General features: G+C 61.8%; 82 protein-coding genes and 2 pseudogenes (2 of these 84 only partly in view). 57 read left to right on the top strand and 27 right to left on the bottom strand.

Annotated elements, in window-relative coordinates:
* Together BLL36_RS17150 and BLL36_RS17145 are read left to right on the top strand one after the other, a co-directional pair.
* On the top strand, positions 1 to 3,067 hold the 3' end of the coding sequence (locus BLL36_RS17150) for a non-ribosomal peptide synthetase (RefSeq protein WP_076952568.1). The gene continues 4,715 nt to the left of window position 1, outside the view; only the last 3,067 of its 7,782 coding nucleotides appear in the window; its start codon lies beyond the left edge, outside the window; its stop codon occupies positions 3,065 to 3,067.
* Positions 3,068 to 3,077: 10 nt separating this feature from the next.
* A complete protein-coding gene (locus BLL36_RS17145) occupies positions 3,078 to 18,038 on the top strand; it encodes a non-ribosomal peptide synthase/polyketide synthase (protein ID WP_394329491.1) in 14,961 nt (4,986 codons plus the stop codon).
* 149 nt (positions 18,039 to 18,187) lie between these two features.
* Here BLL36_RS17145 and BLL36_RS17140 read toward each other — a convergent pair whose 3' ends face one another.
* Together BLL36_RS17140 and BLL36_RS17135 are read right to left on the bottom strand one after the other, a co-directional pair.
* Positions 18,188 to 20,629 carry a TonB-dependent siderophore receptor gene (locus tag BLL36_RS17140; protein WP_076952566.1) on the bottom strand — a complete coding sequence of 814 codons (2,442 nt, stop codon included), beginning with the start codon at positions 20,627 to 20,629 and terminating at the stop codon, positions 18,188 to 18,190.
* A gap of 99 nt (positions 20,630 to 20,728) precedes the next feature.
* Positions 20,729 to 22,381, bottom strand: a complete 1,653-nt coding sequence (locus tag BLL36_RS17135; protein ID WP_076952565.1) for a cyclic peptide export ABC transporter — start codon at positions 22,379 to 22,381, stop codon at positions 20,729 to 20,731.
* 200 nt (positions 22,382 to 22,581) lie between these two features.
* On the opposite strand from BLL36_RS17135, the gene BLL36_RS17130 reads away from it, so the two are divergent.
* Positions 22,582 to 23,412 carry a formyltransferase family protein gene (locus BLL36_RS17130; protein ID WP_076952564.1) on the top strand — a complete coding sequence of 277 codons (831 nt, stop codon included), beginning with the start codon at positions 22,582 to 22,584 and terminating at the stop codon, positions 23,410 to 23,412.
* Positions 23,413 to 23,755: 343 nt separating this feature from the next.
* Here BLL36_RS17130 and pvdO read toward each other — a convergent pair whose 3' ends face one another.
* Genes pvdO through pvdM form a run of 3 tightly spaced genes read right to left on the bottom strand, consistent with a single transcriptional unit; the run spans position 23,756 to position 27,291 of the window.
* Positions 23,756 to 24,616, bottom strand: coding sequence for a dihydropyoverdine dehydrogenase (gene pvdO / locus BLL36_RS17125; RefSeq protein ID WP_076952563.1), 861 nt, complete (start codon positions 24,614 to 24,616; stop codon positions 23,756 to 23,758).
* A 34-nt stretch (positions 24,617 to 24,650) separates the two neighbouring features.
* Positions 24,651 to 25,922: a pyoverdine-tailoring periplasmic protein PvdN gene (gene pvdN / locus BLL36_RS17120; RefSeq protein ID WP_076952562.1), complete on the bottom strand. Its 1,272-nt coding sequence runs from the start codon at positions 25,920 to 25,922 to the stop codon at positions 24,651 to 24,653.
* A 19-nt stretch (positions 25,923 to 25,941) separates the two neighbouring features.
* Positions 25,942 to 27,291 (bottom strand): pyoverdine-tailoring dipeptidase-like protein PvdM, encoded by a 1,350-nt coding sequence (pvdM, locus tag BLL36_RS17115; RefSeq protein ID WP_076952561.1) that lies wholly within the window; start codon positions 27,289 to 27,291, stop codon positions 25,942 to 25,944.
* Positions 27,292 to 27,433: 142 nt separating this feature from the next.
* On the opposite strand from pvdM, the gene pvdP reads away from it, so the two are divergent.
* From pvdP to BLL36_RS17090, 5 genes are all read left to right on the top strand, one after another.
* Complete coding sequence (pvdP, locus tag BLL36_RS17110) at positions 27,434 to 29,053, top strand: pyoverdine maturation tyrosinase PvdP (RefSeq protein WP_076952560.1); 1,620 nt, start codon at positions 27,434 to 27,436, stop codon at positions 29,051 to 29,053.
* Between the two features lie 201 nt (positions 29,054 to 29,254).
* A complete protein-coding gene (locus BLL36_RS17105; protein WP_076952559.1) occupies positions 29,255 to 29,845 on the top strand; it encodes an antibiotic biosynthesis monooxygenase in 591 nt (196 codons plus the stop codon).
* Positions 29,842 to 31,680: an amidohydrolase gene (locus BLL36_RS17100; RefSeq protein ID WP_076952558.1), complete on the top strand. Its 1,839-nt coding sequence runs from the start codon at positions 29,842 to 29,844 to the stop codon at positions 31,678 to 31,680. Before BLL36_RS17105 ends, BLL36_RS17100 begins: the two co-directional genes overlap by 4 nt.
* A gap of 23 nt (positions 31,681 to 31,703) precedes the next feature.
* Positions 31,704 to 32,321 (top strand): isochorismate family cysteine hydrolase YcaC, encoded by a 618-nt coding sequence (gene ycaC / locus BLL36_RS17095; protein ID WP_076952557.1) that lies wholly within the window; start codon positions 31,704 to 31,706, stop codon positions 32,319 to 32,321.
* Between the two features lie 182 nt (positions 32,322 to 32,503).
* On the top strand, positions 32,504 to 33,385 hold the full coding sequence (locus tag BLL36_RS17090) for a LysR family transcriptional regulator (protein WP_076952556.1): 882 nt from the start codon (positions 32,504 to 32,506) through the stop codon (positions 33,383 to 33,385).
* On the opposite strand, the gene BLL36_RS17085 is transcribed toward BLL36_RS17090, so the two are convergent.
* Complete coding sequence (locus BLL36_RS17085; protein WP_076952555.1) at positions 33,372 to 34,409, bottom strand: AraC family transcriptional regulator; 1,038 nt, start codon at positions 34,407 to 34,409, stop codon at positions 33,372 to 33,374. The two genes, BLL36_RS17090 and BLL36_RS17085, sit on opposite strands and share 14 nt — an antisense overlap.
* Before the next feature lies 1 nt (position 34,410).
* Positions 34,411 to 35,325 carry a GGDEF domain-containing protein gene (locus BLL36_RS17080; RefSeq protein ID WP_076952554.1) on the bottom strand — a complete coding sequence of 305 codons (915 nt, stop codon included), beginning with the start codon at positions 35,323 to 35,325 and terminating at the stop codon, positions 34,411 to 34,413.
* Positions 35,326 to 35,714: 389 nt separating this feature from the next.
* Between BLL36_RS17080 and BLL36_RS17075 the strand changes: the two genes are divergently transcribed.
* From BLL36_RS17075 to BLL36_RS17055, 5 genes are all read left to right on the top strand, one after another.
* Positions 35,715 to 38,228, top strand: a complete 2,514-nt coding sequence (locus tag BLL36_RS17075) for a TonB-dependent receptor (protein WP_076952553.1) — start codon at positions 35,715 to 35,717, stop codon at positions 38,226 to 38,228.
* 144 nt (positions 38,229 to 38,372) lie between these two features.
* Positions 38,373 to 40,238, top strand: coding sequence for a phytase (locus tag BLL36_RS17070; protein ID WP_076952552.1), 1,866 nt, complete (start codon positions 38,373 to 38,375; stop codon positions 40,236 to 40,238).
* 64 nt (positions 40,239 to 40,302) lie between these two features.
* Positions 40,303 to 40,995, top strand: coding sequence for a protein TolQ (gene tolQ, locus BLL36_RS17065; protein ID WP_076952551.1), 693 nt, complete (start codon positions 40,303 to 40,305; stop codon positions 40,993 to 40,995).
* A 14-nt stretch (positions 40,996 to 41,009) separates the two neighbouring features.
* Entirely contained in the window at positions 41,010 to 41,456 is a 447-nt protein-coding gene (gene tolR, locus BLL36_RS17060; protein ID WP_076952550.1) for a protein TolR, read from the top strand.
* Complete coding sequence (locus BLL36_RS17055) at positions 41,453 to 42,208, top strand: energy transducer TonB (protein WP_076952549.1); 756 nt, start codon at positions 41,453 to 41,455, stop codon at positions 42,206 to 42,208. Before tolR ends, BLL36_RS17055 begins: the two co-directional genes overlap by 4 nt.
* Before the next feature lie 330 nt (positions 42,209 to 42,538).
* On the opposite strand, the gene BLL36_RS17050 is transcribed toward BLL36_RS17055, so the two are convergent.
* The 3 genes and pseudogenes from BLL36_RS17050 to BLL36_RS17040 form a co-directional block, all read right to left on the bottom strand.
* Positions 42,539 to 43,513: an ABC transporter substrate-binding protein gene (locus BLL36_RS17050; RefSeq protein WP_076952548.1), complete on the bottom strand. Its 975-nt coding sequence runs from the start codon at positions 43,511 to 43,513 to the stop codon at positions 42,539 to 42,541.
* An 86-nt stretch (positions 43,514 to 43,599) separates the two neighbouring features.
* Positions 43,600 to 45,180 (bottom strand): annotated as a pseudogene (locus tag BLL36_RS17045) (rhodanese homology domain-containing protein).
* On the bottom strand, positions 45,177 to 45,788 hold the full coding sequence (locus tag BLL36_RS17040; protein WP_076952547.1) for a cysteine dioxygenase family protein: 612 nt from the start codon (positions 45,786 to 45,788) through the stop codon (positions 45,177 to 45,179). The pseudogene BLL36_RS17045 and the gene BLL36_RS17040 overlap by 4 nt, the downstream one beginning before the upstream one ends.
* A gap of 217 nt (positions 45,789 to 46,005) precedes the next feature.
* Here BLL36_RS17040 and BLL36_RS17035 point away from each other — a divergent pair, with 217 nt between their 5' ends.
* Positions 46,006 to 46,911 carry a LysR family transcriptional regulator gene (locus BLL36_RS17035; RefSeq protein ID WP_076952546.1) on the top strand — a complete coding sequence of 302 codons (906 nt, stop codon included), beginning with the start codon at positions 46,006 to 46,008 and terminating at the stop codon, positions 46,909 to 46,911.
* Between the two features lie 356 nt (positions 46,912 to 47,267).
* On the opposite strand, the gene BLL36_RS17030 is transcribed toward BLL36_RS17035, so the two are convergent.
* On the bottom strand, positions 47,268 to 48,350 hold the full coding sequence (locus BLL36_RS17030) for an LLM class flavin-dependent oxidoreductase (RefSeq protein WP_076952545.1): 1,083 nt from the start codon (positions 48,348 to 48,350) through the stop codon (positions 47,268 to 47,270).
* Positions 48,351 to 48,615: 265 nt separating this feature from the next.
* Here BLL36_RS17030 and BLL36_RS17025 point away from each other — a divergent pair, with 265 nt between their 5' ends.
* Entirely contained in the window at positions 48,616 to 49,236 is a 621-nt protein-coding gene (locus BLL36_RS17025) for a hypothetical protein (RefSeq protein WP_076952544.1), read from the top strand.
* Here BLL36_RS17025 and BLL36_RS17020 read toward each other — a convergent pair.
* Entirely contained in the window at positions 49,188 to 49,520 is a 333-nt protein-coding gene (locus BLL36_RS17020; protein WP_076952543.1) for a hypothetical protein, read from the bottom strand. The two genes, BLL36_RS17025 and BLL36_RS17020, sit on opposite strands and share 49 nt — an antisense overlap.
* Complete coding sequence (locus BLL36_RS17015) at positions 49,517 to 49,825, bottom strand: phosphomannomutase (protein WP_231998961.1); 309 nt, start codon at positions 49,823 to 49,825, stop codon at positions 49,517 to 49,519. Before BLL36_RS17015 ends, BLL36_RS17020 begins: the two co-directional genes overlap by 4 nt.
* A 221-nt stretch (positions 49,826 to 50,046) precedes the next feature.
* Between BLL36_RS17015 and BLL36_RS17010 the strand changes: the two genes are divergently transcribed.
* The 20 genes from BLL36_RS17010 to BLL36_RS16915 all read left to right on the top strand — a co-directional run bounded on the left by BLL36_RS17010 (position 50,047) and on the right by BLL36_RS16915 (position 71,799).
* Positions 50,047 to 50,487 (top strand): low molecular weight protein-tyrosine-phosphatase, encoded by a 441-nt coding sequence (locus tag BLL36_RS17010; protein WP_076952542.1) that lies wholly within the window; start codon positions 50,047 to 50,049, stop codon positions 50,485 to 50,487.
* A gap of 179 nt (positions 50,488 to 50,666) precedes the next feature.
* The gene (locus tag BLL36_RS17005; protein WP_076952541.1) at positions 50,667 to 52,889 is read left to right on the top strand and encodes a polysaccharide biosynthesis tyrosine autokinase; all 2,223 of its coding nucleotides are present in this window, start codon (positions 50,667 to 50,669) and stop codon (positions 52,887 to 52,889) included.
* Positions 52,890 to 52,961: 72 nt separating this feature from the next.
* Positions 52,962 to 54,299 carry a UDP-glucose dehydrogenase family protein gene (locus BLL36_RS17000; RefSeq protein WP_076952540.1) on the top strand — a complete coding sequence of 446 codons (1,338 nt, stop codon included), beginning with the start codon at positions 52,962 to 52,964 and terminating at the stop codon, positions 54,297 to 54,299.
* Positions 54,300 to 54,307: 8 nt separating this feature from the next.
* Positions 54,308 to 55,609: a lipopolysaccharide biosynthesis protein gene (locus BLL36_RS16995; protein WP_076952539.1), complete on the top strand. Its 1,302-nt coding sequence runs from the start codon at positions 54,308 to 54,310 to the stop codon at positions 55,607 to 55,609.
* Positions 55,599 to 56,198 carry an acyltransferase gene (locus tag BLL36_RS31470; RefSeq protein WP_269458640.1) on the top strand — a complete coding sequence of 200 codons (600 nt, stop codon included), beginning with the start codon at positions 55,599 to 55,601 and terminating at the stop codon, positions 56,196 to 56,198. The genes BLL36_RS16995 and BLL36_RS31470 overlap by 11 nt, the downstream gene beginning before the upstream one ends.
* A complete protein-coding gene (locus BLL36_RS16985; protein WP_076952538.1) occupies positions 56,195 to 57,427 on the top strand; it encodes a glycosyltransferase family 4 protein in 1,233 nt (410 codons plus the stop codon). The genes BLL36_RS31470 and BLL36_RS16985 overlap by 4 nt, the downstream gene beginning before the upstream one ends.
* Positions 57,405 to 58,727 carry an O-antigen ligase family protein gene (locus BLL36_RS16980; protein WP_076952537.1) on the top strand — a complete coding sequence of 441 codons (1,323 nt, stop codon included), beginning with the start codon at positions 57,405 to 57,407 and terminating at the stop codon, positions 58,725 to 58,727. The genes BLL36_RS16985 and BLL36_RS16980 overlap by 23 nt, the downstream gene beginning before the upstream one ends.
* A 31-nt stretch (positions 58,728 to 58,758) precedes the next feature.
* Positions 58,759 to 59,904 (top strand): glycosyltransferase, encoded by a 1,146-nt coding sequence (locus BLL36_RS16975; protein ID WP_076952536.1) that lies wholly within the window; start codon positions 58,759 to 58,761, stop codon positions 59,902 to 59,904.
* Positions 59,901 to 60,470 carry an LbetaH domain-containing protein gene (locus tag BLL36_RS16970; RefSeq protein ID WP_076952588.1) on the top strand — a complete coding sequence of 190 codons (570 nt, stop codon included), beginning with the start codon at positions 59,901 to 59,903 and terminating at the stop codon, positions 60,468 to 60,470. Before BLL36_RS16975 ends, BLL36_RS16970 begins: the two co-directional genes overlap by 4 nt.
* Complete coding sequence (locus BLL36_RS16965; protein ID WP_076952535.1) at positions 60,467 to 61,402, top strand: glycosyltransferase family 2 protein; 936 nt, start codon at positions 60,467 to 60,469, stop codon at positions 61,400 to 61,402. Before BLL36_RS16970 ends, BLL36_RS16965 begins: the two co-directional genes overlap by 4 nt.
* Before the next feature lie 69 nt (positions 61,403 to 61,471).
* On the top strand, positions 61,472 to 62,593 hold the full coding sequence (gene gmd / locus BLL36_RS16960) for a GDP-mannose 4,6-dehydratase (RefSeq protein ID WP_076952534.1): 1,122 nt from the start codon (positions 61,472 to 61,474) through the stop codon (positions 62,591 to 62,593).
* A gap of 2 nt (positions 62,594 to 62,595) precedes the next feature.
* Positions 62,596 to 63,573 carry a GDP-L-fucose synthase gene (gene fcl, locus BLL36_RS16955; RefSeq protein ID WP_076952533.1) on the top strand — a complete coding sequence of 326 codons (978 nt, stop codon included), beginning with the start codon at positions 62,596 to 62,598 and terminating at the stop codon, positions 63,571 to 63,573.
* Positions 63,573 to 64,781: a glycosyltransferase WbuB gene (locus BLL36_RS16950; RefSeq protein ID WP_076952532.1), complete on the top strand. Its 1,209-nt coding sequence runs from the start codon at positions 63,573 to 63,575 to the stop codon at positions 64,779 to 64,781. The genes fcl and BLL36_RS16950 overlap by 1 nt, the downstream gene beginning before the upstream one ends.
* A 5-nt stretch (positions 64,782 to 64,786) precedes the next feature.
* Positions 64,787 to 65,245, top strand: a complete 459-nt coding sequence (locus BLL36_RS16945; protein WP_076952587.1) for a GDP-mannose mannosyl hydrolase — start codon at positions 64,787 to 64,789, stop codon at positions 65,243 to 65,245.
* 23 nt (positions 65,246 to 65,268) lie between these two features.
* Entirely contained in the window at positions 65,269 to 66,678 is a 1,410-nt protein-coding gene (locus tag BLL36_RS16940; protein ID WP_076952531.1) for a mannose-1-phosphate guanylyltransferase/mannose-6-phosphate isomerase, read from the top strand.
* A 180-nt stretch (positions 66,679 to 66,858) separates the two neighbouring features.
* On the top strand, positions 66,859 to 67,098 hold the full coding sequence (locus BLL36_RS16935; protein ID WP_076952530.1) for a hypothetical protein: 240 nt from the start codon (positions 66,859 to 66,861) through the stop codon (positions 67,096 to 67,098).
* A gap of 86 nt (positions 67,099 to 67,184) precedes the next feature.
* Positions 67,185 to 68,297, top strand: a complete 1,113-nt coding sequence (locus BLL36_RS16930) for a polysaccharide biosynthesis/export family protein (RefSeq protein WP_076952529.1) — start codon at positions 67,185 to 67,187, stop codon at positions 68,295 to 68,297.
* 12 nt (positions 68,298 to 68,309) lie between these two features.
* Positions 68,310 to 68,963: a YjbF family lipoprotein gene (locus BLL36_RS16925; RefSeq protein WP_282957723.1), complete on the top strand. Its 654-nt coding sequence runs from the start codon at positions 68,310 to 68,312 to the stop codon at positions 68,961 to 68,963.
* Positions 68,960 to 69,727: a capsule biosynthesis GfcC family protein gene (locus BLL36_RS16920; protein ID WP_076952527.1), complete on the top strand. Its 768-nt coding sequence runs from the start codon at positions 68,960 to 68,962 to the stop codon at positions 69,725 to 69,727. The genes BLL36_RS16925 and BLL36_RS16920 overlap by 4 nt, the downstream gene beginning before the upstream one ends.
* Positions 69,724 to 71,799: a YjbH domain-containing protein gene (locus BLL36_RS16915; RefSeq protein ID WP_076952526.1), complete on the top strand. Its 2,076-nt coding sequence runs from the start codon at positions 69,724 to 69,726 to the stop codon at positions 71,797 to 71,799. The genes BLL36_RS16920 and BLL36_RS16915 overlap by 4 nt, the downstream gene beginning before the upstream one ends.
* 430 nt (positions 71,800 to 72,229) lie before the next feature.
* Here BLL36_RS16915 and BLL36_RS16910 read toward each other — a convergent pair whose 3' ends face one another.
* The 4 genes from BLL36_RS16910 to BLL36_RS16895 all read right to left on the bottom strand — a co-directional run bounded on the left by BLL36_RS16910 (position 72,230) and on the right by BLL36_RS16895 (position 75,891).
* Positions 72,230 to 73,621, bottom strand: coding sequence for an undecaprenyl-phosphate glucose phosphotransferase (locus BLL36_RS16910; protein WP_076952525.1), 1,392 nt, complete (start codon positions 73,619 to 73,621; stop codon positions 72,230 to 72,232).
* Positions 73,622 to 73,867: 246 nt separating this feature from the next.
* Positions 73,868 to 74,443 (bottom strand): winged helix-turn-helix domain-containing protein, encoded by a 576-nt coding sequence (locus tag BLL36_RS16905; protein WP_076952524.1) that lies wholly within the window; start codon positions 74,441 to 74,443, stop codon positions 73,868 to 73,870.
* Positions 74,444 to 74,474: 31 nt separating this feature from the next.
* Positions 74,475 to 75,170, bottom strand: a complete 696-nt coding sequence (locus tag BLL36_RS16900; protein WP_076952523.1) for a YuxH family protein — start codon at positions 75,168 to 75,170, stop codon at positions 74,475 to 74,477.
* Positions 75,163 to 75,891 carry a winged helix-turn-helix domain-containing protein gene (locus BLL36_RS16895; RefSeq protein ID WP_076952522.1) on the bottom strand — a complete coding sequence of 243 codons (729 nt, stop codon included), beginning with the start codon at positions 75,889 to 75,891 and terminating at the stop codon, positions 75,163 to 75,165. Before BLL36_RS16895 ends, BLL36_RS16900 begins: the two co-directional genes overlap by 8 nt.
* A 369-nt stretch (positions 75,892 to 76,260) precedes the next feature.
* Here BLL36_RS16895 and BLL36_RS16890 point away from each other — a divergent pair, with 369 nt between their 5' ends.
* Positions 76,261 to 77,613 carry a Fic family protein gene (locus BLL36_RS16890; RefSeq protein ID WP_076952521.1) on the top strand — a complete coding sequence of 451 codons (1,353 nt, stop codon included), beginning with the start codon at positions 76,261 to 76,263 and terminating at the stop codon, positions 77,611 to 77,613.
* Between the two features lie 80 nt (positions 77,614 to 77,693).
* Here the strand turns inward: BLL36_RS16890 and BLL36_RS16885 are convergent, their stop codons facing one another.
* Together BLL36_RS16885 and BLL36_RS16880 are read right to left on the bottom strand one after the other, a co-directional pair.
* Positions 77,694 to 78,080, bottom strand: coding sequence for a hypothetical protein (locus BLL36_RS16885; RefSeq protein WP_076952520.1), 387 nt, complete (start codon positions 78,078 to 78,080; stop codon positions 77,694 to 77,696).
* A gap of 145 nt (positions 78,081 to 78,225) precedes the next feature.
* Positions 78,226 to 78,948 carry a pirin family protein gene (locus BLL36_RS16880; protein ID WP_076952519.1) on the bottom strand — a complete coding sequence of 241 codons (723 nt, stop codon included), beginning with the start codon at positions 78,946 to 78,948 and terminating at the stop codon, positions 78,226 to 78,228.
* Between the two features lie 178 nt (positions 78,949 to 79,126).
* Here BLL36_RS16880 and BLL36_RS16875 point away from each other — a divergent pair, with 178 nt between their 5' ends.
* Together BLL36_RS16875 and BLL36_RS16870 are read left to right on the top strand one after the other, a co-directional pair.
* Positions 79,127 to 80,077 carry a GlxA family transcriptional regulator gene (locus BLL36_RS16875; RefSeq protein WP_076952518.1) on the top strand — a complete coding sequence of 317 codons (951 nt, stop codon included), beginning with the start codon at positions 79,127 to 79,129 and terminating at the stop codon, positions 80,075 to 80,077.
* A gap of 95 nt (positions 80,078 to 80,172) precedes the next feature.
* The gene (locus tag BLL36_RS16870; protein ID WP_076952517.1) at positions 80,173 to 81,696 is read left to right on the top strand and encodes a winged helix-turn-helix domain-containing protein; all 1,524 of its coding nucleotides are present in this window, start codon (positions 80,173 to 80,175) and stop codon (positions 81,694 to 81,696) included.
* Here the strand turns inward: BLL36_RS16870 and BLL36_RS16865 are convergent.
* On the bottom strand, positions 81,643 to 84,405 hold the full coding sequence (locus tag BLL36_RS16865; RefSeq protein ID WP_076952516.1) for an ATP-binding protein: 2,763 nt from the start codon (positions 84,403 to 84,405) through the stop codon (positions 81,643 to 81,645). The two genes, BLL36_RS16870 and BLL36_RS16865, sit on opposite strands and share 54 nt — an antisense overlap.
* Positions 84,406 to 84,464: 59 nt before the next feature.
* On the bottom strand, positions 84,465 to 84,866 hold the full coding sequence (locus BLL36_RS16860; RefSeq protein ID WP_076952515.1) for a helix-turn-helix domain-containing protein: 402 nt from the start codon (positions 84,864 to 84,866) through the stop codon (positions 84,465 to 84,467).
* A 205-nt stretch (positions 84,867 to 85,071) separates the two neighbouring features.
* Between BLL36_RS16860 and BLL36_RS16855 the strand changes: the two genes are divergently transcribed.
* On the top strand, positions 85,072 to 85,980 hold the full coding sequence (locus BLL36_RS16855) for a LysR family transcriptional regulator (RefSeq protein ID WP_076952514.1): 909 nt from the start codon (positions 85,072 to 85,074) through the stop codon (positions 85,978 to 85,980).
* A 426-nt stretch (positions 85,981 to 86,406) separates the two neighbouring features.
* Complete coding sequence (locus tag BLL36_RS16850) at positions 86,407 to 86,844, top strand: carboxymuconolactone decarboxylase family protein (protein WP_076952513.1); 438 nt, start codon at positions 86,407 to 86,409, stop codon at positions 86,842 to 86,844.
* Positions 86,845 to 86,847: 3 nt separating this feature from the next.
* On the opposite strand, the gene BLL36_RS16845 is transcribed toward BLL36_RS16850, so the two are convergent.
* Entirely contained in the window at positions 86,848 to 88,992 is a 2,145-nt protein-coding gene (locus BLL36_RS16845; RefSeq protein ID WP_076952512.1) for a TonB-dependent siderophore receptor, read from the bottom strand.
* A gap of 193 nt (positions 88,993 to 89,185) precedes the next feature.
* On the opposite strand from BLL36_RS16845, the gene BLL36_RS16840 reads away from it, so the two are divergent.
* Positions 89,186 to 89,980: an acetoin reductase gene (locus BLL36_RS16840; protein WP_076952511.1), complete on the top strand. Its 795-nt coding sequence runs from the start codon at positions 89,186 to 89,188 to the stop codon at positions 89,978 to 89,980.
* Positions 89,981 to 90,160: 180 nt separating this feature from the next.
* On the opposite strand, the pseudogene BLL36_RS16835 reads toward BLL36_RS16840, so the two are convergent.
* A pseudogene (locus BLL36_RS16835) lies at positions 90,161 to 92,022 on the bottom strand (sigma-54-dependent Fis family transcriptional regulator).
* Between the two features lie 309 nt (positions 92,023 to 92,331).
* Between BLL36_RS16835 and BLL36_RS16830 the strand changes: the two are divergent.
* The 4 genes from BLL36_RS16830 (at position 92,332) to BLL36_RS16815 (ending at position 95,984) form a co-directional block, all read left to right on the top strand.
* Positions 92,332 to 93,309, top strand: a complete 978-nt coding sequence (locus BLL36_RS16830) for a thiamine pyrophosphate-dependent dehydrogenase E1 component subunit alpha (RefSeq protein WP_076952510.1) — start codon at positions 92,332 to 92,334, stop codon at positions 93,307 to 93,309.
* 27 nt (positions 93,310 to 93,336) lie between these two features.
* Positions 93,337 to 94,356 (top strand): alpha-ketoacid dehydrogenase subunit beta, encoded by a 1,020-nt coding sequence (locus tag BLL36_RS16825; protein ID WP_076952509.1) that lies wholly within the window; start codon positions 93,337 to 93,339, stop codon positions 94,354 to 94,356.
* Positions 94,353 to 95,456, top strand: coding sequence for an acetoin dehydrogenase dihydrolipoyllysine-residue acetyltransferase subunit (locus tag BLL36_RS16820; protein WP_076952508.1), 1,104 nt, complete (start codon positions 94,353 to 94,355; stop codon positions 95,454 to 95,456). Before BLL36_RS16825 ends, BLL36_RS16820 begins: the two co-directional genes overlap by 4 nt.
* Before the next feature lie 111 nt (positions 95,457 to 95,567).
* Complete coding sequence (locus BLL36_RS16815) at positions 95,568 to 95,984, top strand: SRPBCC family protein (RefSeq protein ID WP_076952507.1); 417 nt, start codon at positions 95,568 to 95,570, stop codon at positions 95,982 to 95,984.
* Between the two features lie 127 nt (positions 95,985 to 96,111).
* On the opposite strand, the gene BLL36_RS16810 is transcribed toward BLL36_RS16815, so the two are convergent.
* Together BLL36_RS16810 and BLL36_RS16805 are read right to left on the bottom strand one after the other, a co-directional pair.
* Positions 96,112 to 97,506 carry a sensor histidine kinase gene (locus tag BLL36_RS16810; RefSeq protein WP_076952506.1) on the bottom strand — a complete coding sequence of 465 codons (1,395 nt, stop codon included), beginning with the start codon at positions 97,504 to 97,506 and terminating at the stop codon, positions 96,112 to 96,114.
* Positions 97,484 to 98,167, bottom strand: a complete 684-nt coding sequence (locus tag BLL36_RS16805) for a response regulator transcription factor (protein WP_076952505.1) — start codon at positions 98,165 to 98,167, stop codon at positions 97,484 to 97,486. Before BLL36_RS16805 ends, BLL36_RS16810 begins: the two co-directional genes overlap by 23 nt.
* A 322-nt stretch (positions 98,168 to 98,489) precedes the next feature.
* Here BLL36_RS16805 and BLL36_RS16800 point away from each other — a divergent pair, with 322 nt between their 5' ends.
* The gene (locus BLL36_RS16800) at positions 98,490 to 99,392 is read left to right on the top strand and encodes a hypothetical protein (RefSeq protein ID WP_076952504.1); all 903 of its coding nucleotides are present in this window, start codon (positions 98,490 to 98,492) and stop codon (positions 99,390 to 99,392) included.
* Between the two features lie 208 nt (positions 99,393 to 99,600).
* Here BLL36_RS16800 and BLL36_RS16795 read toward each other — a convergent pair whose 3' ends face one another.
* Complete coding sequence (locus BLL36_RS16795; RefSeq protein WP_076952503.1) at positions 99,601 to 100,509, bottom strand: MurR/RpiR family transcriptional regulator; 909 nt, start codon at positions 100,507 to 100,509, stop codon at positions 99,601 to 99,603.
* Positions 100,510 to 100,793: 284 nt separating this feature from the next.
* Here BLL36_RS16795 and BLL36_RS16790 point away from each other — a divergent pair, with 284 nt between their 5' ends.
* From BLL36_RS16790 to BLL36_RS16740, 11 genes are all read left to right on the top strand, one after another.
* Positions 100,794 to 102,731, top strand: a complete 1,938-nt coding sequence (locus BLL36_RS16790; RefSeq protein ID WP_076952502.1) for a bifunctional 5-dehydro-2-deoxygluconokinase/5-dehydro-2-deoxyphosphogluconate aldolase — start codon at positions 100,794 to 100,796, stop codon at positions 102,729 to 102,731.
* A gap of 163 nt (positions 102,732 to 102,894) precedes the next feature.
* Positions 102,895 to 103,788: a myo-inosose-2 dehydratase gene (iolE, locus tag BLL36_RS16785; protein ID WP_076952501.1), complete on the top strand. Its 894-nt coding sequence runs from the start codon at positions 102,895 to 102,897 to the stop codon at positions 103,786 to 103,788.
* Positions 103,785 to 104,570: a 5-deoxy-glucuronate isomerase gene (gene iolB / locus BLL36_RS16780; protein WP_076952500.1), complete on the top strand. Its 786-nt coding sequence runs from the start codon at positions 103,785 to 103,787 to the stop codon at positions 104,568 to 104,570. The genes iolE and iolB overlap by 4 nt, the downstream gene beginning before the upstream one ends.
* A gap of 26 nt (positions 104,571 to 104,596) precedes the next feature.
* A complete protein-coding gene (locus BLL36_RS16775; protein ID WP_076952499.1) occupies positions 104,597 to 105,418 on the top strand; it encodes a TIM barrel protein in 822 nt (273 codons plus the stop codon).
* A gap of 147 nt (positions 105,419 to 105,565) precedes the next feature.
* Positions 105,566 to 107,497, top strand: a complete 1,932-nt coding sequence (gene iolD / locus BLL36_RS16770; RefSeq protein ID WP_076952498.1) for a 3D-(3,5/4)-trihydroxycyclohexane-1,2-dione acylhydrolase (decyclizing) — start codon at positions 105,566 to 105,568, stop codon at positions 107,495 to 107,497.
* Between the two features lie 19 nt (positions 107,498 to 107,516).
* Positions 107,517 to 108,542, top strand: coding sequence for a Gfo/Idh/MocA family protein (locus tag BLL36_RS16765; protein WP_076952497.1), 1,026 nt, complete (start codon positions 107,517 to 107,519; stop codon positions 108,540 to 108,542).
* Between the two features lie 155 nt (positions 108,543 to 108,697).
* A complete protein-coding gene (locus BLL36_RS16760; RefSeq protein ID WP_076952496.1) occupies positions 108,698 to 109,726 on the top strand; it encodes a Gfo/Idh/MocA family protein in 1,029 nt (342 codons plus the stop codon).
* A 151-nt stretch (positions 109,727 to 109,877) separates the two neighbouring features.
* Positions 109,878 to 110,057: a hypothetical protein gene (locus BLL36_RS16755; protein WP_076952495.1), complete on the top strand. Its 180-nt coding sequence runs from the start codon at positions 109,878 to 109,880 to the stop codon at positions 110,055 to 110,057.
* A gap of 60 nt (positions 110,058 to 110,117) precedes the next feature.
* Complete coding sequence (locus BLL36_RS16750; RefSeq protein WP_076952494.1) at positions 110,118 to 111,053, top strand: sugar ABC transporter substrate-binding protein; 936 nt, start codon at positions 110,118 to 110,120, stop codon at positions 111,051 to 111,053.
* Positions 111,054 to 111,118: 65 nt separating this feature from the next.
* A complete protein-coding gene (locus tag BLL36_RS16745; protein ID WP_076952493.1) occupies positions 111,119 to 112,672 on the top strand; it encodes a sugar ABC transporter ATP-binding protein in 1,554 nt (517 codons plus the stop codon).
* 25 nt (positions 112,673 to 112,697) lie between these two features.
* Positions 112,698 to 113,720, top strand: coding sequence for an ABC transporter permease (locus tag BLL36_RS16740; RefSeq protein ID WP_076952492.1), 1,023 nt, complete (start codon positions 112,698 to 112,700; stop codon positions 113,718 to 113,720).
* A gap of 744 nt (positions 113,721 to 114,464) precedes the next feature.
* Here BLL36_RS16740 and BLL36_RS16735 read toward each other — a convergent pair.
* A protein-coding gene (locus tag BLL36_RS16735; protein WP_076952491.1) for a dermonecrotic toxin domain-containing protein crosses the window boundary here: on the bottom strand, positions 114,465 to 115,343 show its final stretch. Its footprint extends 3,834 nt past the window's final position; the window shows 879 of its 4,713 coding nt (coding positions 3,835-4,713); its start codon lies beyond the right edge, outside the window; its stop codon occupies positions 114,465 to 114,467.

Below are 115,343 nucleotides of genomic sequence, written 5' to 3'. Positions count from 1 at the left end.
AGTCGAGGGCCTGGACGTGGCGCGGTTCCAGCAGGCCTGGGACGCTACCGTGCAAGCCCATGAAGTACTGCGCAGCGGATTCTTCTGGGAAGGTCAACTGGAATGGCCGTGCCAGGTGGTGTACCGCGAGGCGCGCTTGCCGATCGAACAACTTGATTGGCGGACCATGCCGGAACCTGAGCTGGCACTGCAGAACCTGCAGCACGCCCAGCGCCGCCAGGGTTTCGACCTGGCCAAGGCGCCGCTTGTACGCCTGGTCCTGGTGCGCACCGACGAGCACCGCCATGAGCTGATCTACACCCACCATCACATCCTGATGGACGGTTGGAGCAACTCGCGACTGTTCGGTGAAGTGCTGCAACGCTACGCCGGCGTAGCGGTGCCTGAAGCGGTCGGGCGCTATCGCGATTACATCGGCTGGCTGCAGCAGCGTGATGCGGGTGCGACCGAAGCCTTCTGGCGCGAGCAACTGAGTGCGCTGCAAGCGCCGACCCGCCTGGGCAGCAGCCAGCCGATGGCGCCGGATGGGCAGGGCGAACATCGACTGGGCCTGGATCGCCAGCTGACCGTGCGCCTTGAGGCGTTCGCGCGCGACAACAAGGTCACCCTCAATACGTTGATCCAGGCGGCATGGTTGATCCTGCTGCAGCGCCATAGCGGGCAAGCGGTGGTGTCCTTCGGTGCCACTGTCGCCGGGCGTCCGGCGGAGCTTGCGGGGGTGGAACAGCAGATCGGGCTGTTCATCAACACGTTGCCGGTGATCTGCGCGGTGGATGACCAGCAGTCCGTGGCGCAGTGGTTGCAAGCGGTGCAGGCGCGAAACCTGACCCTGCGCGAGCATGAGCACACCGGCCTGTACGATATCCAGCGCTGGGCCGGGCAGGGCGGTGAAGCCTTGTTCGATAACATCCTGGTGTTCGAGAACTACCCGGTGTCCAAGGCCCTGGAACAGAGCGGCGGCAGCGGTATCCGCTTTGGCCTGCCTGACTCGCGCGAGCAAACCAGCTTCCCGCTCACGGTGCTGGTGGACGTCGGTGACACGCTGTCGGTGCAGTTCAGCTTTGCCCGTGCGCATTTCAGCGCAGGCACGGTGCAACGCTATGGCCGCCATCTGGTCAACCTGCTGCAAGCGATGTTTGAGGGCGGCCAGCAGCGTCTGGGCGAGTTGGCGATGCTGGATGCGACCGAGCGTCGGCAGCAGCTACACGATTGGAATGCCACCGCGCGCGACTACCCGCTGGGGCAGTGGGTGCATCAGTTGATCGAAGCGCAGGCCGCGCGCGCGCCGGACGCAGCGGCCCTGGTGTTTGCCGAGCAGCGCTTGAGCTACGCCGAACTGAACCGGCGCGCCAACCGCCTGGCCCATCGCTTGATCGAAGCCGGCGTGGGGCCGGACGTGTTGGTGGGCCTGGCCGTGGAGCGCTCCATCGACATGGTGGTGGGCCTGCTGGCGGTGCTCAAGGCCGGCGGTGCCTACGTACCGCTGGACCCGGAGTATCCGCGCGAGCGCCTGGCCTACATGCTGCAAGACAGCGGGGTGAAGCTGCTGCTGACCCAGGCGCATTTGCTTGAGCAGTTGCCGATACCGCAGGGACTGAAGACCCTGGTATTGGGCGAGGCTGCCCTTGAGGGCTACAGCGACACCAACCCGAATATCGCGCTGGACGGCGAAAACCTGGCCTACGTGATCTACACCTCGGGCTCAACCGGCCAACCCAAAGGCGCGGGTAACCGTCATTCGGCGCTGCTGAACCGCCTGCAATGGATGCAGGAAGCCTACGGCCTGGATGGCAGCGACACGGTGCTGCAAAAGACCCCGTTCAGCTTCGACGTGTCGGTGTGGGAGTTCTTCTGGCCGCTGATGACCGGCTCGCGCCTGGTGGTCGCGGCGCCGGGCGATCATCGTGATCCAGCGAAATTGATCCGCCTGATCAATCAACAGCAGGTCACCACCTTGCACTTCGTGCCCTCAATGCTGCAGGCGTTCCTGCAAGACCCGGCCGTCGCAACGTGCCAAAGTCTGCAACGCGTCGTGTGCAGCGGCGAAGCCTTGCCGGTGGACGCGCAGCAGCAAGTGTTCGCCAAGCTGCCGCAGGCCGGGCTCTATAACCTCTACGGCCCGACCGAGGCCGCCATCGACGTGACCCACTGGACCTGCGTGGACGAAGGCCGCGATGCGGTGCCGATCGGCCGACCGATCGCCAACCTCGGTTGCTACATCCTCGACAGCAACTTCGAGCCGGTCCCGGTCGGCGTGCTGGGCGAGCTGTATCTGGGTGGTATCGGTCTGGCCCGTGGTTACCACCATCGCCCGGCACTCACTGCCGAACGCTTTATCGCCCATCCGTTTATCAAGGGCGAGCGCCTGTACCGCACCGGCGACCTGGCGCGCTACCGCGAGAACGGTGTGATCGAGTACGCCGGGCGCATCGACCACCAGGTCAAACTGCGCGGCCTGCGCATCGAGCTGGGCGAAATCGAAGCGCGCCTGCTGGAACACGATTGGGTCCGCGAGGCCGCCGTGCTGGCGGTCGACGGCAAATACTTGGTGGGTTATCTGGTGCTGCAACACGCCGGCGATGACTGGCGCGAAGTGCTGACGATCCACCTGGCCCATCACCTGCCGGACTACATGGTCCCGGCGCAGTGGATGCTGCTCGAGCAAATGCCCCTGAGCCCCAACGGCAAGCTCGACCGCAAGGCCCTGCCAGCGCTGGACGCGAGCCTGCAAGCCCGCGAATACGTGGCTCCGCACAGCGAGCTGGAACAGCAGATTGCTGCCATCTGGGCCGAGGTGCTGGAAGTGGAGCGGGTGGGCATGAACGACAACTTCTTCGAACTGGGCGGGCATTCGCTGCTGGCGACCCAGGTGGTGGTGCGCTTGCGCGAGCAATTGCACGCCGAGTTCGACGTCAAGGCGATCTTCACCGCCCCGACCCTGGCCGATTTCAGTGCGCAGATAGCGGCCCGGCAGACAAATAATTCGCCGGTGCAGGACGCATTGGCTAAATCCTTGGAGGCCCTTAAACGTCTATCAGCAGAAGATCTGGATAAATTGATTTCCTGAGGGGCGTGGCGTGCAAGCATTAATCGAGTCGGTAGGGTCACTTTCGGCGCAGCAAAAGAAAGCGTTGGCGGTCATGCTCAAGCAGCAAGGTATCAACCTGTTTGAGATCGCCCCGGTTTTCAAACGCCAGGAAGGTGAGCCGCTTCGACTCTCTTATGCCCAGGAGCGGCAGTGGTTCCTGTGGCAGTTGGAGCCGCAGAGCTCGGCCTATCACGTGCCGAGGGCCCTGCGTCTGACCGGCCACCTGGATGTGGACGCATTGCAGCGCAGCTTTGACGCGCTGTTGATGCGTCATGAGAGCCTGCGCACGCACGTGCAGGAGGACGGCGACAGTGCCTTGCAGGTCATTGCCGAGCAGGCACGGGTGGAAATTGCGCTGGTTGACGCCCGGGAATCGGATCTCAAAAGCCTGGTGGAAGCTGAGATCGCCCAGCAGTTCGATCTGCAGCAAGGCCCGCTGTTGCGGGTCAAGTTGCTGCGCCTGGCGCCCCAGGAGCATGTGCTGGTGCTGGTACAGCATCACATCGTGTCCGATGGCTGGTCGATGCAGGTGATGGTCGACGAACTGGTCCAGCTCTACGCCGCCAATGTCCAGGGCCAGGACCTGCAATTGCCGGCCTTGCCGATTCAATACGCCGACTATGCGCTGTGGCAACGCAGCTGGATGGACGCGGGCGAGCGCGAGCGCCAACTGGGTTACTGGACCGGCATGCTCGGCGGCGAGCAACCGGTATTGGAAATGCCGATGGATCGCCCACGGCCTGCGGTGCAGAGCTACCGTGGCGCGCGGCTCGACCTGACGTTCGAAGCGACGCTGGTGGCGGGCCTCAAGCGTCTGGCACAGCGCGAAGGTGTGACGGTCTTCATGCTGCTGCTGGCGTCGTTCCAGGCGGTGCTGCATCGCTACAGCGGCCAGGGCGATATTCGTATCGGCGTGCCGGTGGCCAACCGCAACCGGATGGAGACCGAGCGGCTGATCGGCTTTTTCGTCAATACCCAGATTCTCAAGGCCGATATCGACGGTCAGATGACGTTCCGTGAGCTGCTGCAACAAACCCGACAGCGCGCGGTGGAGGCCCAGGCGCATCAAGACTTGCCGTTTGAGCAACTGGTGGAAGCGCTGCAGCCGGAGCGCAGCCTGAGCTACAACCCGTTGTTCCAGGTGATGTTCAACCACCAGACCGACACCCAGCGTGGCGGCGGCAGCGTCCCAGGCCTGCAGGTGCAGGGGCTGGAGTGGGAAAGCCAGACGTCGCAGTTCGACCTCAACCTGGACACCCAGGAATCGGCCGACGGTATCCAGGCGTCCCTGACCTATGCCACCGACCTGTTTGATGCGCCGGGCCTGGAACGTTTTTTTGCGCACTGGCATCGTCTGTTGCACTTGGTGGTCCAGGATTGCAACGGCCGGGTTGGCGAGCTGCCGTTGCTGGACGATGAGCAATGGCAGCAACAGGTGCACGCCTGGAATCAGACGCACCAGGCATTCGCGCAGGATGTGGGTGTGCATCGCCTGCTGGAAGCCCAGGCGCGGGCCCGCCCGGACGCGACGGCGCTGGTCTGCAATGGCCAAGCGCTGAGCTACGCCGCGTTGAACCTGCGCGCCAATCGCCTGGCCCATCGCTTGCGCGCGGCCGGTGTTGGACCGGACGTGCTGGTGGCCGTCGCCTTGGATCGCTCGGTGGACATGGTGCTGGCCTTGCTGGCGACCCTCAAGGCCGGTGGTGCCTACGTGCCGCTCGACCCGCAGTTCCCGGCCGACCGGCTGGCGTTCATGCTCGAAGACAGCCGCGCACGCGTCTTGTTGACCGCCGGCGACCTGCACGAACGCCTGCCCCTGGCGGCGGACCAGCAAGTGCTGTTCATGAGCGAGCAGGAGGACGCGCACCACAGCGGTGACAATCCGCCTATCGAGCTGACCGGCGAGCACCTGGCCTATGTGATCTACACCTCCGGCTCTACCGGCAAACCCAAGGGTGTGATGGTGTGTCATGGCGCACTGAGCAGCTTCACCCAGGGCATGGCCGATACCCTGGGCATCGACTCGGATGCGCGGCTGCTGTCGTTGACCACGTTCTCCTTCGATATTTTCGCCCTTGAACTCTACGTCCCCCTGTCGGCAGGCGCCACGGTGGTCGTGGCGGACAAGGCAGTGTCCCAGGACCCGGAAGCGATCCTGAGTCTGCTGCATGACCAGGCGATCAATGTGCTGCAAGCCACGCCATCGACTTGGCGCATGCTGCTCGACAGCGAACGCCGCGCCTCACTGCACGGGGTCAAGTGCCTGTGCGGTGGCGAAGCGCTGCCGGCCGACCTGGCCCAGCGCATGCTGGCCCAGCAGGGCAGGGTATGGAACCTGTACGGCCCGACGGAAACCACCATCTGGTCGGCGGCCCACCTGCTGGCTGAACCAGTGCCTTTTGTCGGCCGCCCGATTGCCAATACCTCACTGTTTATCCTCAATGCCGAACTTACCCCTTGCCCGGTAGGCGCCAGTGGCGAACTGCTGATCGGCGGCGTCGGCCTGGCCCGCGGTTATCACGGCCGAGCGGCGCTGACCGCCGAGCGCTTTGTGCCCAACCCCTTTGCCCGCAACGGCGAGCGACTGTACCGCACGGGCGACCTGGCGCGTTACCGCGTGAACGGCGTGGTCGAATACATCGGCCGCGTCGACCATCAGGTCAAGGTGCGGGGGTTCCGTATCGAACTGGGGGAAATTGAGGCGTGCCTGCGGGAGCAGGCCGAGGTGCGCGAGGCTGTGGTGGTGGCGGAGGATGATCAGCTTCTGGGGTATGTGGTGACGCACACCGCGACCTTGGAGGCCGAGCAGGGTGCCTTGCGCGAGGCGCTCAAGGCCGCGCTGCGCAAGGTGCTGCCGGACTATATGGTGCCGGCGCACCTGCTGTTTTTGACCCGGCTGCCATTGACGCCGAACGGCAAGCTGGACCGCAGGGCTTTGCCGAAGCCGGACGCCAGCCTGTTGCAAAAACGCTATGTTGCACCGGTCGGCGAGAAGGCGCGGCAGGTGGCTGCGATCTGGGCTGAGGTGCTGGGCGTGGCGCAGGTTGGCCTGGAAGATCATTTCTTCGAGCTGGGCGGTCACTCGTTGCTGGCAACTCGCGTGGTATCGCGGGTACGCCAGGCGCTGGCGATCGACGTGGCACTCAAAAGCTTATTTGAGCAGCCGGTCTTGGCTGCGTTTATACAAACGCTGGGTGAGAAGGGCACCGGCGTCGTACGGATTCCCCTCGCCAATCGCGAACAGCCGTTGCTGCTCTCGTATGCGCAGGAGCGCCAGTGGTTCCTCTGGCAACTTGAACCAGACAGTGCGGCTTATCACATTCCGGCCGCGTTGCGCCTGCTGGGCACGCTTGACCGTGCGGCGCTGCAACTGGCTTTCAAAACTCTGGTTCAGCGCCATGAAACCTTGCGCACGGTGTTTTTTGCCGGCCCGGACCAAACCGTCCAGCGTGTGATCGAACAAGCCGATCCAGTCATCGGATACCACGTGCTCGACTCGACCGAGCCCGTTCGGTTGCAGGCCTGGGTGGAAGGCGAAATCGCCAAGCCGTTCGACTTGCAGGCGGGGCCGCTGTTGCGCATTAACCTGTTGCAACTGAACGAGCACGAACATGTGCTGGTGCTGGTTCAGCACCATATCGTGTCGGATGCCTGGTCGATGCAAGTGATGGTCGACGAGTTGGTGAGCCTATATGCCAGCTACAGTCAGGGCCGTGAGCCAACATTGGCGGATTTGCCGATTCAATACGCCGACTATGCCCAATGGCAGCGTACCTGGATGGAGGCGGGCGAAAAGGACCGCCAGTTGGCTTACTGGCGTGCCCGTTTGGGAGAGGTGCAACCTGTGCTGGAGTTGCCGCTGGATCGTCCGCGCCCGGCGATGCAGAACTATCAGGGCGCGCGTCTGGACCTGGTGCTGCAACCGGCTTTGGTCGAGGGCTTGCGCGCACTGGCGCAGCGCGAAGGCGTCACGATGTTCATGCTGCTGCTCGCCTCCTTCCAGTCGCTGCTGTACCGCTACACCGGCCAGCCGGATATCCGCGTCGGCGTGCCCATCGCCAACCGCAACCGTCTGGAAACCGAGCAACTGATCGGCTTTTTCGTCAACACCCAAGTGCTCAAGGCCGAGATTGACGGTCATATGACCTTTTCCCAGCTTTTGCGGCAGGTCAAGGAGCAGGCGCTGGGAGCACAGGCTCATCAAGACTTGCCATTTGAACAATTGGTCGAGGCCCTGCAGCCCGAACGCAGCCTGAGCCACAATCCGCTTTTCCAGGTGATGTTCAACCATCAGTCGGCCGCCCAAGCCAATCCTGACGGTCAGTCATTGCCTGGCCTGCGCGTGGAAGGACTGGCGTGGAACAGCCATACGGCACATTTCGACCTGAGCCTGGACACCGAAGAGACTGCCGAAGGCCTGCTGGCTTCGCTGACTTACGCAACGGCGCTATTCGACGCCAGTACCTTGCAGCGCTTCGCCGCGCACTGGCAAACCCTGCTCAAAGGGTTGGTGAGCAACGCTCGCCTGTGCGTCGCCGACTTGCCGATTCTGGGCCGTGATGAACGGGCGCAGATCCTGCACGAGTGGAACCCGTCGCAACCGGCGCGTGCAGCCCACAGCAGCGTGCTGCATAAATTCGAACAACAGGTGGCGAATCAACCGCAGGCCATTGCGTTGATCATGGATCAGCGGCGCATGACCTATGCGGACCTCAACGCGCGGGCCAACCGCCTGGCGCACAAACTGATTGAACAGGGCGTGGGAGCCGACAGCCTGGTCGGTGTGGCGGTGGACCGCTCGCTGGAGATGATCGTTGCGCTGTTGGCGGTACTCAAGGCAGGCGGCGCCTATGTGCCCCTGGACCCGCAATACCCCCGCGATCGCCTGCAATGCATGATCGAAGACAGCGGCTTGCAGTTGTTGCTGACCCAGCAAGGCCTGCTGGAGCGCTTGCCGATCAGCGCCGGCCTGGCATTGATTTGCCTGGAAGCGGCCCCGGATTGGTTGGCCGAATATCCAGACAGTAACCCTTGGGCGCGTGCGTTCCCGGCGAACCTGGCTTATCTGATGTTTACCTCTGGCTCCACCGGGCGTCCCAAGGGCGTGGGTATTGACCAGGCATCGTTGGCGCGGCATGTTGAAGTGTTTATCGAACTGTTCGAACTGACACCCACTGACCGCGTTTTGCAATTCGGTACCTTCAACTTCGACGGCTTTGTCGAACAGCTGTACCCGGCGCTGTGTTGTGGCGCCGCCGTGGTGGTGCGGGGCGGTGAGCTGTGGGACAGCGACACCTTCTATAACCAACTGATCGAGCATGAAATTTCGGTAGTCGACCTCACCACCGCCTACTGGCACTTGATCGCGCGTGATTTTGCCGAGCGTGGCGTACGCGACTACGGTCTTCTGCGTCAGGTGCATGCAGGCGGTGAAGCAATGCCACCGGAAGGACTCGCTTGCTGGCGTGAGGCGGGGTTGGGCCATGTACGTCTGCTCAATACCTATGGCCCCACGGAAGCGACCGTCACGGTAACCGCTCTGGACTGCGCGGGCTATGTGGATGGCAGCGAAGCTGTCACACAGATGATGCCGATTGGTCGCGTATTGGACGGCCGCGCCATCTATCTGCTGGATGCGAGCCTCAATCTAGTGCCTGTGGGTGTGGCGGGCGAGCTGGTGATTGGCGGGCCACTGCTGGCACGGGGTTACTTCAACCGCGCAGCGCTGACGGCCGAGCGGTTTATTCCCGATCCCTTCGACCCGGCAGGCGGCGGGCGTCTCTACCGAACGGGCGACCTGGCTCGCTACCGTGCCGACGGGGTGATCGAATACATCGGTCGCATCGACCACCAGGTCAAGGTGCGTGGCTTCCGTATCGAACTGGGCGAAATCGAGTCCCGCCTGCTGGCACAGGAGGGGGTGCGCGACGCGTTAGTGATTGCCGCCGACCAGCAACTGATCGCCTACCTGGTCACTCAACAGCCGGAATCCGAACTGCCTGAATTGCGTGAGCGGATCCGTGCCGTCCTGCGTGATGAACTGCCGGATTACATGGTGCCGGCGCACTTCATGTTCCTGGAACGGTTGCCGCTGAGCCCCAACGGCAAGTTGGATCGCCATGCCTTGCCGCGTCCGGAGGCGAGCCAGGCAGCCCACCACTGGGTGGCGCCCGTCAGTGCGTTGGAACAGCAGGTCGCCGCGATCTGGGCCGATATTCTCGGCGTCGAACGCATCGGCCTCAACGACCATTTCTTCGAGTTGGGTGGTCATTCATTGCTGGCCATGCAAGTGGCTTCACGCCTGCGTCACAACCTGGGTATCGAGTTGCCGTTGCGCGTGTTGTTCGAGCAGCCGCGCCTGGACGGGTTTGTGGCCGCGCTGCACACCGAGGGCAAGCGCGAGGGAGCAGCAGCGCCTGCGTTGGTGGCGGCTTCGCGTGATTTGCCTCTGGTGTTGTCCTACGCTCAGGAGCGCCAGTGGTTCCTATGGCTGCTTGATCCTGACAGCGCGGCTTACCACGTGCCCAGCGCCTTGCGCCTTCAGGGGCCGCTGGACCTGGATGCGCTGCAGCGCAGCTTCGATGCGCTGGTGGCGCGTCATGAAAGCCTTCGCACCCACTTGTACCAGGGCGATGAACAGACGGTGCAGGTGATCCAGCCAGACGCACGTGTCGAGATTGCGTTGGTCCAGAGCGATGAAGCGCAAGTCAAGGCGCAGGTCGAGGCGCAGATCGCCAGGCCCTTCGACTTGCAGGCGGGGCCGTTGCTACGGGCCACGCTGCTGCGCCTGGGTGACGAGGACCATGTGCTGGTGCTGGTGCAGCACCATATCGTCTCGGATGGTTGGTCGATGCAGATCATGGTCGATGAGCTGGTGCAGTTGTATAGCGCCTACAGCCAGGGCCAGGATTTGCAACTGCCGGCCTTGCCGATCCAGTACGCCGATTACGCCCGTTGGCAGCGTGAGTGGATGGACGCCGGTGAGAAACAACGGCAGCTGGCCTATTGGCAGGATTTGCTCGGTGGCGAGCAACCGGTGCTTGAACTGCCTTTCGACCACCAGCGCCCGGCCGAGCAAAGCCATCGCGGTGCTCGTCTGTTCGTGGAGTTGCCGCCGGCATTGGTCGTAGACCTCAAGGCCCTGGCGCAGCGCGAAGGCGTGACGATGTTCATGCTGTTGCTGGCCTCGTTCCAGGCACTCATGCACCGCTACAGCGGCCAGGAAGATGTGCGCGTGGGAGTGCCGATCGCCAACCGCAACCGGGTCGAGACTGAACGGTTGCTTGGCTTCTTCGTCAACACTCAGGTGCTCAAGGCCGATTTCGACCAGCAGACTTCGGTGTTGCAACTGCTGCGGCAGGTTCGACAACGTTCGCTTGAAGCCCAGGAACATCAGGACCTGCCGTTCGAACAACTGGTGGAAGCGCTGCAGCCCGAACGCAGCTTGAGCCTCAACCCGCTGTTCCAAGTCATGTTCAATCATCAGACCGAAGCGCGCCTGGGCGGCACAGGGCATCAACTGTCCGCATTGCGTGTCGAAGGCATGGAGTGGGAAAGCCAGACCTCGCATTTCGATCTGGACCTGGATGTGCATGAGGGCGCCGAGAGCATCTGGGCAACCTTGGGTTACGCCACCGACCTGTTCAATGCTTCGACCATCGAACGCATGGCCCGTCACTGGCAGAACCTGTTGCAGGGTATGGTTGCGGATCCACGACAGAGCATCGGTCAGCTGAACTTGCTTGACCCGGCTGAACGCCAGCAAATCCTGCAACTGTGGGATCGCACCGACGCAGGGTTTCCGGCCGAGCGCAAGGTGCACGAAATGTTCGCCGACCGTGCGCGGGAAAACCCCGAAGCGGTGGCGGTGAAGTTCGACGCGCAGACACTGACCTACGGTGAGCTGGACCGCCAGGCCAACCGCCTGGCCCATGCCCTGATCGCCCGTGGCGTCGGTCCGGAAGTGCGCGTGGCCATTGCCATGCCGCGCAGCGCCGAAATCATGGTGGCGTTTATCGCGGTGTTGAAAGCGGGTGGCGTGTATGTGCCGCTGGACGTGGAATACCCCCGTGACCGTCTGCTGTACATGATGCGGGATAGCCGTGCGAAGTTGCTGTTGACCCATACGACGGTGCAGCGGCAATTGCCGATTGCCGAAGGCCTGGACTGCCTGGCCATCGACCATACAGAAGCGTGGGCGCACCACAGTGATGTGGCGCCGCATGTCGAGCTGGATGGCGACAACCTGGCCTATGTGATCTACACCTCCGGTTCTACCGGCATGCCCAAGGGTGTGGCGGTGTCCCATGGTCCTTTGGTGGCGCATATCATCGCCACTGGCGAGCGTTATGAAACATCGCCGGCCGATTGCGAGTTGCACTTCATGTCGTTCGCTTTTGATGGCTCCCACGAAGGATGGATGCACCCGCTGATCAACGGTGCCAGTGTGTTGATCCGTGATGACAGCCTATGGCTACCGGAATACACCTACGAACAGATGCATCGCCATCACGTGACCATGGCGGTTTTCCCGCCGGTCTATCTGCAACAGCTGGCCGAGCATGCCGAGCGTGACGGTAACCCGCCGGCGGTTCGTGTCTACTGCTTTGGCGGTGACGCTGTAGCACAAGCCAGCTACGACCTGGCCTGGCGGGCCCTCAAACCGACCTACCTGTTCAACGGTTACGGCCCAACCGAAACCGTGGTCACACCGCTGCTGTGGAAGGCGCGCAGAGGCGACCCGTGCGGGGCAGTCTATGCCCCGATCGGCACGCTGCTCGGCAACCGCAGCGGCTACGTGCTGGATGCTCAGCTCAACCTGCAACCCATGGGTGTCGCCGGTGAGTTGTACTTGGGTGGCGAAGGCGTGGCCCGAGGTTACCTGGAGCGTCCGGCACTCACGGCCGAACGTTTCGTGCCGGACCCGTTCGGCAAACCTGGCAGCCGTGTGTATCGCAGTGGCGACCTGACCCGTGGGCGCGCGGATGGCGTTGTTGATTACCTTGGCCGCGTCGATCACCAAGTGAAAATCCGCGGGTTCCGTATCGAACTTGGCGAAATCGAAGCCCGTCTACGCGAGCAGGAGAACGTGGGTGAAACCGTGGTGGTGGCGCAGGAAGGCCCGAGCGGTAAACAGTTGGTGGCCTACGTGGTACTGGCAGACGCCAGCGCGGCGAATGAAACCGAGCTGCGCGAAAGCCTGCGTCGCGCCTTGAAAACCTGTTTGCCGGATTACATGGTGCCCACGTACTTCATGTTCCTGGCGCAAATGCCGCTGACCCCCAACGGAAAACTGGACCGCAAGGGTTTGCCGCCAGCGGACGCAAGCCTGTTGCAGCAAGCTTACGTGGCGCCGCGCAGCCAGCTGGAACAACAACTCGCGGCGATCTGGGCCGACGTGCTGCGTTTGCCGCAAGTAGGGCTGAACGACAATTTCTTTGAGCTGGGCGGTGACTCGATCATCTCGATCCAGGTGGTCAGCCGTGCGCGACAGGCCGGTATCCGGTTCACGCCCAAGGATCTGTTCCAGCACCAGACCGTACACAGCCTGGCCGGTGTCGCGCGCCAGGGTGACCAAGGGCTGATGATCAATCAGGCTGCCTTGAGTGGCCAGATGTTGCTGTTGCCGATCCAGCAGGCATTCTTTGCCGATGAGATTGCCGAGCGTCATCACTGGAACCAGTCGGTGGTGCTGCATCCCCATGAGCATCTGGATGTTGCATTACTGGTCCAGGCCTTGCAGGCGCTGCTCGTGCATCACGATGCGCTACGTTCGCGGTTCGTTCGGGACGCGGATGGCTGGCAGGGCGCCTATCGCGCAGCCGAGCAACACCAGGCCGACGCGGTGCTGTGGCAAAGTGCCCTGCACGATATCGAAGAACTCGCCGCGCTGGGCGAGGAGGCCCAACGCAGCCTTGACCTCGAACACGGCCCTTTGCTGCGAGCGGTGCTGGTTCAACTGGACGACGGTTCGCAGCGCTTGCTGCTGGTCATCCACCATTTGGTGGTGGACGGCGTATCGTGGCGGATTCTCCTCGAAGACCTGCAAACTGCCTATCGCCAACTCGCCGGTGGCAGCCCAGTGGCATTGCCCGCCAAGACCAGTTCGACCCGTGATTGGGCGCAGCGCCTGCAGCGGTACGCCCAGGGCGAAGCACTGACCCGGGAGCTGGCGTGGTGGCAAGCTCAATTGCATGGCGCCGAGCCCGATCTGCCGGGCGCCAATCCGGGGGCGAGCTTGAGTAACCGCCATGCAGGCAGTGCGACCACGCATCTGGACGTCGGCCAGACGCGACGCCTGTTGCAGGACGCTCCCGCAGCTTATCGCACCCAGATCAATGACCTGTTGCTGACGGCGCTGGCCCGGGTGATCGGGCGCTGGACCGGACACGCCTCGACCTTGATCCGCTTGGAGGGGCATGGCCGCGAAGACCTGTTTGATGATATCGACCTGACGCGCACTGTCGGCTGGTTCACCAGCATTTACCCGATAAAACTCACCCCAGCTAACGATCTGGCGGGCTCATTGAAGGGGATCAAGGAGCAACTGCGCGCCATTCCCGACAAAGGCATCGGTTTTGGTGCCCTGCGTTACCTGGGGCAGCCCCAGGTGCGTGACGCATTGGCACGTTTGCCGCAGCCACGCATCACGTTCAACTACTTGGGCCAGTTTGACGCAACGTTTGATGGCAATGAACACCAGGGGCTGTTTGCGCCTTCCGGTGATGCTGCCGGTGCAGATCAGAGCCCGGACGCGTCGCTGGGCAACTGGCTTGAAATCAATGGACAAGTGTATGGCGGCGAGCTGAACCTGAACTGGGGGTTCAGCCAGCGTATGTTCGATCAGGCAGTTATTCAGCAATTGGCCGACGACTATGGCGAAGAACTCAAGGCCTTGATCGACCATTGCTGCCAGCCGGAGCAGGCCGGCGCCACACCATCGGATTTTCCGCTGGCACGCTTGAGCCAGGTCCAGTTGGATGGCCTGGCGCTGCCGCTGGCTCAAGTCGAAGACATTTACCCGCTGTCACCCATGCAACAGGGCATGTTGTTCCAATCCCTGTATGGCCAGGGCTCCGGCGACTACATCAACCAGATGCGCGTCGACGTGCAGGGGCTGGATGTGGCGCGTTTCCAGATAGCCTGGCAGGCCGCTTTGGAGCACCACGATATCCTGCGTACGGGGTTCCTCTGGCAAACCGAACTGGAGCAGCCGTTGCAGGTGGTTTACAAGACGGCGCGGGTACCTTTGGTCGAGCATGACTGGCGGCATCGAGCAGACCGTGACGTAGCGCTCGACACGCTGGCGCAAACCGTGCGTGCCGAAGGCTTCGAACTCGAGCAGGCACCTTTGCTGAGCCTGGTGGTGGTACGTACCGGGGCCGACAGCCACCATCTGATTTACACCAATCACCATATCCTGATGGATGGCTGGAGTGCCTCGCAGTTGTTCGGCGAGGTGCTGCAGCAGTACGCCGGCGCGTCAGTGCAGGCGCCGAACGGACGTTACCGGGACTACATCGGCTGGTTGCAGGCGCAGGATCCGCTCACCAGCGAGACCTTCTGGAAGGCCCAGCTCGCGGGTTTGCAGGAGCCAACCCGACTGTCTCGTGGCATCGCCCGTGAACAGGGCGTGTCTCAGGTCAATGGTATTCATCGGCTGGCCCTGGAGCCCGCGGCGACGGAACACCTGAAGACCTTTGCCCAGCGTCACAAGGTGACCCTCAATACGTTGGTGCAAGCGGCCTGGCTCCTGTTGTTGCAGCGCCATACCGGCCTGGACACCGTCGCGTTTGGCGCTACTGTCGCGGGGCGGCCCGCCGAATTGCCGGGCATCGAGCAACAGGTTGGCTTGTTCATCAACACACTGCCGGTAGTGGCAACGCCAAGCCCGCAGTTGAGCGTGGACGCCTGGTTGCAACAGGTGCAGGGGCAAAACCTGCGCCTGCGTGAGCAGGAGCACACGCCGTTGTTCGAGATTCAGCGCTGGGCCGGGCTCGGTGGCGAGGCGCTGTTCGACAGCATTCTGGTATTCGAGAACTATCCAGTGTCCGAAGCGCTGGAGCAGGGTTCTCCGGCAGGGTTGCGTTTCGGTGTGATGGAAAGCCTGGAACAGACCCACTATCCGCTGACCGTTCTGCTGGCCATGGGCGACAGCCTGGCGGTGGAGTTCAATTACGATCACGCTGCCTTCGACGCGCAGCACATCGTTAATCTGGCGGAGCATTTCCAGCAATTGCTGCAAGCACTGACACTGCCACAGACGGAGCGCCTGGCGGACCTGCCATCATTGCCTTCGGCACAGCGCCAACTGATCGTCGAGGGCTGGAACGCGACGGCGCGTGAGTATCCGTTGCAATGTGGCGTGCATCAGTTGATTGAAGACCAGGTTGCCCTGACGCCGCAAGCACCTGCCTTGGTGTCTGGTGCGCAACGCCTGAGCTACGCCGAACTGAACCGCCGGGCCAATCGCCTGGCGCATCGCTTGATCGAAGCGGGTGTGGGGCCGGACGTGCTGGTGGGCCTGGCCGTGGAGCGTTCCATCGAAATGGTGGTGGGCTTGCTGGCGGTGCTCAAGGCCGGTGGTGCCTACGTACCGCTGGACCCCGAATACCCGCGCGAGCGTCTGGCCTATATGCTCGATGACAGCGGTGTGAAGCTGCTGCTGACTCAGGCCCATCTGCTGGAGCAGTTGCCGATTCCCCAGGGGTTGGAAACTCTGGTGTTGGATCAAGCCGGCTTTGAAGACTACAGCGATGACAACCCGGATATCGCCGTGGACGGCGAAAACCTGGCCTATGTGATCTACACCTCCGGCTCCACAGGCCAACCCAAAGGGGCGGGCAACCGCCATCGCGCGTTGACCAACCGCCTGTGCTGGATGCAAGAGGCGTACGCCCTGGGTGCAAGCGATACGGTGCTACAGAAAACCCCGTTCAGTTTCGACGTATCCGTGTGGGAGTTCTTCTGGCCATTGATGACCGGCGCACGCCTGGTGGTCGCCGCGCCCGGGGACCATCGCGATCCGGGCAAACTGGTCAGTCTGATCAATCAAGAGCAGGTCACCACGCTGCATTTCGTGCCGTCAATGTTGCAGGCGTTCGTGCAGGACTCGAACGTATCTACCTGCACCAGCCTGCTGCGTATTGTGTGCAGCGGGGAAGCGTTGCCGGTGGATGCTCAGCAACACGTGTTCACCAAGCTGCCGCAGACCGCGCTTTACAACCTTTACGGCCCGACCGAAGCCGCTATCGACGTGACCCACTGGACCTGCATGGACGAAGGCCGCGATGCAGTGCCGATCGGTAAGCCGATTGCCAACCTGGGTTGCTACGTTCTCGACAGTCATTTAGAGCCGGTTCCGGCAGGCGTGTTGGGCGAGCTGTTCCTGGGCGGCGTGGGCCTGGCGCGCGGTTACCATCGTCGCCCGGGGCTGAGCGCCGAGCGCTTTATAGCGCACCCGTTCGCTCACGGCGAGCGCCTGTACCGTACCGGCGACCTGGCTCGTTATCGCACCGACGGTGTGATCGAGTACGCCGGGCGTATCGACCACCAGGTCAAACTGCGTGGCTTGCGTATTGAGCTGGGTGAAATCGAAGCGCGTCTGCTGGAGCACGATTGGGTGAAGGAGGCGGCTGTGCTGGCAGTGGACAGCAAACATCTGGTGGGCTACCTGGTCTTGCAGGCCCAGGATGAGGACTGGCGAGAAGCCCTCAGTACTCACTTGGCAACCCACTTGCCAGACTACATGGTGCCGGCGCAATGGGTCCTGCTGCAGCAAATGCCTTTGAGCCCTAACGGCAAGCTGGATCGCAAGGCACTGCCGAAGCCGGACGCCCAGTCGATCCAGCGATTCGAAGCGCCCCAAACCGAGCTTGAACAGAAAATCGCCGCAATCTGGGCAGATGTGCTCGGTGTGGAACGCGTGGGAGTGAACGACAACTTCTTCGAACTGGGAGGCCATTCGCTGTTGGTACTGATGCTCAAGGAGCGGATTCGCAAGGCCAGCGGTATCGGTCTTTCAGTCAGCCAATTGATGCTCAACCCGACCGTGAGTGCGCAGATCCGCTGCCTGGAAGGAACCACGCGTCGTTCGCTGCTGGTCCCGCTCAACGGACAGGTCGAAGGCACGCCGCTCTACCTGTTCCACCCCAGCTACGGTTCTGTGCATTGCTACAAGGCATTGGCCCTGGCGCTGCGTGAACAGCGACCAGTAGTGGGTGTGATCTGTCGCGCATTGGCCGAGGAGGGTGCAGAAGTGCCGGCGTGGGCCGCCATGGTCGAGGAGTACACGGCGCAGTTGCTGGATGCCCGGCCCGAAGGTGCTTTCCGCCTGGCCGGCTGGTCATTGGGTGGCAACCTGGCGGTTGAGGTGGCTCATGCTCTTGAACAGGCGGGCCGGCAGGTGGAATTCGTCGGTTGGATCGACTCCGCGCCACCGCGCTGGCTGACTCAGTATTGGGACGCGGCAGTTATCACCGATGAGAGCGAGATACCCGAAAACGATCGGCGCGTGGCGCTGCTGGGCGTAATGTTCCCAGAGTATGCGCAGCCCATCTATGCCGCTTGGCAGGACATGCAGGCGGGCACCGTGGATGAGGAACAGCAATGGACGGCCTTCGTCGAGTGGGCCGAGAGATCCCTGGGTGAGGCGTTCCGCGATATTCAGCAAGAGCTGCTGGGCGGCAACGAAGCGCAGATATCCTGGGAAGTTGACCGCACCTTGTTCAAGCGCCTGGAACAGGCCGACTTCAAGGCACTCCAGGCGCCCGTCAGTTGCTGGTGGGCGGCCATGAGCCGTGCGGGCCAACACAGGGCGCTGATAGAGGCTGGCATGGAACGGGTGATCGGCCAGGGTTGCGTGGTGCGATCGGTGGTAATTGAAGTGGATCATGAGCGCATCATCGACAACGCTGAGTTCGTCCGCAGCTTTGTGACCGTCATGGAGTAAAGACCGGTTGAACAGAAAGCCCCAGGCCACTTGGTGTGGCCCGGGGCTTTTTCGTATGCATGAGTTGACGAATGATCACCCATAAAAAACACCCTGCGAAGGTTTGGCCTGCGCAGGGTGTTGAGTGTCGCGGGTGTCAGCCAGTCACATCAGAAATCCCAACGCGTAGATACCATTACGTTGCGTGGGTCGCCGGAGTAGGACGAGGTGTAGAAGCCGATGTTGGTGTAGTAGCGCTTGTCGAATACGTTGTTGACGTTCAACGAGGCCGACAGGTTTTTGGTGATCTGGTAGCGCGCCATTGCGTCGACCAGCCAGTAAGGATCCTGGGAGAACCGCTGCGTCACGCGTTTGCCGCGATTGTAGACATCCTGCCAGGCCTCGCCCTGCCAGCGGGCGCCGCCGCCGAGGGTCAGCTTGTCGAGCGCACCGGTCAGCTTGTAGCTGGTGTAAAAGTTCAACTGGTCCTGAGGCTCCCAGGTAGAAAACTTCTTGCCATCGTCATCGCGGATCACTTTGTGGGTGTAGCCTGCCTGCACCTGCCAGCCAGGCAGCAGCTCACCGGAGATCTCGGCTTCATAGCCCTTGGTCTTGGCCTGGACGCCCATGTAGGCCCACTCGACAGGCGAGTTGGCCGGCATGTTGTTGTTGTACTCGCTGTCTTCCTCGGCTCGGTTCGACTCATGAATCTCGAAGTAGGCGAGACTGGCGTTCAGACGGCCGTCGTAGAACTCGCCCTTCAGGCCGATTTCGTAGTTCTCGCCCTCGTCGGGCTCGACCATTTTGTTGTTGCGGTCTGGACGTAGCTGCTGGGGCATGAAGATCGAGGTATAGCTGCCGTACACCGAGAAATTTTTGTTCAGGTCGTACACCACGCCCGCATACGGGATGAGCTTGCCGGTCTCGCGCGAGTCGTTGGTGCCGGTCAGCCGGTAGTCGGTCAGGCGTGAGCCAAGCAACAGGGACAGGTCATCGGTGAGGCTCAGGCGTGTCGAGAAGTAGACGGCCGCCTGGCGGGTGATGTCGTCTTTCTCGTGTGCCGGGCCCCATTGTGGCTCCAGGCTGTCGCCGTTCCACTCGTACATAGGAAAGTTATTGCTGTCTCGATAGGTGGCTTCGTAACCGTAATAGTCATTGCCTTCCCAATGCGAACGCGAAATTGAGGACCCGACGACCAATTGGTGCTCACGGCCGCCCAGGCTGAACGGCCCGGAGAGATAGAAGTCACCGTTATTGCTGATCGTTTTGCCGGTGAACTTGGAACCGTAGACCGAGACTCTGTCGGTGGAATCCTCGATTGGCGAAGCGTAACCCAATGGCGCGTTATAGCCATTGAGCTGGTTGCTGTAGTTGGCCTTGGCGACCCAGCCGTTATCCAGGGCATGTTCCAGGGTGGCGAATACACTGCGGCTGTATTGGCCCCAACTGCTCCATTTTGGTCCGTTGTTATAGCCACGGTCGAACTTGATGTCATTGCCTGCGCCGTCGAACAGCGAGCGGCTACCCGACCAACTGGACCCCTTGGGATCGTTGTTCTGATAGTCAGCGCCAACGGTCAGCAGGGTGTCCGGCGACAGGTCGAATTCGAGGATGCCGTAATAGACATTGGTCTTGCGTTCATAGTGGTCGATGAACGAATGCTTGTCCTGGTACGCCACCACGGCGCGCCCGCGTACGTTGCCGCTGTCAGTCAGGGGGCCGCTTACGTCCAGCTCCGAGCGGTAGTTGTCCCAGGACCCCGCGCCCAGGCCGACATGGCCCTGAAACTCGGCGGTCGGCTTCTTGCGCACCAGGTTGATGGTGCCGCCGGGTCCGCCGGCGCCGGTCATCAGGCCGGTGGTGCCCTTGAGTATTTCGACGCGGTCGTAGATCGCCATGTCGCTGAGGGTCTGGCCGGCCGAGTAGCCTTCGTTTCGAGTGGTCGGTACGCCATCGTACTGGAAGTTCTGGATCGGGAAACCACGGGAATAGTAGTTGGTGCGCTCGCTGTCGAAGGTCGAGACGGTGATGCCCGGGGTGTGACGCATTACATCGTCAATGCCGTTGAGGCCAAAGTCGTCCATGGTCTGGCGGGTGACCACGGAAATCGACTGCGGCGTCTCGCGCGGCGTCAGCACCATCTTGGTGGCTGTCGCAATCGTGCCCGGGGTGTAGGAGCCGCTGCCCTCGGTGATGGTGCCCAGCTGGTTGGCATTGATCTGGGTGGCGCCCAGCTCCACGGCATCTGTGCCGGAGCCAGGCGCGTTGATGATCATCGAGCTGCCTTGCAAGCTGTAGCTCACGCCTGTCCCCCCCAGGAGGCGCTCGATGGCCTGCACCGGATCCATCTTGCCGCTGACGGCGCTGCTGCGTTTTTCTTTGACGGTGTCCGGGCTGTACAGAATCTGCAGGTTGGTCTGTTGACCGAACACCTGCAGCGCGGTACTCAAAGGTTGCGCCGGAATGTTCAATTCGAACTCTTGCGCCTGAACATAACCCGCCACCGGCAGGCTGACCGCAAGGGCCAGGGCGCTGGGCAGAACGTTTAATTTCAAGGCCCGCCGCATGGAAACTGCGGTGCTCAACGGGCTGAGGGCAAGCCGTACTGGCATGGATTATTTCTCTTTTTAGGCGTTGGCAGATAAATGCTGAATGCGGTTAGTTCTCATTGCTGCATATGAGACGTTCGCACTCGCGTAAACCGGAAAAAATTATGCGGGCTCCAGTTCTGCAATGACTTTCCCGGCCCGCAGGCGCACCAACTGGTCGGCAATGTCGAAATAACGGTCGTCGTGGCTGATCACGATGATGGTCTTGCCCAGGCGCTTGAGGTCCGGTAGCAGCTCTGTGTAGAAGACCCGTCGAAACGCCGGGTCCTGGTCGGCGGCCCATTCGTCGAACACCAGCACCGGGCGTTCTTCGAGCCAGGCATTGACCAGTGCCAGGCGCTTGCGCTGGCCGGTGGAGAGGTCGGTGGTGCTGAATACGCCGTCCTTGACGCTGACCTTGTGCGCGATTTCCAGGCGTTCCAGGTATTTCGCGGCGCTGTCCAGGGACTGGGTGGCACTGCCCTGGACCAGGTCATCGAACAGGTAGTAATCGGCGAATACCGTGGTGAACAACTGGCGATAGTCATCGCGCATCGGGTCGGTCACGGTTTCGCCGTTGAGGCGGATTTCGCCGGCCTGGGGTTGATACAGGCCCAGCAACAGTTTGATCAGGGTGGTCTTGCCGCAACCGTTTTCGCCGACGATAAACACGATATCGCCTTGCTTGATGTTCAGGTTGATCGGGCCCAGATGGAATGGCTCGCTGCCTTCCACAGGGGGCGGGCTATAGCTGACGCCGCGCAGCTCAAGGCTGTTCACCACCGGTGTTGGCGCTTCGCTGCCGTCCATCAGCAGGTGCGGCTCGGGGGACGAGAAACGTTCGGACAGTTCGGTAATGCGCGCAAAGGCAATGCGCGCCTTGCCGATGATGGGCAAGTAACCCACCACATGTTCCAGCGGGCCTTTCATGTACAGCAGCACCAGCACGAAGCCGGTGATCACGGCAGGGTCCGGGTTCGGGTTGTAGGCTTGCATGGCGAGGGCCAGGCCGATGACCACGAAGAACAACATCGAGCCGAAGGTCTTGGCGACGATATAGATGTTCACCGAGCGCACCTGGATGTCGCTGATACGATCGGCGGTTTCCTGGATGCGGTGGGTGTTCATGCGGTAGCGGCGCGGCCGGTGGATGCGCAATTCCTTGGCGCCCGAGGCGATTGCCGAGTAGTAGCGCTGCAGCTCGTCTTCCTGGTCCCGGGCTTCGTCGAAGCCGCGAATACCCTTGTGCCCGGCGATGAACTGCACAGTGCTGCCAATCACGATGGCGACGACCATCATCAGGAACATCGGCACCGACAGGTACGCCAGGTAGCCCAGGCAGCCGAGCGTCACCGTGGTCGCGATGGCCAGCGGGGTGAACGCGAAGGAAAAGTCACTGATGGTGTCGACGTCGTGGGTCAGCACCGGTATCAGCCGGTGCGAGCGATACTGCTCAATCTGCTCGATGGGGGCCGACAGCACTTTTTCGCCGAGATCCTTGCGCAGCGCCGCAATGATCCGCTGCCCCACGTAGTTGGTGCCGATATCGGACACAATCGAACTGGTCAGCGCCAGCACGCATAACGCTGCAAATGTCAGGATCACCCCCTGCGTCATCCCGGTGGAAGAGTGCAAGGCGTTATTGATGGTCGCCAGCAGCAACGTGATCGCCAGGCCACCGGCCATGCCCAGGGCAACGGAGACGCTCACGATGGTGCGAAAGGGCCTGAGCAATGCGAGCAGGCCTTTGAAGGCGCCGCGCTTGGGGTCGGTCATAAATACTTCCCGGAATAATGAAAAAGGGGGGCTGGGCACACAGACCCTTACCCATGACAAACGAAGGATTGGCGCGACTATTTAGCGCCGCGTGCCCGGCGGTGGCGGTGGCGGATAAATTGCCAGGGGGCTGGTTCGTTCTTGTGGTGTAGGCGCACGCGTATCGGTGCGTGCCTGATCTATCCAGCGAGAGCGAAACAATGACGAAAAAGAATCTGGTGTACGTGTGGTCCCTGCGCAACGCCGCGGCCGACAAGGCCGGGCAGCCGGTGGCCTACAAGGACCACGAGCGCTACATGATGTCGGTGCTCGAATCCCTGGCGGGCGCGCTGAACGACACGCCACTGGGCGAGGCCTACAACCTGGTGGGCGTGGTATACGACGATGACGAGCAGAACCCGCGGGACCAGCAGTTGGTCAGCGACTACGGATTTGCCTACAAGCCGGGCCGCCAGTGGCTGTACCCGGCCGACCTGCGCGTGCAGGGCCGGCTGGTCAATGATTTGCTGCTGAGCGTGCCGTCCACCTACCGGCGCCTGCCGCGCGGCAGTGCGGAACACATCGCCGGCAAGCAGGATTTCGAGCGTCGCCTGCACGACACGCTGGTGGAGTTGAAGGCCGATGTCGTGGTGCTCGACGGTTTGCTGGTGATCCTGGACGAGCTGGTGCGCCCCGGTGCACCGTTTGCGCGCCGCATCATGAACATCCATCCGGGCATTACCCGCCTTGAATCGCCTTACGAACGCCGAGGTGCCTATGCGACCTGGAACGCGTTGTACGGCGCGCGCGGGCAAACGGTGGTGGATTGGGCGACCAAGGCCACCCAGCCGTCGGAGCCGCTGTACCTGACCGGTGCCTCTTTCCATTACGTCGACAACGGGATTGATTCGGGCGAGGTGTTCCACGACGTGCTCAAGACCGAGATCTCGCCGGACGACACCATCCTGGAATTACGCTGGAACAACTTCAACAACAGCCTGTTCCCGGCGTTGCATGAAGGGTTGGCGTTGTTGGCCAAGCAAGACGCCTAAAGCGGACACGGTTAAAAACTGTGGGAGCTGGCTTGTCGGGTCGCCGCATCGCTGCGATGGCGGTGGGCCAGCAACATAAATGTGACCGACAGAGCGCTATCGCAGCATGGGTATCTACACATCTTTGTAGTGAGCGGGCTTGTCCCGCGCTGGGCTGCGAAGCGGCCCCAAAACCAGGCGACCGGATTCTACCTGAAGCTCGGCGATGCCTTTATTGGGGCGGCTTCGCCACCCAGCGCGGGACAAGCCCGCTCACTACAGGGAGACCTTTCAGTCGTTGAGAGTTGTGTAGATGCCTATGGCCATCGCAGGCAAGCCAGCTCCCACATTGAACGGTGTCGTCTTAAAGATCGCGCACAACCCTGAACCCGATCCAGTCCCCACGCGTCTGCGGGTAAATGGTGTTGCGGTTGCCCGAGCGCGAGAACACCGGCGCCTCGCCCCAGTCATTGCCACGGATCATGTAGCCCTCGCAATTAGGCTCCGTCCACGCGCTGCCGTCGGTGGGCGCGCCGATGTAACTGGCGTGTTCGCAATCGGCGACCCGCTCGTAGACGTTGCCATGCATGTCGTACATGCCAAAGGCGTTCGGCGGGTAGCTGCCTACCGGCGATGAGTAGCTATAGCCATCCGCGGGGCCGTAGGTGTTGGCGTGCCCGGCGATGCTGTAGCCCTTGCCCTCATCGAACGGGAACGGGAACGGCCCGGTAGAGCCGGCGCGCGCGGCGTATTCACGCTGGGCTTCGCTGACCATGCGGTACGTGTGGCCGGTTTTCTTCGACAGCCAGGCCACGTACTGCTTGATGTCGTCCATGTCCATGCACACCGCCGGCTGGCGCGGGCCCTGGGGGTAGCGTGGCTTGCTGGCGATGCATTCGCGGCCGGGGCGGGTGTCGCCGTCGGCGATCTTCACGCCGGTCTGGCGCACATAGCTGTCCCATTCACCGGCAGTGACATGAAACCGGCTCATGGCGAACGGCTTGGCAAAGGTCACTTCGTGCATCGGGCCTTCATCCGGCTCGCGGCCGACTTCATCGTCCGGCGTGCCCATGGTGAAGGTGCCGGCGGGCAGTACTACCATTTCCGGGCAGTCCTTGCAGTCCTTGAACACCTTGCCGGGTTGCGGCGCGGCGGCCAGGGCCAGGCTTGGCAACAAGGCGCCGCACAGGGCTGTCATTGCCAATGCCGTGAGGGGTTTGTTCATGGGGTCCTCTCATTCAAAATGGAAAAGGTGTGCATTACGTACGCTGGCGCAGCAAGGTCATGAAGCGCTGGATCTCATCGGATGAATTGAGCAACCCGGGCGCGGTGCGGATGACCGGGCCGACATCACGGTCTACCGCGTCGATCACCACGCGGTTTTTCATCATGTAGGCCGCCACGGCATCACTGTTCTGGCCCTTGACCCGGAAGAAGGTGAAGCCGGCGGACAGTTCGGCGCTGCGCGGGGTGACCAGTTCGATGTTCGGCTGTGCCAGCAGTTGGTCTTTGAGTTCGGCATTGAGCGCATGGATGCGCGCCTGCACCTGTGCCTTGCCCAGTTGCAAGTGCAGCTTGAAGGCCTCGTCCGCCGCCCAGCGATGCTCGAAGGCGTGATAACCGCCGGGCGTCATGATGGTGGCGAAGTCCTTGTCTTCGGAGAAGGTCGGCACCATCGGTGTCACGTATCTGTTTTGCGGGTCGCGGGCGCAGACCAGCCCGGTGCCGCGTGGGCCGAACATCCATTTGTGGGTACCGGCGATGAAAAAGTCGCAGTGCATGTCCGGAAAATCGAGGTTCTCCACGCCGAAACCATGCACGCCGTCTACCACGTAGAGGATGCGGTCCTTGTCGTCACGGTTGCGGTTGTGTTCGTCCACCAGCGTGCCGATCTCGCCGATGGGCAGCTTGACGCCGCTGCCGGACTGCACCCAGGTCATGCCGAGCACGCGGGTGTTGGGACGGATATGGCGCTGGAGATTGCCCAGCACCTCATCGGCGGACACCCGGTTGGCGCTTTCGAACAGCTTGATCCGGCGCACCTGGGTGCTTTCCTTGAGCGCGCGGTAGTCCAGCACATTCTGCGTGGCGTAATGCTCGTGGACGCTGGTGAGGATTTCCTGGTCGGGCCGCACCTTGATCCCGCCGTAGATCATGGCCAGGCCTTCGGACGTACTGCCGGTGAGGGCGATTTGCGCTGGGGTGGCCTTCAAGTAACGGCCGGCCCATTCGCGCACCTGGCCTTCTCGTTTCCAGGTTTCCTGCAGGTCCCAGTCCATGGCCAGCCCTGGGTTGCGGTCGATCTGCGCGCGGTAGCGCTCGATGGCCTCGCGCACCGGCTTGGGGTGTGAAGCTACCAGGAAGTTGGAAAAGTGCAGGTAGTCCGGGTCCTGGTTGAACAGCTGTTTGAAGCCCGTCCATGGGTCATCGGTGGCGGCGGCGGCAAGTGCCTGCGGCAGCAGGGCGGCGCCCAGTGGCAGGCTGGCGGCAAATACCCCGGCCTGCTTGAGAAACGTACGGCGGTCGGTCATGGACGTTCTTTCTAAGGGGTTAGCGGTTGGCCAATGGCTTGGCGGCTTTTTGAACCTGGTCCCACACGCGCAGGAAGTTACCGCCCCAGAGTTTGGCGATGTCGGCTTCGGAGTAGCCGCGCTGAATCAGTTCGGCGGTGACGTTGCGTATGTCGCCGACGTTCTCCCAGCCCTGGATGCCGCCGCCGTCGTTGAAGTCCGATGAGATGCCAACGTGATCGATACCGATCTTGCGCACCGTGTAATCAATGGCATCGCCCCAATCCTTGAGGGTCGCCTTGGGCTCTTCTTCAAGAATGCCGTACAGGCCCTGGGCATACTCGCCGAACTTCTGCTCCGGCCAGGCGGCAATGATCGCGTCGCCCGGCATCAAGGCCATGGCCAGGTTGGGCAGGGGAGGCAGGTCGAATCGCGCGCGCAGGGTGTTGAGCTTGTCCTGGGTCGGCTGGCTCAAGGGGCGCAGGTAGGCCGGGAAGCCCACTACCTGAACCACGCCGCCACTGTTCTTGATCAGTTGCAGTTCCTTGTCGCTGAGGTTGCGCGGGATGTCCACCGACGCGCGTGGCGCCGAATGAGAAGCGACCATCGGCGTGCGGCTCAGTTGCGCCACTTGTTCCAGGGCCTTGGTCGACATCTGCGACACATCGATGATCACGCCCAGGTCATTGAGGCGCTGCACGGCTTGCTGGCCAATCGGCGACAAGCCCTCAAGCGCGTCCGGTGAGTCATTGAAAAACGGCAGCGGGCGCGATGAGTCCGACCAGGCGTTGTTGCCGATATAACTGAAGCCGAACATACGCATGCCGCGTGCGGCCCAGAGGTCCAGCTGGTTCAAGTCATTACCCAAGGGATAGGCATTGAGCATGCTGATAAAGATCGCGAACTTGCCTTCGCCGTGCAGGCGGCGAAAATCGTCCGGGGTGTAGGCGATGCCCACCTGGTTGGGGAAGTCGCGCACCATGCCGGAGATAATCTTGAAGCGTACCTCTTGTTCATGGCGAGCCTCTTCGACAAAACCGTCGGTGGGCTTGTGCGGGGCGTTGGGGCCGTTCCAGATTTCCGGCCAGCCGAAAATCGTCAAGGCCGCGCCGGACAGCCGCCCACGTGCCGCCTTGACCAGGTCGAACTGGCCGCTGCCGTCCTTGTCGGCCTCGTTATCGACGCCGCCGAAATCCAGGGGCACGGTGATATGGCTGTCGAACGACAACAGGCGATCCTGCATCTCGTTGGCCTGCTTGATCACCTCCAGCGGATAACCGGCGTTGCCCCTGAACCAGTGATCCCAGGCCAGGAAGCCGGCTGCGGCGCCAATGGCCAGTGCCAGCGGCAGGCCGATATACAGCGCCTTTTTCGAACGTGGTTTTGTCATCGCCATCTCAGTCAGTTGAGGCCTTTGCTATCAGGGAAGAACGAGCACCGGTCGGAGAAATTTAGGTGGCGGGCAGGGCGCGGTAAATTTCCCCGGCCTGCAAACGTTCTAGCTCTGATCAAGCCGTTTCCTAAGGTAGACAATGACCATCTCCCGACGTGGGTTTATCGCAGGCCTGGCGCTGACTGGCGCGGCGGTGCCCGCGGCCTTTTATGCCCATCGCGAGCTGACGCGTGAAGCGTTTCCCATTACTCCGGGCGAAGCCACGGTGGACTTGGCGGATACCGACGGCCAGCACTTGGCGAACACCCTGCGGGGCGTCTGGAGCCTGCGCCTGGAAGGGCGCGATGCGGGCCTCAAGGGCTTGCCGTTGCAGGGCCTTGAGTTGCTGCTCGACATCGCCCCGCGTGGCCGCGGCTTGCGCGGTTACCTGGACACCGCCGAGCATTTGCGCGCCGAGGGCGAGCCCCGCTACCGCGTGCTCGGTGACCTGACGGGCAAGGACGCCGTGCTCTACTGGCGGCTGATCGACCGCGACTCGGTCGGCGGCATACCCGCCTATGAATTCAAGATGACCCTGGATGAAGTCTGGGCCAACTTCGCCAATGCGGGCAGCGGCACCCTCAGTGGGCAGATCCTTGACCTGGACCGGCCGCTGGCGCTGGTCGAGCGCGACAACCGTTTCATCGCCCACAAGCAGTTGTTTCCCGAAGCGCGCGAACGCATCGGCCTCAACCCGGCCCTGCTGGCCTGGCTGATTTCACCCGAGCACCGCCTGTTCCACCAGCTGTGGCACGCCACGCGTGACCAGTGGCACAAACTCTCCGAAGAAAAACGCGACGCCCTGCGCGGCATTGGCTGGCAACCCGGCCCACGCGGCCAGGAGCGCGACGCCCGAGGCGAGCGTAAAGACCGCAATGGCTCGGGCATCGACTTCTTCTTCATGCACCGGCACATGCTCGGCACCGCGCGCTCCCTGCAGGCGATTGCGTCCTGGCCGCAATTTCCCGAGCCGCAACCGGCGCTGGAGCGTGATCGCCTGGGTTTCCTGCGTTACTTCGACAACCACGACGGCTTCGCCTTGCCGCCTACCTGGTCGGCGCCGGATGACAGCGAGTACACCCAGTGGGTCAGCGACATCAAGGCCGCCGAGACCTACCACAGCAATTTTCAGGTCTGGGAGTCCCAGTACCGCGACCCGCGCTACCTGTCCAGGCTGACGCTGGGGCAGTTGGGCTCGGAAATGGAATTGGGCCTGCATGACTGGCTGCACATGCGCTGGGCCTCGGTACCCCGTGACCCCTCCAACGGCGCGCCCGTGCCCCTTGCCCGCGACCCGTCCGACTTTGCCGCGCGCTGGTATGCGCCTGAAAACGACTTCCTCGGCGACCCGTTTTCTTCCCACGTCAACCCGGTGTTCTGGCATTTCCACGGCTGGATCGACGACCGCATCGAAGACTGGTTCCGCGCCCATGAACGCTTCCACCCTGGTGAAGTCAGGCGCATGCAGGTCAACGGCGTCGCCTGGTTCGCGCCGGGGCGCTGGGTAGAGGTGGGCGACCCCTGGCTGGGGCCGGACACCCATGGTTGCAGCACCACGCCGGGGCTGCAGAGGGGGCGCACGATGGAAATGGACCCGGAAACCATGAAGCTTGCGCTGCGTATCACCTTTGGTGCCGAGGATGATGCGCTGCAGGGCTTGTTCAAGCGCGTGCCGAAGCGGCCCTGGTATGCGCGGCACCTGAAATTGAAGCCCGCCTAGATCCCCTCTGGGAGCTGGCTTGCCTGCGATGCAGACACCTCTGTGTATCAGGCACACCGAGTCGATGCCATCGCAGGCAAGCCAGCTCCCACAGAAAAGCCGGTACGCAAAACAGCCCAAACAGCACGTACATCCAATTTTCCCCACCCCCATCCCGGCACACTCCCTCATCGCTGAAATATCAAGGCAGAGGGACACCCCATGGACCCAGCAGCAAAACCCGGCCCCGACGAAGTCGTCACCCTGGTGGTCAAGCACCTGATCAAGCAAGGCCGCGAAAGCGACTACGAAGCCTGGCTACGCCGCATCGTGCGCATCGCCGGCGAGCGTCCCGGCCACCTCGGTGTTGATGTGGTACGCGGCAAACAAGGCAAGCTGGCGCTGTTCACCTGTGTACTGCGCTACCGTTCGACCACCGACCTGGAAACCTGGCTCGACTCCCCCGACCGCAAGGCCCTGATCGCCGAAGCCGCCCCCATGCTGGCCGACGGCGACAACACCGAAATCGGCGCGGTCAACGAGTTCTGGTTCTCGCCCCTGGCCGACAGCGCCGCCAAGCCGGCGCGCTGGAAGCAGGCGGTGGTCAGCCTGTGCGTGATTTTGCCGCAGACCTTGCTGCTGCCTTTCATCTGGGGCCCGATCCTGCGGCTCCATCCGTTCCTCTCCAACTACGTGGTCTCCACCTTCCTGGTCACGCTGACCATTGTTCTGCTGGTGGTCTACCTGCTGATGCCGGCCGCTACCCGTCTGTTCGCTCCCTGGCTTGAAGCCTCTGTAAAGGAAACCCTATGAACGCCGATCTGATTCTGTTCAATGGCCAGTTCCACACCGTGGACCGTGAAAACCCGCGCGCAACCGCCGTCGCCATCAGCCAGGGGCGCTTTGTCGCCGTGGGTACCGACGGTGAGGCCATGGCCCTGCGGGGCAGCGGCACGCAGGTCATCGACCTCAAGGGCCGCACGGTCATCCCCGGCCTCAACGACTCGCACCTGCACCTGATCCGCGGTGGCTTGAACTACAACCTCGAACTGCGTTGGGAAGGTGTGCCGTCCCTGGCCGATGCCTTGCGCATGCTCAAGGAGCAGGCCGATCGCACCCCCACGCCGCAATGGGTCCGCGTGGTTGGTGGCTGGAACGAATTCCAGTTCGCCGAAAAGCGCATGCCGACACTGGAAGAACTCAACCAGGCCGCACCGGACACGCCCGTGTTCGTGCTGCACCTGTATGACCGTGCGTTGCTCAACCGTGCCGCCCTGCGCGTGGCCGGCTATACCAAGGACACGCCAAACCCGCCGGGCGGCGAGATCGTGCGTGACAGCAATGGCAACCCCACCGGCATGCTGGTGGCGCGACCGAACGCGATGATCCTGTATTCGACCCTGGCCAAGGGCCCGAAACTGCCGCTGGAATACCAGGTCAACTCGACGCGCCAGTTCATGCGCGAACTCAATCGCCTGGGCCTCACCAGCGCCATCGACGCCGGCGGTGGTTTCCAGAATTACCCCGATGACTACGCGGTAATCGAACAACTGGCCAAGGACCAGCAGTTGACGGTGCGCATCGCCTACAACCTGTTCACCCAGAAGCCCAAGGAAGAACTCAGCGACTTCAAGAACTGGACCGGTAGCGTGACCCTGCATCAGGGCGATGATTATCTGCGTCACAACGGCGCCGGCGAGATGCTGGTGTTTTCCGCCGCCGACTTCGAAGACTTCCTCGAGCCGCGCCCCGACCTGCCGCTGACCATGGAGCAGGAGCTGGAACCGGTGGTGCGTCACCTGGTGGAACAACGCTGGCCGTTCCGTTTGCACGCCACGTATGACGAATCCATCTCGCGCATGCTCGACGTGTTCGAGAAGGTCAACCGCGACATCCCGTTCAATGGCCTGCCATGGTTCTTCGACCATGCCGAAACCATTACCCCGAAAAACATCGAACGTGTACGCGCCCTTGGCGGCGGTATTGCGATCCAGGACCGCATGGCATTCCAGGGCGAATACTTTGTCGAGCGGTACGGCGCCAAGGCGGCCGAAGCCACGCCACCGATCAAGCGCATGCTGGCCGAAGGCGTGCCGGTCGGGGCGGGCACCGACGCCACGCGGGTGTCGAGCTACAACCCGTGGACTTCGCTGTACTGGATGGTCAGCGGGCGCACCGTCGGTGGCCTGGAACTGCACGCCGAGGGCCTGCCGCGCCTGACTGCGCTGGAACTGTTCACCCATGGCAGCGCCTGGTTCTCCTCCGAGCAGGGCAAGAAGGGCCAGATCAAGGTCGGGCAGTTGGCGGATGTGGCCGCGCTGTCGGCGGACTTCTTCAGCGTCGATGAAGAGGCCATCAAGTGGATCGAATCGGTGTTGACCGTGGCCGGCGGCAACGTGGTGTATGGCGCCGGCGACTTCGAAGACTTCGCGCCGCCGCGCGTGCCGGTGCTGCCGGACTGGTCGCCGGTGGTCAAGGTGCCGGGTCACTGGCGTGCGACTTCAGCGTTGCAAGCTCAAGTACACCAGTGCAGCGGCCCCTGCGGCGTGCATGCCCACAGCCATGAAAAAGCCCGTCTTTCCAGCGTGCCGGTCAGCGACTTCCAGGGTTTCTGGGGTGCGTTCGGCTGCTCGTGCTTTGCCTTTTAATCAAAAACCAAAGGAGTTAACCCATGACTTACTCGCGCTTGAACAAAGATGATGCCGTCGTATTGTTGGTCGATCATCAGACCGGCCTGATCTCCCTGGTACAGGATTTTTCGCCGAACGAATTCAAGAACAACGTGTTGGCCCTGGCCGACGTCGCCAAGTTCTTCAACCTGCCGACCATCCTGACCACCAGTTTTGAAAGCGGCCCTAACGGCCCGCTGGTTCCGGAACTCAAGGCACTGTTCCCGGACGCGCCGTACATCGCCCGCCCTGGCCAGATCAACGCCTGGGACAACGAAGATTTCGTCAAGGCCGTCAAGGCGACCGGCCGCAAGCAGATCATCATTGCCGGTGTGGTCACCGACGTATGCGTAGCGTTCCCGACCCTGTGCGCCCTGGCCGAAGGCTTCGAAGTGTTCGTGGTCACCGACGCCTCCGGCACCTTCAATGAAACCGTGCAACAAGCCGCCTGGTCGCGTATGACCGCCGCCGGTGCGCAATTGGTGAACTGGTTCGCCGTGGCCTGCGAGCTGCAAGTCGACTGGCGCAACGACATGGAAGGCCTGGCCAACCTGCTGTCGCCGCGTATTCCCAACTATCGCAACCTGATGAACAGCTACTCGGCGTTTACGGCCAAGTAAGCTGCTTCGGAAGACACCGCATTACCCCTGTGGGAGCCGGGCTTGCCCGCGATAGCGGTATGTCAGTCGACAGCAATGGTGACTGACACACCGCTATCGCAGGCAAGCCAGCTCCCACATTTGTTTTGTGGTGCGCCTGCTTTCAGGCTATAAAACCGAACACTGTCCACCGAGAAGCGACAATGAACCCCTTCGAAGACATGCGCCTGTTCTGCCAGGTCATGGAATCCGGCAGCTTCACCGCCGCCGCCGAGCAACTGGGCCTGTCCAAGCAGTTCGTCAGCCGCCGCCTGATCCAGCTGGAAGACCGCCTGGGCGTGCGCCTGCTCAACCGCTCCACGCGGCGCCTGGATGTCACGCCGCTCGGCCAGAGTTATTACGAGTCCGCCTTGCGCCTGCTCGGGGAGGTGGAGCAAGTGGAGCAGGGCATCGCCGGCCAGAACAGCGAGCCCCGCGGCACCATCCGCCTCAGCGCGCCGTTGTCGTTTGCCATGGCCCATCTGGGCTGCCTGTTGCCGTTGTTTTTGCAGCGTCATCCCCAGGTGTCGGTGGAGGTCGACCTCAGTGACCGCCCCGTGGACCTGATCGGCGAAGGCTATGACCTGGTATTGCGCATCGGCACCCTGGAAGATTCCACTTTGATTGCCCGTCGTATCGCCAGCATTCCACGGGTGTACTGCGCCAGTCCCGAGTACTTGGCCCTGCGCGGCACGCCGCACAAGCCCGATGACCTGGCCGACCACGACTGCCTGCCCTACGGCCATGGCCGCCAGGTGCAATGGCGCTTCAAGGGCAAGCTGCAAGCGCTGAACGTCAGCGGGCGCATGCGTGTGAACAACGGCGACCTGCTGCGCGATACCGCCATCGCGGGGTTGGGCGTGACTTACCTGCCGACCTTTATCGTCGGCGATGCACTGAAAGACGGGCGCCTGGTCAGCGTACTGGACGAATTCGCCCCCGAAGCCCTGACCCTGTCGGCGGTGTATCCGCAGCACCGGCAAAGCTCGCGGCCGGTGCAGGCGCTGGTGGAGTTCCTGCGCGAGCGCCTGGCTAGTGGCTGTTGAAGAGCTGGCGGATCAGGTTTGGCGTACTGCCGGTCCAGCGCTTGAATGAGCGTCGAAAGTTGGCCGCATCGTTGAAGTTCAGGTACGCCGCCACTTCGTCATTGCTGTAGCCCTTGACCTGATACAGGTGCAGCGCCACCTGTTTGCGCACCCGGTCCACTTGTTGCTGGAAGCCGGTGTGATGCTTGTGCAGCTTGCGCTTGAGCGTGGCCGGGCTCATGGCGAAGGCGCTGGCGGCCTGTTCCAGGCTGGGTGGCTGGCGCACCTGTTCGCGTAGGTAATCGTAGAGACAGTCAAGAAAACTGGCGGCAAAGCCCAGTAGCTCAATCTGCTCGCGGGCGTGTTGGCGCGCTACTTGGCCGGCGGTGGCCGAAGCGCCTGGCCAGGGGCGGGTGAGGTATTCGCGCGGGATGCTCAGCATGTCCAACGGCCGTTCGAAGCGCGTCTCTTCGCCCAAGTGCACCCAATACTGTTCGACGTAACGCGGCTCGGCATGGCTGAAACTGCACCCCCACGGCAAGCGCTCGCCGCTCAGCCATTGGCTCATGGCGACCAGCGAAGTCATGCTGGCTTCCAGCAAAAAGCGCCAGTGCTCACCCGCCCCGCAACTGTCCTGCCAATACAGGTAGGCATGGTGCTCATCCAATTCCATTTGCAGCGTGACCAACGGGCTGAGCAGCACCTGCTGCTGGATCAGGATTTCCAGGGCCTGGTGCAGGTTCTGTGCATGGCCCAGGGCGTGGCTGGCGGCGCCGTAATAGCCAGGCAGCAGGCGTTGGCCGAACAGAAAGCTGCTGTCGTCGGCGTCCAGTAACTTGCGGCTGTTGCCGATCAGGCCGAGGAACTGTTGCGGGCTCAGTCGTGCCTGGCCGGCCAGGATATCCTCGTGGAACAGCCCGGTGCCGCGCAGCAGGCGGTGGCTGTCGATGTCCCGGGACAAGGCCAGGTCGATCAGCGTGGCGGGTTGATAGTGCCCCGGAATGAAGCGGCTGTCGGCTTCGTACCAGCTGGTTTTGACGGCCATCTCAGGCGCTTTTCGCCAGCGGTTGCTTGGCCCTGGCCAGTGCCAGGTTGAGGCGTTTGAGCAGGTCGTGGGGCGGCTCGTTCAGCGCCATGACCACCGCGGTGGTGGCCGCCAATTGCAGACGTTCGCCCTGTTGCCGGGTTTTGTGGGCCAGGCCGCTGACCGCTTGCTGCAACTCCAGCGCCAGCTCCTTGGCGTGACGCTCGCCGGTGTTGGGCAACAGCACCACAAAGCGATCACCGGCCAGGCGACACAGCAGGTCCTGGCGGCGCAGGTTAAGCAACAGCAAATGGCTGAGGGCCTGCAACACCGCGTCGCCTTCGGCATGCCCGTAGGCCTGGTTGATGGCGGCGAAGTTGTCCAGGTCCAGCGCCAGCAGCGACAGCGGACGCTGCTGGTCCTGGCTGTCTTGCAGGCTCTCGGCCAACTGACGCTTGAGGTAATCGGCGCCGGCCAGCGGCGTGAGTTTGTCGAACAGCCGGTGCTCGCGAAACAGCCGCTCGCGTTTTTCCATCTGCGCACTGATCGCCAGTTGCTCACGGTGCCAGTGATAGATGCCGATGGTCAGCAGCACCATGCCCACCGGCATCGGCCCGGACTCCAGCCAGTGGTCCCAGGTGATGCTGTCGGGCAGGCGGATGAATTCGTCGAGGCTGTCGATCCACCAGGAGAAAAAGATGCACGACAGGCCCAGGGCCAGGTAGTTGGTGACGCGCCCGGCTGGGCGGCTCTTCAGCACCAGGCCCAGCCAGACCAGGGCGAGCAGGGCTGAGCCGCCTTCACCGAAGATATCCAGCCACACCCATTCGCTGAAGCTTTTCAACTCGCCGCAGGCCAGGTGCAGGATCAGCCCGAGGTTGGCGGCGATCAGCAGCAGCGAGAGTTTCCAGCGGTGGGGTTTGAGCACGGAAAACATGGCCGCGAGTCCTTGGATGATCCAGTTGTGGCCGACAGCACAGCAGATGGATGTGACGGTTGGATGACGCTGGCGAGGGGTCGAATCAGCTCATGGCATACCTGCAATTTTCAGCCAAACACAGATTCAATGTGGGAGCTGGCTTGCCTGCGATAGCGACGGCTCAGTGAGTAAAGCGTTCACAGACAGACCGCTATCGCAGGCAAGCCAGCTCCCACAGTTAATCGAGGGTCATTTCAGCTCATTTGTGTGCCATACGACACTCGAAACCCCGGTTTACGGGCCTTCCCGCCATCCCCTGTCACAGAACCGTCATCCCCCACCCCTAGCGTGCCCTCCCAGTTGCCGGGCCTCTTGCCTGGCGCGAATGGATTCTTGGGGAGGACTGCATGTACAAGCGCACCGGGCTCGTCAGCTTCACGCTTACTGCCTTGGCCCTGGCGATTGCCAGTGAGCGGCTCAACGCGGCCGAGGTGGCCAATACCGAGCACGTTGAAGTGGTCGGCCAGGCGGCTGCCATTGACCAGGCGCTCAGGGAGCAGCGCAGCGCGGACAGCATCAAGAGCGTGGTGCATGCCGACGGCGTGGCCCAGTTGCCGGATGAAAACGTCGCCGAAGCGGCGCAGCGCCTGCCCGGCATCAGTGTGGAACGCGACCAGGGCGAAGGGCGCTTCGTCAGCGTGCGCGGCCTGGGCCCGGACCTTAACAGCGTGACCATCAACGGCACCCTCGTACCGGCCCCGGAAAGCGCGCGCCGCGCCGTGGCCCTCGACGTGCTGCCCTCGGAGCTGGTGCAGTCGCTGTCGGTGATCAAGACCCTCACCCCGGACATGGACGCCAACTCCCTCGGCGGCACGGTCGACGTGCAGAGCCTGTCGGCCTTCGACCACAAGGGCCTGTTCTACACCGGTAGCACCGAAGCCAGCTACGACAAGAACAGCCGCCAGACCAGCCCGAAATTTTCCGGCGCCGCGAGCAACCGTTTCAGCCTTGGCGACGGCATCGACAACTTCGGCGTGGCCGCGGCGTTGAGCTGGCAAAAGCGGGACTTCGGCTCGGACAACGTCGAAACCGGCGGCGCGTGGGACTTCAGTAATGGCGCCAAGCTCAACGAATTCGAACAGCGCGACTACGACATCAGCCGCGAACGCGCGGGCGGCGGGCTGAACTTCGACTACAAGCCCGATGACCTCAGCAGCTATTACCTGCGCACCCTTTACAGCCGCTACACCGACACCGAGACCCGCAACTCCACCAGCATCGAGTTTGCCGACCCGCTGGCAGCTGGTGAACTGGGCGATGCCGAGGCCAAGCGCAAGCTGAAAAACCGTGAGGAAACCCAGGAAATCCAATCCTACGTGTTTGGCGGCGAACGCATGCTCGGCCTGTGGACCTTGAGCGGGCAGGCCGGCTACAGCCAGTCCAGCGAAGACAGCCCGGGGCACATCGCCGGTGCGACTTTCGAGGGCGGCGACTTTGCAGGCAGTGGCTTCTATGACAACGACAAGCCACGCCCGATCATTGGCAGTGGCTTCTACGACCCCCGCAACTTCAGCCTCGACAAGGTCGACTGGGAAAAACAGCACACCCAGGATACCGAGAAGAACCTGCGCCTGGACCTGGCGCGCGACTACGATTTGAGCGGCTACGCCTCCCAGGTGAAGTTCGGCGGCAAGGTCAGCCGTCGCAACAAAGACAATGACCTGGAAGCCTGGGTCTACGAAGATTTCGACACCCTGGGGTTCAGCGCCGACCAACTCAACCTCGGCCGGTTCCAGAAAGGCAGCGTCGACTACCGCCTGGGCAACTACGGCCCAGGCATCAGCCCCAGCGGCATCAAGCAGCTGATCGGCAGCCTCGACGCCGCAAACTTCTATGACCAGACCGAATCCCGGGTCAATGACTTCACCATTGGCGAAGACATCAACGCCGGCTACCTGATGAACACCATCGATATCGACGACTGGCGCTTTATCGCCGGCCTGCGCTACGAGGGCACCGAGTTCGAAGCCAAAGGCACCGGCGCCACGGACGGCGTGTTCACCGCCACCGAAACCAAGCGCCGCTATCACCACTGGCTGCCCGGCCTGCACGCACGCTACCAGATCGACAAGAACACCCAGGTGCGTGCGGCCTGGACCAAATCCGTGGTGCGCCCGACCTTCGGCCAATTGGCCCCAGGATTTGTGATCGACGATGACGAAGCCACCTTCGGCAATCCGGACCTCAAGCCCCTGGAGTCGAGCAACCTGGACCTGGGCATCGAACACTTCATGGGCCGCGCCGGTACCGTGTCGGCCTTCGTGTTCTACAAGGACATCCAGAACTTCGTCTATAACACCGACGTGGCCGGCACCGGGGCCTGGACCAACTTTTCCGAAGCCCACACCTACGCCAACGGCGACAGCGCCAAGCTCTACGGCCTGGAACTGGCCTACTCGCAGAAGTTCGATTGGTTGCCCGCGCCCTGGAATGGCCTGCTGATCGGTGCCAACAGCACGTTCAGCCGCTCCAGTGCGGATATAGAAGGCTTCGACGCGGCCAGCGGCGCGAATCGCAAACGCAACATCAGCCTGCCCAACCAGTCCGACACCGTCGGCAACCTGATGCTCGGCTGGGAAGACGACAAGCTCAGCCTGAGGCTCTCTGCCAACTACAAGTCGGCCTATCTCTATGAATTGGCCTCGATCAACGACAAGGCCCACGACCTGCATGTGGATGCGCAGACGTTCGTCGATTTCAGCGCGCGCTACTCGCTGAGCAAAAACCTGCAAGTGAGCTTCGAGGCGCAGAACCTCACCGATGAGTCGTACTTCGTCTACACCGGTCACCGTAGCTACAACGGCCAGTACGAAGAGTACGGCCCCACCTACAAGGTAGGCCTGACCTTCACCCATTTTTGACACGCACCCCATTTCAAACTGTGGGAGCTGGCTTGCCTGCGATGGCGGTTTATCAGCAACAGAGCTGCAAGCTGACCCACCGTCATCGCAGGCAAGCCAGCTCCCACAGTTGATCGTCACTGTATTCGAAGGATGTGTTTGTTCATGAAGATTTCCCAGCTGTATGTGCTGATCGCTTTGGCAACCTGTGGCCAAGCCCTGGCCGCCGATCTGCCGCTGACCCCTTGGGCCCCCAAGCTGAACGCCGAGGCGGTGGCTTTCCTGCCGGGCAGCACTGATCGCCTCGCCGCCGGCCTGCGCGACGGCCTGCAATGGCTCGACAGCACAGGCGCCGAGCGGGCGCGGCTGCCGGGCAGTTTCAGTAGCCTCGACAGCCGCGCCGCCGGCGCCCAGGTGCTGGTCGCCAGCCTCGACAACAATCGCCAGCAAGCGCTGCTGGTCAGCCTCGATCCATCGACCAACACCTTTGGCACACCGCTGTACCTGCCCGCCCGCGATTACCCGGTCAACGGCCTGTGCCTGTACCGCGACGGCGCGGCCAACCTGTTTGTGTTTCTGGTAGGCGAGGAGGGCAAGGGCGAACAATGGCTGGTCGGCAACGCCGCGACCCTGTTGAGCGAGCCGCAACGGGTACGTGGTGTGCCGCTGCCGCCCTCGGCGCAGTTCTGCCAGGTGGATGACGCGACGAACCAGTTGCTGGTCAATGAACAAAACGTCGGCTGGTGGGCCTACCCGGCGCACCCGGAGGCCGAGGCAAAACGCACCCCCGTGGCGCTGTTCGACAACCCCAAGCGCGAAGCCGGCGCCATGGCGCTGGTGCCGGGCGGGGTGGTGGCGCTTGATCCGAAAACCGCTCGACTGCACCTGTTCCAGCACACCGGCGAGCGGTGGGTCGAACACGCCAGCCTGACGCTGCCGGGCCTCAAGGAGCCGGAGCAACTGGCTATCAACGGCCAGCATGTGCTGGTGCGTGACGACGATACCGGCAGGCTTTACCAGGGCACGCTCAACTGGCAGGCCAAGCCCGTGACGGCCGAAGCGCTGCTGCCGGAAGTCGCCGCTGTGCGCCAGACCGATCCGGTTGGCCGCCAGGGCGATGCAGCGGATGACCCGGCGATCTGGATTCACCCCGAACAGCCGCACAAAAGCCGCGTACTCGGTACCAACAAGAAGCAGGGCCTGCTGGCCTATGACCTGGACGGCAAGCTGCTGCAGGAACTGGCGGTCGGTCGCCTGAACAACGTCGACGTGCGCCCCAACTTCAAGCTCGGCCAGCAGACGGTTGACCTGGCCGTGGCGAGCAACCGCGATCGCAACAGCCTGAGCCTGTTCAGCATCGACCGGCAAAGCGGCGAGTTGCGCGAGGCCGGTGAAGTGCCAACGCCGCTCAAGGAAATCTACGGCATTTGCCTGTTCCAGCCCGACAGCGGTGAACTCTACGCGATTGCCAACGGCAAGGATGGCACCTTTCTGCAATACCGCTTGAGCGCGCCGGATGGCCATGCGCGCGGCGAGTTGGTGCGCCGGTTCAAGGTCGACAGCCAACCTGAAGGCTGCGTCGCCGACGACCAGCGCCAGCGCCTGTTCCTGGGTGAAGAAGACGTCGGCGTCTGGGCGGTGGATGCTCGCGCCGACCAGCCGGCCACGCTTACCAGCGTGATCAAGGTCGGTCCGCAACTGCACGCGGACGTCGAAGGCCTGGCGCTGTACCAAAGCACAGCGCACGACTACCTGGTGATCTCCAGCCAAGGCAATGACAGCTACCTGGTGCTGGATGCCGAACCACCGTTCGCCTCCCACGGCGCCTTTCGCGTCGGCCTGAATGCCGCCGCCGCGATCGACGGCGCGTCGCAAACCGATGGCCTGGAAGTCACCGCCCTCAACCTCGGCGGCCCCTGGGGCAAAGGCCTGCTGGTGGTACAGGACGGGCGCAAGCGCATGCCCGAGCAAACCCAGAACTTCAAGTTCGTGCCGTGGGCCGAGGTGACCCGCGCGCTGAAGTTGCCGTGAACCGTCATCACCCGGTCATTACTTTTTAATCACTGCACGTTAAAACGCAGAGGAGGCATCAACCATGCACGCGACGATGGAACATATGACGATCTGGGGCCTGATCAGTGACGCCAGCCTGTTGGTCAAGGCGGTGATGGTCACCTTGTTGCTGGCATCCTTGCTCAGTTGGTACCTGATTATCCAGCGCGGCAGTGTGCTGCGGCGCCTGGAGCGCCAGTTGAATGGCTTTGTGCAGCGCTTTCGCGCCGCCCCCGACTTGCAGGCGCTGTACCGCGAAACCGTGCAGGCGGGCGAGGGTGGCATTGCGCCGATTTTCATCGCGGGGGTGCAGGAATATCAACACCTGCACAGCCATGATCCGGCGGTGCTGGAAGGTGTGGAGCGGGCCTTGCAGGTCGCGATCACCGAACAGGAAATCGAGCTGGAAAAGGGCCTGCAATTTCTCGCCACGGTGGGCTCGGTCAGCCCCTACATCGGTTTGTTCGGCACGGTATGGGGCATCATGAATTCCTTTATTGGCTTGTCCCAGGTGCAACAGGCCACGCTGTCGACGGTCGCGCCAGGCATCGCCGAGGCACTGATCGCCACGGCGATCGGCTTGTTTGCAGCCATTCCGGCGGTGATCGCCTATAACCGCTTTGCGGCGCGCAGCCAGACCTTGCTCACCCGTTACTACGCCTTCGGCAACGAACTGCAAGTGCGCCTGCACCGCGCCCTGAGCGGCACGCCGATCAACCTGGCCGCGGCCGCCTGAACTGGAGCGATCCCATGTTAGTAAGGCCGCAACGCAAGTACGGGCCCAAGGCCGAGATGAACGTGGTGCCCTACATCGATGTGATGCTGGTGCTGCTGGTGATCTTCATGGTCACCGCGCCGATGCTCACCCAGGGCGTAAAGATCGAATTGCCTAAAGTGGCCGCCGAGGCGCTGGCCACCGACACTCGCCAACAGATCCTTACGTTGTCGGTGAAGGCCGACGGGGGTTATTACTGGAACCTCGGCGGTGAACTCGATACCCGGCACCAGACCGACAGCGCCGTGACCCTCGATGAAATGGGCGCCAAGGTCATGCAGGTGGTGGCGGCGCGCAGTGACACCCAGGTGTATATCCGCGCCGACGAAAACGCCGGCTACGGTCGCGTGGTCGCGGCCATGGCGGTGTTGCAGAAGGGCGGTGTGAGCAACCTGGGGCTGGTGACCGAGGCAGCGCAATGACGGCGATGATCACGCACGGCCCGACACTGGCGATGGCGCCCCGGGCGACGTCCGGGTTGTGCAGAAACAGCCTGGCGGCGAGCCTGGCGGTGATGCTGCATGTGGGCGTGCTGGCGGCATTGACGGTGGAGTGGTCGACGGGAAAACCGCCGGTGCAAGCGCCGAGGGTGATGCATACCCAGTTGGTGATGCTGCCGGCTCCGGCTCCAGCGCCTGAACCGGTTGCGGTCGCGCCAACCCCGGAGCCCGTCGCCGTTCCTGCCCCCGTGAAGCCCACTGTCGACCCGCAGATCCAGGCGCAAAAACTCGAGAAAGCCGCGTTGGCGCGCAAGCGGGTCGAGCAGAAGAAGGTCGAGCAGCAGCAGGAAAGGTTAGCCGGCGAACAGCAAAATCGCGAGCTGGAGCAACAACGCCAGGCCCGGGAACGCCTTGCCGCCGAGCGCGCACGTCCCGCTCCCGCGGCGGCCGCCCCTGCGTTCGACAGCCGCCAATACCAGCCCTTGAGCAAACAGGCGCCGGACTACCCCGAGCGTGCGCTGGACAAGAACATCGAAGGCGACTGTTCGGTGGAGTACACCGTCAACACCCAGGGCCGCGTGGAAAACCCCAAGGTGCTGGAGGGCTGTCACCCCCTGTTCATGCGACCTTCACTGGCGGCGGCAAACACCTTTCGCTACCAGCCAAGAATGGTCGATGGCAAGCCTGTTCCGGTGCCGGCGGTGCGCAATACTTTTCACTATCGCATCAAATGAAATGCCATTGCCGACACCAAAACCGTGTGGGAGAGGGCTTGCCTGCGATAGGCGTATCTACACATTATTGTAGTGAGCGGGCTTGTCCCGCGCTGGGCTGCGAAGCGGCCCCAAACCAGACGAATTGGGTTTGCCTGAAACTGCGCGGTGTCTTTATTGGGGCGGCTTCGCCACCCAGCGCGGGACTAGCCCGCTCACTACAGGGAGATTTGTCAGCCTTTGAAAGTTGTGTAGATACCTATGCTGCGATAGCGGCGCGTCAGTTAGCAGTTTATTTCCTGATAGACCGCTATCGCAGACCAGCCAGCTCCCACCAGTGACCTGCTCCTGTCAGCGAGTTGCCTGGGAGAGTTGGACACGCTTGGCGTTGAAGCTTTTGTCGAAGCCTTGCGACACATCGATGTGTCGGGTCAGCAGGCCTTCTTTCCGGTAGGTGTCGGCGGTGGCTTGCAGGCCGCTGATCACCGAGTCGTCGATGGCGACTGGCGTCAGGTGGGTGTCCTTGGCCACTTCCACATGCACTTGCAGCGGCAGGCCGGTGATCCTGGCCTGGGCGGCGGCGTACTCATTGGGGTGGGTGTTGGCCCACGCATAGGCGCGGTCGACGCGTGCGACAAAGTCGTCCAGCTGCGGGCGCTTGTCGGCGATGGCCTCTCGGGTGGCGGCCAAGTACAAATGATTGCTCAGTAGCTGCTTGCCGCTGACCAGTACACGCGCCTGGCTTTGCGAGGTCACCACGGTGGTATAGGGGTCCCACGTCGCCCAGGCATCGGCGGTGCCGTTATCCAGCACCAGACGTGATTCGGCGGGCAGCAGGAAAATGAATTGCGCATCCTGGCTGGTCAGGCCGGCGCTGGCCAAGGCTTTGATCGCCAGGTAATGCCCGATGGAACCGCGCCCGGTGACGATCTTCTTGCCCTTGAGGTCGGCGGCGGTCTTGATCGGCGAGTCCTTGGGCACCAGCAGGGCGGTGGTGTTGCGGCCTTCGGCGTGGATGATGCTGACCACCTTGAGCGAGGCTCCGGCACCGAGGGCGAACACATAGGGTGCATCGCCAAGGGCGCCGATATCCACGGCCCCGGCGTTCAAGGCTTCGCCCAGCGGCGAGGCGGACGGGAACTCCGACCACTGGATTGCATAGGGCAGGTTCTGTGTTTCGCCGCTGACTTCAAGCAGCGTCTTGATCGTGGACTTCTGGTTCGCCACCCGCAGCGGCTGCAGCTCGGCGGCGTGGGCACTGCCGATCAGGCCGAGGGCCAGTGCGCAGGCGAGGAAGCGGTGCTTGAGGGGCAGGGTGTAAAACATGGGGCAGACTCCAGGCGTTGAGTGTTCAAAGAGGGATGCCTCCGCCTGGAGAAGGGGTCGGATTCCGCAGGTGCTGCACGGGATGCTCAGATAACGTAGAAACCGTGAGTGCCGTCGCGCGCCAGCTGGTCTACGAGGCCGAACTCCCAATCCAGATAGGCCTGCATGGCTTCCCTGGGGCTGTCGGTGCCTTCGTACGGGCGCCGATAGCGGTCGATACGCGGCGAGGCCAGGTGGGTTTCGCCTGTTTCCAATGGCAACTGCGCGTTGATCCAGCCGGTGGTGCCGTCTTGCAGCAGGAACACGGGCCTGCCGGTGAGGGCTTCGACCTCGGCCACCGCCAGGCGCGCCAATTGGCTGCTGCCGCAGGTCAGTACATAGCGCTGGGCGGCGGGCACCTTGGCCAGGGCCTGGGGCAGTTGCGCACGCAGCACCCACCAGGCCCCGGGAATATGGCGCTTGACGTAGTTGGCGCTGGCGGTGAAATCCAGCACCACGGTGTCGCCATGGGCCAGCCAGTCGGCCAGGGTCCGGGGGCTGATCGGCTCGACCGGGGGCGGCGTCGGTACGGGAGCGATCCACGCGCCTTTCTCGCTCAAGTGCGCCGGTTGCAGGTCATCCAGTACATGCACGTCCCAGCCCAGTTGGGCCAGCCAGGACGCGGACATATTGGCGCGCACGCCGTCGTCATCCGCCAGTACCAGCCGGGCACCGCGCACGCTGGCGACGTGGTCGGTTTCCTGCACCAGTTGCCCGCCCGGCGTCGAACGTGCGCCCGGCAGGTGGCCGGCTGCGTATTCTTCCGGTGTGCGTACATCGAACAGGTAGGTCGTGCGCGTCGGTTCCTGCTGCCAGGCCTTCAGGTCGGCCAGGGTGGCGCGGCCCACACGCGCCTTGTCGGCGACACGGCGGGCATCGACGGCGGCGAGTTGGCGGTGTTCTTCCGAAGTCGGTGCAAAACGACGTGATTGGCCATGGGCGAGTTTCTGCCCGGCCAGCGTCCAGCCGATGGTGCCGTTACGCAGGGCCGACACCGGGTTGGCCACACCCGCATTGATCAGCGACTGGGTGCCGATAATGCTGCGGGTGCGCCCGGCGCAGTTGACGATGATGCGGGTGGCCGGGTCCGGCGCCAGCTCGCGGGCGCGCAGCACCAGTTCGGCGCCGGGCACGCTGATACCGGTGGGGATGTTCATGGTCTGGTATTCGTCGAAGCGGCGCGCATCGAGCACCACAATATCGGCCTGGCTGTCGAGTAAGGCCTTCACCTCTTCAGCCGCCAGGGACGGCGTATGCCGCTCGCTTTCCACCAGCTCGCCGAAGGCTTTGCTGGGCACGTTGACGTCGATAAACAGCTCGCCACCGGCCTTGCGCCAACCGTCCAGCCCACCTTCCAGCAGGCTGACCTGGGTGTAGCCCAACGCGACCAGGCGTTCAGCGGCGCGGGCGGCCAGCCCTTCGCCGTTATCTTAGACGGTGACCTGGGTATCGCGGCGTGGAATGCGCGAGTACACCTCCAGTTCCAGCTTGGACAACGGGATATTCGCCGCGAACAACGGGTGGGATTCGGCAAACGGCGCTTCTTCGCGTACGTCGATCAGGGCGAGTTCTTCACGATCCAGCAGGGCCTTGCGGATCTGGGCGAAGCTACGGGTGGGAGTGCTCATAGGGCAGGGCTCTTTTCTTTGGACAAATCCCAGATATTCGGGAGAAAGGCATTGGAATAACCGGAAATAAACAGCTTTTCGCTGCCGTCAGGCTGATACACCGCACGGCGCACCGCACCGATATTGGCGCCGTATACATGGATGCTGATCGACACCTGGTCGCTGTAGGCATTGCTCACCTGATGGATATCGCCGACTTTGGGCGACACCGCTTCAACCTGGCCCGGCACCAGTTGGATCGGCTCTCCTCGGGCAACCAGCCGGCCATCAGGCCCGCGTTCAAAACCTTGGGAAAACTCCGCCCCGCGCAGCATCCCGATCAGGCCCCACACCCGGTGGTCGTGGATCGGCGTGCTTTGGCCCGGCCCCCATACAAAGCTGACGATGCAAAAGCGCTCGCGCGAGTCGGCATGCAGCAGGAACTGCTGGTAGCGCTCGGGATCGGGCCTGGCGAATTCATCCGGCAGCCAGTCATCATGGCTGACCAATTGCGCCAGCAGCTTGCCGCCACGGTGCAGCAGGTCGCCTTCGCGTGGATGGCCGTCGATCAATTCCGCCAGTGCGCCTATGAAGGCTCTGAGTCTTTCCGGGTGTGCGGCCTGGGTCATGGCATGTCCATCGTGTGGTCGCGGGCGATGCGATTATCTAAGCATAATGTTTATAATTAATATGCTGATTTTTAATGATTAGCTTATAGCTGAAGGTAATTTAGAACCGGTGCGACCTGCGCTAAACGTTATCGGCCGCAGTGCGGGCTATCCAGATAACCCTGCGGCAACTATGCTTCGCACACATCTTAATGACTGTTCTCTATGTGCGGCCCCAATGAAAATTGACGATATCGATGCCTTTGTCGAAGTGATTCGTTGCCAGTCGATCAGCCACGCCGCCGAGTCGTTGCAACTCACCCAGCCGGCGATCACCCGCCGTGTGCAGAACTTCGAGCAGGCCCTGGGGGTGGAGCTGTTCGACCGCAACACCAAGCCCCTCAAGCCTACGTTGATCGGTACCCGCGTGTATGAGCAGTGCCGGTCGATCCTGCGCGAGATGGATGCACTGCGCGAACTGGTCGCCACCGACGCGCCGCCCACCGGCCTGTTGCGCCTGGGCGTGCCGCAGACCCTCGGCGATGTGGTGCTGCTGGATGCGCTCAAGCAGCTGCGCGCCGAGTACCCGGACCTGCGTGCCCAGGTCGTCACGGGCTGGGGCAGCCAGTTGGTCGGCAAGATCGAACGTGGCGAGTTGGATGCGGCCGTGGCGTTGTTCCCGGCGAGCAAGGTTTTCCCGGACAACATCGTCGGTGCATCCATCGGCAAGATGGAGCTGGTGGTGGTGTGTGCCAAGGCGCAGTTGCCGAAGAAGCCGTGCAAGCTGGCGGACGTTTATCAGCAGGGCTGGGTGCTCAACCCGGATGGCTGCGGCTTCCGCGCCGGCTTACAGCGCACCTTGGCCGACCAGGGGTTGGTATTGCGGGTGAATCTGGAAACCTTCGGCACCGAGCTGCAGTTGGGCCTGGTGGCGGACGGCCTGGGCCTTGGCTTGGTGCCTCGACCCTTGCTGGAGCGCAGCGCGCACCGTGAACACCTGGCGGTGATGCCGCTCAAGGACTTCAAGCCGGTGATGGACCTGTGGCTGATCTACCCGCACTTCCTGGGCAACCTGCAAGGGCCGGTGGATGCGTTTGGCAAACGGGTTGCCGGTTCCCTGCACAAGATCCGCACCGCCGCCTGACCCCTGTGGGAGCTGGCTTGCCTGCGATAGACGTCAGCCCGGCAAACATTGATGTTGACTGGCCCACCGCTATCGCGGCATAGGTATCTACACAATTTTGGCTCGACGCTGAAACCGCAGTGAATGGGCTGTTGTGGCGAGCGGGCTTGTCCCGCGTTGGGCTGCGAAGCAGCCCCAGTAAGCAGAATGCGGTGTATCAGACATTCCGCAGAGGCTGGTTTTAGGGCTGCTTCGCAGCCCAACGCGGGACAAGCCCGTTCGCCACAGGGGAACTCGCCAGCCTTTGAAAGTTGTGTAGATACCTATGGCTATCGCGGGCGAGCCCGCTCCCACAGGAAAGCAGAGCGGTGGCGTGCTCAGGCCACTCGCTGGCCCTGTTCGCGTTCAGCGATCAGTTGGCGGGTGAGGGGAATCAGGCGCTTGCCGTAGTCAATCGCATCGTCCAGCGGATCAAACCCGCGAATCAGGAACGTCGTGATCCCCAGGTCGTAGTAGTCCACCAACGCCTCAGCCACTTGCTCGGCCGTGCCCACCAATGACGTCGAGTTGCCCTGGGCCCCGAGCAAACCGGCAATCCCGGTCCACAAGCGCTTGTCCAGCCGCGATCCCTGCGCCGCCGCCGCGAGCAACCGGCGCGAACCTTCATTCGGTGGTTCGCGCCGCACAAAGCCATTTTTTTCCGCCAGCGCGGTTGCCTGCTGCAAGATGCTGTCGGCCCTTGCCCACGCCAGCGCTTCGGTCTCGGCCAGGATCGGTCGCAACGACAAACTGAAGCGAATCGTGCGTCCATGCCTGGCCGCCTCGGCGCGAACCTGGCTCACGGTCTCGCGCACTTGCTCGTAGGTTTCGCCCCACAGCGCATACACGTCGGCGTGCTTGCCCGCCACTGCGATAGCGGCGGCGGAGGAGCCGCCAAAGTACAACGGAATATGCGGCTGCTGCGGCGACTTCACCGTGGAGTGCGCACCTTCGACCTGGTAGTAGGTGCCTTCAAAGTCAAACGGCTGCTCGCTGGTCCATTCCTGGCGCACCACGCTCAGGTATTCGTCGGTGCGTGCGTAGCGCTCGTCCTTGCCGATATGGCTGCCATCGGCGCGCAATTCGCGGTCGTCGCCGCCCGTGATGATATGCACTGCGGTGCGCCCACCGTTGAACACATCAAGGGTGCTGAACTGCCGCGCGGCCAGGGTGGGCTGGGTGAAACCGGGGCGGTGGGCAATGAGGAACCGTAGTTTCTTGGTCACGCTGGCCGCATGGGACGCGATCAGTGTGCTGTCCGGACTGTTGGAGTGGAAGGCCACCAGCGCGCGGTCGAAGCCGGCGTCTTCGTGGGCGCGGGCCACGGTCTCGACATAGTCGGGTTGCAGGGCAGGACCGCTGCGCGGGTGGATCTCGGAAGCGTGATGGCCGCCAATGTAGCCGATGAATTCGATGCTCATGGTCTGTCCTTGTCGAGTAGGGTATCAACACCTGCGCCAGGTGGGATCGGTCATGCTCGTGCAAGGTAAGGGCAGCCACTGCCTGAGTAAAATGCCGTTTGGTTCTATCCTAATTATTAAAATAGAGAATCATAATCTTTGATTTGATCAGGTAATTGCATTTTAAGCAGGGCGCATCGCGCAAGCCTGACCCTCGATAACGTTGTGTTTTCCCCTGGCCTGGGGTCTGATGGGCGCCGAAACGGGAACCTCAGGTTGGGAAGTCATGCGGGCAGAATTTGCGCAATATGGCGGCATCACCGTCATGATTCCGGCCGCGATCATCATTGCCGTGTGGCTCAGGTACTCCAACCCCTGGGCACTGCGTGCCTGGTTAATCACCGTGGGGGCAGCTTACACACTGGTTGCCCTGAGCAAGTTGCTCTTCAAGGGCTGGGGCTTATCCTTTCAACACATGGACATCGCCGTATTAAGCGGCCATGCCATGAATACATGCCTGATGGTCACCGTGGCATCGAGCCTGGTGGCGCGTCAGTTCAACCCGGCATTGCGCTGGCCGGCGGCGCTGGGGGGCGTGTTCGCCAGCCTCTGGTTCAGTGCTTTCTGCGTTGCCCCTTACATCCATCCACTCAATGAAGCCCTGGCCGGCGCCGCGCTGGGCGTCGGCGCGGCCCTCGCATTTCTGTGGCGCATTGAAGCCACCTCTATCAAGGTATCCCGTTCATTTATCGGCGGTGGCCTGGCGGTCTTGCTGGCTTGTGCGCTGTTGCCCAAGTACAACGCTGAGGTGCTGCTCAACAGGGTCGCCATCGGCCTCTCCGGTGCCGACCAAGCCCATCAAGCGCCTTCCTGGCGCGCGGATGCGCCGCGCAGGACGGCCGAGTAAGTCCCCAGGTCCTGCGCCCGGTTGCTGTCCACCATCAACGCCAGCAACACCGTCTGCGCATTGAAGCGCCGGGTATCCCCCCGACGCCGCGCCGCCTCCATCTGCCTGAACAGCGTATGCGTGACTTGCTGCGGCGAACTGCCTTGCAGCTGCTCAAGCCAATGGCCGATGGCCTGGGTGTTGCGCCGGTACTGCGCGCCCACCGCCGGTTCAGCAAAGCCTTCGAACATCCCGGTGAGTTTTCTCAGCGCATAGCTGCGAATCAAACCGCTCAGCAGACTCATGGCCGTTCCTCGGTCCCGGAGATATTCGCCAGCAACTCGGCGGTCTTGACCTGCATGAACTGGCTGTCACCGCGACTTTCCACGCACAGGCACACCGACAGCGCGTCACTCACCTGCAACTTGAAGCGCCAGTCGGCAAACACCATGGACAGCCCGGAGCACGACTCATCGCTGTCCAACGAATTGTCGCCATACAACACCTGCATGCGCTTGACGACGCGGGTCGAGTTATTCACTTCGATATGAATATTTCCCGAAGAAGGAAATAGGCCAATACGCTCTACCAATAACTTTGAAGTGTTCATGGCCGTCCCTTCGTTTTAGCACTTGGGGGCACTTTATTCTGTGCGGGGGTGAAAAGTGCGGGAATGTTATTTTTAGTCGGTCAAGGCGCTGATTGTTATTTTTCGTCGGCCTCGACAGGTGGTCGAAGTAAGCGTGTTGTGATCATAATCGTCTCGCTACTTTAAGTAAGGCCATTCCTTTTACTACCGGATTAATACAGTACGGCGCGTGGGAGGTTGCCTTGTTCAATAAGATTTTGGTTGTGTGTGTCGGCAATATCTGTCGCAGCCCCACGGCGGAGCAATTACTGCGCAATGCACTGGCGTCTTCAGCCATAAAAATCAGTTCGGCGGGGTTGGCGGCATTGCGTGACAGTCCTCTGGAACCGACGGCTTTGCAAGTGCTTGAGGAACACGGGCATATACCGGGTTTGCACAGGGCGCGTCAGTTGACAAGCGATGCCGTGAGTGAGGCGGACCTTGTTCTGGTCATGGAGCAACGGCATATAGAAGGAGTGCTTAGTCTCGCGCCAGAGGCTCGGGGCAAGGTCTTTCTGTTGGGTAAATGGCAATACGATCGAGAGATCATGGACCCTTATCGTCAAGGCAAGCCGGCTTTTGTCCATGCGTATGCGTTGATAGAACAAGCGGCCCAGGCCTGGGCGCGACGATTGGTTAATTGAGTTGCTTGATGAGCGCCGGATAACGCGCTTGGTAAGTTTAAATTAAATAATGTGGACGATTTACAGTCAGGCTCTAGTGAGAGTTTGCGTACTGCGTGAAGCCGTTAAACGTGCATGGAGCCGGGCGTCTTGCACCCTGTGCCATTCCTTGACTTTTAGTTAGATAAAAGAACTGACTTATGCAATCAGCACCCGCAATAGCGTCGCATAACGGCGAAGAAACCGATTTAGATTTCATGATGTTGTTGGGCACACTGCTGGACCATAAATGGTTGATCGCTGGTATCAGCATCGCGTTTATGGCACTGGGTGTGGCCTATGCCGTGCTGACGCCTCCGGTATACCAAGCCACAGCGCTGGTGCAGGTCGAGCCGAAGAAAAGCGACATGCTGGGTTTTTCGGACGTCGGCAGTTTGCTCGGAAAGGAGTCGCCCACTGTCACGGAAGTCGAGCTGATACGTTCGAGAATCACCATTGGTACCGCCGTCGATAACCTGAACCTGGACCTGGAGGTGAAACCCAAGCGCTTTCCGCTGGTTGGCGACTTTATTGCCCGGCGCTTCAAACCTGCGCAGGATCAGGCCGTGGCGAGCCCATGGCTCGGCCTGGACAGCTACGGCTGGGGGGGCGAGGCGTTGACGTTTTCGCTATTGCGCCTCCCAGCCGAGCTGTTGGGCCAGGAGCTGACCTTGACGGCCGGCGATGGCCCCCGTTTCACCCTGTCGGACCAGGACGACACCGTTTTACTGACGGGGCAGGTGGGTCGTTTCTACGAAAGCAATGGCATCAAGCTGCAGGTCAAGACGCTGCATGCCAATCCGGGCGCGCAATTCAGCGTTGTCCGTTCACCCCGCCTCAGCAGCATCTTGCGCTATCAGAAATTACTCGACGTGGCGGAGCGCGGCAAGGAATCGGGGATTATCGGCCTGGCGCTGGAAAGCACCCGGCCGGCTGCTGCCATTGAAGTGCTCAATGAAGTGGCGCGTATCTATGTGCGCCAGAACATTGATCGCACTTCCGCGGAGGCTGCCCAGAGCCTGGCATTTCTCAAGGATCAACTGCCGCAGGTGCGCAAGGACGTCGAGCACGCCGAGACGGCGCTCAATCAGTTCCAGATCCGCAACAAAACCATCGACATCAGTCTTGAGGCCAAGGCGATTCTTGATCAGATCGTCGCATTGGACGCCAGCATTTCGGAACTCAAGATGCAGCAGGCTGAGATAGAACGAAAGTTCACGCCGCAGCATCCTGTGTACCGCGCGCTCCTCACGCAATTGGCGGAACTCAGTGCGCGTCAAAATGAGCTGGCCAGAAAAGTCGAAAGCCTGCCCACCACTCAGCAGGAACTGCTGAGCCTGACCCGGGACCTGAAAGTCAGTACCGAGATCTACACGCAACTGCTGAACAAGTATCAGGAGTTGGACGTAATGCGCGCCGGCACTGTCGGTAACGTGCGCCTGATCGATACCGCCGATGTCGATTTGAGGAATCCGATCAGGCCGCAGAAGGCATTGATCGTGGTGATCGCTACGCTGCTCGGTGCCTTTGTCGCGATTGCGCTGGTGCTGTTTCGCAAGGCGCTCAACCGGGGCGTTTCCAACCCCAATGAATTGGAAAAGCTTGGCTTGCCGGTGTATGCGGCAATACCGTTCAGCGCCATCCAGAAGGACATGGACCAGAAACTCTTTCGCGCCAACAAGGCCGAATCGACGCAGTTGCTGGCGCTCAGTAATCCAACTGACCTGGCCATTGAAGCGCTGCGCAGCCTGCGCACGAGTTTGCATTTCGCCATGCTGGAAGCCGGTAACAACCGCCTGATGATCTCCGGGCCCAGCCCGCAGGTCGGTAAGACATTTGTCTCATCGAACCTGGCCGCCGTGGTTGCCCATTCGGGCCAGCGTGTGTTGTTGGTGGACGTCGATATGCGCAAAGGCTACTTGCACAAAGTCTTCGGTATCCCGGCTGAAAACGGGCTGTCTGACCTTCTGGCCAAACGCTGCGACCTCAGCGCTGCGATCCATCACACCGAAGTGGAAAACCTCCACATCCTGGGCCGCGGCCGGATACCGCCGAACCCATCGGAACTGTTGATGCACGCCAATTTCAGCGCGTTTCTTGAACAAGTCAGTGCGCTCTATGACCTGGTGATCCTGGATACGCCGCCGTTCCTCGCGGTGACCGACGCAACCATCGTCGGGCGCCAATCCGGTACCAACTTGATCGTGGCCCGGTTCGAGCTGAACTCGGCGCGCGAAGTGGAGCTGACGATGCGTCGCTATCAGCAGAATGGGATTGAACTCAAAGGCGCCATTTTCAACTGCATCGAGAAGCGCTCGTCCGCCAAATACGGATACGGCGCCTACAGCTATTACAACTACGAGTACAAGTCGGACAGCGTTTGATCCTGGACGCAAGGCATTGAAATCCAACGCGCAGCACGTCTACCACTGGCCGCAGGTTCAAAGAGAAACGCTATGAAAGTCACAGTATTTGGCATTGGTTATGTGGGGCTGGTCCAGGGTGCGGTACTTGCGGAAGTCGGTCACGACGTGCTGTGTGTCGATATCGATGCCCATCGGGTCGAACGTCTCAAACAAGGGCATATTCCGATCTACGAGCCGGGCCTGGAGACGTTGGTCAGGGAAAACCATACGGCCGGTCGCTTGAATTTCACTACCGATGCTGTGGCAGCGGTCAAGCACGGCGAAGTGCAGTTTATCGCCGTGGGTACGCCGCCTGACGAGGATGGTTCAGCCGACTTGAAGTATGTGCTGACGGTGGCCGAAACCATTGGGCAACACATGCAGGCGCCTCTGACTATTATCGACAAGTCCACTGTCCCGGTGGGCACGGCTGATAAGGTCAGCGCGCGCGTCGCCGCCATGCTCGCGTTGCGTGAGCGCACTGATCTGAGCTTTGACGTGGTGTCCAACCCGGAATTTCTCAAGGAAGGCTGCGCGGTGGCTGACTGCATCAGGCCGGACCGGATTGTCATCGGCACGGCCAGCCGACATGCGGAAGAGGTGATGCGCGAGCTCTATGCGCCGTTCAACCGCAACCACGAAAAAATCATTGTGATGGACGTGCGCAGCGCCGAGTTGACCAAGTATGCGGCCAATTGCCTGCTCGCCACCAAGATCAGCTTCATGAACGAGATGGCCAACCTGGCCGAGCGCCTGGGGGCGGATATCGAGATGGTCCGCCAGGGGATCGGTTCCGATCCGCGTATCGGCTATCACTTTCTCTACGCGGGCGTCGGTTATGGAGGGTCGTGCTTTCCGAAGGATGTCCAGGCATTGATCCAGACCGCCGAGACCATCGACTTCGATGCCACGCTGCTCAAGGCGGTGGAGCGGCGCAATGCCGAGCAGAAGAATAGCGTGTTCAACAAGATTTCCACTCATTTCAACGGTGAGCTGAGGGACAAGACTTTCGCGCTCTGGGGACTCAGCTTCAAGCCCAATACCGATGACATGCGCGAGGCCCCCAGTCGTGTGTTGATGGAGGCCCTGTGGCGTGCCGGGGCAAAAGTGCAGGCGTTTGACCCGCAAGCCATGGAAGAAACCCAGCGCCTATATGGCGACCGCGATGACCTGCACCTGTGCGGCACCAAGGAAGCCTGCCTGAAAGGCGCAGACGCGTTGATGATCGTCACCGAGTGGCAAGCCTTCAAGGCGCCGGATTTCACGGCGATCAAGCAGCAGCTCAAGCAGCCGCTGATTTTTGACGGGCGTAACCTGTTCGATCCCGCCAGTGTGCTGAAAAAAGGCATTCACTACGTATCCATTGGGCGACCTCTCAACTCGGTATAGGTCTTTCCATGAGCGTGCTTAAAAGAATCGTCAATGGCATCGGCGCCAATTCGTTTGGCCAGGTGGTGAACCTGCTGATTCAGCTGGTGAGCGTTCCCGTGCTGATTGCCAGTTGGGGGTTCGGTGCCTACAGCGAGTGGGTTGTACTGTCCGCGATCCCGACCTATCTGGCGCTGTCCGACCTAGGGGTGACCACGGCTGCTTCGAGCAAAGTGGTGATCTGGCATGAGCGCGGGCGACTGAGGGTCGCGCGTGCGGTCTACAGCACCAGCTTTGCATTTTTGTCACTGGCGGGGCTCAGCATGCTGTTGCTCGCCCTGGGGGCATTGGCGTTCTTCGACCTGTTCAGCCTGCTCAATCTCAAGTCAATCAGCAGCGGGGACGGGGTATTGATCCTCTCGGCGCTTACCGGCTATTCGCTGCTTTGCCTGTTTACCAACATGATCTCGATACGCTACCGCGCCTTCAAGGCTTTGCCACTGTCGTCATTGATCATGAACGTGATCCGGATGCTGGAATGGTCGGCGGCGTTAATGTGCGCCTACCTCACCCACAGCCTGGTCGACACCAGCCTGGTGTTGCTGGCGGTGCGTGCGATTGGCCTCGTCAGTAAGAACCTGGTCGCCAACCGCCTGGGTATCGCCTTGCGTTTCAACGCATCAGCCGTGGGCAAGCGCGCGTTTGTGACGTTGATCAAACCGTCGCTGGCGTCGCTGGCCTTTCCGATTGGCCTGGCGCTGAACGTACAGGGGTTGATCATTCTGCTGTCGGTACTGCTGTCGCCGGGCCACGCGGCGATATTCGGCTTGTACCGAACGATCTCCAGGGTACTGGTGCAATTTTCCACCGTAGTGAACCAGTCTCTGTGGCCGGAAATTTCCTACGCATTCTCCATCGGCGACAACCAATTGGTCAGGAAGATGATCCGTTACGCCTTGAAATTTTCATTGCCGATTGCCTGCGTGATGGGCGCGTTGGTGGTGGCATTCGGTGGGACCCTATTTGATGTGTGGTCGGGCAGGAAAGACGATTACTCCTCCAGCATCATGCTCGTGTTGATCCTCGGCGCGCTGACGCATGTGGCCTGGCAGGTGTACTGGGTCGCCCTGATGGCCACGGCGTCCTATTCGTCATTTGCCGTAGTGTTCATGCTGGTGTCGCTCGCCAGCATGCTGGCGGTGTTCTGCCTTGCACAAGACTACGGCCTGCTCGGCGTCTGCTATGTGCTGGTGGCCACCGAAGTGGTGCTGTTCGGCTTCGCCAAGCGTGGTTTCCATCGTCTTGAGCTGAGGATGGCCCGTGCTGATTAATGACCTGATCCGCCACCGACTGAAAATCAGCCTGTTCAAACCGCAGGGGCTCAAATACCTGGCCAAGCGCGTACTGCTGCTTGCCAGGTTACTCAAGGCCGATAGCCGCCAGCGTGCGTTGCGCCGGCAGGGCGCCACGCTAGGTTCGCTGGTGATGATCAATGCTGTGGAGTTCGAAGGCGCGGTCGCACGTTTCAGCGTCGGCACCGGCACTTTTATCGGCAAACGCACCTTTATCCAATTGCATGCACCCGTGAAAATCGGGACGCATGTGGCGATCAATGAGGGCGTGCGGATTCTGACGGGAACCCATGACCTGGATGATCCCGCGTGGCGCTTGAAGGTCGCAGCGGTGGTGATCGGCGATTACGCCTGGATCGCCACGGACGCAATGATCCTGCCGGGGGTGACGATTGGTGAAGGGGCCGTCGTTGGCGCGGGCAGCGTGGTCGGTCGAGATGTGCAGCCCTACACCGTCGTGGCCGGTAATCCGGCACGGGTCATCAGGTCGCGCGCCATGCGGGCCTTCACCTACAGCCCGGTCCGTTCAAGTGCCGTGGTTGAAGCCTGGATGGGTAAATCAAGATGATCCTGGTCGCCCATCCCGTCGGTAATCAAAATGTTCGTGCGCTGCTGCGTGCGTTGAATCAACGGCGGTTGCTGCACTCCTTTCATACCTCGTTGGCACTGCATAAGGACTCGTTTCTCTGCCGCCTGCCGATCGTGGGCAAGGAATGTTTGCGCCGCACCTTCGATCAGGTCGACGGCGCCTTGCTGCACAGTTACCCGCGCTACGACGTACCGCGCGTGCTCTGCGACAAGCTCAGGTGGTATCGGCTTACACAGCGCAACACGGGCCTGTTCTGCCCGGAAAACGTCTACAACCACATTGACCAGGCCAGCGCCAACTTTCTGTACAGGGCGCCGCGCAAACCGGGTCAGGTGTACGGCTATGACGGCAAGTGCCTGGGCTTGTTCAACGCTGCACGGGATATTGGAGGCATCACCCTCAACTATGAAGCGGCCTTTGGCTCCATTGCCTACGCGTGCAGGGAGCTTGACCATGAGCGCGAAGCCAACCCGGCCTGGCGGGCAAGCATTCCGAACATCAGCGACGATACGGTGCGCAAGCAAACGGCCGAGCTTGCGTTGGCGGACCGGATCATTGTCGCGAGTACCTTTGCCAAACGAACCCTGGGTGAGCACGGCATCGCGCCCGACAAAATCGCGATCACGCCCTACGGTGGGCCTGCCCCGAGGGTGCGCCATGAAGTCACTGCCCGACCCGGTGCGCGGTTGAAGGTGATCTATGTCGGCGCGCTGACCCAGCAAAAGGGGATCTCATATTTTTTCGACGCGCTGAATCTCGCAGCGAGCAGCGTGGCCCTGGACGTGACCGTGATCGGCGGGGACTACGCCAACGGTCGCAACCAGGCGCTCAATACGGAGCTGAAGAAGTACCAGTGGTTCAGTTCTGCATCCCATGAAGAGGTCATCCGTCACCTGTTGGCGGCCGATGTATTGGTCTTGCCGTCACTCGCCGAGGCCTTCGGCCTGGTGGTGGGGGAAGCGTTGGCCATGGGGACGGCAGTCATCGTCTCGCGCAATTGCGGTGCGGCAGACTTGGTCGTCGATGGGGTCAATGGCTACGTGGTGCCGATCCGGTCTGCCGAATCTATCGCTGCCCATCTGGTCGAGCTGGCCGAGGACAAGGAAAAACTCAATGCGTTGAAGCACAACGCGGTGTTGTCTGCCGGTGGCACGACATGGGAAAGCTATGCCACGGAGGTGATGGATGCAATCCTTGGCCAGCCCTGAAGGGGTCAACTTACGTGAGCGCTATCGCATCCGTGTAGTCAGTGCGTTCGTGCTCATCTACCTGTTCATTCTGTTCGAAGGCATCTTGCGCAAGTGGGTAATGCCAGGTCTCAGCTCGGCCATCTATTTCATCAAGGACCCGATAGTCATTTACATCTATTGGTGCGCCTACAAGTTTGGTTTTTTCTCGAAAAACCTGGTATCGGCTTACTTCGTTGTCTTGGTGATTGTGTTCTTCGTGATGGTGTCTGCGTTTTTGTTGAGCAGCCCTGAAGGCTTTGTCATCTATGGCTATGGGGTGCGCAACTACCTCCTCTATTTCCCGCTGATATTTGTCGCCGGCAAGACGCTGGGGTTGTCGGACGTCTACCGTTTCGCCCGCATCACGCTGTTCGCGGCGATCCCGATCAGCGTCCTGGTGGTGCTGCAGTATTCGTCCGGGCCGCAGGCTTACGTGAACAAAGGCATTGGCGATGATGACTTCATCTTCATGATTGCCGACGGTGTTGTCAGGCCATACGGCACCTTTACCTTTACCGCCGGGCATGTGGTGTACGTGTCGGCGTGCTTTGCCTTCCTGGTGGCGGCGATTTTCGACAAAGCCTTGTTCCGCGCGGTGTTTGCGCGGCGCTACGGACTTTTCGCGGTGTCGGCGTTGGCAGTGGCAGTGATGTGTTTCCTGACCGGGTCGAGGGCCATCTACGCGTACGCCGCGATGGTGCTGGTGGCCGCGCTGGCGGTCGCCTTGATCAAGAAATCGCAGCGCAATCTGTTGTCGCTGTTTGGCCTGGCGGCCGCGTTGTTTGTGAGCCTGCTGGTCTTCATGTCCACCGACAGCTACCAGGTACTAGTGGAGCGAAACAGGAGCGCGGTTGCCAGTGAGGGCTCGCCGGTGACGCGTGCGTTCTCCAGCCTGTACGCATTCACTCGTGTAATCGACGACGCGCCACTTTGGGGGCACGGGATTGGTTCGGGCACCAATGCCGCCGCGTCGATTCTGCGCGCGGGGCGAGAGCAGGGCTCGGGGTTTTTATTGGCCGAAGATGAATGGTCACGGATCGTGCTGGAAATGGGCCTTCCGGCCGGGCTGATGTTCATCCTGTTCAGGGTATTCGTCCTGCTCTGGTTACTGCTCAAGTCCTACAAGGCCCTCATCAGGCAAGGCACCGGCGTGCCGTTGCTGCTGTGCGGGTTCCTGGCGCCGATCTTGTTCAACGGGGTTATGACCATGCAAGGCACTTTCCTGGCATTTGGCGTGCTCTATGCCTGCCTGATCCTCGGGGCCTGCAAGAAAACCTGAATCAACTCAACGCATCAGCGGACGACAGCACTTGAAGTTATTAAGAATCATATCTTCGGTTAAACCGGAAAAGGGCGGCCCCATCAACGCGGCCCGGGAAATTGACACAGTGCTCGTCCAGGACGGGCATCACGTTGATGTACTCACGCTGGACGGGGCGTTCGCTGTCGATTATCCCGGCACCGTGCATTTCATGGGACCTAGCCGATTCGGCTACGGGTTGAACGGCAATATCCGTCAATGGCTTGAGCAGCATGCCCGGGACTATGATTTTTTCATCATCAACGGGCTGTGGCAGTACCACGGTTTTGTGGCTCGCCAGGTGTTGAACAGGCTCGGTCGGCCTTACATCGTGTATACCCATGGCATGCTGGATCCCTGGTTCAAGCACGAGTATCCGCTCAAGCATTTGAAGAAATGGTTGTACTGGCCGTGGGGCGAATACCGCGTGTTGAGGGATGCGCGGCGCGTGGTGTTTACCAGTGAAGAAGAACAGATCCGTGCGCGCGAGTCGTTTTGGCTATATCGCGCCAATGAAACGATTACGGCCTATGGCACTGCGAGTCCGCCGGCCGACGCTGAACGCCTGGCGCAAGGTTTCATCAATGACCATCCGGCGCTTGCGGGCAAGCGGGTGGTGCTGTTCCTGAGCCGTATCCACAAGAAAAAAGGCTGTGACCACCTGCTGCACGCTTTTGCCCAGGTTGCCGAGCAAGACGAGAGACTGCATTTGGTCATGGCTGGCCCCGATCAAGGCGGTTGGGTGCAGGCGCTACAGGCGCAGGCGGCGCAGTTGGGCATCGCTCATCGCATAACATGGCCCGGCATGTTGCAAGGGGCTGCGAAGTGGGGGGCGTTCTACGCTTGCGAAGTTTTTTGCCTGCCGTCGCATCAGGAAAACTTTGGTGTGGTCGTGGCTGAGGCGCTGGCCTGCGGCAAACCTGTGTTGATCAGCAACAAAGTGAATATCTGGCGTGAAATCGAAAAAGACGCCGTAGGGTTTGTAAACGAAGACACGGCGGCGGGAACGCTGCAAAACCTACAGCGCTGGTTGCAGCTGGATGCGACCGGCTACGCGCAGATGTCCACACGGGCCAAGGTGTGTTTTGCCGAGCGTTTTCATATTCGGCGTGGCGCGCAACGTCTGTTGGAAATCGTGCGGGAGTGTTTGCCGTGATTTTGCAAGGCAATGATCCGCATCGGTCGCCGTCCTTCTCATTTGGCCATCGGGTGCGCCGCCAGCTCTGGAACGTGGTGTACGTGGCGCTGTTTCGCACCAGCCCACGCCCGTTTCATGCCTGGCGGGCCTTCCTGCTCAGGTTGTTCGGTGCGCGGCTTGGCAAAGGCGTGCACGTTTACCCACGGGCGAAGGTCTGGGCACCTTGGAACCTGGAGCTGGGCGATCATGTCGGCATTGCCGACGGCACCACGCTTTACAACATGGCGATGATTCGCATCGGGCGTTTCAGCGTGATTTCCCAGGGGGCGCATTTGTGCGGTGGTTCCCACGATTACAACAGCAAGAATTTCCAGCTGTTTGCCAAGCCCATCGTACTGGGTGAGCACGTGTGGGTGTGCGCGGAAGCCTTTGTCACCCTGGGTGTCACCATTGCTGACGGCGTGGTGGTGGGCGCGCGCGCCTTGGTGATCAAGAGCATCGCACAGCCGTGGACCGTACACGCCGGGCACCCGGCCCGGCAAATCAGCCAGCGCACCCAGCACGTGCAGGAGTTGACGCCATGAACCGCGCAACCATCACCGTCATCATCCTCACCTACAACGAAAGCCTGCACATCGCCCGGGCCATCGAGTCGGTGCGTGCCTTCAGCGATGAGGTGCTGGTGGTGGATTCGTTCTCCACCGATGACACCTGCGACATCGCCCGCCGCCACGGCGCGTTGGTGGTGCAGCATGCGTTCGTCAACCAGGCCAAGCAGTTCCAGTGGGCGCTGGACCACCTGCCGATCACAGGCAACTGGACGCTGCGCCTGGACGCCGATGAGGTCATCGAGGCTGACCTTGCCGCCGAGATCAACGCGCGGTTGCCGGCGTTGGCGAGCGATATCACCGGCATCAATTTCAAGCGCAAGCATATTTTCATGGGCCGTTGGGTGCGGCATGGCGGGCGTTACCCGTTGAAGATGCTGCGGCTGTGGCGCACCGGCCTGGGGCGCATGGAGGACCGATGGATGGATGAGCACATCTCGGTGGCCGAGGGACGCACCATCACCCTGGAGGGTGGGTTTGCCGACCACAACCTGCATGACTTGACCTTCTTCACCCACAAGCACAACGGCTATGCCACCCGCGAAGCGATCGAGGTGCTCAATGCCCGGCTGGGGCTGTTCGCGATCCGCGATGAACTGCACACCGGGCAGAGTTCGTTCCAGGCCAGGGCCAAGCGCCTGGTCAAGAACCGGCTGTACAACCGCGTGCCGTTCACCTTGAGTTCCATGGCCTATTTCGTGTGGCGCTATGTGTTCCAACTGGGGTTTCTCGATGGCCGCAGCGGCCTCGTCTACCACTTGCTCCAGGGTTATTGGTACCGGTTTCTGGTCGGCGCCAAAGTGCTGGAACTGGAAACCGCGATTGCTCATTTAAACGATAAGGACGCCATTGTCCGGGAACTTTCAAAGTTGACCGGACATAACTTGAACCTGCCCACAACGAAGTAACTGACCGTTTTTAACAAACACCCAAGTTTGGGTGACGGCCTTCGCTCGCCTATCAATCGGGAGACAGACATGAACAAAGTCGCGCTTATTACCGGGATCACCGGTCAGGATGGCTCGTACCTGGCGGAACTGCTGCTGGAAAAAGGCTACACGGTGCACGGCCTCAAGCGACGTTCGTCGTCGTTCAATACCCAGCGCATCGATCACATTTACCAGGACCCACAGGCCCTGCATAAGAACCTGATCCTGCACTACGGCGACCTGGCGGATTCGTCCAACCTGACGCGCATCATCCAGCAGATCCAGCCCGATGAAATCTACAACCTCGGTGCCCAATCCCACGTGGCGGTGAGCTTTGATTCACCGGAATACACCGCCGACGTCGATGCCCTGGGCACCTTGCGCATCCTCGAGGCGATCCGTTTGCTGGGCCTGGAAAAGAAAACCCGTTTCTACCAGGCCTCGACCTCCGAGTTGTACGGGCTGGTGCAGGAGACCCCGCAAAAGGAGACCACGCCGTTCTACCCGCGCTCGCCCTATGCCGTGGCCAAGTTGTATGCCTACTGGATTACCGTGAACTTTCGCGAGGCCTATGGGCTGTATGCGTGCAACGGGATCCTGTTCAACCACGAGTCGCCGCGTCGCGGTGAAACCTTCGTGACGCGCAAGATCACCCGCGCCTTGAGCAACATCGCCCTGGGCCTGGAGCCGTGCCTGTACATGGGCAACATGGATGCCCTGCGTGATTGGGGGCATGCCAAAGACTACGTGCGCATGCAGTGGATGATGCTGCAGCAGGACAGCCCCGAGGATTTTGTGATCGCCACGGGCGTGCAGTATTCGGTGCGTGACTTTATTCGCTGGTCGGCGGCGGAGCTGGGCCTGACCTTGCGTTTTGTCGGTCGGGGCGTGGAGGAGGTGGCGGTGGTCGAGCGGGTCGACGGCGACCTGGCACCGGGCATCCTGGTGGGGGATGTAATTGTGCGGGTGGACCCGCGCTACTTCCGCCCGGCGGAGGTGGAGACGCTGCTGGGTGATCCGTCCAAAGCCAAGCACAAACTGGGCTGGACGCCTGAAATCAGTGCGCAGGACATGTGTGCGGAGATGGTCCGCGAAGACCTGAAGATTGCCCAGCGCCACGCCCTGTTGCGCCTGCACGGGCATGACGCACCGATCGCGGTGGAGAACTGAGCATGGCACGCGATCTTGACGCACGGATCTTCGTCGCCGGCCATCGTGGCATGGTGGGTTCGGCCATCGTGCGCCGCCTGTGGGCGCTGGGTTATAGCCAGATCCTCACGGCCGGCCGCGCTGAGCTGGACCTGCTCGATCCGGCGGCGGTCCAGGCCTACTTTGCCGAGCAGCGCGTGGACCAGGTGTACCTGGCGGCCGCGAAGGTGGGGGGTATCCATGCCAACGCGACGTACCCGGCGGACTTCATCTACCAGAACCTGATGATCCAGGCCAATGTGATTCACGCCGCCCACAGCCATGGCGTGCAGCGACTGTTGTTCCTCGGCTCGTCGTGCATCTACCCGGTGCATGCGCCGCAACCGATGATCGAGGCGGTGTTGCTCGATGGCGCGCTGGAACCGACCAACGAGCCTTACGCCGTGGCCAAGATCGCCGGGATCAAGCTGTGCGAGAGCTACAACCGCCAGCACGGGCGTGATTACCGCAGTGTGATGCCGACCAACCTGTACGGGCCGGGCGACAACTATCACCCGCAAAACAGCCATGTGATCGCGGCCTTGCTGCGGCGCTTCCATGAGGCGACCCAGCGCGGCGACGAAGAGGTGGTGATCTGGGGCAGTGGCCGGCCGCGGCGCGAGTTCTTGCATGTGGATGACATGGCCGCCGCCAGCGTGCATGTGATGGAACTCGATGTCGCGCGCTACCGCGAACAGACCCTGCCGATGCGTTCGCACCTGAACGTCGGCACCGGGGTGGATTGCACCATCGCCGAGCTGGCCCAGGCCCTGGTGCGGGTGACGGGTTTCCAGGGGCGCTTACGCTTCGACGCCAGCAAACCCGACGGCGCCCCGCGCAAATTACTCGATGTGAGCCGCATCAATGCCTTGGGCTGGGAAGCCTATGTGCCGCTGGAGGAGGGCTTGCGCGACGCTTACAACGCCTATCTCGCGGCCCTCGAACAGCCTCGGGGTCAGTGATGAAAATCCTTTTGTACGGCATCAATTACAGCCCGGAACTCACCGGTATCGGCAAGTACAGCGGTGAGCAGGCACGCTGGCTGGCCGGGCAGGGGCATGAGGTGCGCGTGGTGACGGCGCCGCCCTATTACCCGCAGTGGCAGGTGGGCGAGGGCTATTCGCCGTGGCGTTTTCGCACCGAACAGGACGCTGGCGTGACGGTGATCCGTTGCCCGCTGTATGTGCCGCGCCAGCCCGGCGCGTTGACGCGCCTGCTGCACCTGGCGAGCTTTGCCGCCAGCTCGCTGCTGGCGGTGCTGGGGCAACTGCGCTGGAAGCCGGACCTGGTGATGCTGGTGGTGCCGACCCTGTTTTGTGCGCCCCAGGCGTTGTTGCTGGCCAAGCTCAGTGGGGCGCGGTCGGTGCTGCATATCCAGGATTACGAAGTGGACGCGATGTTCGGCCTGGGCCTGGGTGGCGGTTCCGTGTCGCGGCGCCTGGCACTTGGCATCGAGCGCTGGTTGCTGCGGCGTTTTGATCGGGTGTCGACGATTTCCAGCGGCATGCTCGACAAGGCGCGTGCCAAGGGAGTAAACAGCCGACGCCTGGTGTTCTTCCCCAATTGGTCGGAAACCGCGCGGTTTGGCCAAGTGCGTCATAACCATGTGTTGCTTGTGCGCCTCGGTGTGCCACCGGGAGCCAGAGTGTTGCTGTACGCCGGCAACATCGGCGAGAAGCAAGGGCTGGAACTGATCCTCGACGCCGCCCAGGCCCATGCCCAGCGTGCGGATCTGGTCTTCCTGATCGTCGGCCAGGGCACCGGCAAGGCGCGCCTGCTTGAACGGGTACAGCGCGATGGCCTGCCCAACGTGCTGTTCGCGCCGCTGCAGGCCTACGAGGATCTGCCGGCGCTGCTGGCGTCGGTCGACGCGCACCTGGTGATCCAGAAACGCGGCGTGGCCGATTCAGTGCTGCCGTCCAAGCTCACCAACATCCTGGCGGTGGGCGGCAATGCAATTATCACCGCCGACCCCGATACCACTCTTGGTCGCCTGTGCGAGGAACACCCGGGCATTGCGGTGTTGATCGAGCCGGAGTCGGTGGCGGCGCTGAACGCGGGCATCGAGCGCGTGCTGGCATTGCCTGCGCGCAATGAGGTGGCGTTGAACTACGCCAAGGAGTTCCTCGACAAGGAACGCATTCTGCAACGCTTCATGGCACAGGTTTGATGGGTATGTGGCTTGATTTGCCGACCTTCCAGACGGTCGTGGCGTCGACGCCCCTGGTGGCGATCGACCTGGTGATAAAAAACCGCCGTGGCGAGGTGTTGCTTGGCCTGCGCGTCAATCGACCCGCCCATGGCTTCTGGTTCGTGCCCGGTGGGCGTATCCAGAAAAACGAAAGCCTGGACACGGCATTCCGGCGCATCACCCTCGACGAGCTGGGGCGCACCTTCGACCGCGCCAGCGCACGGCTGCTGGGGGTGTTCGAGCACTTTTACGCTGACAGTGTCTTCGCCGATGCCGGGACCGGCCCGGACACCCACTACGTGGTGCTCGGCTATTGCCTGGAGCTGGATGACAACCCCGCCCTGCAGCCGCCCGCCGAACAACACCAGCAGTTCCGTTGGTGGCCGCAGGATGAGCTGCGCTTCAGCCCACGGGTGCATGCCCACACCCGTGCCTACTTCTGACTCTCTGTCCCAAGGATGCCCTCATGTTAATACCCGTGATCATGGCTGGCGGTTCGGGGTCGCGCCTGTGGCCGCTGTCGCGGCAACTGAACCCCAAGCAGTTCCTGCGCCTGACCGATGCGCACCTGTCGATGCTGCAGCAGACCATTACCCGGCTCGCCGGCGCCAACGTGGCATTGCCGCAACTGATTTGCAACGAACAGCACCGTTTTCTGGTGGCCGAACAATTGCGTCAGTTGGGCATGGAGCAGGCGAGCATCCTGCTCGAGCCGGTGGGGCGCAACACGGCGCCGGCCATCGCGCTGGCGGCGTGCAAGGCGGTTGCCGAGTCCGACGACCCGATCCTGCTGGTGTTGGCGGCGGACCATTTGATCGAAGACATCCCTGCGTTCCATGCCAGCCTTGAAGTGGCGCTGCCACAGGCCAGGGACGGCAAGCTGGTGACGTTTGGCATCACGCCCACCAGTGCCCACACCGGCTACGGCTACATCGAGCAGGGCGCCGCAATGGGCGAGGGCGGTTACCGGGTCAAACGCTTTGTCGAGAAACCCGACGCCGCCACGGCGGCGCAGTACGTGGCCAGCGGTGATTACTTTTGGAACAGCGGCATGTTCATGTTCCGCGCCAGCCGCTACCTGCAGGAGCTCGAACGCTTCCAGCCGGCCATTCTCGAGGCCTGCCGCGTGGCGCTGGAGGGCGGCAGCCAGGACTTGCCGTTTACCCGCGTGCATGCCGAAACCTTTGCCGCGTGCCCGGACGACTCCATCGACTACGCGGTGATGGAGAAAACCAATGACGCGGTGATGGTGCCGTTGCAGGCCGGCTGGAGCGATATCGGCTCATGGTCGGCGCTGTGGGAGGCCAGCGCAAAAGACGCGAGCGGCAATGTGTTGCGCGGTGATGGGGTGCTGCTGGAGACCCGCGACACCTATGTGCACGCCGACAGCCGTTTGGTCGCCACCGTGGGGGTGCAGGACCTGATCATCGTCGAAACCAAGGACGCCGTACTGGTGGCCCACAAGGATCAGGTGCAGCAGGTCAAGGGCATCGTCGACCGGCTGAAGGCCGCCGGCCGGCATGAGCACCTCAACCACCGTGAGGTGTACCGGCCGTGGGGCATGTATGACTCGGTGGACAACGGCCCGCGCTATCAGGTCAAGCGCATCACCGTAAAACCGGGAGCCAAGTTGTCGGTGCAGATGCATCACCACCGCGCCGAGCACTGGATCGTGGTCAGTGGCACGGCCCGGGTCACCAATGGCGAGCAGACTTACCTGGTCTCGGAAAACCAGTCGACTTATATCCCCATCGGTCAGGTGCATGCCCTGGAAAACCCAGGCGTCATTCCCCTGGAGTTGATCGAGGTGCAGTCCGGCTCTTATTTGGGTGAAGACGATATCGTGCGGTTTGAAGATAAATACGGCAGGGCCTGAAGTGTTCGACAATTAATAACGTTTTATATAACGACAGTGGCGAGCAAGGCATTGAGGGCCGGGCGCTTGGCCGGGAAAACGTTATTTTCAACTAACCCGGCTAAACATTAGCTGTCTGGTAGGCGGTTTAGTTGAATGGCACTATCGGCCTGGCCACTCATTGACGATAAGGAGTCTGTTATGAAGAAAGCACTGGCTGTCATTGTACTCAGTGTCTTGAGTACGTCCGTGTTGGCTGCCGAGTTGCCGTTGGGGCTTAGCACCCCCGTGGTAGGAACGGTGACCGTGGCGCAAACCGTGCTGCTCACCAGCGCCCTTGTTGCCGGCGTCGCCGCTGCCTCCAACAGCGGCGGCAGTTCCAACGGCGGCACCACCACGGGGACTACTGGCACGACCGGCACCACAGGTACCGGCAACTAGTTGTAACCCTTCTGTTTTTCGACCGCTTGGATTCCCCGCCCAAGTGGTCTTTTTTTCTTGTCGTTTATCGCGAGTGTCCTAGCACTATGATGCGTATTTTTTCCGTTGCGGCCGTGGCCGCGGCATTGTTGCAAGGCTGCATGTTTGCCCCTGGCCAATATATGGACACGGCGGCGTTGACCCAGGATGGCGGGTCGGAAAACAGTCGGGTGGATTTAATCCCGATCACTCCGAAGTTGCTCGCCATGGACGCAGCCACTCAAGTGCCTTATTCCATCCCGGCGCAACTATTGAGTTATAAGCCTGGACCGTATTTGATCGGCGCCAATGACGCGCTGTATATCACTGTGTGGGATCACCCGGAACTCACCGCACCTTCCGGCCCGCAACAGCAGATCGACGCCAACGGTCGTTTGGTCAGTCCCGAAGGCAATCTGTTCTACCCCTATGTGGGCGAACTGGTGGCCAAGGGGCGCACCATTGAAGCACTGCGCAGTGAGATCACCGACAAGTTGCGCCAATACATCGACAACCCGCAGGTAGACGTCAGCGTGCTGCGGTTTGCCAGCCAGCGCGTGGTGGTCACCGGCGCGGTCGCCAAGGCGGGGCCGCTGCCGATCACCACGATTCCGATGACGGTCATGGAGGCCGTTTCTACTTCGGGGATCGACCCGCTCAATGCCGACCTGTCGAACCTGACGCTTACCCGTGGCGGCAAGCGCTATACCCTGGATCTGGACACGCTCAACCTTGCGCAGTCGCGCTTGAACGACGTGTACCTCAAGGACGGCGACCAGCTGTACCTGGCCTACAACGACCGCAAGCGCATCTACGTGATGGGTGAGGTGATGCAACCGCGCGCGTTGAGCTTCAAGACCCGCAGCATGAACCTTTCGGACGTGCTCGGCTCGGTGGGCGGGGTCAACCAGAACACCTCCAACGCTGACGCCATCTACGTGATTCGCGGCGCGCAGCACATCGATGTGGAACCGGCCAAGGTGTTCCAGCTGGAAGCGGCTTCCCCTTCTGCCATGGCCCTGGCCACGCGCTTTAACGTGCAGCCCCAGGATGTGGTGTTTGTCGGCCCCGCCCATATCACGCGCTGGAACCGCTTTATCAGCCAGTTGATCCCTTCCGCCACGATCGTCGGGATCGGCGCGTCCACTCAGAACAACCTGAGTGAAGCCAGCGACCGATAAGGTGGAACCTGCGTGAACACTCTGAAAATCATGACGTGCATGGGGGCGGCGTGGCTGCTGGCTGGCTGTAATCCGCTGATGAAGGCCTCTCTGGATACCTTCAAGGCGGCCGTGGCCGGGCCCGCGCCCCTGGCGCTGAGCCAGGCCCAGTTGGATGCGGTGCCCTTTCCTCAGATCAAGGTCGCCACGATGTCCAGCGAAGGCACAATGGCGCTGATTCGCCAGCGCGGCGACCTGCAATTCTGGGTCGCCTCCGGCAAGCAGGTCGTGCTGCTGCGCAACGGCCTGGTGGTGCGCACGGTCGGCCTGGGCGCCGACCTGGACGGTACGCGCTGGCAGGGGCAATCGCCGTTCCAGCAAGGGTTGCACCAGGTGCCGGATGGCTATCGCAGTACGCGCCAGCTCGACGTCGTGGAGGGTTACCGCATGGGCGTCACGCTCACCAGCCGACTGACCCGCAAAGGTATCGAGACCCTCCAGATCCTCGACAAACCCTACGCCTTGCTGCGGGTGGACGAAGACATCGAGGCGCCGCAGTTTCATGCGCGCAACCGTTATTGGGTCGACCCCAGCGACGGTTTTATCGTGCAGAGCGAACAGCACCTCACGCCCAGCCTGACCCTGACCATTACTCAGCTGCAACCCAGCCGTAAGGACGCCCGATGACCCGTCCAACACTCGCGGCGCTGGTCTTGTTGTGGAGCTGCGCCGGTGTGGGCCAGGCCGCCATGACGGTCAGCGGCCAGGTGCGTAACCCTGGCCCTGTCGCGCTGCCAGCCGAGGCGCGCTTGCTGGATCTGATCATCGCCTCGCAACCGGATGCCCAAGGCTATTGGCTGGCCGCTGCCTGGCTGCGTCAGCCTTTGCGCGAACCCCAGGCACGGCTCAAGGCCGGCGTGTTGTTTGATTTGCAGACCCTGCAGCAGGCCGCGTTGGCCGACGGGCGCGAAGAACGAGCCCGTGTGGCCGCGCGGCTCTATCAACAGGTGCAGGCATTGCCGGTGACCGGTCGCCAGGTGGCGATGCTCGACCCGGTGGCGGTGGAGGTGGGCTTTGCGCCGAACCTGCCGGTCAGCGAAGGCGACCGCCTGGTGTACCCGCCGAGGCCTGACAGCGTGCGGGTGCTGGGGGCGGTTGCCGCCCCGTGTACCTTGGCGTTTCAGGCGCTGCGCCAGGCCCGCGACTACCTCGGCGCATGCCCGTCATCGAACGCGGCGGACAGCGATTACCTGTGGCTGATCCAGCCCGACGGGCATGTCACGCGCCTGGGTATTGCGCCATGGAACCGCGAACAGGGCGCGCCTCCCGCGCCCGGCAGCACGCTGCTGGTGCCGATTCGCAGCGACGACCTGGTGACGCCCACCCCTGAATTGAATCAGCAATTGGCCGAGTTTCTCGCCACCCAACCCTTGGCCGAGGTCACGCCTTGAAATTTTGTATCGCGGCCGTGCTGCTGGTGCCCTGTGGCGTCGCGCATGGCGACCCCCGTTACACCCAGAGCGATTTCGGCGGCGTGGGGCTGCTGCAAACCCCTACCGCACGCATGGCACCCGTCGGCGAGCTCAGCATCAATGCCAACCGCACCGAGCCTTACAGCCGCTACAGTTTTTCGGCACAGCCGCTGGACTGGCTGGAAGGCACCTTTCGCTACACCGCCATCACCAACCGCCCTTATGGCGCCGAGTCGTTCAGCGGCGGCCAGAGCTACAAGGACAAGGCGGTCGACGCCAAGGTGCGCCTGTATCAGGAAAGCCACTGGCTACCGGAGGTGGCACTGGGCTTCATGGACCTGGGCGGCACCGGGTTGTTCTCCAGCGAGTACTTGGTGGTCAACAAGCGTTATGGCGATGTGGATTTCAGCGCCGGCATCGCCTGGGGCTACCTGGGCAGCCGTGGTGATTTCGGTAACCCCTTGGGCATGCTGGATGATCGGTACAACAGACGCCCCGTCGCTGAAGGTTCCGGCAGCTTTTCCAACGGCTACTTTCGCGGCCGGCCGGCGTTGTTCGGCGGTATCGCCTACCAGACGCCCTGGGCGCCCTTGAGCCTCAAGCTTGAGGTTGAAGGCAACGACTACAAGAACGAACCTCGTGACAACTCATTTCGCCAGGACTCGCCGGTCAACCTGGGCCTGGTCTACAAGGTGGCCGACGCCATCGACGTAAGTGCTGCCTGGGAACGTGGCAACACCGCCATGTTCGGCATCACCCTGCACACCAATTTCGTCAGCCGCAAGGCACCGCTGAAAACCTACGACCCACCGGCGCCCCCACTGCCTGCCAAGACACCGTCCACGCCGCCCGACCAGGTGGACTGGGCAGCGGTCTCCCAGCGCCTGCACGACAATGCTGGCTACAACGTGCAACGCATCACCCAGCGCGGACCCGAGCTGCTGGTGTATGGCGAACAACAGCGCTACTTCTACAGCGCCAAGGCGGTAGGGCGCGCCAGTCGTATCCTGGATAACAGCGTGAATGAGCAGATCGATTGGTTCACGCTGGTGAGCGAGCGCTACGCCATGCCGATGGAGGAAACCAGCGTGCCGCGCGGGACCTTCCGTGAGGTGGTCAACAACCGCGAAGACCTGCAAAACCTGCACCGCCAGGTCGAGGTCAATCGCGCCAGCGAGCGCACCCAGACGGTGCTCTATACCCAGCCGCCCAAGCCCTTGAGCTATGGCTTGGGCCTTGGTTACAAGCAGAACGTCGGCGGGCCGGATGGTTTGCTCTACCAGGTTTCCGCCGACCTCGACGCTGAATACCGCTTTACCCGCAACACCTGGTGGAGCGGTTTGCTGAGCGTCAACCTGCTCAACAACTACGATGGTTTTACCTATGACGCCCCCACCGGATTGCCACGGGTACGTACCGACTTGCGCAAGTACATGACCAGCGCCGACGTGACCTTGCCGACGTTCCAGCTCAACCATGCACGGCGCCTGGACCAGGATCTGTACGGCATGGTCTACGGCGGTTTGCTCGAGTCGATGTATGCCGGTGTCGGCAGCGAAGTGCTGTACCGGCCGATGGGCCGGGGTTGGGCGCTGGGCGCTGACCTGAACTACGTGCGCCCGCGCGGCTTCGAGCAGGACTTCAGCCTGCGCGATTACCGCACGGTAACCGGGCATATCACCGGCTATACCGACCTGCCGTTCAACCTGCAGGGCGCCTTGAGCGTCGGCCGCTACCTGGCCAGGGACTGGGGCGCGACGCTGGACCTGTCGCGCGAATTCAACAATGGCGTGCGTATTGGCGGGTGGATCACCCGTACCAATGTGTCCAAGCAAGCGTTTGGCGAGGGCAGCTTCGACAAAGGCCTCTACCTGTCCATTCCCTTCGATGAGCTGATGAGCCTGTCGACCATGCGCCGCGCCAACCTGGTATGGGCCCCGCTGACCCGCGATGGCGGCGCGCGGTTGAATCGTGCCTATTCACTGCATTCGATGACGGATGGACGGGACAGTGAACTGTTCTACAAGAACATCGACAAGATCACTGAGTAGGGCCTGGGCACAACCGAAATCCCGCTGCAGCAGCAGGCTCCCTGTGGGAGCTCCCGGGCTTTAGCGAGGCTGCGATAGCGGTGGGTCAGGCGATGAAGATGTTGAATGTACCGCCGCCTTCGCAGCCTCGCCGGGGCTCGACAGCTCCCACAGTTGGTCTCTGTCGATGCCGAGATTGCGTTCGCAGGTACAACTGAAATCCTGCCGACAAAGCCGATCCCCTGTGGGAGCTCCCGAGCTTTAGCGAGGCTGCGATAGCGGTGGGTCAGGCGATGAAGAGGTTGAATGTACCGCCGCCTTCGCAGCCTCGCCGGGGCTCGACAGCTCCCACAGTTGGTCTCGGTCGTTGCCGAGATTGCGTTCGCAGGTACAACTGAAATCCCTCTGGCGAAGCTGATCCCCAGAGCGGGGACCCATCGAGCTTCTGTTGTCAGTAGATATCCTTGGACAGCAGGGTAAACGGCGTCTTCACCAGGATCTTGATATCCAGCCACAGCGACCAGGTGTTGATGTAGTGCAGGTCGATATCGACGCGTTTTTGCATCTTCTCCAGTGTCTCGGTCTCGCCCCGGCAACCATTGATCTGCGCCAGGCCGGTGATACCAGGCTTGATGCGATGGCGCGCCATGTAGGCGTGAATCTTGCCGGAGTAATAGTCGTTGTGCGCAATGGCATGGGGGCGTGGGCCGACGAGGGCCATGTGGCCCTGCAGCACGTTGAACAGCTGCGGCAACTCATCGATGGAGGTGCGGCGGATAAACCGGCCGATCGGGGTGATGCGTGTGTCGTTGCGGCTGGCCTGGCGCACCTCGTGGTCGTCATGCATGCGCATCGAGCGAAACTTCCACACTTTGATCACCTGGCCATTCCAGCCATGCCGTTCCTGTTTGAAAATCACCGGGCCGGGGGAGGTGAGCTTGATCAGCAGGGCGAACACCAACAACAACGGGCTCAGCAGCACAATTGCCAGCAACGCCAGGCTCTTGTCCAGCAACGACTTGCTCAGCGCGGCGGTGGGGCGGCTGGTCAGCGGGCTTTCATTGAGGAAGATCGCCGGCAGCCCATCCACTTCCGCCACGCAGTGGTTGAGCAGCAGCATGTTGTTGAGGTCCGGCACCCAGATCACGTCCACGCTGATTTCCAGCAGATTGAGGTACAGCGCCTCGATGTGGGTGGCATCCTGCAGCGAGTGGGTGATGTAGAGCCGGCGAATGCCGTGCTGCCGGATTAAGTGCGGCAACTGCGGCAGGTCGCCCAGTATCGGGGTTTGCGCGTCCTGGGCGGCATCCTCATGGCTGCCCACCAACCCCACTAAAGGAGAGCGCTTCTGGCGGGACAAGGTTCTGGCCAGGTCGACGGCGAGCTTGCCGGTGCCCACGATCAATGACTTGTGCCGTTGATGAAGTTGGCGATGGTAATACCGGGACAGGCTGTGCAAAGGGATGTAACACAGTGCTAACAGCGGGTAACTGACCGCTGCCCACAACAGTAGGATTTCCAGAGGAAACAGCGAATTGGCGTTACAGGCCAGGCCCACCATAAATAGTATGCCCACGGTAAGCAGCCACCCCATGAACAACCGCCCGAGGCCCACGCTGTAATCATCTTTCTTGCTATAAACATCACATAGGCTATAGGCCGGTAGCGAGGCTAATATAGTAAACGCGGCCAGGATTCGATAGGTGTATTCCAACTGACCGGTCTTCAAAAATACCAACAGAAACAACAGCGTAACGACCAAGCCCGACGCGAGCATCCATTGCCCCCAGAATGTCAGCCCCTTGGGGCTCAGGTTGCGATGCATTCTAGTATTATTCAGCATAGTTCTGCTCCCGGTGGTGACCACGTGCTGAGTGGCAGGGTTTGATCACGCGGTGCAATACCGCATTAAAATGACAGGCACGCGCAATCGCGTACCCATGGATAGTAATGAACGGTCAGGAGCATTGGCTGACGACTTATAACAAGGTCAGCAGTGTCTTATTATTAGAGGGGGTGTTATAAAACGGCAGTTGGAAAAGTGTACTGATAGGCAGGATAACTGATAGGGTGAAAGTTATTTATATATTTATCGACGGGGTTGAGCCAATTCGATTGGCTTCTTTATTTTCTGAGTCAGGCAATAACCACGATTTCTGACCGCACGAAACAGGCGTTCACCGTCGTTGGCCCGCTTGAACTTTTCCTGCAGCCGGCTCAGGCACATTTCCAGGCCGCGATATAACTCGGGTTCGCGCCCTATATTACGGATCAACTCCTCTTTGCTGACCACGCGTTCTTCATGGTGCAGCATTTTTTTTATCAGCGCCGATTCAATCGTGGTCAATGAGATGCGCAGGCGGCCCTTGACCAGGGTTCGATCATGTTGAGTCAACAGCCAGAAATCCTGAGGGTGCAACTGCGCTCGATCGGGGGCTAATTCCGGAGGGCGAGTATGGTTATTCGAGGCGCCGTCATGATCCTTTGGCATGGGGAGTCGGGATTCTTGTCGCACAGCGTTAAAGGGGTGAGAGGGCAAACTGAGGGTATGGGTAATGACATAAGTGGTTAATCGGTGATTATCAAACTCTGCATTGGACGTAAAGTCTTGCAGGGCTATAGCAGGAAGTGTGGGCGTAAAGGTGTGTTTCTTGAGGGAGCTCATAGTGTCCACCGATGTCAGTAAGATGCGATTGTTATAAGCAGTCGGCAGGGGAGTAATAACCGCCCTGAAAATATTCGAACGGCAAATGCCTGGCCAGCAAGGCACTGTCGGCAAACTCGACGGTGTCGGCGATGAAACACACTCGAGTCGCATCGATCAGCTCTAGCATGCGGTCGTAGAGCCGGTCGAACAGATCGGAGCGCGTATTCAAACTCAGCCGCAGGGCGGAATCCGGGAACGGCATTTTTATATAGTCGTAGAGCTTGAGATCAATCAGCAGGTCGGCCGGCTTTGTATCGAGCCTGTAATTATTGTAGGCAAACGTGATACCGCACTGGTCCTTCAGCTTATACAACTGACGCACCATCGCCCTGCGCTCGACCGGGCCGGGCAATGCGTCCAACGGGTTATCGATGCTCAGGGTGAAAGGGTGGCTGTGTTTGTCCAGTGACCGGGCAGCCTGGACAAACTTTTTGTGAAGACTCTCATTCATCAAGGCCGCTTGATCGATACGCAGAAACCTGTGACTGACCACAGGTTGGGCTGTTTTTGGCGGTGCGCAGATGCGCAGCAGCGCCTGGCCGTAGGCATCTTCCAGCGATGGGAAAGTGTCTGCGCAGGCCAGGCTTATTTCATTGCCCCAGAGCGTGTGGCTGCGATCAACAATGGCTTGCCTGACAAGGTGACAGTCCACAGGGTCGGCAGAGGATTTTCTTTCGCTATTCACGGATCGACCTCTCCTTGGCGGCTTGGAAATGGCTGGCGCAAATAAGACCCCGGCTTAGTTTGTATCCATAACCGCGGATGTTCTGGATGATATTGTCGCCGTAGTGCGCCTTGATCTTGCTGCGCAGTCGGCTGATAGACTTTTCCAATGCTCTGGAGTCGTAGTATTTAGTATTAAGGCCCATGACGGCAGCGATCTCATTGTGACTGAGCAGTCGGCGCTGGATGAGCGCTTCCAATACTTTCATTTCAACAAAGGATATTTCCAGCTTTTTACCGTCGCCAAATAGGCACATGCGATCCTGGTCAAGCACCAGTCCACAGCGATGCAGGCGCGCACTCTCTGTGAGAAAGGCATCAAAAAGGCTTAGTTTTTTTTCAGGCGAGGTTTCCACTACCTTGATGCAGTAATCCGCACCGGCCAGGTAGTACTTTGTTTTGCTCAAGGTGGAGGCGAAGGTGACAACCACGAAAATGGTGCAGTTGGGGTTGTTGTCTCGGGTTTTTCTTATTATGTCCAGGGTTTGACTGCTGGCCGAGGGCGTGTCGATTTCAATGATGATGGCACGATAGCTTCCGTGACTTTCCTGGGTGTCGATTAGTTGTTCGTAGTAACGTGTATCGACTTTTAAATCATCCGCTACGGTGCGAACTATCAGCGCCCGAAAATCCTCCGATTTAGATTGAGTCCGTGCAATAGCGAGGACGTTGGAAAAATGCATCACCTACTCCCTTTTCCGGCATGCAAGGCCGTCAGTTCAATCGCTGCTAGCGTTTAGATACTAATCGAATTGAATACGGCAAAACGTGACAAATTTTAACATTCGCCACTTTGTTTTTGCGGGAAGAGAGGGGGCAATGCGCGGTTATTGCGAGGGTGTTTGCACGAACGTACTCATATGCTAGTGCAAATTTCTAATGCTGGATGAGTATTTTAGTCCAACGGTTTTTTTGACGGAATCGGGTAAACCCTTGTGTCGCTAAGGAGGTGCTCGCGGCGGTGGCGCGCAGCAGTGCTCAGTGCGTGGGGGTTGACACTTTGAAGCAGGCGGGCAACGATCAACTCAATTTTCTAAAATTGAGTTTCACCGATGGCTAAGGTCCATAAACCCGTCGATTTCAACGTCTTGCTGAATCAATATGGCATGGAGGTGTTTGATCTCGCTCGCGTCTTCAAAGCTGTCGATGACAAAGGTCGTTACCTGCACTGGGATGAATTTCGTCGCTACCCATCACAGGGGGTGACCAAGGAAGCTGCATGGGCGGCGATCAAGCTGGCTCGCGCCTGTGGCAGTAAATCCCTGGAACTTCGTAGCGAGTGCGGCAGCCCGTTTTTTCTGTACACCACCGATTTTTGCGACGCGGTGATCCACGCGATTGAGCAATTGACGTCGCGGTTGGGAGGGGCCGCGGCGTCCTCGGCGCACTATCGAGACAATGCCAAGTACCTGGTTGACGCATTGATGATGGAAGAGGCCATTTCCAGCGCGCAATTGGAAGGGGCGTCGACGACCCGGAAGATCGCGAAGGACATGCTGGCCAAGGAGCGGGCGCCTCTGAATGACGACGAGCGGATGATCCTCAACAATTATCAACTGATGAAACATGCCAAGTTCAATAAGGATGAAAGCCTTTCCATTGCATTGATCTGCGAGTTTCAGAGCATCGCAACGGCAGGGGTTGATGAAGAGGATGCTCGCCCGGGTCATATCCGCGAGGATGACGGCATTTTCGTAGGGGGGCCGGGGGACGAAGTGGTCCATCAGCCCCCGCATGCATCGCTGTTGCCTGCCCGGCTGGAGGCGCTCTGCCAGTTTGCCAATGAACGGCATGATGGCCAGGAGGGGAGGCCGTTCATACATCCGGTGATCAAGGCCATCATCCTGCACTTTATGATGGGGTATGAGCATCCCTTCCGAGACGGTAATGGGCGCACCGCGCGCTGTCTGTTCTACTGGTTCATGCTCAAAAGCGGTTATTGGCCGTTCGAGTACATTTCCATCAGCGCCCTGCTCAAGGAAGCACCGATGCAGTATGGGCGCTCGTATATTTACACTCAAACCGATGCCTTTGATCTGACGTACTTCGTGATTTATCAATTGCGGGTGGTCGAGCGCGCAATGAGTGCCTTCATGCGTCACTTCGAGAGCAAAAGGCTGGAAGCGCTTGAGTTGATGACGTGGGTGCAGGCGCTGCAACTGAGTGATGGCCTGAATTATCGTCAGGGTCACTTCTTGAAGAAGGTGCTCCAGCACCCGGGGCGTATCTTCACACCCAAGGAACTGACCCATGACTATGACATTTCGGAAAACACTGCCCGCAATGATCTGGAAAAATGGGTAAGCATGAAGGTGCTGCTCAAGGTGCAGGAAGGTAAAGCCTTTCTGTACATTGCCAGGGAAGACGCCGAAGCCCAGTTGAAAAAAATCGCTGGCGCGCGCTAAGACTTATTCGTCTGCATTAACGAGGGCGAAAAAAAACCGGCTGATCAGGCCGGTTTGGGGTTCCCGCAAGCAGCGCGGGGTCAGGCATTGTTACCCTGCAGACGGTCAGCGCCACCTTCGGCCAGACCACGTTCCTGCAGGCGGTCAGCGCCACCTTCGGCCAGGCCACGTTCCTGCAGACGATCAGCACCACCTTCGGCCAGGCCACGTTCCTGCAGACGGTCAGCGCCACCTTCGGCCAGACCACGTTCCTGCAGGCGATCAGCACCACCTTCGGCCAGACCACGTTCCTGCAAACGGTCAGCGCCACCTTCGGCTACGCGACGTTCCAGCAGGCGGTCGGAACCACTTTCTGCCACACGACTTTCAATCAGGCGATCCGAACCGCCTTCAGCGACGACCGGGTGAGCGAATGCGTTTGCAGCAAGTACCGAGAAAGCAAGGCTAAGCAAGATTTGACGTTTCATGAGGGTGTGCTCCGAGTGTTTAAGTTGGGGTGTGTCTGGTATGGGTTTGATGTTACGCGTTGCAGTTTTTAAGAGAACTTCATTGGGCTGATGGTGACTATCGACGCGAGCGATAGCCCGTTTTCGCGGGCTATCGCAGGGCCGGTCATGGCATCTGCGGCCGTTCATGCGGGCGCAGGTCGAATACCAGCACCTCGGCGTCTTCGCCCTGGCTCAGGCGGATCTGGCGCTCATCGCGCACGCGGGCGCCGTCGCCTTCCTGCAAGCGCTGCCCGTTGACTTCAACGCTGCCACGGGCCACATGAATGTACACATGGCGATCCGGCGGCAGATCCAGGGTCGCGGCTTCGCCGGCATTGAACAGCCCGGCATACACCCGCGCGTCCTGGCGCACGCTGAGGGAACCGTCGTGGCCGTCCGGCGAGATGATCAGTTGCAAGCGCCCACGTTTCTGCGCTTCGCTGAAGTGCTCCTGCTGATAGCGCGGCTCGGCGCCGGCCACGGCGGGCACGATCCAGATCTGCAGGAAGTGCACGCCACGGGTCTGGCTGTGGTTGAATTCGCTGTGGGCCACGCCACTGCCGGCGCTCATCAGTTGCACATCGCCGGGGCGGATCACCGAGCCGGTGCCCAGGGTGTCCTTGTGCTCCAGTGCGCCTTCGAGCACATAGGAGAAAATCTCCATGTCACGGTGCGGGTGCTGGCCGAAGCCTTTGCCCGCCGCGACGCGGTCATCGTTGATCACCAGCAGGTCGGAAAAACCCTGTTCATCCGGGTTCCAGTAGTTGGCGAACGAGAAGGTGTGGAACGACTTCAACCAGCCGTGGTTGGCGGCGCCGCGTTCGGAAGCTTTGCGAAGGGTCAGCATGGTCTTGTCCTCAAAGGGGAGCGGGCTGCGACATGCAGTGCTCCGGCGTTGAGAAGAAGATTAATGGTTGCTGGGTAATTCATTAAGAAGATTGAATCTGAATAACTGTCTCCTTGTGGTTGACAGTCAGCAACGTGGCATAATGGCCGCCGCACTCCCTCTGATGGATTTAGCCAATATGAAAACCGTGGCCATGGCGCTGTTTCCGGACTTCCTCCTGCTCGACATGGCCGGGCCGCTCGAGGTGTTTTCGATCGCCAATCGCTACCTGCCGACGGCGGCGCATTATCAGATCCTCACCATCGGCACAGAGGCAGGGCCGTTGCGCGCGTCCAATGGCGTGCTGGTCCAGACCGACGTGCTGCTCGACCAGGCCCAGGACGCCTATGACCTGCTGCTGGTCCCCGGCGGTCCCGGCGCCTATAACGAATGCCACCCCGCTTTGTTGCCCTGGCTCAACGCGGCGGCCCCGAAGGCGCGGCGCTTCGGTTCGATCTGTACCGGGGCCTTTGTGCTGGGGCATGCCGGCCTGCTGGACGATCACCGGGTGACCACGCACTGGCACTACACCGATCGGCTGATCAAGGCCTTTCCCAAGGCGATCGTTGAAACCGATCGCATCTACTTGCAGGACGGGCGATTGATCACCTCGGGCGGTGTAACCGCCGGCATCGACCTGGCGCTGTCGGTGGTTGCCCAGGATCACGGCAAACAGGTTGCCGTCGAAGTGGCCAAAGTGTTGCTGGTGGTGATGAAACGTCAGGGCGGCCAGGCCCAGTTCAGCCCGCTGACGGCGGCGGTCGCTCCCCAGGAAACCGCGATCACCCGGGTGCAGAATCATGTGCTGGAGCACCTGGACCAACCCTTTACCATCGAGTCCATGGCGGCGCTGGCCGGCATGAGCGCGCGCCATTTTGCGCGGCTGTTCGCCAAGGATGTGCAGATGACGCCGATGGCTTTCCTGCAGGGCGCGCGCATCGACCGCGCCCGGCAGTTGCTGGAAACCACCGACCTGCCGCTCAAGACCGTGGCTTTCCATGCAGGCTTCGGCAGCGTGCGGCATATGCGCTTTCTATTCAGCGAAAAACTGGGGCTGAACCCGACCCAATACCGACAGCAGTTCAGTTAGCGACAGAATGTCCGTCACGGGCACCCGATTGTCCGTATCGCTCCCCGTGCCAGCATTGTCCTGCCATTGCCAACTGGCAAGATAGCGTCAAGCCCATGGAAAAGGATGCGCAGACGCCCAAGGCCGGGTGTTTCAGCGCGATGACAGCTATGAACAACCCTCAGGCGATTGACGCTGATGGCACGGTGCGCTTCGGCGCCTATGTGTTTCACCGGCAACAGCGGTTGGTCAGCAAGTCTGGCTTGCCGGTGCCTTTGGGCGGCCGCGCGCTGGATATTCTTTCGGTGCTGCTCCAGGCGCCTGGGCAGTACATCAGCAAGGCCACCTTGATCGAGCGGGTCTGGCCCGACAGCGTGGTGGAAGAAAACAACCTGCGTGTGCATATCGCGGCATTGCGCCGTGCGCTGGACGGGCAACGTTTCATTCTCAACGACCCGCAACGCGGCTACTGTTTCGCCGCCCCTGCGCAGGGCGCGGTGCAGGGCGTATTGCCCAGGCATAACCTGGCCGCGCGGCTCAGCCCGGTCATAGGCCGTGATGAATTGCTGGGCGTGCTGCGGCGGCGCTTGTTCGGCCAACGCCTGATGACGCTCACCGGTTGCGCCGGCGTCGGCAAGAGCACCTTGGCCCAGGCATTGGCCGAGCGTGTGTTGCCGCGCTATCGCGACGGCGTGTGGTGGGTTGACCTGGCCACGATCGAGGCGCCGGTGGGTCTGCTGCGCCATGTGGCCGCGGCGTTGCATCTGGCGCCCTGCGCGAACGCCACCGAGCTGAGCCGCCAACTGGCCACCCGCCAACTGCTATTGGTACTCGACGGCGCCGATCAGTTGCTCGGCGCCTGTCGCCACCTGGTGCGCGTGCTGGGTGAAACGGCGCCGCAGGTCAGTGTACTGGTCAGCAGCCGTGAGGCCCTGCAAGCGCCCGGCGAATGGGTGCAGCGCGTACCCCGGCTGGCGGTGCCTGCACCGTCGGCGCTGGGCAGTGTCGAGCAGGCGATGGTTTACCCGGCGGTGCAACTTTTCATCGCACGGGTGCGTGCGGGCCAGCAGGGTTTTGTCTTGCGGCCCCAGGACCTGGCGCCGCTACGTGATATTTGCCGGCGCCTCGATGGCATTCCCCTGGCCCTGGAACTCGCCGCCGCCCAAGTGGATGCCCTGGGCGTGCGCGGCTTGCAGCAGCAGTTGTGCAAGAGCTTGCAGGTGCTGACCCGCGGCCGTCGCACGGCGGTCGAGCGCCACCGGTCCCTCAGCGCCGCCCTGGACTGGACCTACGAGCGCCTGAGCCTGCCCGAACGCTGGCTGTTCCTGCAATTGGGCTTGTTCAAGATGGCGGTGACCTTGCCTACCCTGAGCGAACTGATCGCCGGCACCGAGCTGGAACACGCCGACCTGTCCTACCTGCTGGGCCGTCTGGTCGGGATGTCGCTGCTGACCCTCGAGCCGGGACCTGGCGAACCGCGTTACCGCCTGCTCAATTGCCTGCGCAGCTATGCCTTGGCGCAACTGCGCGACCCGGTGCAGGTGGCGCGTTTGCAGCAGGGGTATGGGCATTACCTGGGGCCGTTTTCAGGCCGGCCGTTCGTCTTGCAGCTCGTCGAGCAAGCCGCGCACGCGGACTAAGTCCAGGGTGGCGAAGCCTTCGGTGAATTGCGCGTAGATTGAGCTGAGCAGGTCGCGGGCAGCCTCGATGCGGCCTTGGGTCTGCCACGAACGCGCCAACGAGGTCGCGCACCGTAGCTCCCAGGCAAGTGCGCCTTGCTGGCGCGCCAAGGCCAGGGCTTGCAACAGGAGCGCTTCGCGCGCGTCGGGGTCGGCCAGGGTTTGCGCGCGCAGGCGCAGGATTTCCGGCGCGCACCAGCCGGCCGCGCCCTGTGTGGCGCGCTCGAACACCGCGTCACTGACCTCGATGGCATTGAACGTCAGCAGAATATCTTCGACCAGGCCCAGCCCCTGCACATCGGCAATCGGCAGCGTGCCGTCGTAGCAGCGTGCCCAGGTGTGGAACAGCGGCACCGAGTGTTTCTGCGCCTGCTGCAACAACTGGTCCAGATGCTCGCGTGCCGCCTCGCGGTCGCCGTTGTAGCGGGCGATGACCACTCCGGCGAGCGCCAGGGTGTAGCAGATCGACGTACCATGGTTGATCTGCAAGGCCAGCGCCAACGCCTGGCTCGCCGTGCGCGATGCACGTTCCGGATAACCGCGCAGCCACAGGATGCGTGCAAGCAGGGTCAGCGAGGCAACGCTCTGGTCGTACTGCACGCCAAAACCATGGGTAAAACGGTTGAGATGACCGCTCTGGGCCATACGCTGGATCACTTGCTCGGCCGTGTGCTGCGCCAGTGCCTGCTCACCGGCGAAGTGCTGTGCCAGCATCCGCAGACGCTGGGCGCTGAGGGCCAGCAAAGGGTCGGCCTGGGGGCCTAGCTGGTCGAAGTGCAGGCTTTGTGCCAAGGCGTCGTGATAATTGCCACAGCACAGGTTCACCGCCATCTGCCCCGACACGGCGCGCAGCTGGCCGGCCAGGTCCTTGTCGGCTTCCGCCAGGCGCCGTGCGCGACTGAACGCCTCGATCGTCTGTGGTGTACCCCCCTGGGTGTGATAGCAAAAACTGCCCAGTGCCAGTTGCAACGCCATGTGCAAGCGCTGGCTCGGCGCACTCGATTGTTCGAGCCGCGCCAGGGCCTTGCCCACGTACAAACCGTGCTCGCGCAGCAGTGAAAGCTCTTGCCATAACGGCATCGCGCTGACGGTCAGGCGAATGCCGAGCAAAGGCACGCCCTGGTCGCTCAAGCTCCAATCGAGGGCGGCGCGGATGTCTTCGCGCAGCGGCGCATAGCGGTCGATCCAGGGCTGGGTCGCGATCAATTCCCAATCGTCCTGGGCCTGGTTCATCAGCGTCAGGCAGCGCTCGGCATGGCGCTCGCGGGTGGCCTGCAGCTCATCGGCCGTGCTGAGTTTTTCCAGCGCATAGGTGCGTGTAATGTCCAGCAGGCGATAGACCATTTCGTCATCGCCGGCTTCCACATTCAGCAGGGATTTAGCCACCAACTGTGTAATCGAACCCAGTACCTGCGCCGGCGCGACCTGTTCCCCGGCAATCACCGCCGCCGCGCTGGCCAGGCTGAACCCGCCACGGAACACCGCCAGGCGACGCAGGCAAATCTGCTCGCAGGCGGTGAGCAGCTCAAAGCTCCAGTCCAGCGTGGCCCGCAAGGTTTGATGACGTGGCAGGGCGCTGCGACGGCCCCGGGTAAGCAGGCGGAAGTTGTCCTCCATCTGCACCAGCAGCCCGGGCAGGCCGAAGCGCTCGATCTGCGCCGCCACCAGTTCGATTGCCAGCGGGATGCCGTCCAGGCGCTGGCAGATATCAATCGCCAGGGGCAGTTCGGCTTCGCTCAGTTCAAAGCTGTCCTGATGGGACATGGCCCGTTCGATCAGCAATTGCAAGGCCGGATAGCCCAGCGCCTGGGCGCGGTTACCGGTGGCCGGCGGGCAGGCCAGGGGTTCCAGGCGCTGCACGTACTCGCCCTCGGCACGCAACGCCTCGCGGCTGGTGGCCAGGATGTGCAGCCTGGGCGCGTGACGCAGCAGGGTTTCGCAGATCATGGCAATGTCGTCGAGCAGGTGCTCGCAGTTGTCGATCACCAGCAGCATCTGGCGCTCCTGCACGCTGCGCGCAAAGGTGGCCAAGGGTTCGTGTTCGGCGTGGGTCAGGTCGAGCAGGGCGGCAAGATTGGGCAGGATCATCGACGGCGCGCTGAGCGGCGCCAGGTCCAGCAGGCGGATGCCGTCGGGATAGTGCCCGATCAGCAGCTCAGCCACGCGCAAGGCGACGGTGGTCTTGCCGATGCCGCCGGCGCCGGTGAGGGTGATAAAGCGTTGGGCGGGCAGTTGCCGCACCAGGCTGTCGATCAGGGCCTGGCGGCCGATCATGCGGGTGCGGCGCAAGGGCAGGTTGTGGCCCTGGAAGTGGGCTGCCCCCTCGGTGGGTAGTGTCATCGGCTCGATGCTCAGTGGCGCAACAAAACTGTAGCCACGCTGGGCCACGGTCACGATATAGCGCTGCCCGGCCTGGCCATCGCCCAGGGCCTTGCGCAGCGCCGCCATATGCACGCGCAGGTTGCCGTCTTCCACCACGTTCCTGGGCCAGACGCGGGCGATCAGCGTCTGCTTGCTCACCACGTTGCCGGCCTGCTCCAGCAGGATCAGCAGGATATCCACCGCCCGCCGTCCCAGGCGCAAAGGTCGACCCGCCTCCAGCACCAGGCGTTGGCGTGGGTGGACGCGATAGGGGCCGAAATGCACGGCCTGGTCGCTGAGGTCACTCATGGGCGGGCCATGCTCACAAAACAGGGAGCCGCCAGCATATTCCAGCTGCGTACAGACCACTAGGCCGCGATCACGTGTGACTTTTGGCGCGAGTGGTGATTTCGCCAGGTCATCGGGTTGACGCCTTCGCTGCGGGTGAACATATGGCAGAAATGCGCCTGGTCGCAAAACCCGCACTCCAGGCTGATTTGCGTCAGGCTCATGGAGGAACTGGTGATCAGTTCCTTGGCCCGCTGGATACGCTGTTGGCGAATCCACTCCTGCGGCGACAGCCCGGTGGTGCACTTGAATGCACGTGAAAAATGACTGCGCGACAACGCGCAGGCCTGGGCCAGGTCGGCAATGGCCAGGCTTTCGCCGAGGTTGGCGAGTATCAATTGCTTGGCGATGCGCTCGCGCCGGGGGCAGAGGCCGCCGGTGGCAGATAAACGAGGAGGGGCATATTGCGCGAGTCGGGCCATGACAATTATCCGCAGTCGATGGGAGCGTTCCCGGTGGATGGATGCAGTGTAGACGTGGCCAATCTTGTTGCCGGACCGTCTGGCTGGCGAGTTAATCGTTGTTAATTTCGCCAGGTTCCGACGTGGAAAAGACAGCACAGGCATGCAATCCCGATCGCGGCCTGCATGCTTACCTGTGGGCTTGCCAACCGTTTTGGATATCGCCATGAACCGCAACGACCTGCGCCGCGTCGACATGAACCTGCTGGTGATTTTCGAAGCGCTGATGTTCGAGAAGAACCTGACCCGGGTCGCCGAAAAACTCTTCATGGGCCAGCCCGCCGTGAGCGCGGCATTGGGACGTTTGCGCGATCTGTTCGACGACCCGTTGCTGCTGCGCAATGGGCGGGGCATGGAGCCCACGCCACGCGCGGTGGCGATACTCAAGGAGTTGCAACCGGCCATGGACACTATTTCCGGGGCGGTCAGCCGCGCCAAGGATTTCGACCCGTCCACCAGCTGTGCGGTGTTCCGCATCGGCCTTTCCGACGACGCCGAATTCGGGCTGTTCCCGCCGTTGCTCAGCCGACTGCGCGAAGAGGCGCCCGGCATCATCGTGGTGGTGCGCCGGGCCAACTACCTGCTGATGTCATCGCTGTTGGCCAGCGGCGAGATTACCGTGGGGGTGAGCTACACCACTGAACTGCCGGCCAATGCCAAGCGTAAGAAACTGCGGGACATTCCGTGCAAGGTCCTGCGTGGCGATGACGGGATCGAGCCGCTGACCCTGGATGACTACTGCGAGCGGCCCCATGCGATGGTGTCGTTCTCGGGGGATTTGAGCGGCAACATTGATCTGGACCTGGCGCGAATCGGCCGTGCGCGCCGGGTGGTACTGGCGGTGCCTCAGTTCAGCGGGTTGCGCGCGTTGCTGGCGGGTACGCAGATTATCGCGACGGTACCGGATTATGCGGCGTGCGCCTTGACCGAGGGCACGTCCTTGCGCGCAGAAGACCCGCCGTTTGCGATCGATGCCGCGGAGTTATCGATGGTGTGGAGCGGGGTGCATGACAATGACCCGGCGGAGCGGTGGTTGAGGGCGCGGATCGGGGAGCATATGGCGCGGGTGGTCTAGCCGACGTGGGAGCTGGGTTGCCTGCGATGGCCATAGGTATCTACACATTTTTGTAGTGAGCGGGCTTGTCCCGCGCTGGGTGGCGAAGCCGCCCCAACAAAGACGCCGCGCAGTTTCAGACAAACCCAATTCGCCTGGTTTGGGGCGGCTTCGCCACCCAGCGCGGGACAAGCCCGCTCACTACAGGGAGATTTGTCAGCCTTTGAACGTTGTGTAGATACCCATGCTGCGATGGCATCAACTGGGTATGCCTGATGTACCGAGTTGCTTGCATCGCAGGCAAGCCAGCTCCCACAGAAAAGCAGGTTCGCCCCGGTAATACCTCACGGAAAATTGGTCACCCGTTCTTCCCCACAATTGGATATTCCTCCCCAACTCCTCGGTGACTAACCTGGCGACCAATCCCCACCGTTCCGGAGTATCACCATGCAAGCCCGTACCGATTTCTACACGGCCTCCCCAGATGCCATGAAAGCCATGCTCGCTCTGGAAGGCGCCGTCGGCAAACTGTCCATTGAGCTGCCGTTGCTGGAACTGGTGCGCCTGCGTGTGTCGCAGATCAACGGCTGTGCCTTCTGCCTGGACATGCACACCGCCGATGCCCGCAAGGGCGGTGAAACCGAGCGGCGCCTGTACACCCTGTCGGCCTGGCGTGAAACGCCGTTCTTCACCCCGCGTGAACGCGCCGCGCTGGCCTGGGCCGAGAGCCTGACGCTGCTCAGCCAGACCCACGCCCCGGATGCGGACTTCAACGCGCTGGCCGCCGAGTTCAGCGCCCAGGAGCAAGTCGACCTGAGCGTGGCCATCGCCACCATCAACAGCTGGAATCGGTTGGCGGTGGGTTTTCGCAAGATGCCCCAGTAAATCTCAGAAATTGACCGAGGCACTCAGGCGCGCCGTCAGCGGCGCGCCCTGGAACAGATAGTCATCGCCCATGTACTCGCCCGCGTCGCGCCAGTAGCGCTTGTCGAACAGGTTGTCGACGCTCAGGCGAAACACCGTCTCATAACCGTCCACCTTCGTGGTGTAGCGGCTGCCCACATTGACCACCGCGTAGTCCCCCACCTCTACATTGCCGGTGCGGTTGGCGTTTTTCTTCGCGCTGTACTGCACACCGCCCAGCACCGCCAGGCCGTTTACCCAGGGCAGCGCATAATCGGCATACACACTGGCGCGCAGCGTGGGCACGTTGATCGCCTGATGGCCTTCGTATTCCGGGGTGCCGCTGCCGCTCACCCGCGCACGAATCGCCGCCACACTGGTTGCGATCTGCAGGCGCTGCGTGGCCCAGCCGTTGGCCGACAGTTCCAGCCCGGTGTTCTTCTGTTCGCCCTGTTGCACGTAGGTAAAGGCACCTGCGCCGTCGGGCCTGGCATATTGGTAGGCCTGGCGCGTCTGAAACACGGCTGCGGCAAAGCTGATGCGGCGCCAGTCGTATTTCACCCCGGCTTCGATCTGTCGCGAGGTGGTAGGCGCCAGGGTTTCATCTGCGTTGCCGGCGAACCACGGCGCGGTGCCGCCCAGGGAGAGGCCCTTGCTGTACGAGGTGTACAGCGAGACGTTTTCAATCGGTTTGTAGATCAATGAGGCCTGGGGCAGGAACACGTATTGCCGGGTATGGCGGGCCAGGGTGCCGTTGCTATCGAAGGCCTGTTCATCCAGGCGTACTTCGCGGCCTCCGAGGATGGTCTGCCAGTGCTCATTGAGGCGGATGCGGTCGCTGACGAACAGGCCGTATTGGCGGCTGTCCAGGTTGCGGTGGCTGTCATTCAGCGCAACATCTGTCGGGGTGAAGGTGGGGGCGTCGGCATTGATATTGCCGCTGCCGATCCACTCGTTGACCGGCTTGCGTTTGTCAATCACCCGACGGAACGCGCTGGTGCCGAAGGTCAGTTCATGGCCCAGGCCGCCGGTGTCGAACAGCCCGGTCATCGCCGCTTGTACTTCATCGTCACGGCGGGTGTCGTCGGGGCTTCGGTAGTCGTAGATGTCGTAGTTGCCTTCGGACGTGAAGGTATTACCGACGCCGCTGGTGGCGCCACCCCAGGCAAACGAGCTGTAGTCATCGATCACCACCTTGCTGCGCGCGGCGCTGACACTGCCTTTCCATTGATCGCTGAAGCGGTATTCGAACTTGCCGTTGAGGTTCAGCGCATCGATGCCCACTTGCCTGGAACCGCTCTGGTGCCCCAACAGTTTCTTCGGCGAGGCATCGTCTGGCACCGTTGTGCCGCCCAGCAACTGGTAGCCCGGCACCGAACGCTGCTGTTTGCTCTGGTATTCGGCATCCAGTTGCAGCACGGCGTCGGGGCTGATGTTCCAGTCGAACGCCAGGGACACGAAGTCCCGCTGGCCGTTGGCATGTTCGACATAAGTGTTGAGGTCTTCATGGGCCACGTTGGCGCGCAGGCCAAATTGCTGCTCGCTGCCGAACCAGCCGCCGACGTCGGTGGCGATATAACCGCTGCCGCGATCGTCGCTGGAGACGGTCACCGAGCGCACATCCTCCGGGCGCTTGGTCACGTAGTTGATCACGCCGCTCGGCTCGGAGATGCCACTTTGCAGGCCCGCGAGGCCCTTGAGCACTTCCACCTGTTGCTTGTTTTCCAGGGCGACGTTCTGCTCGCCGGTGATGGTCCGCCCGTTGATCTTGTAGCTGCTCGCCGCGTTCAGCGAGAAGCCGCGCACCACAAAATTTTCGTAGTAGCCGATGGGGGCATAACTGTCGCCCACCGAGGCGTCATTGCGCAGCACTTCACTGAGCAGGCGCGCCTGCTGGTCCTTGATCAGTGCGGCGTTGATCACGCTGATCGACGCCGGGGTGTCGAGCAGCGGCGCGTCATCGAAGCCGCCCACCGAGGCGGTTTCACTGCGGTAGCCGGACTCATCCTGGCCCTGGACCGTCACCGCCGGCAGCTCGATCTCAGCCGCCAGGCTGCTTGCGATGCCGTCGCTGAGCAGCAGGCCGAGGGCGAAACCTGAGGTGACGATGGGACGAAAACGCACAACCATGGGGGCAGGGCCTTAAAGCGCAGGGTGGGGGGCGCATAAGCTAGGCACAAGCGGACACTTTTACAAGGGTGCGAGAAGGGTTCGTGCCTTGAGACATCCCGTCTCGACCCACACACCAATCCCTCCGCGCCTCGACAGGCGAAGGCGTACTTGCGATAGACAAGGCTTCCCTCATCATTTGCAGGAGATAGCCATGAGTGTCGCTGGAAAAGTGATCGCTGGAAAAGTTGCGCTGGTGACCGGCGCCGGGCAAGGCATTGGCCGGGCCATCGCCCTGCGCCTGGCGCAGGACGGGGCCGATATCGCCCTGGTGGACATCAATGGCGCCAAGCTCGAAGCGGTGGCCGCCGAAGTCGTGGCGTTGGGACGCAAGGCCTCGGTGTTTGTCGCCGACGTGTCCAAGCGCGAACAGGTAATCGCGGCGGTGGAACACGCGCACCTGACCCTGGGGGGCTTCGATATCATCGTCAACAACGCCGGGGTCGCGCAGATCGATTCGCTGCTGGATGTCAGCCCCGAACAAGTCGAACGCACCCTGGGCATCAACGTGCAGGGCGTGCTGTGGGGCATCCAGGCGGCTGGCAAGAAATTCAAGGCGCTCAAGCAAAAGGGCAAGATCATCAACGCCTGCTCGATCGCCGGGCACGAAGGCTTTGCGCTGCTGGGCGTGTACTCGGCCACCAAGTTCGCCGTGCGGGCGCTGACCCAGGCGGCGGCCAAGGAACTGGCGAGCGACGGGATCACGGTCAATGCCTATTGCCCAGGTGTGGTCGGCACCGACATGTGGGTGGAGATTGATAAGCGCATGGCTGACATTACCGGGGCGCCAGTGGGCGCGACCTACAAGAAATATGTGGAGGGCATCGCCCTGGGCCGTGCGCAAACGCCGGAGGATGTGGCGGGGTTGGTCGCCTATCTGGCCGGGCCGGACGCCGATTACATGACCGGGCAAGCGCCATTGATCGACGGCGGCCTGGTCTACCGCTGATGCCCAAGGCCCGCTCGGTTTGATGTGGGAGCTGGCTTGCCTGCGATAGCATCACAGCGGTGTATCAGTTACACCGAGGTGTTTGCATCGCAGGCAAGCCAGCTCCCACATTTGGCCCGCGTTTCGCCAGCTCGATACCTGTCGCTCTGCTGCACGCTCCCACCTTCTGACCGCATCACATCAACTGGTTTTGCCAGGCATGTCGATACCGAGCTGGTTGACCCGGCGATACAGGGTTGCCCTTGAGATGCCCAGCGCCTGGGCCGTCGGCAACGGCTTCCAGCGATGCCGAATCAACGCATCCAGCACCACCTGGCGCTCCGGGCTCAGGCTGTCTTCCACCCGCCCGTCAGCCTGCTCGCCACGCACCTCCACCGGCAAGTCCGCCACTTGCAGCGTGCCGCCTTCGCATACCGCGCAGGCATACGCCAGCACATGTCGCAGTTGCCGCACATTGCCCGGCCAGGCATACCCCAGCAACAACTCCAGCGCCGCCTGGCCGATACCCACGGCGACGCCGCTGCTGTGCGCTTGCTGCTCCAGCAGCCGGTTGATCAAGGCCAGCTTGTCGGTGCGCTCGCGCAACGGCGGCAGGCAGAAGCGCGCGCAGCCGAGGCGGAAGTACAGGTCTTCACGAAAGCTGCCCGCGCTGACCAGCGCCGACAGGTCGCGGTGGCTGGCGCAGATCACCTGGATGTCCACTGCGCGGGTTTTCGCCGCGCCCAAGGGTGCCACTTCGCCTTCGGCCATTACCCGCAGCAAACGGTCTGCAAGGCCAGGGGCATGTCGCCGATTTCATCGAGGAATAAGGTGCCGCCGTCGGCCTGCACCAGCAGCCCCGGCATGCCTTTGCTGGAAGCGCCGGTAAAGGCCCCGGCGACATAGCCGAACAGCTCGCTTTCGATCAGGTTTTCCGGGATAGCCGCACAGTTCACCGCCACAAACGGCCCGCCGCGACGGGCGCTGCGTTCGTGCAACTGGCGGGCGAAGACTTCCTTGCCAGCACCGGTTTCGCCTTGCACCAGCACCGGCAGGTTACGGTCTTTGACTCGCACGGCCAGGCGCAGGTGCTCTTCCACGCGCGCATCGACCTGCGGAACCAGCGGCGCACGCGACGGTTTGCGGCGCGGTGCGTTGACGCGCACGTGCAGGGCGCCAGGCGCACCTCGCCAAGGCAACTGTTGGGCCGATTGGTCGGTCACCGCGCGCAACGCGTCCAGGTCGAACACCTCGCCGATATGGTCCGGCACCTGGCCGAAGCGCACACGCAACGCCTGGCGCGCCTTGCTGTTCAACGCTTGCAGGCGACCGTCCTGGTCCCACGCCAGCAGCAGGTCGGGTTGGCTGTCCACATAACCCGGCGTGCCATGGGCCTGCAGCACCCAATGCTGGCGGGCGCTGTGCATGAAAAAGGCGTTTTCGATGGCCTGTGCACTCTGCGCCACCATCTGGCGCACCAGGTGCTGGCTGCGTCGGTCATCTGGGGACTTGAGCGCCGAGGCGTCCATCACCCCCAGCAGGTTGCCCTGGGGGTCGAAGATCGGCGCGGCGGAGCAGGTGAGGCCGATAAATGCCGCGCGGAAGTGATCACGCTTGTGCACTGTCACTGCCGCCTTGCTGGTCAGCACCGTGGCCACGCCGCAGGTGCCTTCTTCGGCTTCCGACCAGCAAGTGCCCAGGTACAGGCCGGCCTTGCGGCAGTCGGTGCGGATCGCCGTGTCCACACGGTGGTCGATGGTCTGGCCCTGGGCGTCGGTGAGCATCACGCAGTAGTCGGCATGCCGCACGCGGTGGTGCAGTTGCGCGACTTCTTCGCTGGCGATGCGCATGAACAGCTCGGCGCGTTCGCGGCATTCCTTGAGCAAGGGTTCACTGAGGATGCGCGGGCCCTGCAGGGAGCCGGGGTCCAAGTGGTGCTGTTCCATGGAGCGCCGCCAGGAATCGAAAATCAGCGACGGCACCGGCGCCTGGGGCAGGCGATCGGCATTGCGGACCACGCGACTGACGCAGTCGACGTGCTCTCTGGAGTTCGCGGCGAGCATAAGGCCTCCGGTTCTCGGTCTTTGTTGTTATGCCCGCCATTAAGCGCGCATGCATCGGGCGGAACAAGCAGGGCCTGACCAAGTGCACGGGATGAGACGCAGCGTCTCATCCCGCCTGAGACGCGGCCTGCAGGCTGCAATGCGGCGTCTCATTCTGCGCCGGCCCGTGGCGCCGTTACAACCGCGCGCCACTGCTCTGGATCAAGGCTTCGACAGGTTTTCAAAGGCGTTGGCACAGGCTGTGCTGAAGGGTTTGCAGCTGGCCGCAGCCAGCCTTTTGTGTGTCGAGACAACCTGGAGAACAACAAGATGTCCACCCACCTGTCCACTGATCAATTGCTGCATGCCTATACCGTGATGCGCACCATCCGGGATTTTGAAGAGCGCCTGCACGTGGAATTCGCCACCGGCGAGATCCCTGGGTTCGTGCACCTGTACGCTGGCCAGGAAGCCAGCGCCGCCGGGGTCATGGCCCACCTCAACGATGACGACTGCATCGCTTCCAACCACCGTGGCCACGGCCATTGCATCGCCAAAGGCGTCGACGTGTTCGGCATGATGGCCGAGATCTACGGTAAGAAAACCGGCGTGTGCGGCGGCAAGGGCGGCTCCATGCACATCGCCGATCAAGAGAAAGGCATGCTCGGCGCCAACGGCATTGTCGGCGCCGGCGCGCCGTTGGCGGCCGGTGCCGCGCTGGCCGCCAAACTCAAGGGCAGCCAGGGCGTGGCCGTGGCTTTTTTTGGCGACGGCGGTTCCAACGAGGGCGCGGTGTTCGAGGCGATGAACCTGGCGTCAATCATGAAACTGCCGTGCCTGTTCGTCGCGGAAAACAACGGGTATGCCGAGGCCACCGGTTCCGGCTGGTCGGTGGCGTGCAAGGACATCGCCGATCGCGCCGCAGGGTTTGGCATGCCGGGGGTTATCGCCGATGGCAATGACTTCTTCGCCGTGCACCAGGTGCTGGGCGTGGCGGTAGAGCGGGCGCGCAATGGCGAGGGGCCGACGTTGGTGGAAGTGAAGCTGAGCCGCTTCTACGGCCACTTCGAGGGTGATGCGCAAACCTATCGCGGCCCCGATGAAGTGAAAAACCTGCGCGAAAACGCTGACTGCCTGGCGCTGTTCCGCCAGCGCTGTAACGCCGAAGGCTGGCTGGATGCGGCGCAATTCGAGCGTATCGACGGCGAGGTCGCGCAACTGATCGAAGACGCCGTGCGCCTGGCCAAGTCCGACCCCAAGCCCCAGGCTGCCGACCTGCTCAGTGATGTCTACGTCGCCTACCGCTAATAAGAATAACCATCCGGAGAGAATTTCATGGCTCGCAAAATCAGCTATCAGCAGGCAATCAACGAAGCCCTGGCCCAGGAAATGCGCCGTGACCACAGCGTGTTCATCATCGGTCAGGATGTGTCCGGCGGCACCGGCGCTCCTGGCGAACAGGATGCCTGGGGCGGCGTGCTCGGGGTGACCAAAGGTCTGTACCCGGAATTTCCGGAGCGCGTATTGGACGCGCCGTTGTCCGAAGTCGGCTACGTGGGCATGGCCGTCGGCGCGGCCACCCGAGGCATGCGCCCGGTGTGCGAGTTGATGTTCGTCGACTTCATCGGCTGCTGCCTCGACCAGTTGCTCAACCAGGCCGCCAAGTTCCGCTACATGTTCGGCGGCAAGACCACCACGCCGCTGGTGATCCGCGCCATGTACGGCGCCGGCCTGCGTGCGGCGGCCCAGCACTCGCAGATGCTCACCTCGATGTGGACGCACATTCCCGGCCTTAAAGTGGTGTGCCCAGCCACGCCCTATGACGCCAAGGGCATGCTGATCCAGGCGATCCGCGATAACGACCCGGTGATCTTCCTCGAACACAAGATGCTCTACAGCCTGCAAGGCGAGGTGCCGGAAGAGCTGTACACCGTGCCGTTCGGTGAAGCCAACTTCGTGCGCGAAGGCAAGGACGTAACCCTGGTGACCTACGGGCGTATGGTGCATATCGCCCTGGAAGCCGCCGCCAACCTGGCCCGCCAAGGCGTCGACTGCGAAGTGCTGGACCTGCGCACCACCAGCCCGCTCGACGAAGACAGCATCCTTGAAAGCGTCGAGAAAACCGGGCGGCTGGTGGTGATCGACGAATCCAACCCACGCTGTTCGATCGCCACCGATATCAGTGCGCTGGTTGCGCAGCGGGCGTTTTCTTCCCTGCGTGCGCCGATTGAGATGGTCACCGCGCCGCACACCCCCGTGCCGTTTTCCGATGCATTGGAAGACCTGTACATCCCCAACGCCGCGAAGATCGAAGCCGCCGTGCTGAAGATCGCCGACAAGAGGAACGCCGCATGATCCACACCCTGACCATGCCCAAGTGGGGGCTGTCGATGACCGAAGGACGCATCGATGTCTGGCTCAAGCAACCCGGCGACCGAGTGGAGAAAGGCGAGGAGGTGCTGGACGTAGAGACCGACAAAATCTCCAGCAGCGTCGAGGCGCCCTTCAGTGGCGTGTTGCGCCGGGTATTGGCGCTGAGCGACGAGACCTTGCCGGTCGGCGCCTTGCTGGGGATCGTCGTGGAAGGCGAGGCCACCGAGGCAGAGATTGACGCCGTGATTGAACGCTTCAACGCCGGGTTTGTTTCCAGCGCGGCCGAGGCCGAAGCCTCTGGGCCAACTGCGCAGAAAGCCGAGATAGGCGGGCGCTTGCTGCGTTATCTCGACCTGGGCGAGGGCGGCACGCCGTTGGTGCTGGTCCACGGGTTTGGTGGCGACCTGAACAACTGGCTGTTCAACCAACCGGCATTGGCCACCGAGCGCCGGGTGATCGCCCTGGACCTGCCGGGGCATGGCGAGTCGGGCAAGCACTTGCAAAGCGCCGATGCCCAGGAGCTGAGCCAGGCGGTGTTGGCCCTGCTTGACCACCTCAAGCTCGACCGCGTGCACCTGGCCGGGCATTCCATGGGCGGGCTGGTTTCCCTGACGGTTGCCGCCCAGGCACCCGAGCGCGTCGCGTCGTTGACCCTGATCGCCAGCGCCGGCCTGGGCCCGGATATCAACGGTGACTACCTGCAAGGCTTTGCCGACGCGACAAACCGCAATGCCCTCAAGCCTCAGTTGACCCAATTGTTCAGCGACCCTGCGCTGGTGACGCGGCAGATGCTGGAGGACATGCTCAAGTTCAAGCGGCTCGAAGGCGTGGACCAAGCCCTGCGCCAGCTCAATCAGCAGCTGTTCGAGGGCGGGCGGCAGACGATCGATCTGCGCGGTGGGGTGGGGCGACAGCCGAGCCTGGTGATCTGGGGCAGCGATGATGCAATCATCCCGGCGACGCATGCCGAGGGGTTGCCGGCCCAGGTGGAGATTCTGCCGGGGCAGGGGCATATGGTGCAGTTGGAAGCGGCGGAACGGGTGAACCAATTGGTCAATACCTTCCTCAAATCGTTGCCCTGACCTGCCAGCAAGGGCAGGAGGGGGCGTGCTCCCTCCTGTATCAATGGATGCATTGATGCCTCGGGCGTGGCAGGCTGGGCGACGTTTTCCTACGACTTTTGGAGATTTACCGTGCCAACAGCATCTTCCGTAATTGAAATCCCGGTGCCGGCCGACCAGGTCTGGCAATTGGTCGGCGGCTTCAACAGCCTGCCGGACTGGCTGCCCCTTATCGCCAAGAGCGAGCCCGGCGAAGGCGGCCGCGTGCGGCACCTGACCACCGCCGACGGTGGCGTGATCGTCGAGCGTTTGCAGACCTTCGATAACGTGGCGCGCACCTACAGCTACACCATTGAACAGTCACCGTTCCCGGTGAGTGCCTACCTGGCAACGTTGCAGGTCGAGGCGCTGACGGAGTCGTCGGCGAAGGTGACCTGGTCCGGCGTGTTTACCCCCGCGGCCGGGACTGAAGATGCGGCGGTCGAAGCGTTGTTTGCCGGCGTGTACAGCGGTGGGTTAGAGGCGTTGCGCGCCAACTTCCCGGCCTGATCTTTCAAACACCGCAAACCCAATGTGGGAGCTGGCTTGCCTGCGATAGCGGAGTGTCAGTCAACAAACAGCGACTGATCCACCGCTATCGCAGGCAAGCCAGCTCCCACAGATGATCGTGCCGATCTCAGGCTTCGGGCATCAACTGCTGGCGACACTCCAGCATCAGCCTAGCCCCGCCGCTTGCGCTGGCGCCCACCTCCAACTTGAACCCATGCAAGTTGATGATCGCCGCCACGATCGACAGGCCCAGGCCGAACCCACCTTGCTGGTCGCTTTCGTCCACGCGATAAAAGCGTTGGAACACCGCCTTGCGCTCGGCCGCCGGTATGCCCGGCCCGGAGTCGTGTACTTCGATGCGGGTACTGCCGGCATCGTTGACCCCGCGCAACCTCACTTCGCCGCCCGGTGGCGAGAACTTGATCGAGTTGCTCAGCAGGTTGGCCAGGGCCTCGAACAGCAGTGCGCGGTCGCCGGTGATCCACGGCAACGAGTCAGGTGCCTCCAGCACCAGCTGCAGCTCGCCTTCTTCCGCCAGGGGCAGGTAAAAGTCGTGCAACTCGCGCAATAGCGGCAACGGGTCCATCACCAGGAAACCGGAGCGTCGCTGGTGGTCTTCCAGTTCGGAGATACGTAATAGCCCGCGAAAGCGCGCCATCAGGGTGTCGGTCTCGGCAATCGCGTCGTCCAGCTTCACTGCGCAGTCCGACTCCGCCTCGGCCTCCTGTTTGATGCGATACAACTGCGCGCGCAGGCGAGTCAGCGGGGTGCGCAGGTCGTGGGCGATGTTGTCGCACACACCCTTGACCTCGTTCATCAGCTTTTCGATGCGGTCGAGCATGGCGTTGACGATGGCCGCGAGCATGTCCAGTTCGTCGCGGCGGTTCGACAGCGGCAGGCGGTGGGTGAGGTCGCCGGCGACGATGGCTTCGGCGCTGGCCTGGATCCCGCGAATCCGCCGCAACGGGCGGCGGCGCAACAGATGCCAGCCGGCCGCGCCCGGAATGATCGTCAGCGACAGAGCCCATAGCAGGGCATGCCAGATGATCCGGGTCACGCCGAACAGCGAACCGTTGGCGCGCACCAGTACCAGCCAGCGGCCGTCCGCGGTGTGGGTGGCCACGGCGTCGCAGCTGTCCTTGGGCAGTTTGGGGTCGTCGGAGTCGACGCAATTGGCCAGGGCATGGATTTTGCCGTCCAGGGGCAGGTCCGGCGGCACTGCGCGGATCGGCCCGCTGAGGGGGCGCAATTGCTCGTCGAACAGGCCATAGGCGTCCACGCCCTTCATGTCGAAGGTCATGCTGGTGGTCAGCGCCTCCACCAATTCTTCGCCGTCAAAGCGCTGGAACAGGTGCTGGCGCTGCAGCAGGGAATGGCGCGACAAGTCTCCCAGGTAACCCGACACCTCAAAATACAGCACCCCCATCAGGATGCAGCTCCAGGCCACGAATAACGAGCTGTATAGCGCCAGCAAACGGCTGCTGGAAGAGCGCCAGCCCTTAGAGGGGTTCAGCAATGACATAACCGGAACCTCGCACCGTGCGGATCAACGGCGGGAGGCCTGGCGGGTCGATTTTCTTGCGCAGGCGACCGATGTGCACATCGATCAGGTTGGTGCCCGGGTCGAAGTGATAGCCCCAGACCTCTTCGAAGATCATCATCCGCGACAGGATCTGCCCGGTGTTGCGCATCAGGAATTCGAGCAACTTGTATTCGGTGGGCAACAGGCTCAGCGGTTGGTCGGCGCGGCTGGCTTCGCGGCTGATCAGGTTCAGCTCCAGGTCGGCCACGCGCAGGGCGGTTTCGAACTCCTTGACCGTGCTCTTGCGCCGCAGCAGCACTTCGACGCGGGCGGCCATTTCATCCGAGGCGAACGGCTTGGTCAGGTAATCGTCACCGCCGGCCCGCAGGCCGCGCACGCGTTCGTCGACATCGGAGAGGGCGCTGATCATCAGGATCGGCGTCGCCACACCGATGGTGCGCAGGGTGGTGACGATGGCCAGGCCGTCGAGTTCCGGCAGCATGCGGTCGAGGGTGATCAGGTCGTAATCACCGCTCACGGCACGCACCAGGCCTTCGCGGCCATTGTCTACCCAATCTACTTCCAGTCCATGGCTACTCAGCTCGGCGACGATCTCGCGGGCCGTTACGGCGTCATCCTCGATGGTCAAAATACGGGTCATAGGATTACCTGGTGAGCGATTCACACTGAAGTGCGGGCATTTTGCCAAGAAATGGCTGAACGCTTCCTAAATAAAACTTCACTTTGGCAAAACTGACACAGATTTCATGGGCGCCGCGTGGCCCTGGGTCGGTGTTCGAACGCAAGAGTGCATAACGCCCGCTTGAATCGATCATTTCTTGCAACTTGCATGGGTTGCATAAGTTCAAATTAGTTAACTTATTGAAATATAACGATTTTAAATTTCTCCGCGCCTGGCATGGGGCCTGCACTGTCCCTTTTGAGACTTGTAACACTATTTTTCCTGCCGGGAGCAAACAACAATGATCACCTCTTCTTCCACGCTGCACGAGTCGAGCACGCTCTCCGGGGTTTCCTGGGGGGCGATCTTTGCCGGGGCCGCCGCGGCGGCTGCGTTGTCGCTCATCCTGGTATTGCTGGGCTTCGGCCTGGGCTTTTCGGCGGTATCGCCGTGGGCCGACAGCGGTATCAGCGCCAAGGGGCTTGGCATCTCCACGATTATCTGGCTGGCGTTTACCCAGATCGTCGCATCCGGGCTGGGCGGCTACATTGCCGGCCGGTTGCGAGTGAAATGGGCCAACATGCACGGCGATGAGGTGTACTTTCGCGATACCGCCCACGGTTTCCTGGCCTGGGCCGTGGCCACGCTGATCACGGCAATGCTGGTGGTCGGTTCGGTGAGCAGTGCCGTCAGCGGCGGTGTGAAAGCCGGTGCCAGCGTGGTATCGGGCGCCGCCGGTGGCATGACCCAAGCCGCCGGTTCTGCGGCCAATGGCAGTGCCGATCACCTTGATTACTATGTCGACAGCCTGTTTCGCGATGATCGCCCTGCGGCGGTCAGCGACGATGCGGTACACGGTGTGGTCGCACGGATTCTCGGTCGCACCGTGAGCAACAACGGTGAGCTGGCTGCTGAAGACCGCGCCTACCTGGCCCAGTTGATCAGCCAGCGCACCAACCTCAGCCAGGCCGACGCCGAGGCGCGTATCGACAAGGTTTACGGCGATGCCCGTAAAGCCGTCGAAGACGCCAAGCTCAAGGCCAAGCAAGCCGCCGACACTGCCGCGAAAGTGGCCGCCTACACGTCGCTGTGGATGTTCATCGCGCTGCTGATTGGCGCCTTCTTCGCCAGCTTCGCTGCAACCTTCGGCGGTCGTCGCCGGGATGCGGTGGTGTATGTCGAAACCGAACACTTTGTCCGTTAATAAAAGGAGAACATCATGCGTTCATTACTTCTGTGGTTCCTCGGCATTCCGATTCCGATCATCATTCTGATCGCGATCTTTATGTGATTTGAGCAAAGCCCGCTCCACCCCTGTGGGAGCGGGCTTGCCCGCGAATGCGCAGTGTCAGTCACCGGATGTGCCGGCTGATACACCGCCGCTCCCACATTGGTTTGTGGGCAAGTTTCTATCAGTCGTCGAAACCAACCTGCTCATGAATTTCATCCACCTTCAGCTCCAACCGATACGCCACCGCGATAAACAACGCCTGGCACAGGCACAGCGTGGCGCTCAGCGAGCGGAAGGCAAACGATGATCCCTCATTGACCAACAACACCGCGTTCGCCCGCTTGGCCAGGGGTGACAGGTTACTGTCGGTAATGATCAGCGTCTTGGCCTGGTGATGCTGTGCAATCCGCAGGCAATGCTGGGTCTCTTTGCCGTAAGGCGTAAAGCTGATGGCGATCACCAGGTCATTGGCACGCACGCTGCGCATCTGCTCCCGGTAGCTGCCACCCAGGCCCGAGATCAAGTGAATGCGCTTGTTGGTGTGCTGCAGGTTGTAGACCAGGTAATCGGCCACCGCAAAGGAACGGCGTACGCCGACCACGTAGATATTGTCGGCATTCACCACCAGGTCCACGGCCTTGTCGAAGGCCACGTCGTCCAATTCCAGCCCCAGCCTTTCGATACCCGACAATGTTGCATTGACGCACTCACGCGCCAGGTCGCCGCCGCTGGCCTTTTGCGACTTGTTGGCGATCATGCTGCGGATGCGCTGCTGGTAGTTCTGCACCGGCGTGGTCTTGTGGGTGTAGGCCTCGCGAAACAGCGCCTGCATCTCACTGAACCCACTGAACCCGAAGCGCTGGGAGAACCGCACGATGGCCGACGGGTGCACTTCGCACTCGCGGGCGATGTCGCTGATGCGATCGACCATGATCCGGTCGCTCTGTTGGCTCATGTAGCTGGCGATGCGCTTGAGCTGGCGCGGCAGGCTCTCGTATTCGTCGGTAATCAGCTGCAACAGACGGTCGGCATTGATCGGAGGGCTGGCGACAGGTTCTTCCAGGGCGGTCTCGTGATCGGTGCGGGACATGGGCAATCCTTCTGACAGTTTCTTCTGATGCGCTGATGGGTGGCGCAAGTCTACAGGGTAGGCGCAAAAAAATACCCCGGCATCACGGGCGGCGCGGCCTGCTGAAACGATGCAGTGGGGCTGGAATGATCCTGTGCAAGCTTAATGGAAAAAATATTCCACTGAAAAAATATATGGAATAAATATTGATTGGCGCCGCCGGACGTTCTAGTCTGCTTGCACCAAGAGCGTTTGCCGTCGCCACGGCGGCACAACGCAGGCTGATAAAAATAACAGGAGCCAGCATGGGCCAGACTCGTTTTGCCAGTGGGCGTCAATTGGATCTGATTTGCCTCGGGCGCCTGGGCGTCGACCTTTACGCACAGCAAGTGGGCGCGCGGCTTGAGGACGTTGCAAGCTTCGCCAAGTACCTCGGCGGTTCCTCCGCCAATATCGCCTTCGGCACCGCAAGGCTCGGGCTCAAGTCGGCCATGCTGAGCCGGGTCGGCGACGACCATATGGGCCGCTTCCTGGTGGAATCCCTGGCCCGTGAAGGCTGCGACGTCAGCGGTATCAAGGTCGACCCGGAGCGCCTCACCGCCCTGGTGCTGCTGGGCCTCAAGGACCGCGAAACCTTCCCCCTGGTGTTCTACCGCGAAAACTGCGCCGACATGGCCCTGCGCGCCGAAGACATCCATGAAGACTTTATTGCGTCCAGCAAGGCGCTACTGATCACCGGCACGCATTTCTCCACCGACGGCGTCTACAAGGCCAGTATTCAGGCCCTGGATTACGCCGCGCGGCACAACGTCAAGCGCGTGCTGGATATCGACTACCGCCCGGTGCTGTGGGGCCTGGCGGGCAAGGCGGATGGCGAGACCCGTTTTGTCGCCGACCAGAACGTCAGCCAGCATGTGCAGAAAATCCTGCCGCGCTTTGACCTGATCGTGGGTACCGAAGAAGAATTCCTCATCGCCGGCGGCAGTGAAGACTTGCTCACCGCCCTGCGTAAAGTGCGCGAACTGACCCCGGCGACCCTGGTGGTCAAGCTCGGCCCGCAGGGTTGCACGGTGATCCACGGTGCCATCCCGGCGCGGCTCGAAGACGGTGCCATTTATCCCGGTGTGCGCGTGGAAGTGCTCAATGTACTGGGTGCCGGCGATGCCTTCATGTCTGGCTTCCTCAGCGGCTGGATCAACGATGCCAGCGATGAACGTTGCAGCCAGTTGGCCAACGCCTGCGGCGGCCTGGTCGTTTCGCGCCACGCCTGCGCCCCGGCCATGCCGACCCCTGCGGAGCTGGAGTACCTGTTCAGCAGCCCGGTGCCGATCACCCGGCCCGACCAGGACGTGACCCTGCAACGCCTGCACCGCGTGACCGTGCCGCGCAAGGCCTGGAAGCAGCTGTTCGTGTTTGCCTTCGACCACCGCTGGCAACTGGTGGAACTGGCGCAAAAAGGCGGCCAGGCCCCAGCGCGCATCAGTGACGCCAAGCAACTGTTTATCCAGGCCATCGAGCGGGTCGAGCGCAAACTGAGCGAGCAGGGCGTCGACGCCGATGTGGGCCTGCTCGCCGACCAGCGCTTCGGCCAGGACGCGCTCAACGCCGCCAGCGGTCGTGGCTGGTGGATCGCGCGCCCGGTGGAAGTGCAGAACTCGCGGCCCCTGGCGTTCGAACATGGCCGCTCGATCGGCAGCAACCTGATCGCCTGGCCCCAGGAACAAATCATCAAGTGCCTGGTGCAGTTCCACCCGGACGATGAACCGTTGCTGCGCCTGGAGCAAGAGGCGCAACTCAAGGCGGTGTACGAGGCCTCCATCGTCAGCGGCCATGAATTGCTGCTGGAAGTCATCCCGCCCAAGGATCATCCGTCCACCTACCCGGACGTGCTCTACCGCAGCCTCAAGCGCCTCTACAACCTGGGCATCTACCCGGCGTGGTGGAAGATCGAGGCGCAGTCAGCCGAAGATTGGCAGCGCTTGGACGAGCTGATTCATGAGCGCGACCCGTACTGCCGTGGCGTGGTGCTGCTGGGCCTGAATGCCTCGGCCGAATGCCTCGCCGAGGGCTTCCGGCAGGCACGCCTGAGCACCACCTGCCGGGGCTTCGCCGTGGGCCGCACGATTTTCCAGGAGCCGAGCCGCGCGTGGATGGCGGGGGAGATTGATGATGAGACCCTGATCCAGCGTGTCCAGGCGACTTTCGAACAGCTGATCAATGCCTGGCGCAGTGCCCGGGCCTAGTCACGGCCTCAAATTGAAATGCAATCCAATGTGGGAGCTGGCTTGCCTGCGATAGCGGTACATCAGACATGGCTTCATTACCTGACACACCGCTATCGCAGGCAAGCCAGCTCCCACATAAAAGCAGATCTCAGTGATACCCGAAAATAATAAAGGTGCAGCCATGCCCGCAATCCGAATTGGCATCAACCCGATCTCCTGGAGCAACGACGACCTCCCGGCCCTGGGCGGCGAGACGCCCCTGAGCACCGCCCTGAGCGAAGGCAAGGAAATCGGCTACGAAGGTTTCGAACTCAACGGTAAATTCCCCAAGGACGCCAAGGGCGTCGGCGATGTATTGCGCCCGTACGACCTGGCCTTGGTCTCCGGCTGGTATTCCAGCCGCCTGGCGCGGCGTTCGGTAGCGGAAGAAATCGAGGCCATCGCCGGCCATGTCGAATTGTTGAAACACAACGGCGCCACGGTACTGGTCTACGGCGAGGTCGCCGATTCGATCCAGGGTTCGCGCATCCGCCTGATCGAACGCCCGCGCTTTCACAGCGAGCAGGCCTGGCAGGACTATGCGGACAAACTCACTGAACTGGCGCGCTTTACCCTGTCCCAGGGCGTGCGCCTGGCCTACCACCACCACATGGGCGCCTATGTCGAATCCCCGGAAGACATCGACCAGTTGATGAAACGCACCGGCCCCGAAGTCGGCCTGCTGTTCGATTCGGGCCACTGCTACATGGGGGGCGGCGAACCGCTTGAGGTGTTGCGCAAACACATCGACCGCATCTGCCACGTGCATTTCAAGGACGTGCGCAAAGCGGTGGTGCAGCTGGCGCGCAACCAGATGTGGAGCTTTCCCGATTGCATCGTCAACGGCACCTTTACCGTGCCGGGCGATGGCGATATCGACTTCGCCGCATTGCTCGATGTGCTCCTGGCCGCGACATATGAAGGCTGGCTGGTGGTCGAGGCCGAGCAGGACCCGGCGGTCGCGCCCAGCTATATCTATGCGAAAAAAGGCTATGACACGTTACGTGCTCTTTTGAATGAGAGGACCGGAAAATGAGCTTGTTGGTCAAAGGCAGCAAAGGCGGCAAAACCCTGGTCGCCCTGGAAGAAGGCCGCCTGGAGTATGTGGGTTTTCGCGCCTACCGCCTGAGCCTGGGCGAAACCCTGCCGGTCAGCGCCGGCGACAAAGAGCTGTGCCTGGTACTGCTCAGCGGCCGCGTGAATATCGAGGGCGAAGGCTTCAACTGGCAGAACCTGGGGGACCGCCAATCGGTCTTCGAAGACAAATCGCCGTTCGCCGCGTACCTGCCGCCGGGCACCGACGCCCAGGTCACCGCCTTGAGCGACGTGCAGATCGCCGTCTGCGCGGCACCCGGCGCGCAAGGCTACGCGCCGCGCCTGATTCGCCCGGAAAACTGCAAACGCAGCGTGCGCGGCAAAGGCGCCAATACCCGCTACGTGTGCGACATCCTGCCCGACAGCGAGCCGGCGCACTCGTTGCTGGTGGTGGAAGTGCGCACGCCGTCCGGGCATTCGTCGAGCTACCCGCCGCACAAGCACGACACCGACGACCTGCCGCACCAGAGCTTTCTGGAAGAAACCTACTACCACCAGGTCAATCCGCCCCAGGGCTTCGTGTTCCAGCGCGTCTACACCGACGATCGCAGCATCGACCAGGCCATGGCCGTGGAAAACAGCGACCTGGTGGTGCCCAAGGGGTATCACCCGGTCAGCGTGCCGTACGGATACGAGTCCTATTACCTGAACGTCATGGCCGGCCCCAAGCGCGCCTGGCATTTCCACAACGACCCGCAGCACAGTTGGCTGCTGGACCTCTAAGCGGTTCCGGACGGAGAACAATAACAATGAAGTCGCCTTTACGCTTTGCCCTGAACCGCATGGTCGCGCCGCACCTGTCCCTGCCGGATTTCATCCAGTTGGCCGCCACGCTCAAGTGCGATGCCATCGAGATCCGCAATGACCTGGCGGACCGCCAAATCGAATTCGGCACCCCGGCCAGCCGCGTGCGCGAGCTGTGCGCCGCGCAGGGCATCACGGTGCTGTCGATCAACGCGCTGTACCCCTTTGATGTGTGGAACGATGAACGCCGTGCCCAGGCGATAGCGCTGGCGACCTACGCCCGCGAATGCGGAGCACAGGGCCTGGTGATGTGCCCGTTCAATGAGCCTGGCGACACGCGCAACGAAGCCCAGCGCGCGGCCGGCCTGCGCACCGCCCTGAGCGAGCTGGCGCCGATCCTGCGCGAGTACGCGATCATGGGTTTCATCGAGCCCCTGGGCTTTGAAGAGTGCTCAATGCGGCGCAAGCGCGTGGCGGTGGAAGCGATCAAGTCCATCGGCGGCCTGGATGTATTCCGCCTGGTGCATGACACCTTCCATCATCACCTGGCCGGCGAACAGGAGTTCTTCCCGGAACTGACCGGACTGGTGCATATCTCCGGCGTGGAAGATGCCGAGGCACCGCTCAATTCGATTCGCGACGGCCACCGGGTGCTGGTGGGCGAGGGCGACATCCTCGGCAATGCGGCGCAGATCGACACCTTGCTCGGCAGCGGCTACAGCGGTTACTTGTCGTTCGAGCCGTTTGCCGAGAGCGTGCATGGGTTGGCGGATATTCAGCAGGCGTTGGGTGCGAGCATGGCCCACCTGCAAAACTCCCGGACCTGACGCCGAACAACCTGTGGGAGCTGGCTTGCCTGCGATAGCGGTGTGTCAGGCAGAGAATCTGTTTTGATAAACCGCTATCGCAGGCAAGCCAGCCCCCACACTGGATCACTGTTGATCGACAGATTTGCATTCATACAAGGTGCGAACATGACCACAACACGATTGACCATGGCCCAGGCCCTGGTGAAGTTCCTCGATAACCAATACATCGAAGTCGACGGCGTGCAGAGCAAGTTCGTCGCCGGTGTGTTTACCATTTTCGGCCATGGCAACGTGCTGGGCCTGGGCCAGGCCCTGGAGCAGGACAGTGGTGACCTGGTCGTCCACCAGGGCCGCAATGAGCAGGGCATGGCCCATGCCGCCATCGGTTTCGCCAAGCAGCACCTGCGCCGCAAGATCTACGCGTGCACCGCGTCGGTAGGCCCCGGCGCCGCCAACATGCTCACCGCCGCTGCGACCGCCACGGCCAACCGCATCCCGTTGTTGCTGTTGCCGGGCGATGTCTACGCCAGCCGCCAGCCCGACCCGGTGCTGCAACAGATCGAGCAGTTCCACGACTTGAGCATCAGCACCAACGACGCGTTCCGCTCGGTGAGCAAATACTGGGACCGCATCAACCGCCCCGAGCAGCTGATGAGCGCCGCGATCCACGCCATGCGCGTGCTCACCGACCCGGCCGAAACCGGCGCCGTGACCCTGGCCTTGCCTCAGGACGTACAGGCCGAAGCCTGGGACTATCCGGATTACTTCCTGCAAAAACGCGTGCATCGCATCGACCGTCGCCCGGCCACCGCCGCGATGATCGCCGATGCGCTGGCCGCCTTTGACGGCAAGCGCAAACCGCTGATCATCTGTGGCGGCGGCGTGAAGTATTCCGGCGCCAATGCTGCGTTGCAGGCCTTTGCCGAGCGCTTTGATATCCCCTTCGCCGAAACCCAGGCCGGCAAAAGCGCGGTGGTTTCCAGTCACCCGCTGAACGTGGGCGGCCTCGGTGAAACCGGCTGCCTGGCGGCGAACCTGCTGGCACCGGAAGCCGACCTGATCATTGGTATCGGCACGCGCTATACCGACTTCACCACCTCGTCCAAGTCGCTGTTCAAGCATGCCGAGGTGACGTTTTTGAACCTCAATATCAGCCCCTGCGATGCCTTAAAGCTCGACGGCGTGCAGGTGCTGGCCGACGCGCGAGTCGCCCTGCAAACGCTCGCCGATGCGCTGGGGGATTACCGTTCCGGTTGGGGCGAACAGGTCGCTGACGCCAAGGCGCAGTTGGACGCCGAGGTGGATCGCGTGCATCAGGTGGAGTATGCCGGCGACGGCTTCGTGCCCGAGGTCGACGATCACCTGGACCGCGCGGTGCTACGTGAATTCATCGAACTGACCGGCTCCTGCCTCACCCAAAGCCGCGTGCTGGGCGTGCTCAACCAGACCCTGGCCGACGACGCCATCATCGTCGCCGCCGCCGGCAGCCTGCCCGGCGACCTGCAGCGTGCCTGGCGCAGCAAGGGCGTGAACACCTACCACGTCGAGTACGGCTACTCGTGCATGGGCTACGAGATCAATGCCGCCCTGGGCGTGAAACTCGCCGAGCCGACCAAAGAGGTCTACGCCCTGGTGGGTGACGGCTCCTACATGATGCTGCATTCGGAGCTGGCGACCTCGATCCAGGAGCGGCGCAAGATCAACGTGGTGCTGCTCGACAACATGGCCTTCGGCTGCATCAACAACCTGCAGATCGGCAACGGCATGGACAGCTTCGGCACCGAGTTCCGCTTTCGCAACCCGGAGAGCGGCAAGCTCGACGGCGGCCTGGTGCCGGTGGATTTCGCCATGAGCGCGGCGGCCTACGGCTGCAAGACCTACAAGGTCAGCACCGTGGAACAACTCGAAGCGGCCCTGGCCGATGCGCGCACGCAGACGGTGTCGACGCTGATCGATATCAAGGTGCTGCCCAAGACCATGGTCCACGGCTACCTGTCGTGGTGGCGGGTCGGGGTGGCGCAGGTGTCCACCAGCGAACGCACGAACGCCGCCGCGAAAAAACTCAATGAACAGCTGGCAAAAGCCCGGCAGTACTAATAACAAGAGGAGTGTTTGCATGTCTTTGCTTTCTAATTCACTGCGCATAGGTGTCATCGGTACGGGCGCCATCGGCCGCGACCATATTCGCCGTTGCAGCCAGACCTTGCTCAACAGCCAAGTGGTGGCGGTGACCGACATCAACCTTGAACAAGCGGCCAAAGTGGTCGCCGAGTTGAAGCTGGACGCCGAGGTGTACGCGGACGGCCATGCGCTGATTCAGTCGCCCCAGGTCGAGGCGGTCCTGGTCACCTCGTGGGGCCCGAGCCATGAGGAGTTCGTGTTGGCGGCCATCGCCGCCGGCAAGCCGGTGTTCTGCGAAAAACCCCTGGCCGTCACTGCCGAGGGCTGCCGCCGGATCGTCGAGGCCGAAGTCGCCCATGGCAAGCGCCTGGTGCAGGTCGGTTTCATGCGCCCGTATGACGAAGGTTACCGCGCCCTCAAGGCCGTGATCGACAGCGGCCAGATCGGCGAGCCCCTGATGTTGCACTGCGCACACCGCAACCCGACGGTGGGCGAAAACTACAAGACCGACATGGCGATCACCGACACCTTGATCCACGAGCTGGACGTGCTGCGCTGGTTGCTCAACGACGACTACGTGTCGGTGCAAGTGGTATTCCCGCGCAAGACCAGCAAAGCGCTGGCTCATCTGCGCGACCCGCAGATCGTGTTGCTGGAAACCGCCAAGGGCACGCGCATCGATGTGGAGGTCTTCGTCAACTGCCAGTACGGCTACGACATCCAGTGCGAAGTGGTGGGGGAGACCGGCATCGCCAAGTTGCCGGAGCCGTCCCAGGTGCAACTGCGCAGCGGGGCCAAGCTGTCCAACGCGATCCTGATGGACTGGAAGGACCGCTTTATCGGCGCCTATGACGTGGAGTTGCAGGCGTTTATCGACAGCGTGCGCGCCGGCCAGGTCGGTGGGCCGTCGGCGTGGGATGGTTTTGCCGCGGCGGTGGCGGCGGATGCGTGCATCGAAGCCCAGGGCAGCGAGCAGATTGTGCAGGTCAGCTTGCCGGAGCGGCCGCGCTTTTACGGCTGAACCACAATCTCAAAGTGGAATGCAGTCAGTGTGGGAGCTGGCTTGCCTGCGATAGCGGTCTGTCAATGGCGGATTCTTGCCCTGACACACCGCTATCGCAGGCAAGCCAGCTCCCACATTTGAATTGGGTTTGCACTTCATATAAGGCGTGAGTTATGCGAATCGGACTAGTCGGCTACGGCCACGGCGGGCGTTTCTTCCACGCCCCATTACTGGCAACCCTGCCAGGCGCAACCTTTGTCGGCGTGGTGACCCGTTCACCCGAACGCCGCCAGCAATTACACAGCGATCACCCCGGCGTGAAAGCCTTCGACTCCATCGGCCAGCTCGTTGAAGCCGGCGTCGATGCGCTGGTCATTTCCACCACCCTCAAAGGCCGCCCGGCGCTGGTGCTGGAGGCTATTGAGCACGGCGTGGCGGTGGTGAGCGACAAACCCTTCGCCGCCAATGCCGAGCAGGCCCAGGCGCTGATCACCGCCGCCGAGCGCCATGAGGTGCTGCTGAGCGTCTACCAGAACCGGCGCTGGGACTCGGATTACCTGACCCTGCGCAAACTCATCGACGCCGGCGCCCTCGGCCAGGTCAGCCGTTTCGAATCCCGCGTGGAGCGCTACAGCCCACATGCGGTGGGCAATGCCAGCGGCGGCGGCTGGTTGCGCGACCTGGGCAGCCACTTGGTGGACCAGGCGCTGCAACTGTTCGGCCCGGTGGAGCGGGTCTTTGCGCAGTTGCATTACACCGCCGAACACCCCAGCGTCGACCACGGCTTCTTCGTCTCCCTGACCCACGCCAACGGTGTGATTTCCCACCTATGGGGCAATGCCCTGCAAAACTGCCAGGCGCCGCGCTTTCGTGTGAGTGGCAGTTTGGGCTGTTACACCGTCGACGGCCTGGATGGTCAGGAAGAAGCACTGATGGCCGGCAAATCACCAAAAACCGAAGGCGAGCACTGGGGCGCCGAGGAGCATCGGCGCTGGGGCTGGTTCGAACAAGGGCCGGAGCGCGAACGGGTACCGTCGGAGAAGGGTTGCTGGACGCAGTTCTATCGCCAGTTGCAAGCAGCTGTGCAAGGGCAGGGGCCGTTACCGGTGGATGCCCATGACGCGCTGGAAACCACCCGCGTATTGGACGCCGCGCGTCTCAGCGCGGAGCGCCGACAGGTCATCGACATGGCGGCGCTGTAGGAGATTTCCACAAAAATAGAACAAAATTCTAAAAGATGTTGATATGGAAATTTTTTTCCAATAAAGTCTTTTCCAGGTTGCAAAAAGTACGTTCGGACGCGATTCGGGCGACTCAACAAAAACAAGATCAAAAACAACCAGGTACCGTCAGATGAAAATCTTCAACGCTGTACTGCGCGTTTTACGCCCTGCCCACACGCCACGCGGTCTGCCCCGCGCCCGGCCGTTCTATTTCTCCTTTCTCAACGTGCTGTGCGTCGAAAACCAAGGCGCGCTGGTGTGCTGCATTCCGGGAGCACCGGTGGTTCGACTGCCGTCATCTTCGCTCTGAGCTCATATCTGATAAACGCTACGTCCAAAAAACCAACAAGAAAGTGGAGACAGACCGTTCATGAAGACCCCGATCCGTTTTACCGCGCTGGCCCTGTCGTTGATGCTGGGCAGCGGTGTCGCCTGCGCCGCCGACCTTAAAGTGGGCGTGAGCATGTCCGCCTTCGATGACACCTTCCTGACCTACCTGCGTGAAGACATGGACAAGCAAGCCAAGTCCTATCCCAAGGGTGACGGTGTGCAATTGCAGTTCGAAGACGCGCGTGCCGACGTGGTCAAGCAACTGAGCCAGGTCGAGAACTTTATCAGCCAGAAGGTCGACGCGATCATCGTCAACCCGGTGGATACCGCGTCGACCAAGAACATCATCAATGCCGCCAGCAAGGCCGGCATCCCGCTGGTGTTCGTCAACCGTCGTCCCGACCAGAAAGACTTGCCCAAGGGCGTGGTAGCGGTGACTTCCGATGACCTCGAAGCGGGCAGGATGCAAATGCAGTACATCGCCGAAAAGATGGGCGGCAAGGGCAAAATCGTGATTTTGCTGGGTGATCTGGCCAACAATGCCACCACCAATCGGACCAAAGGCGTGAAAGAGATTCTGGCTAAATACCCCGACATTAAGATCGAGCAGGAACAGACCGGCACCTGGTTGCGTGATCGCGGCATGACCCTGGTCAACGACTGGCTGACCCAGGGCCGCGAGTTCAACGCCGTGCTGGCCAACAACGACGAAATGGCGATCGGTGCATCCATGGCCCTCAAGTCCGCGGGTACCAAGCCGGGCAGCGTATTGATCGCGGGGGTCGATGGCACGCCGGACGGTTTGAATGCGATCACCCGGGGCGACATGGCCGCCTCGGCGTTCCAGGACGCCAAGGGGCAAGCGGTCGGCTCGGTGGAAGCGGCGCGCAAGATGGCGAAGAACGAGCCGGTCGAGCAGAACGTGATCATCCCGTACCAATTAATCACCCCGGACAACGTCAAAGACTTCAAATAGCCCTGACACAAAAACAATAAGCCGGCAGGGCGGTCACGGCCGCCCTGCAGAAGGAGAACCTCCCTATGCTCGCTCAAGCGACGTCTTCCCAGCCTCCCGGTACGCTGTCCCCTGAGCTGGAAGAACCCTATCTGTTGGAAATCGTCAACGTCAGCAAAGGCTTTCCCGGCGTCGTTGCCTTGGCGGACGTGCAATTGCGCGTACGCCCAGGCTCGGTCCTGGCGCTGATGGGCGAGAACGGTGCCGGCAAGTCCACCCTGATGAAAATCATCGCCGGTATCTACCAGCCCGACGCCGGCCAGATTCGCCTGCGCGGCAAGCCGATTCGGTTTGACACGCCGCTGGACGCCCAAAAGGCCGGTATTGCGATGATTCACCAGGAACTCAACCTGATGCCGCACATGAGCATCGCCGAGAACATCTGGATCGGCCGCGAGCAGCTCAACGGCTTGCACATGGTCAACCACCGCGAAATGCACCGCTGCACCGCCGAGTTGCTGGCGCGCCTGCGCATCAACCTGGACCCCGAGGAACAGGTGGGCAACCTGAGCATCGCCGAGCGGCAGATGGTCGAGATTGCCAAGGCCGTGTCCTACGATTCCGACATCCTGATCATGGATGAACCGACGTCGGCGATTACCGAGAAAGAAGTGGCGCACCTGTTTTCGATCATTGCCGACCTCAAGTCCCAGGGCAAAGGCATCGTCTACATCACCCACAAAATGAACGAAGTGTTTGCCATCGCCGATGAAGTGGCGGTGTTCCGCGACGGCCAGTACATCGGCCTGCAGCGTGCCGACAGCATGAACAGCGACAGCCTGATTTCGATGATGGTGGGGCGTGAGCTGAGCCAGCTGTTCCCGGTGCGCGAAACGCCGATCGGCGATTTGCTGCTGTCGGTGCGCGACCTGCGCCTGGACGGTGTGTTCAAGGACGTGTCGTTCGACCTGCACGCCGGGGAAATCCTCGGCATCGCCGGCTTGATGGGCTCGGGCCGCACCAACGTGGCGGAAACCATTTTCGGCATCACTCCAAGCAGCGGCGGGCAGATCACCCTCGACGGCGAACCGGTGCGCATCACCGACCCGCACATGGCCATCGAGAAGGGCTTTGCGCTGCTGACCGAGGACCGCAAGCTCAGTGGCCTGTTTCCGTGCCTGTCGGTGCTGGAAAACATGGAGATGGCCGTGCTGCCGCACTATTCGGGCAACGGTTTTATCCAGCAAAAAGCCCTGCGCGCGCTATGCGAAGACATGTGCAAGAAATTGCGGGTGAAAACCCCGTCTCTTGAGCAGTGCATCGACACCTTGTCCGGCGGGAACCAGCAAAAGGCCTTGCTCGCGCGCTGGCTGATGACCAACCCACGCCTGCTGATCCTGGATGAGCCGACCCGCGGCATCGACGTCGGCGCCAAGGCTGAGATCTACCGCTTGATTGCCTTCCTTGCCAGCGAAGGCATGGCGGTGATCATGATTTCCTCGGAGCTGCCCGAAGTGCTGGGCATGAGCGACCGGGTGATGGTGATGCACGAAGGCGAACTGATGGGCACCCTGGACCGCAGTGAAGCGACCCAGGAAAAAGTCATGCAGTTGGCTTCCGGAATGACGGCAGTCCACTGACTACAGAATAAGAAGGTGATTGGCTATGAACGCAATAACAGACAACAAGCCTGCCACGGCCCCGGCCAAGCAACGGCGTCGCTTGCCCACCGAGCTGAGTATCTTCCTGGTGCTGATCGGCATCGGCCTGGTGTTTGAGCTGTTCGGCTGGATCGTGCGTGACCAGAGCTTCCTGATGAACTCCCAGCGCCTGGTGCTGATGATCTTGCAAGTGTCGATCATTGGCCTGCTGGCGATTGGTGTGACCCAGGTCATCATCACCACCGGCATCGACTTGTCCTCGGGTTCGGTACTCGCGCTGTCGGCGATGATCGCTGCCAGCCTGGCGCAAACTTCTGACTTTTCCCGGGCAGTGTTTCCGAGCCTGACCGACCTGCCGGTGTGGATCCCGGTGGCGATGGGCCTTGGCGTGGGACTGCTGGCGGGGGCGATCAATGGCAGCATCATCGCCGTCACGGGCATCCCGCCGTTCATTGCCACCCTGGGCATGATGGTGTCGGCCCGCGGCTTGGCGCGTTATTACACCGAAGGCCAGCCGGTGAGCATGCTTTCGGACTCCTACACGGCCATCGGCCATGGCGCGATGCCGGTGATCATCTTCCTGGTGGTGGCGGTAATCTTCCATATCGCCCTGCGCTACACCAAGTACGGCAAGTACACCTACGCCATCGGCGGCAACATGCAGGCGGCGCGCACCTCGGGCATCAACGTCAAGCGCCACCTGATCATCGTCTACAGCATCGCCGGTTTGCTCGCAGGCCTGGCGGGCGTGGTGGCTTCGGCACGCGCCGCCACCGGCCAGGCCGGCATGGGCATGTCCTACGAGCTGGATGCGATTGCCGCCGCGGTGATCGGCGGTACCAGCCTGGCGGGTGGGGTAGGGCGCATCACCGGCACCGTGATCGGCGCGCTGATCCTGGGGGTGATGGCCAGCGGGTTCACCTTTGTCGGGGTGGATGCGTATATCCAGGACATTATCAAGGGCCTGATCATTGTGGTGGCGGTGGTGATCGACCAGTACCGCAACAAGCGCAAGCTCAAGCGCTGAATCGAACGGCGACCCCTTATCGCAGCGTGGCTATTTACACAACTTTGAAAATTTCCCTGTAGTGAGCGGGCTTGTCCCGCGCCGGGCTGCGAAGCAGCCCCACAACAGGCGACCCAGTCCTTGGAACTTGGCTGTGTCTTTATTGGGGCGGCTTCGCCACCCAGCGCGGGACGAGCCCGCTCACTACCAAGATGCGTAGATACCTACGGCCATCGCAGCATAGGTATCTACACAACTTTGACGCCGCGCAAAACCCTATAGCGAGGGAGCTTGCTCCCGTGGCGGCGTGAGGGTCGACCGATCTTTTATGTCTATCCCGGTTCAAATGTGGGAGCTGGCTTGCCTGCGATGGCAGTCTGTCAGGCGACTATTTTTTTGGATCTGACCGAGTACATATCCATTTCTGCGGTAACGACTGCTATTGGTTCCGCCCTTACGGCGGCTCACTTTTGAAAAGCGCAAAAGTAAGCAAAACGCTCTTGCCCCAACACTCGGCACCTCGCTTAGGCTCGGTGTGCCCGAACGCAGACTTGAATCCGTGGGCCGCCGCCACGCGCCATCCATGGCGCGGGGCGGCTAACCCGGCGTCCTGCCGGGTTACCCACGGATTCAAGCCTGCGTTCGGCCAGCGTGTTTGACGGGGCGCCTGAGATCAAGATCAAAAGCCAGAGCAACAGCAACAGCAACAGCAAGCAGTTGTGTAGATACCTATGGCTATCGCAGGCAAGCCAGCGCTCACAGTATTCAAGGCGCCAGCGGCAAGAAGCGGCGCTCGGCCAACGCCCGGCTGATCTCGCCGCGATGCACATCCACCACGCTTTGTGCGCTCTGGGCCTTGGCCAGCAACGAGTAGTAACTCTCGCGGCGCTGTTCCTTGGTTTTCAGGTGGGCCATGGCGTACTCGAGCTTGGGCGTGTCCGCCTTGGGGTAGTGGAAATGGGCGTACCACAGGGGAAAACCGCGCTTGTCGTTCACGGCGTATTCCTGGATGAAATCACGTCGTTCCCCACGCAGTGCGATGCGCTCGCCCAGCCTGGCAAGTTGGACTTTGTCTTGCTCAAGCAGGAACGCCAGATTCGCGTCGGTGGGGGGCAGTTCCAGGGCTCGCTGCAGACGCAGCGCTTTGCCCATCGCGGTTAATCGAGTGAACGCGGCACGCAGCTGATTAATCAGTGTTTGGTCATCGTCCGTGGTGGGCTGACCTTCGGTTTGCACAGTAATGGCGCGTTCAAACTCGCCCGCCAGCGCGTCAAAACGCCTGGCTTCGTGGTCCAGGCTCTCCTGGATTTCAATGGGGTACCGAGACACCTTGGCGTAACCTTCTTCGCGCTTGATGATGCCTTCCAGGGCCTTGAGCTGCTTGCGTGCTTCGCCTTTGACGGCACTGAGAGGGCGGATTTGGGGAGGCAGCGACGGTTGTGAGGGACGCCTTACTTCGCGTACTTCGTCCCAGCCGCTTTCATGTTGGGAATAGGTCGCCAGCAGGTGGTTGTCCTGTTCGGAGCGTACCTCGACCACGTCAATCGGTAGGGTGCTGCCCGCCGGTTTGAGGTCGCCGATCAGGATGCCCTGCTTGCGCGTACGGATGACTTTCTTGGTGACCTTGCCGCTGCTTATCAGCGC

It is taken from the genome of Pseudomonas cedrina subsp. cedrina, assembly GCF_001983175.1.
GTDB lineage: Bacteria > Pseudomonadota > Gammaproteobacteria > Pseudomonadales > Pseudomonadaceae > Aquipseudomonas > Aquipseudomonas cedrina.
The sequence above is the reverse complement of the archived record's forward strand: the minus strand, read 5'-3'. Positions and strand labels throughout refer to the sequence as shown.

Excerpts from the sequence above, each read along its gene's own strand:
- BLL36_RS16850 (WP_076952513.1), top strand. The coding sequence starts at position 86,407 with ATGCAAGCCCGTACCGATTTCTACACGGCCTCCCCAGATGCCATGAAA.
- BLL36_RS16755 (WP_076952495.1), top strand. The coding sequence starts at position 109,878 with ATGAAAATCTTCAACGCTGTACTGCGCGTTTTACGCCCTGCCCACACG.
- pvdN (WP_076952562.1), bottom strand. The coding sequence starts at position 25,922 with ATGACCGACCGCCGTACGTTTCTCAAGCAGGCCGGGGTATTTGCCGCC.
- BLL36_RS16865 (WP_076952516.1), bottom strand. The coding sequence starts at position 84,405 with ATGAGTGACCTCAGCGACCAGGCCGTGCATTTCGGCCCCTATCGCGTC.
- BLL36_RS16845 (WP_076952512.1), bottom strand. The coding sequence starts at position 88,992 with ATGGTTGTGCGTTTTCGTCCCATCGTCACCTCAGGTTTCGCCCTCGGC.
- BLL36_RS17050 (WP_076952548.1), bottom strand. The coding sequence starts at position 43,513 with ATGTTTTACACCCTGCCCCTCAAGCACCGCTTCCTCGCCTGCGCACTG.
- BLL36_RS16995 (WP_076952539.1), top strand. The coding sequence starts at position 54,308 with ATGAGCGTGCTTAAAAGAATCGTCAATGGCATCGGCGCCAATTCGTTT.
- BLL36_RS16810 (WP_076952506.1), bottom strand. The coding sequence starts at position 97,506 with ATGTCATTGCTGAACCCCTCTAAGGGCTGGCGCTCTTCCAGCAGCCGT.
- BLL36_RS17005 (WP_076952541.1), top strand. The coding sequence starts at position 50,667 with ATGCAATCAGCACCCGCAATAGCGTCGCATAACGGCGAAGAAACCGAT.
- BLL36_RS17025 (WP_076952544.1), top strand. The coding sequence starts at position 48,616 with ATGCGGGCAGAATTTGCGCAATATGGCGGCATCACCGTCATGATTCCG.
- BLL36_RS17130 (WP_076952564.1), top strand. The coding sequence starts at position 22,582 with ATGACGAAAAAGAATCTGGTGTACGTGTGGTCCCTGCGCAACGCCGCG.
- BLL36_RS16885 (WP_076952520.1), bottom strand. The coding sequence starts at position 78,080 with ATGAAACGTCAAATCTTGCTTAGCCTTGCTTTCTCGGTACTTGCTGCA.
- BLL36_RS17100 (WP_076952558.1), top strand. The coding sequence starts at position 29,842 with ATGAACGCCGATCTGATTCTGTTCAATGGCCAGTTCCACACCGTGGAC.
- BLL36_RS17035 (WP_076952546.1), top strand. The coding sequence starts at position 46,006 with ATGAAAATTGACGATATCGATGCCTTTGTCGAAGTGATTCGTTGCCAG.
- ycaC (WP_076952557.1), top strand. The coding sequence starts at position 31,704 with ATGACTTACTCGCGCTTGAACAAAGATGATGCCGTCGTATTGTTGGTC.
- BLL36_RS17075 (WP_076952553.1), top strand. The coding sequence starts at position 35,715 with ATGTACAAGCGCACCGGGCTCGTCAGCTTCACGCTTACTGCCTTGGCC.
- BLL36_RS16980 (WP_076952537.1), top strand. The coding sequence starts at position 57,405 with ATGCAATCCTTGGCCAGCCCTGAAGGGGTCAACTTACGTGAGCGCTAT.
- BLL36_RS16795 (WP_076952503.1), bottom strand. The coding sequence starts at position 100,509 with ATGTCCCGCACCGATCACGAGACCGCCCTGGAAGAACCTGTCGCCAGC.
- BLL36_RS16920 (WP_076952527.1), top strand. The coding sequence starts at position 68,960 with ATGACCCGTCCAACACTCGCGGCGCTGGTCTTGTTGTGGAGCTGCGCC.
- BLL36_RS16965 (WP_076952535.1), top strand. The coding sequence starts at position 60,467 with ATGAACCGCGCAACCATCACCGTCATCATCCTCACCTACAACGAAAGC.
- BLL36_RS16830 (WP_076952510.1), top strand. The coding sequence starts at position 92,332 with ATGTCCACCCACCTGTCCACTGATCAATTGCTGCATGCCTATACCGTG.
- gmd (WP_076952534.1), top strand. The coding sequence starts at position 61,472 with ATGAACAAAGTCGCGCTTATTACCGGGATCACCGGTCAGGATGGCTCG.
- BLL36_RS16985 (WP_076952538.1), top strand. The coding sequence starts at position 56,195 with ATGATCCTGGTCGCCCATCCCGTCGGTAATCAAAATGTTCGTGCGCTG.
- BLL36_RS17030 (WP_076952545.1), bottom strand. The coding sequence starts at position 48,350 with ATGAGCATCGAATTCATCGGCTACATTGGCGGCCATCACGCTTCCGAG.
- BLL36_RS16855 (WP_076952514.1), top strand. The coding sequence starts at position 85,072 with ATGAACCGCAACGACCTGCGCCGCGTCGACATGAACCTGCTGGTGATT.
- BLL36_RS17140 (WP_076952566.1), bottom strand. The coding sequence starts at position 20,629 with ATGCCAGTACGGCTTGCCCTCAGCCCGTTGAGCACCGCAGTTTCCATG.
- BLL36_RS16935 (WP_076952530.1), top strand. The coding sequence starts at position 66,859 with ATGAAGAAAGCACTGGCTGTCATTGTACTCAGTGTCTTGAGTACGTCC.
- BLL36_RS17080 (WP_076952554.1), bottom strand. The coding sequence starts at position 35,325 with ATGTTTTCCGTGCTCAAACCCCACCGCTGGAAACTCTCGCTGCTGCTG.
- BLL36_RS16875 (WP_076952518.1), top strand. The coding sequence starts at position 79,127 with ATGAAAACCGTGGCCATGGCGCTGTTTCCGGACTTCCTCCTGCTCGAC.
- BLL36_RS16870 (WP_076952517.1), top strand. The coding sequence starts at position 80,173 with ATGGAAAAGGATGCGCAGACGCCCAAGGCCGGGTGTTTCAGCGCGATG.
- BLL36_RS16745 (WP_076952493.1), top strand. The coding sequence starts at position 111,119 with ATGCTCGCTCAAGCGACGTCTTCCCAGCCTCCCGGTACGCTGTCCCCT.
- BLL36_RS16840 (WP_076952511.1), top strand. The coding sequence starts at position 89,186 with ATGAGTGTCGCTGGAAAAGTGATCGCTGGAAAAGTTGCGCTGGTGACC.
- BLL36_RS17085 (WP_076952555.1), bottom strand. The coding sequence starts at position 34,409 with ATGGCCGTCAAAACCAGCTGGTACGAAGCCGACAGCCGCTTCATTCCG.
- BLL36_RS16945 (WP_076952587.1), top strand. The coding sequence starts at position 64,787 with ATGTGGCTTGATTTGCCGACCTTCCAGACGGTCGTGGCGTCGACGCCC.
- BLL36_RS16950 (WP_076952532.1), top strand. The coding sequence starts at position 63,573 with ATGAAAATCCTTTTGTACGGCATCAATTACAGCCCGGAACTCACCGGT.
- BLL36_RS16820 (WP_076952508.1), top strand. The coding sequence starts at position 94,353 with ATGATCCACACCCTGACCATGCCCAAGTGGGGGCTGTCGATGACCGAA.
- BLL36_RS17020 (WP_076952543.1), bottom strand. The coding sequence starts at position 49,520 with ATGAGTCTGCTGAGCGGTTTGATTCGCAGCTATGCGCTGAGAAAACTC.
- pvdO (WP_076952563.1), bottom strand. The coding sequence starts at position 24,616 with ATGAACAAACCCCTCACGGCATTGGCAATGACAGCCCTGTGCGGCGCC.
- BLL36_RS16740 (WP_076952492.1), top strand. The coding sequence starts at position 112,698 with ATGAACGCAATAACAGACAACAAGCCTGCCACGGCCCCGGCCAAGCAA.
- BLL36_RS16765 (WP_076952497.1), top strand. The coding sequence starts at position 107,517 with ATGTCTTTGCTTTCTAATTCACTGCGCATAGGTGTCATCGGTACGGGC.
- BLL36_RS16775 (WP_076952499.1), top strand. The coding sequence starts at position 104,597 with ATGAAGTCGCCTTTACGCTTTGCCCTGAACCGCATGGTCGCGCCGCAC.
- BLL36_RS16760 (WP_076952496.1), top strand. The coding sequence starts at position 108,698 with ATGCGAATCGGACTAGTCGGCTACGGCCACGGCGGGCGTTTCTTCCAC.
- BLL36_RS17070 (WP_076952552.1), top strand. The coding sequence starts at position 38,373 with ATGAAGATTTCCCAGCTGTATGTGCTGATCGCTTTGGCAACCTGTGGC.
- BLL36_RS17015 (WP_231998961.1), bottom strand. The coding sequence starts at position 49,825 with ATGAACACTTCAAAGTTATTGGTAGAGCGTATTGGCCTATTTCCTTCT.
- BLL36_RS16940 (WP_076952531.1), top strand. The coding sequence starts at position 65,269 with ATGTTAATACCCGTGATCATGGCTGGCGGTTCGGGGTCGCGCCTGTGG.
- BLL36_RS16805 (WP_076952505.1), bottom strand. The coding sequence starts at position 98,167 with ATGACCCGTATTTTGACCATCGAGGATGACGCCGTAACGGCCCGCGAG.
- BLL36_RS17000 (WP_076952540.1), top strand. The coding sequence starts at position 52,962 with ATGAAAGTCACAGTATTTGGCATTGGTTATGTGGGGCTGGTCCAGGGT.
- BLL36_RS16930 (WP_076952529.1), top strand. The coding sequence starts at position 67,185 with ATGATGCGTATTTTTTCCGTTGCGGCCGTGGCCGCGGCATTGTTGCAA.
- pvdM (WP_076952561.1), bottom strand. The coding sequence starts at position 27,291 with ATGACAAAACCACGTTCGAAAAAGGCGCTGTATATCGGCCTGCCGCTG.
- BLL36_RS16800 (WP_076952504.1), top strand. The coding sequence starts at position 98,490 with ATGATCACCTCTTCTTCCACGCTGCACGAGTCGAGCACGCTCTCCGGG.
- BLL36_RS17090 (WP_076952556.1), top strand. The coding sequence starts at position 32,504 with ATGAACCCCTTCGAAGACATGCGCCTGTTCTGCCAGGTCATGGAATCC.
- BLL36_RS16890 (WP_076952521.1), top strand. The coding sequence starts at position 76,261 with ATGGCTAAGGTCCATAAACCCGTCGATTTCAACGTCTTGCTGAATCAA.
- BLL36_RS17135 (WP_076952565.1), bottom strand. The coding sequence starts at position 22,381 with ATGACCGACCCCAAGCGCGGCGCCTTCAAAGGCCTGCTCGCATTGCTC.
- BLL36_RS16860 (WP_076952515.1), bottom strand. The coding sequence starts at position 84,866 with ATGGCCCGACTCGCGCAATATGCCCCTCCTCGTTTATCTGCCACCGGC.
- iolE (WP_076952501.1), top strand. The coding sequence starts at position 102,895 with ATGCCCGCAATCCGAATTGGCATCAACCCGATCTCCTGGAGCAACGAC.
- BLL36_RS17040 (WP_076952547.1), bottom strand. The coding sequence starts at position 45,788 with ATGACCCAGGCCGCACACCCGGAAAGACTCAGAGCCTTCATAGGCGCA.
- BLL36_RS16895 (WP_076952522.1), bottom strand. The coding sequence starts at position 75,891 with ATGCATTTTTCCAACGTCCTCGCTATTGCACGGACTCAATCTAAATCG.
- BLL36_RS16910 (WP_076952525.1), bottom strand. The coding sequence starts at position 73,621 with ATGCTGAATAATACTAGAATGCATCGCAACCTGAGCCCCAAGGGGCTG.
- BLL36_RS16880 (WP_076952519.1), bottom strand. The coding sequence starts at position 78,948 with ATGCTGACCCTTCGCAAAGCTTCCGAACGCGGCGCCGCCAACCACGGC.
- tolQ (WP_076952551.1), top strand. The coding sequence starts at position 40,303 with ATGCACGCGACGATGGAACATATGACGATCTGGGGCCTGATCAGTGAC.
- fcl (WP_076952533.1), top strand. The coding sequence starts at position 62,596 with ATGGCACGCGATCTTGACGCACGGATCTTCGTCGCCGGCCATCGTGGC.
- BLL36_RS16905 (WP_076952524.1), bottom strand. The coding sequence starts at position 74,443 with ATGAGCTCCCTCAAGAAACACACCTTTACGCCCACACTTCCTGCTATA.
- BLL36_RS17105 (WP_076952559.1), top strand. The coding sequence starts at position 29,255 with ATGGACCCAGCAGCAAAACCCGGCCCCGACGAAGTCGTCACCCTGGTG.
- BLL36_RS16825 (WP_076952509.1), top strand. The coding sequence starts at position 93,337 with ATGGCTCGCAAAATCAGCTATCAGCAGGCAATCAACGAAGCCCTGGCC.
- iolD (WP_076952498.1), top strand. The coding sequence starts at position 105,566 with ATGACCACAACACGATTGACCATGGCCCAGGCCCTGGTGAAGTTCCTC.
- iolB (WP_076952500.1), top strand. The coding sequence starts at position 103,785 with ATGAGCTTGTTGGTCAAAGGCAGCAAAGGCGGCAAAACCCTGGTCGCC.
- pvdP (WP_076952560.1), top strand. The coding sequence starts at position 27,434 with ATGACCATCTCCCGACGTGGGTTTATCGCAGGCCTGGCGCTGACTGGC.
- BLL36_RS17055 (WP_076952549.1), top strand. The coding sequence starts at position 41,453 with ATGACGGCGATGATCACGCACGGCCCGACACTGGCGATGGCGCCCCGG.
- BLL36_RS16750 (WP_076952494.1), top strand. The coding sequence starts at position 110,118 with ATGAAGACCCCGATCCGTTTTACCGCGCTGGCCCTGTCGTTGATGCTG.
- BLL36_RS16790 (WP_076952502.1), top strand. The coding sequence starts at position 100,794 with ATGGGCCAGACTCGTTTTGCCAGTGGGCGTCAATTGGATCTGATTTGC.
- tolR (WP_076952550.1), top strand. The coding sequence starts at position 41,010 with ATGTTAGTAAGGCCGCAACGCAAGTACGGGCCCAAGGCCGAGATGAAC.